This is a genomic window from Hymenobacter polaris (assembly GCF_012927305.1).
Taxonomy (GTDB): domain Bacteria; phylum Bacteroidota; class Bacteroidia; order Cytophagales; family Hymenobacteraceae; genus Hymenobacter; species Hymenobacter polaris.
Genome location: NZ_JABBGH010000002.1, coordinates 230,687 through 346,029, shown reverse-complemented (window position 1 = coordinate 346,029; position 115,343 = coordinate 230,687). Strand labels below are relative to the sequence as shown.

92 protein-coding genes (2 of these 92 running past the window's edge) are annotated in these 115,343 nt (G+C 62.8%); 42 read left to right on the top strand and 50 right to left on the bottom strand.

From position 1 onward, the window contains the following. From HHL22_RS11860 to HHL22_RS11830, 7 genes are all read right to left on the bottom strand, one after another. A protein-coding gene (locus HHL22_RS11860) for a hypothetical protein (protein WP_169531519.1) crosses the window boundary here: on the bottom strand, positions 1–110 show its 5' end (the start). Its footprint begins 667 nt before the window's first position; only the first 110 of its 777 coding nucleotides appear in the window; its start codon is at positions 108–110; its stop codon lies off the left edge, out of view. A 289-nt stretch (positions 111–399) separates the two neighbouring features. Then, entirely contained in the window at positions 400–1,098 is a 699-nt protein-coding gene (locus HHL22_RS11855) for a hypothetical protein (RefSeq protein ID WP_195809278.1), read from the bottom strand. A gap of 37 nt (positions 1,099–1,135) precedes the next feature. Continuing rightward, positions 1,136–2,152, bottom strand: coding sequence for a hypothetical protein (locus tag HHL22_RS11850; RefSeq protein WP_169531517.1), 1,017 nt, complete (start codon positions 2,150–2,152; stop codon positions 1,136–1,138). Between the two features lie 15 nt (positions 2,153–2,167). Continuing rightward, entirely contained in the window at positions 2,168–2,764 is a 597-nt protein-coding gene (locus tag HHL22_RS11845) for a hypothetical protein (protein WP_169531515.1), read from the bottom strand. Next, the gene (locus HHL22_RS11840) at positions 2,761–3,378 is read right to left on the bottom strand and encodes a hypothetical protein (RefSeq protein WP_169531513.1); all 618 of its coding nucleotides are present in this window, start codon (positions 3,376–3,378) and stop codon (positions 2,761–2,763) included. The genes HHL22_RS11845 and HHL22_RS11840 overlap by 4 nt, the downstream gene beginning before the upstream one ends. Then, a complete protein-coding gene (locus HHL22_RS11835; protein ID WP_169531512.1) occupies positions 3,375–3,659 on the bottom strand; it encodes a MerR family transcriptional regulator in 285 nt (94 codons plus the stop codon). The genes HHL22_RS11840 and HHL22_RS11835 overlap by 4 nt, the downstream gene beginning before the upstream one ends. A gap of 2 nt (positions 3,660–3,661) precedes the next feature. Next, on the bottom strand, positions 3,662–3,928 hold the full coding sequence (locus tag HHL22_RS11830) for a hypothetical protein (protein WP_169531510.1): 267 nt from the start codon (positions 3,926–3,928) through the stop codon (positions 3,662–3,664). Positions 3,929–4,028: 100 nt separating this feature from the next. Between HHL22_RS11830 and HHL22_RS11825 the strand changes: the two genes are divergently transcribed. The 4 genes from HHL22_RS11825 to HHL22_RS11810 all read left to right on the top strand — a co-directional run bounded on the left by HHL22_RS11825 (position 4,029) and on the right by HHL22_RS11810 (position 25,371). Then, positions 4,029–4,949, top strand: a complete 921-nt coding sequence (locus HHL22_RS11825) for a S24 family peptidase (RefSeq protein WP_169531509.1) — start codon at positions 4,029–4,031, stop codon at positions 4,947–4,949. Positions 4,950–5,658: 709 nt separating this feature from the next. Next, entirely contained in the window at positions 5,659–6,729 is a 1,071-nt protein-coding gene (locus HHL22_RS11820; RefSeq protein WP_169531507.1) for a S66 family peptidase, read from the top strand. A 1,236-nt stretch (positions 6,730–7,965) separates the two neighbouring features. Beyond that, positions 7,966–16,959, top strand: a complete 8,994-nt coding sequence (locus HHL22_RS11815) for a PA14 domain-containing protein (protein ID WP_169531505.1) — start codon at positions 7,966–7,968, stop codon at positions 16,957–16,959. A gap of 324 nt (positions 16,960–17,283) precedes the next feature. Beyond that, complete coding sequence (locus HHL22_RS11810; protein WP_169531503.1) at positions 17,284–25,371, top strand: beta strand repeat-containing protein; 8,088 nt, start codon at positions 17,284–17,286, stop codon at positions 25,369–25,371. Positions 25,372–25,795: 424 nt separating this feature from the next. On the opposite strand, the gene HHL22_RS11805 is transcribed toward HHL22_RS11810, so the two are convergent. Continuing rightward, positions 25,796–27,370, bottom strand: coding sequence for an IPT/TIG domain-containing protein (locus HHL22_RS11805; protein ID WP_169531502.1), 1,575 nt, complete (start codon positions 27,368–27,370; stop codon positions 25,796–25,798). A gap of 154 nt (positions 27,371–27,524) precedes the next feature. On the opposite strand from HHL22_RS11805, the gene moaC reads away from it, so the two are divergent. Further along, positions 27,525–28,016: a cyclic pyranopterin monophosphate synthase MoaC gene (gene moaC, locus HHL22_RS11800; RefSeq protein ID WP_169531500.1), complete on the top strand. Its 492-nt coding sequence runs from the start codon at positions 27,525–27,527 to the stop codon at positions 28,014–28,016. A 169-nt stretch (positions 28,017–28,185) separates the two neighbouring features. Here the strand turns inward: moaC and HHL22_RS11795 are convergent, their stop codons facing one another. The 5 genes from HHL22_RS11795 to moeB form a co-directional block, all read right to left on the bottom strand. Then, positions 28,186–28,602, bottom strand: a complete 417-nt coding sequence (locus HHL22_RS11795) for a molybdenum cofactor biosynthesis protein MoaE (RefSeq protein ID WP_169531498.1) — start codon at positions 28,600–28,602, stop codon at positions 28,186–28,188. A 34-nt stretch (positions 28,603–28,636) separates the two neighbouring features. Continuing rightward, entirely contained in the window at positions 28,637–28,876 is a 240-nt protein-coding gene (locus HHL22_RS11790; protein ID WP_169531497.1) for a MoaD/ThiS family protein, read from the bottom strand. A 72-nt stretch (positions 28,877–28,948) separates the two neighbouring features. Further along, a complete protein-coding gene (gene moaA / locus HHL22_RS11785) occupies positions 28,949–29,971 on the bottom strand; it encodes a GTP 3',8-cyclase MoaA (RefSeq protein ID WP_169531495.1) in 1,023 nt (340 codons plus the stop codon). A 128-nt stretch (positions 29,972–30,099) separates the two neighbouring features. Continuing rightward, on the bottom strand, positions 30,100–31,452 hold the full coding sequence (locus HHL22_RS11780; protein WP_169531493.1) for a lactonase family protein: 1,353 nt from the start codon (positions 31,450–31,452) through the stop codon (positions 30,100–30,102). Positions 31,453–31,467: 15 nt separating this feature from the next. Next, a complete protein-coding gene (moeB, locus tag HHL22_RS11775) occupies positions 31,468–32,559 on the bottom strand; it encodes a molybdopterin-synthase adenylyltransferase MoeB (protein WP_169531491.1) in 1,092 nt (363 codons plus the stop codon). An 84-nt stretch (positions 32,560–32,643) separates the two neighbouring features. Between moeB and HHL22_RS11770 the strand changes: the two genes are divergently transcribed. Both HHL22_RS11770 and HHL22_RS11765 read left to right on the top strand, forming a co-directional pair. After that, positions 32,644–33,051, top strand: a complete 408-nt coding sequence (locus HHL22_RS11770; RefSeq protein WP_169531490.1) for a cupin domain-containing protein — start codon at positions 32,644–32,646, stop codon at positions 33,049–33,051. Positions 33,052–33,097: 46 nt separating this feature from the next. Next, entirely contained in the window at positions 33,098–33,535 is a 438-nt protein-coding gene (locus tag HHL22_RS11765) for a putative quinol monooxygenase (RefSeq protein WP_169531488.1), read from the top strand. Between the two features lie 23 nt (positions 33,536–33,558). On the opposite strand, the gene HHL22_RS11760 is transcribed toward HHL22_RS11765, so the two are convergent. From HHL22_RS11760 to HHL22_RS11750, 3 genes are all read right to left on the bottom strand, one after another. After that, positions 33,559–34,275 (bottom strand): hypothetical protein, encoded by a 717-nt coding sequence (locus HHL22_RS11760; RefSeq protein ID WP_169531486.1) that lies wholly within the window; start codon positions 34,273–34,275, stop codon positions 33,559–33,561. Positions 34,276–34,442: 167 nt separating this feature from the next. Continuing rightward, positions 34,443–37,151 (bottom strand): TonB-dependent receptor, encoded by a 2,709-nt coding sequence (locus HHL22_RS11755; RefSeq protein WP_169531484.1) that lies wholly within the window; start codon positions 37,149–37,151, stop codon positions 34,443–34,445. A 126-nt stretch (positions 37,152–37,277) separates the two neighbouring features. Next, positions 37,278–37,814, bottom strand: coding sequence for a molybdopterin-binding protein (locus HHL22_RS11750; RefSeq protein ID WP_169531482.1), 537 nt, complete (start codon positions 37,812–37,814; stop codon positions 37,278–37,280). Positions 37,815–37,962: 148 nt separating this feature from the next. Between HHL22_RS11750 and HHL22_RS11745 the strand changes: the two genes are divergently transcribed. Further along, positions 37,963–38,283, top strand: a complete 321-nt coding sequence (locus tag HHL22_RS11745; RefSeq protein ID WP_169531480.1) for a UBP-type zinc finger domain-containing protein — start codon at positions 37,963–37,965, stop codon at positions 38,281–38,283. Between the two features lie 68 nt (positions 38,284–38,351). Here HHL22_RS11745 and HHL22_RS11740 read toward each other — a convergent pair whose 3' ends face one another. Continuing rightward, complete coding sequence (locus HHL22_RS11740; protein ID WP_169531478.1) at positions 38,352–38,711, bottom strand: winged helix-turn-helix domain-containing protein; 360 nt, start codon at positions 38,709–38,711, stop codon at positions 38,352–38,354. Positions 38,712–38,831: 120 nt separating this feature from the next. On the opposite strand from HHL22_RS11740, the gene HHL22_RS11735 reads away from it, so the two are divergent. Beyond that, positions 38,832–39,746, top strand: a complete 915-nt coding sequence (locus tag HHL22_RS11735; RefSeq protein WP_169531476.1) for an NAD(P)/FAD-dependent oxidoreductase — start codon at positions 38,832–38,834, stop codon at positions 39,744–39,746. An 85-nt stretch (positions 39,747–39,831) separates the two neighbouring features. Here HHL22_RS11735 and HHL22_RS11730 read toward each other — a convergent pair whose 3' ends face one another. Further along, positions 39,832–41,409: a CotH kinase family protein gene (locus HHL22_RS11730; RefSeq protein ID WP_169531474.1), complete on the bottom strand. Its 1,578-nt coding sequence runs from the start codon at positions 41,407–41,409 to the stop codon at positions 39,832–39,834. A gap of 349 nt (positions 41,410–41,758) precedes the next feature. Between HHL22_RS11730 and HHL22_RS11725 the strand changes: the two genes are divergently transcribed. Then, a complete protein-coding gene (locus tag HHL22_RS11725) occupies positions 41,759–42,898 on the top strand; it encodes a metallophosphoesterase (protein ID WP_169531472.1) in 1,140 nt (379 codons plus the stop codon). A 29-nt stretch (positions 42,899–42,927) separates the two neighbouring features. Here the strand turns inward: HHL22_RS11725 and HHL22_RS11720 are convergent, their stop codons facing one another. Further along, positions 42,928–43,311, bottom strand: a complete 384-nt coding sequence (locus HHL22_RS11720) for an STAS/SEC14 domain-containing protein (RefSeq protein WP_169531470.1) — start codon at positions 43,309–43,311, stop codon at positions 42,928–42,930. Positions 43,312–43,434: 123 nt separating this feature from the next. On the opposite strand from HHL22_RS11720, the gene HHL22_RS11715 reads away from it, so the two are divergent. Next, positions 43,435–44,724 (top strand): MFS transporter, encoded by a 1,290-nt coding sequence (locus HHL22_RS11715; protein ID WP_169531468.1) that lies wholly within the window; start codon positions 43,435–43,437, stop codon positions 44,722–44,724. Between the two features lie 149 nt (positions 44,725–44,873). Here the strand turns inward: HHL22_RS11715 and HHL22_RS11710 are convergent, their stop codons facing one another. The 4 genes from HHL22_RS11710 to glmM all read right to left on the bottom strand — a co-directional run bounded on the left by HHL22_RS11710 (position 44,874) and on the right by glmM (position 50,091). Next, on the bottom strand, positions 44,874–46,178 hold the full coding sequence (locus tag HHL22_RS11710) for a PepSY-associated TM helix domain-containing protein (protein WP_169531467.1): 1,305 nt from the start codon (positions 46,176–46,178) through the stop codon (positions 44,874–44,876). 102 nt (positions 46,179–46,280) lie between these two features. Next, the gene (locus HHL22_RS11705; protein WP_169531465.1) at positions 46,281–47,321 is read right to left on the bottom strand and encodes a ComEA family DNA-binding protein; all 1,041 of its coding nucleotides are present in this window, start codon (positions 47,319–47,321) and stop codon (positions 46,281–46,283) included. A gap of 85 nt (positions 47,322–47,406) precedes the next feature. Next, on the bottom strand, positions 47,407–48,549 hold the full coding sequence (locus HHL22_RS11700; RefSeq protein WP_169531463.1) for a cysteine desulfurase family protein: 1,143 nt from the start codon (positions 48,547–48,549) through the stop codon (positions 47,407–47,409). A gap of 147 nt (positions 48,550–48,696) precedes the next feature. After that, a complete protein-coding gene (gene glmM, locus HHL22_RS11695; RefSeq protein WP_169531462.1) occupies positions 48,697–50,091 on the bottom strand; it encodes a phosphoglucosamine mutase in 1,395 nt (464 codons plus the stop codon). Positions 50,092–50,275: 184 nt separating this feature from the next. On the opposite strand from glmM, the gene mazG reads away from it, so the two are divergent. The 9 genes from mazG to HHL22_RS11650 all read left to right on the top strand — a co-directional run bounded on the left by mazG (position 50,276) and on the right by HHL22_RS11650 (position 58,701). Further along, entirely contained in the window at positions 50,276–51,103 is an 828-nt protein-coding gene (gene mazG / locus HHL22_RS11690; RefSeq protein ID WP_169531460.1) for a nucleoside triphosphate pyrophosphohydrolase, read from the top strand. A 342-nt stretch (positions 51,104–51,445) separates the two neighbouring features. Continuing rightward, a complete protein-coding gene (locus HHL22_RS11685) occupies positions 51,446–52,330 on the top strand; it encodes a MotA/TolQ/ExbB proton channel family protein (RefSeq protein ID WP_169531458.1) in 885 nt (294 codons plus the stop codon). A 193-nt stretch (positions 52,331–52,523) separates the two neighbouring features. Then, a complete protein-coding gene (locus HHL22_RS11680) occupies positions 52,524–53,156 on the top strand; it encodes an ExbD/TolR family protein (protein WP_169531456.1) in 633 nt (210 codons plus the stop codon). A gap of 81 nt (positions 53,157–53,237) precedes the next feature. Beyond that, entirely contained in the window at positions 53,238–53,744 is a 507-nt protein-coding gene (locus HHL22_RS11675; RefSeq protein WP_317172653.1) for an ExbD/TolR family protein, read from the top strand. Then, positions 53,741–54,571: an energy transducer TonB gene (locus HHL22_RS11670; RefSeq protein WP_241738091.1), complete on the top strand. Its 831-nt coding sequence runs from the start codon at positions 53,741–53,743 to the stop codon at positions 54,569–54,571. Before HHL22_RS11675 ends, HHL22_RS11670 begins: the two co-directional genes overlap by 4 nt. Before the next feature lie 176 nt (positions 54,572–54,747). Continuing rightward, on the top strand, positions 54,748–55,560 hold the full coding sequence (locus tag HHL22_RS11665; RefSeq protein ID WP_169531452.1) for an energy transducer TonB: 813 nt from the start codon (positions 54,748–54,750) through the stop codon (positions 55,558–55,560). A 175-nt stretch (positions 55,561–55,735) separates the two neighbouring features. Then, positions 55,736–56,002, top strand: coding sequence for a hypothetical protein (locus HHL22_RS11660; protein ID WP_169531450.1), 267 nt, complete (start codon positions 55,736–55,738; stop codon positions 56,000–56,002). Next, a complete protein-coding gene (locus tag HHL22_RS11655; RefSeq protein ID WP_169531448.1) occupies positions 55,989–57,002 on the top strand; it encodes a PstS family phosphate ABC transporter substrate-binding protein in 1,014 nt (337 codons plus the stop codon). Before HHL22_RS11660 ends, HHL22_RS11655 begins: the two co-directional genes overlap by 14 nt. Before the next feature lie 76 nt (positions 57,003–57,078). Beyond that, the gene (locus tag HHL22_RS11650; RefSeq protein ID WP_169531446.1) at positions 57,079–58,701 is read left to right on the top strand and encodes a tetratricopeptide repeat protein; all 1,623 of its coding nucleotides are present in this window, start codon (positions 57,079–57,081) and stop codon (positions 58,699–58,701) included. Between the two features lie 53 nt (positions 58,702–58,754). On the opposite strand, the gene HHL22_RS11645 is transcribed toward HHL22_RS11650, so the two are convergent. The 14 genes from HHL22_RS11645 to HHL22_RS11580 all read right to left on the bottom strand — a co-directional run bounded on the left by HHL22_RS11645 (position 58,755) and on the right by HHL22_RS11580 (position 73,196). Further along, complete coding sequence (locus tag HHL22_RS11645) at positions 58,755–59,804, bottom strand: RluA family pseudouridine synthase (RefSeq protein WP_169531445.1); 1,050 nt, start codon at positions 59,802–59,804, stop codon at positions 58,755–58,757. A gap of 87 nt (positions 59,805–59,891) precedes the next feature. Continuing rightward, positions 59,892–60,518 carry an OmpH family outer membrane protein gene (locus HHL22_RS11640; RefSeq protein WP_317172652.1) on the bottom strand — a complete coding sequence of 209 codons (627 nt, stop codon included), beginning with the start codon at positions 60,516–60,518 and terminating at the stop codon, positions 59,892–59,894. Positions 60,519–60,580: 62 nt separating this feature from the next. Continuing rightward, positions 60,581–61,303, bottom strand: coding sequence for an OmpH family outer membrane protein (locus HHL22_RS11635; RefSeq protein ID WP_241738090.1), 723 nt, complete (start codon positions 61,301–61,303; stop codon positions 60,581–60,583). 87 nt (positions 61,304–61,390) lie between these two features. Beyond that, positions 61,391–63,913 (bottom strand): outer membrane protein assembly factor BamA, encoded by a 2,523-nt coding sequence (gene bamA / locus HHL22_RS11630; protein WP_169531443.1) that lies wholly within the window; start codon positions 63,911–63,913, stop codon positions 61,391–61,393. 21 nt (positions 63,914–63,934) lie between these two features. Further along, positions 63,935–64,681: an isoprenyl transferase gene (locus HHL22_RS11625; protein WP_169531441.1), complete on the bottom strand. Its 747-nt coding sequence runs from the start codon at positions 64,679–64,681 to the stop codon at positions 63,935–63,937. Positions 64,682–64,846: 165 nt separating this feature from the next. Continuing rightward, positions 64,847–65,611, bottom strand: a complete 765-nt coding sequence (gene porG / locus HHL22_RS11620) for a type IX secretion system protein PorG (RefSeq protein WP_169531439.1) — start codon at positions 65,609–65,611, stop codon at positions 64,847–64,849. Positions 65,612–65,653: 42 nt separating this feature from the next. Next, positions 65,654–66,544 (bottom strand): DUF6089 family protein, encoded by an 891-nt coding sequence (locus HHL22_RS11615; protein ID WP_169531438.1) that lies wholly within the window; start codon positions 66,542–66,544, stop codon positions 65,654–65,656. Positions 66,545–66,679: 135 nt separating this feature from the next. Next, the gene (locus HHL22_RS11610; protein ID WP_169531436.1) at positions 66,680–67,576 is read right to left on the bottom strand and encodes an NAD kinase; all 897 of its coding nucleotides are present in this window, start codon (positions 67,574–67,576) and stop codon (positions 66,680–66,682) included. Positions 67,577–67,601: 25 nt separating this feature from the next. Beyond that, positions 67,602–69,116: a BamA/TamA family outer membrane protein gene (locus HHL22_RS11605; RefSeq protein ID WP_169531434.1), complete on the bottom strand. Its 1,515-nt coding sequence runs from the start codon at positions 69,114–69,116 to the stop codon at positions 67,602–67,604. A 70-nt stretch (positions 69,117–69,186) separates the two neighbouring features. Further along, complete coding sequence (locus tag HHL22_RS11600; RefSeq protein ID WP_169531432.1) at positions 69,187–69,864, bottom strand: CBS domain-containing protein; 678 nt, start codon at positions 69,862–69,864, stop codon at positions 69,187–69,189. A 192-nt stretch (positions 69,865–70,056) separates the two neighbouring features. Continuing rightward, entirely contained in the window at positions 70,057–70,833 is a 777-nt protein-coding gene (locus HHL22_RS11595) for an alpha/beta fold hydrolase (RefSeq protein ID WP_169531430.1), read from the bottom strand. A gap of 302 nt (positions 70,834–71,135) precedes the next feature. Continuing rightward, positions 71,136–71,657, bottom strand: a complete 522-nt coding sequence (locus HHL22_RS11590; RefSeq protein WP_169531429.1) for a CvpA family protein — start codon at positions 71,655–71,657, stop codon at positions 71,136–71,138. 24 nt (positions 71,658–71,681) lie between these two features. After that, positions 71,682–72,146: a GatB/YqeY domain-containing protein gene (locus HHL22_RS11585; protein WP_169531427.1), complete on the bottom strand. Its 465-nt coding sequence runs from the start codon at positions 72,144–72,146 to the stop codon at positions 71,682–71,684. Between the two features lie 45 nt (positions 72,147–72,191). Next, positions 72,192–73,196, bottom strand: coding sequence for a hypothetical protein (locus HHL22_RS11580; RefSeq protein ID WP_169531425.1), 1,005 nt, complete (start codon positions 73,194–73,196; stop codon positions 72,192–72,194). Positions 73,197–73,343: 147 nt separating this feature from the next. On the opposite strand from HHL22_RS11580, the gene HHL22_RS11575 reads away from it, so the two are divergent. Further along, positions 73,344–74,060 carry a pyridoxine 5'-phosphate synthase gene (locus HHL22_RS11575; RefSeq protein WP_169532410.1) on the top strand — a complete coding sequence of 239 codons (717 nt, stop codon included), beginning with the start codon at positions 73,344–73,346 and terminating at the stop codon, positions 74,058–74,060. Positions 74,061–74,066: 6 nt separating this feature from the next. On the opposite strand, the gene HHL22_RS11570 is transcribed toward HHL22_RS11575, so the two are convergent. Further along, the gene (locus HHL22_RS11570) at positions 74,067–74,909 is read right to left on the bottom strand and encodes a class I SAM-dependent methyltransferase (protein WP_169531424.1); all 843 of its coding nucleotides are present in this window, start codon (positions 74,907–74,909) and stop codon (positions 74,067–74,069) included. A 108-nt stretch (positions 74,910–75,017) separates the two neighbouring features. Between HHL22_RS11570 and HHL22_RS11565 the strand changes: the two genes are divergently transcribed. Beyond that, on the top strand, positions 75,018–76,058 hold the full coding sequence (locus HHL22_RS11565; RefSeq protein ID WP_241738089.1) for a hypothetical protein: 1,041 nt from the start codon (positions 75,018–75,020) through the stop codon (positions 76,056–76,058). Positions 76,059–76,144: 86 nt separating this feature from the next. On the opposite strand, the gene HHL22_RS11560 is transcribed toward HHL22_RS11565, so the two are convergent. The 4 genes from HHL22_RS11560 to HHL22_RS11545 form a co-directional block, all read right to left on the bottom strand. Continuing rightward, a complete protein-coding gene (locus HHL22_RS11560; protein WP_169531422.1) occupies positions 76,145–77,716 on the bottom strand; it encodes a DHA2 family efflux MFS transporter permease subunit in 1,572 nt (523 codons plus the stop codon). Positions 77,717–77,850: 134 nt separating this feature from the next. After that, positions 77,851–78,981, bottom strand: a complete 1,131-nt coding sequence (locus HHL22_RS11555) for an HlyD family secretion protein (protein WP_169531421.1) — start codon at positions 78,979–78,981, stop codon at positions 77,851–77,853. Positions 78,982–79,108: 127 nt separating this feature from the next. Continuing rightward, complete coding sequence (locus tag HHL22_RS11550; protein WP_169531419.1) at positions 79,109–79,507, bottom strand: universal stress protein; 399 nt, start codon at positions 79,505–79,507, stop codon at positions 79,109–79,111. A 127-nt stretch (positions 79,508–79,634) separates the two neighbouring features. Beyond that, positions 79,635–81,017 carry a TolC family protein gene (locus tag HHL22_RS11545; protein ID WP_169531417.1) on the bottom strand — a complete coding sequence of 461 codons (1,383 nt, stop codon included), beginning with the start codon at positions 81,015–81,017 and terminating at the stop codon, positions 79,635–79,637. Between the two features lie 226 nt (positions 81,018–81,243). On the opposite strand from HHL22_RS11545, the gene HHL22_RS11540 reads away from it, so the two are divergent. The 5 genes from HHL22_RS11540 (at position 81,244) to HHL22_RS11520 (ending at position 89,450) form a co-directional block, all read left to right on the top strand. Then, positions 81,244–83,415, top strand: coding sequence for a sigma-54-dependent Fis family transcriptional regulator (locus HHL22_RS11540; RefSeq protein ID WP_169531415.1), 2,172 nt, complete (start codon positions 81,244–81,246; stop codon positions 83,413–83,415). An 86-nt stretch (positions 83,416–83,501) separates the two neighbouring features. Next, complete coding sequence (locus HHL22_RS11535) at positions 83,502–84,986, top strand: sulfatase family protein (protein WP_169531414.1); 1,485 nt, start codon at positions 83,502–83,504, stop codon at positions 84,984–84,986. Positions 84,987–85,063: 77 nt separating this feature from the next. Then, positions 85,064–86,458 (top strand): DNA repair protein RadA, encoded by a 1,395-nt coding sequence (gene radA, locus HHL22_RS11530; protein ID WP_169531412.1) that lies wholly within the window; start codon positions 85,064–85,066, stop codon positions 86,456–86,458. A gap of 240 nt (positions 86,459–86,698) precedes the next feature. Continuing rightward, positions 86,699–88,264, top strand: a complete 1,566-nt coding sequence (locus HHL22_RS11525) for a TlpA family protein disulfide reductase (protein WP_169531409.1) — start codon at positions 86,699–86,701, stop codon at positions 88,262–88,264. A gap of 163 nt (positions 88,265–88,427) precedes the next feature. Next, positions 88,428–89,450, top strand: a complete 1,023-nt coding sequence (locus tag HHL22_RS11520; protein ID WP_169531407.1) for an SPASM domain-containing protein — start codon at positions 88,428–88,430, stop codon at positions 89,448–89,450. A 192-nt stretch (positions 89,451–89,642) separates the two neighbouring features. Here the strand turns inward: HHL22_RS11520 and HHL22_RS11515 are convergent, their stop codons facing one another. The 6 genes from HHL22_RS11515 to rsmI all read right to left on the bottom strand — a co-directional run bounded on the left by HHL22_RS11515 (position 89,643) and on the right by rsmI (position 94,798). Next, entirely contained in the window at positions 89,643–89,984 is a 342-nt protein-coding gene (locus tag HHL22_RS11515; protein ID WP_169531405.1) for a hypothetical protein, read from the bottom strand. A gap of 114 nt (positions 89,985–90,098) precedes the next feature. After that, positions 90,099–90,290, bottom strand: coding sequence for a FeoB-associated Cys-rich membrane protein (locus HHL22_RS11510; protein WP_169531403.1), 192 nt, complete (start codon positions 90,288–90,290; stop codon positions 90,099–90,101). A gap of 56 nt (positions 90,291–90,346) precedes the next feature. Then, positions 90,347–91,393 (bottom strand): TlpA disulfide reductase family protein, encoded by a 1,047-nt coding sequence (locus tag HHL22_RS11505; protein WP_169531402.1) that lies wholly within the window; start codon positions 91,391–91,393, stop codon positions 90,347–90,349. Between the two features lie 26 nt (positions 91,394–91,419). Then, positions 91,420–92,238, bottom strand: a complete 819-nt coding sequence (locus HHL22_RS11500) for an inositol monophosphatase family protein (RefSeq protein ID WP_169531400.1) — start codon at positions 92,236–92,238, stop codon at positions 91,420–91,422. A gap of 123 nt (positions 92,239–92,361) precedes the next feature. Further along, positions 92,362–94,032, bottom strand: a complete 1,671-nt coding sequence (gene lnt, locus HHL22_RS11495; RefSeq protein ID WP_241738088.1) for an apolipoprotein N-acyltransferase — start codon at positions 94,030–94,032, stop codon at positions 92,362–92,364. Next, positions 94,016–94,798: a 16S rRNA (cytidine(1402)-2'-O)-methyltransferase gene (rsmI, locus tag HHL22_RS11490; RefSeq protein WP_169531398.1), complete on the bottom strand. Its 783-nt coding sequence runs from the start codon at positions 94,796–94,798 to the stop codon at positions 94,016–94,018. Before rsmI ends, lnt begins: the two co-directional genes overlap by 17 nt. A 207-nt stretch (positions 94,799–95,005) precedes the next feature. Between rsmI and HHL22_RS11485 the strand changes: the two genes are divergently transcribed. The 4 genes from HHL22_RS11485 to HHL22_RS11470 all read left to right on the top strand — a co-directional run bounded on the left by HHL22_RS11485 (position 95,006) and on the right by HHL22_RS11470 (position 96,823). Next, positions 95,006–95,518 carry a hypothetical protein gene (locus HHL22_RS11485; protein WP_169531396.1) on the top strand — a complete coding sequence of 171 codons (513 nt, stop codon included), beginning with the start codon at positions 95,006–95,008 and terminating at the stop codon, positions 95,516–95,518. A gap of 81 nt (positions 95,519–95,599) precedes the next feature. Further along, positions 95,600–95,770 carry a hypothetical protein gene (locus HHL22_RS11480; RefSeq protein ID WP_169531395.1) on the top strand — a complete coding sequence of 57 codons (171 nt, stop codon included), beginning with the start codon at positions 95,600–95,602 and terminating at the stop codon, positions 95,768–95,770. 12 nt (positions 95,771–95,782) lie between these two features. Continuing rightward, positions 95,783–95,992: a hypothetical protein gene (locus HHL22_RS11475; RefSeq protein WP_169531394.1), complete on the top strand. Its 210-nt coding sequence runs from the start codon at positions 95,783–95,785 to the stop codon at positions 95,990–95,992. Between the two features lie 123 nt (positions 95,993–96,115). Further along, the gene (locus tag HHL22_RS11470; RefSeq protein WP_169531392.1) at positions 96,116–96,823 is read left to right on the top strand and encodes a metallophosphoesterase; all 708 of its coding nucleotides are present in this window, start codon (positions 96,116–96,118) and stop codon (positions 96,821–96,823) included. Between the two features lie 35 nt (positions 96,824–96,858). Here HHL22_RS11470 and HHL22_RS11465 read toward each other — a convergent pair whose 3' ends face one another. After that, complete coding sequence (locus tag HHL22_RS11465) at positions 96,859–97,308, bottom strand: DUF6252 family protein (protein WP_169531391.1); 450 nt, start codon at positions 97,306–97,308, stop codon at positions 96,859–96,861. 179 nt (positions 97,309–97,487) lie between these two features. Here HHL22_RS11465 and HHL22_RS11460 point away from each other — a divergent pair, with 179 nt between their 5' ends. Then, a complete protein-coding gene (locus HHL22_RS11460) occupies positions 97,488–98,801 on the top strand; it encodes a serine hydroxymethyltransferase (RefSeq protein ID WP_169531389.1) in 1,314 nt (437 codons plus the stop codon). A 157-nt stretch (positions 98,802–98,958) separates the two neighbouring features. Continuing rightward, a complete protein-coding gene (tatC, locus tag HHL22_RS11455; protein ID WP_317172650.1) occupies positions 98,959–99,993 on the top strand; it encodes a twin-arginine translocase subunit TatC in 1,035 nt (344 codons plus the stop codon). Positions 99,994–100,255: 262 nt separating this feature from the next. Here tatC and HHL22_RS11450 read toward each other — a convergent pair whose 3' ends face one another. After that, on the bottom strand, positions 100,256–101,680 hold the full coding sequence (locus tag HHL22_RS11450) for a hypothetical protein (protein ID WP_169531387.1): 1,425 nt from the start codon (positions 101,678–101,680) through the stop codon (positions 100,256–100,258). A gap of 168 nt (positions 101,681–101,848) precedes the next feature. On the opposite strand from HHL22_RS11450, the gene rbfA reads away from it, so the two are divergent. The 9 genes from rbfA to HHL22_RS11405 all read left to right on the top strand — a co-directional run. After that, positions 101,849–102,268, top strand: a complete 420-nt coding sequence (gene rbfA / locus HHL22_RS11445) for a 30S ribosome-binding factor RbfA (protein ID WP_169531385.1) — start codon at positions 101,849–101,851, stop codon at positions 102,266–102,268. Positions 102,269–102,315: 47 nt separating this feature from the next. Continuing rightward, positions 102,316–103,170: a class I SAM-dependent methyltransferase gene (locus HHL22_RS11440; RefSeq protein WP_241738087.1), complete on the top strand. Its 855-nt coding sequence runs from the start codon at positions 102,316–102,318 to the stop codon at positions 103,168–103,170. Between the two features lie 211 nt (positions 103,171–103,381). Continuing rightward, the gene (locus HHL22_RS11435) at positions 103,382–104,614 is read left to right on the top strand and encodes an ABC transporter permease (RefSeq protein WP_169531383.1); all 1,233 of its coding nucleotides are present in this window, start codon (positions 103,382–103,384) and stop codon (positions 104,612–104,614) included. A gap of 122 nt (positions 104,615–104,736) precedes the next feature. Beyond that, on the top strand, positions 104,737–107,742 hold the full coding sequence (locus HHL22_RS11430; RefSeq protein ID WP_169531381.1) for a DEAD/DEAH box helicase: 3,006 nt from the start codon (positions 104,737–104,739) through the stop codon (positions 107,740–107,742). Between the two features lie 49 nt (positions 107,743–107,791). Continuing rightward, positions 107,792–108,220: a hypothetical protein gene (locus HHL22_RS11425; protein ID WP_169531380.1), complete on the top strand. Its 429-nt coding sequence runs from the start codon at positions 107,792–107,794 to the stop codon at positions 108,218–108,220. 136 nt (positions 108,221–108,356) lie between these two features. After that, positions 108,357–109,652 (top strand): hypothetical protein, encoded by a 1,296-nt coding sequence (locus tag HHL22_RS11420; protein ID WP_169531378.1) that lies wholly within the window; start codon positions 108,357–108,359, stop codon positions 109,650–109,652. Positions 109,653–109,658: 6 nt separating this feature from the next. Continuing rightward, positions 109,659–110,069: a hypothetical protein gene (locus HHL22_RS11415; protein WP_169531376.1), complete on the top strand. Its 411-nt coding sequence runs from the start codon at positions 109,659–109,661 to the stop codon at positions 110,067–110,069. Between the two features lie 212 nt (positions 110,070–110,281). Then, positions 110,282–111,766, top strand: coding sequence for a hypothetical protein (locus HHL22_RS11410; protein WP_169531374.1), 1,485 nt, complete (start codon positions 110,282–110,284; stop codon positions 111,764–111,766). A gap of 189 nt (positions 111,767–111,955) precedes the next feature. Further along, positions 111,956–115,343: the 5' portion of a hypothetical protein gene (locus HHL22_RS11405; protein WP_169531372.1), read on the top strand. It continues 80 nt past the right edge of the window; only the first 3,388 of its 3,468 coding nucleotides appear in the window; it begins with the start codon at positions 111,956–111,958; its stop codon lies beyond the right edge, outside the window.

Genomic DNA, 115,343 nt, shown 5'->3' with positions numbered 1-115,343 from the left:
GGAGAACCCGATTTTGTGTTAGGACATCCTGACAGTGAAAACGCAGTCAGCAGTATAATGGCGGTGCCCAATAGTTGTGAGGCCGCATTGTTATTTAGTCTTTTTGGCATTGGCGATAGATGGGGTGCTGTTACTTAGTTGCGTCGGACCGCATTTAGTCATAGAGCCCACCCTTCACCAGGGCTGAGCTAGGTTAACATGAGTCTGGAAACCTGTCCAAAGCGTTCAAATTTCAGCATTCTAGTCTGCCTACACATCCGTGCTAGCACTGAACTTTCACTATGCTCCAAACGGCTCTGATAAGCCCCTAATAAACCGGTTGCTAGCCAAACAGGAACGCTCTCGGACAACGTCTAGAGCGCGCTTGAATGTCAAGATAAGTAGAAGCATAAACACTCTTTATGGCTCGAGTTTGCTATGATACTTATCTAGCAGACGGCGGTCTTCGGCGCGGTTGCGAGCGTCGAGGCGGCGCTGGGCATCCTCGCGGGGCAGCCAGTTGAGGCGGGGCTTACGCTGATTGGCTTGCTGCACCTGGCGGCGCTGCTCGGCGGCTTGCTGCTCGGTGAGGAGGCCACGCTTCGCTTTCTGGTTGGTGATGGTGAGCTTGCGGCGCAGGCTCTCGTGGTTGGGGTGCTGGGGGTCGAGGCGCTGGCCGATGCTATGGACAGCTGCGGCGGCGGCGGCTAAGTGGGCCACGGCGTTCTGGTCGCGGCTGGTGCTGCGGGCTTTCTGGTCGAGGTGCTGGGTGTGCAGCCAGTCGGCTTTCTTCTCGAAATAGGTGGCGACGAGGCCGAATATCTTGCCGGTGTCGAGCGACTGGTAGAAGTTGTGGCCACTAAGGCGAGCCTCTTTGAGGGCTAGTACGATGTCCTTGATGCTGTCGTAGGGGTAGGTGGTGGCCAGCACCTCGGCGGCTTCGATTAGCTCGGCGGGGGTGGGCTTATCGGGCACGCGCACGGCGTCGCAGAAGCACTTGAGTACGATTACCAGCAGCTTGACTACCACGGCCTCCCCTAGGCGGCGGTTGAGCTGGAAGAGCTTGGGGGCCGCGGCGGCCTGGGGGCGGGTGAGGCCGGTGCTCAGGTCGGCCACCATCTCGCGCAGCTCGTCGCTGTCGGCGCGGGCTAGGTCTCTAATCCCAGCGGCTTGAACGGTAGCCAGTAACTGGTATTCCGCCTGATAGGGGCGGCTGGGAGCCAGGGCCTGGCTCGGTGGGGGGGCGGTGGGTGCCGGGAGCGAGTTTGAGGCGGTTGTCGTGGGCATCGTTGAGCATGAAGCGGCGGGCGGTGGCGGCCCAATCGCGGCGGACGGGGGGCAGACCAGTTTTCTTGTCACGCCAGTTGTCGATGAGCTGGTGGTAGTGGGGCAGGTCGGCTAGGGCGTAGTCGGTGCCGGCGAAGGCGGCGGTGAAGGCCGCGAGGGCGAACAGGGGCGACTCGCGGAAGGGCAGTTCCTGCAGCGGGGCCGGCCGCCGGGGGCGCGGCTCGCGGGGGCTGGGTGGGCGCTTCCCTACCCCCTTCATTTTTGGCGCAACTTTTTTCTTGGGGGCTGCGCCTGCCCCGGAGGGGTCTCCCGTCAGGTCGTCGAGCACCTGCGCTTCTGACTGCCCTTCGCCCGTGAAAACCTGCCCCGCATTTTTTTTCGGGCTGGCGGCGGGGTCGCTGTTTACATCACTGTTTACACTATCCGCTGTTTTATCTACTAAGGAGTGTTGCCCCACTCCTGGGGGAACCTCCGGCGTGGGTTGCCCCACCGTTGGGGGGACTGGCTGCCCCGCTGCTGGGGCAACCGGGGCGGGTTGGGTTGCCTCACTATTGGGGGTACCGGCGGGGGCGGGTTGCCCCACTGCTGGGGTAACGGGGCCGTCGAGGCTGGCCATCAGGACGCGGCTACCGCCGACGCTGCGGCTGGGCTGGTAGGTGAGCAGGCCGAAGGTTTCGAGGGCGCGTAGCGTAGCGGTGAGCGTGTCCTTGTTGCCGATGTGGGCGGCGGCCATCAGCTCGTCGCGATGCAGGGGCAGCTCGTCGGGGAAGCGGGCGGCATTCCAGGCAAAGAATAGCGCCCAATACAGGCTGACGTGGTGAGGGCGGGCATCGGGGCGGGCGCGCAGGCGTTCGTGGGCGGCCACGCTGTGCTTGACGTAGTTCACGGGGGCGGGGCATTGCTAGGCGGCGGTGAGTTGCGGGGCAGCGGCGGGAGCCTCGGCCGTGAACAGGGGGAGCTGGCGGCCGGTGGCGCTGGCCTTGCCGCGCAGGGCGGCCTCGACCTCGTGCAGCACTCCCTGCATGGCGGCTTCAAGCTGGCCGGGGTAGGCGTAGGTAGCGTGCTCGTCCTCGAAGGCGGTGTAGGGGCTGGTCAGGTTCAGCACCTGGCCGCCGGCCAGCTCGCGTTGGCCCACCAGCGTCACGCCGGCCTGGCCCCGGCCTAGGGAGAAGCCGGTAACGGAGTAGGCGGCGAAGTGGGCGGGCAGGGCGAGCGCGTCGCCGTCGGCGGTGGGAGCCACGTCGTCGGGCCAGTAGTCGGGGGTTTCGGTCAGCTGCTCGGTGAACAGGCAGAGGTGGGGCACGAGGTGGGCCAGGGCGCGCAGCAGGTCGGGGTGCACCGGCTCGGTGCCCTGCATGGTGAAAGTGCGCGGGGCGGCCTGCGCGTCGTGCTGCTCGCTAAATTCGGCGTAGAGCAGGCCGTTCTTGAGTTTAGCCTTGGTGACGGTGAGCAGGGACGTGTCGGCTTCCGGGCCGACGTGAGCGAGTTGCTGATTCATGGGCGGTGGTGGGTGAGGAAGACGGCGGCCGAGAAGCCGCGGGGCGTGAGGCTGCGGATATTGGCGCGGTTCTTCGAGCCGGGCACCTTGTCCACCATTGACCCCTGGGCGGGGAAGACGGGGCGCTTCTCCGGCATCTGGAAACCATGGCCGGTCCAGAGGCAGGTGCGCTTGGTGTAGGCCTCGGCGTGGGGGTCGGGCAGGTAGCCGGCGTACTCGCAGGGGTCGAACTGCTGGTCCGGCTCGCGCCAGTAGTGGCGCAGCTGGCCGCGGGGATTCTCGATGAAGTAGGGCGCACCGAGCTTTTCGCAGAGGTCGGCCGCCGCGCCCACCAGGTCGAGGGCGGCGGCCAGCGCCCGCAGGCCCTTGACGCGGAACAGGTGCGCCCCGGCGTTGCTCAGGTCGGTGCAGGGCGGAAAGGCGGCTATGAAGGCCACGGGGCCGGGCGGCGGGACGAAGCGGCGCACGTCGCCGCCGACCAGGCACACGTTGCCGGCCCAGGTTTCGCCGGGCGGGTGCTGCACGTCCACGCAGTAGCAGGTGTAGCCGGCGGCGGCCCACGGCTCCACGAAGCGGCCGGAGTGGTCGAAGAGGGAAAGCACGACCTGGCTCATGCAGCTTGGCGGTGATAGCGGCGGGGGTAGCGGTCGAGGGCGGACGGGCGGAAGCCCCAGTCCTTCTCGTTGAGGCGCACGCCCTGAAGCTTGCCGGCGCGGCGGGCACGCAGTAGGGCACTTACCGAGAGGCCGATGCGGGCGGCGGCTTCTGCCGTGGGCATCGGCTCGTCGGCGACGGGGGGCGGGGTGGCGCGGGCCTGCTCGGCGGCTTCGAGCTTTTCGAGGCGGGCTGTGAACTGCCGCCACTCCGTTTCGGGAATGAGGACGACGTGCTGCATGGCTACGCGGCGAGGGCTTGGCGGCGGGCGGTGCTGGAATCCTTCTTGCTGCGCTCGGCCTCGATGGCATCGAGCAGGGCGGCCTCAATGGTGGCGTTGTTGGTGCCGTTGCGGTTGATGGTGGTGTACACTGCCGACTTGCTGAACGTGTGGCCACGCTGTTCGAGCAGCTTCAGCGCGTCGTTGATGACGTTGGTGCGCCGGCCGAGTCCCCGGATAAGCTGGTGCAGCGTAGGGGTAGGCGCTTCTTTATTATTCGCTTGTTGCATCTTATTACGCGCTGTTATACCTTTGTGTACAACAGTAGCGCAAGCAACGCAATTTTTTACATTTTTTAGCAAAATGTACGCTAAAAATTAGCGCCCTAATATGCAAGCCACTGAACAACAATCTGAAAAAACCGTGCTGCCGGGTTCGTCGCGAGACACGGGCGGGCGTATCAAGCAATTGCTTGACCATTATACTCTGAGTACCTACCAGGCCAACGAGAAGCTGGGTTACGGGCGTAGCTCCAAGCTCTACAAGCTGCTCAACAATGAGGTGCGGCCGGGTTACGACACGCTGGTGGAAATTCTGGCAGCATTCCCGGAGGTATCGTCTACCTGGCTGCTGACGGGGGCCGGGCCGATGCTGACCGCTGGGACGGACGAGCAAGCTGGCCAGCTGAAGCTGGTGCCGTTTGGCCGCGAAGAGGCGCGGCCGGTGCTGCTGGGGCGGCTGGGGGCGGGCAGCCAGGAGCAGCTGCTGACGGTAGGCCTGGACGGGGAGTTGAACACAATGCTGGTGCCCGTGAACGCGCAGGCCGGCTACGGCCTGCAGCACAACGAGCCGGTGTACGCGCAGCAGATGCGGCAGTACCGGCTGCCGGGCTTCGAGCGCGGCACCTACCGGGCCTTCGAGGTGAACGGCGACAGTATGGAGCCGACGCTGCACGGCCGCGACATCGTGGTGGCCTCGCTGGTGAGCGAGCTACGGCTGCTGGAACCGGGCGAGGTGTACGTGGTGGTCACGGCCGAGAACGTGCTGCTCAAGCGCATCAACCACCGGCTGCGGGCCACCGACGACGAGGTAACGCTGTACTCGGACAACCCGCACCGCAAGCCCTTCGGGCTGGAAACCCGCGACATCATTCAGCTCTGGCAGGTGCAGGGCTTTCTGTCATCGCGCATCCCCAGTGCCCCCGACGTGACGGTGGAGCGGCTCTGGGGCGTAATTGAGGCCCTAGGACTGGATAAAAGCGAAATCAGGCGGCATCTGGAAGGAAACGCTGCCTCTGACGCTACCCCTTGATACGAAGCGGCCGGCTGCTTGCGAGCAACTGGCTGATTACATAGAGTTTACCGAGCGTACCGCTTGGGAAGTTGGGCCACCGTAGTTGGCTCATACTTACCCTCCCGGCATACCCGGAAAACTGCCCGCTCGCGCTGCGAAGGCCGTTTTCCGGGTTTTTTGCGTCTGGGGAAATCGGCTCTCCTGGGTGCGTATTACCCGAATGGCAGGAGGCCCGCACGCCAGCATCGTCCCCTCTTCTGGGATAATTCAACTCACCTGCAGCGCCGTAAACAGCATCTGCTCGTGTTTTACCCGTCCAGCGCGGTTAGCCAGCAGAAATGGCTTTCCCAGATTGGCCGCTCGCCAAGCATCAACTGCCTCAGGGCAATCAACTTGACCCTAACAATTGGGGGCGACACGCGCAGGCTATCGTGCCCGATACCGGGGGCACTGCCCTACTGTGGCTTGAGTTTAGCCCGTGACCAGCGAGCGAGTTCAAGCAGCAGCGCAATAGCTACCAGATTAACACTAAGCGCTAGCAGCTTGCTGGTTTATTTATAGTGGCCGCTTGGGCGGGCAATACCGTGCTATAGGTGGCGCAGGCCGGTGGCAGTCGTAAAAATCAGCACGAATAGTACGCGCGTCCCGACGCGGCTGCGGCTGTCTGCCCTCCCCTGGGGCTATGGGAGGGCGGGCGCACCGCAGTCTCAGTATCTTCTGAATTACCTTGCCTTACAACGAGTTCGAACGGTGCCAAATGCATCCTTTTCTTGTCCTTCCGAAGCTTTCGCGCGGCGACCAGGTGGCCGTTATTTCTCCCTCGGCCGGCTTGCCGGGCTTGTTTCCGTGGGTACAGGAGTTGGGCCTGCGGCGCTTGCGCGAAGTCTTTGCGCTAGAGCCGGTCGAATATCCGACTACGCGCCGGCTGAACGCACCCTTGGAAGCCCGCGCACGGGATGTGCTGGCCGCGTTTGCCAACCCGGCCCACAAAGCGGTTTTTGCCTCCATTGGAGGAACGGACCAACTCCGATTGCTGAAGTATCTGGACCCGGCCGTCTTTCTAGCCCATCCAAAGCCTTTTTTTGGTTTCAGCGACAGTACCCACCTGCACCTGTTTCTCTGGAATTTAGGTATTCCCTCCTATTACGGCGGCGCGGTGATGACCCAACTGGCCATGCCGGGGCACATGCACGACTTTACCGTGCAGTCCCTGACCAATGCCCTCTTTCACGCGGGAGAGGTAGAAATAGCGGCGGCCGCGGGCTACACGGATGAAGCCAGCGACTGGGCCAATTCTGCCACCTGGCAAGCGGAGCGCCGGCTGGATGCCAACGAAGGGTGGCACTGGGATGGCACGGCCGATGGGGCGGGCCGGCTGTGGGGTGGCTGCGTAGAATCCTTGCTAGCCCAGGTAGCGGCCGAAAAATACCTGCCCAGCACGGCGGCCCTGGCAGGCAGCGTGCTGTATCTGGAAACATCCGAAAGCATGCCGCCGCCCTGGGTAGTCGCCTACTTGCTGATAGGCCTGGGCGAACGCGGCTGGCTGAATCACTTTCAAGCCATTCTAGTCGGGCGGCCGAAAGCGTGGGACTTTGCGCAGCCGCTTACCAAGGCGCAGAAAGCGGTCTATTGCCAGCAGCAGCGGGAAACCGTGGTGAAAACGGTTCGCGCTTACAATGCGCACATCCCCATCGTGCAAAACATAGACTTCGGCCATACCGACCCGCAGCTAATGCTCCCAAGCGGCCAGGTGGCCCGCGTGCTGGGAAGTGAGCACCGCATTTTCCTTACTTATTAATAGCCTCTTGCAGCAATTGCTGAGCAGAGTCCTGCTGATGGCACGCGGCTTAGTGCAACAAGTACGGCGTGGTGTAGCGCGGGGCCTATCCTAGGGGCTGCCAGGTTTTCTCGATGCAGTAAACCCGGTCCGATACTAGCAGAAGAACCCACTCACACGGGGCGTACCCGATTGCGGCAGCCGGCAAGCGCTGGCAAATGGCCGTGGCCGCGTCGGGCATGAGCAAGGGGAGGTCGTGGCGCCTAGCTGCCGACCAGTGAAGCACCGTGCCGGCTACTGCACTTAACCTAGCCAACTACTGGCAGCTTACCAGGCAAGCCGGTAGCTTACTCGGCTATATAGCCATTGGCGAAAGATTGATTTCATAAATAAATTTTTTTTATGATTATTCTAATAAAATATAACAATTATTAAAAGCATATTAATGAATTTTTGTTACTAGATAAAAAAACTTATTATATATTTTACTGTATTTCAGATTATTAATAATAATATAATCTTCAGATTAAAATCCATCTGGTCATTTTTACGCGTAATAGAAATAATACTTAATCGTGAAAACATCTAGTACCTTTCGTTCTACAAACCTTTAAATAATCACCTTAATTGACACGATAATAATCTTTTTACAAGAATATTTTACTGCTATTCACCATGGTCCAGCGGGAGCTATTAGCTGGCTTATGGTCAATATTTTGCGCTACCAGCGCGCAGCTTATTCATTCCACTGCCCTCCAGCTATGTTTTTACCTACTACCGCAGCGCATACGGCCCTAGGGCTAGCCAGCGCCGCGAGAAGCCAGCTGCTGGCTTGAATGGTACTAATCGCCTTTTTAATATCCATTTATACTTTTTCCTAACATTCCCTTACCCTTTATGAGACTACAACGATTACTCTTATTGCTAGTCGCCTGGACTGCGCTAGGCAGGGCCATAGCTTGGGCAGCTTCTGCCGAACCAAAGGCTCGGCGCGTGCCACTAGAGGTTCGTCCGCAGGCTAAAGCACTGCGCACGGTACGGCATCCTCAAGGAGCCCGCGCGGTGCGCATGGCTACGGCCGTTGCGCCCTGCGCAAACCCAGGTAAAGATGGTAGCCCTACCTCACTAACAGGCGTGGTAAACACCTACTTTGCCGGTACGGCTAATGCAGGCGCTGGCACTTCTAGCATCACCGTTGGCGCTTCGGGCGGAGCCAACACAGCAGTGGCTGTTGGCGATTTACTTCTGGTGATTCAGATGCAGGGAGTTGATTTCAATTCCAACAATACCAATGCCTACGGAGCTGGTAGCACTACGGGCAACGGCTACAGCGCCAGCGGCAATTTTTATGCGGGCAACTACGAGTATGTGGTGGCTAATAGTGCCTTAGCCACCAATACGGCTGGCACCATTAGCATTACTTCTACGCTAGTAAACAGCTATTATGCGGCAGCGGCCACCACAGCCGCCGGCCGTCGCTCCTTTCAGGTAGTCCGCATTCCGCAGTACAACAACGTAACGCTGGGCGGGCAAGTAAATGCGCTGGCCTGGGATGGCGACAAAGGAGGCATCCTGGCAATGGATGTGGCTGGCACGCTGACTCTAAATGGTCAGGTGCTGAACGCAGCGGGCCTAGGCTTCCGCGGGGGTGGAGGCAAGCTTTACACGGGGGGAACCGGCTTAAGCAATACAGACTATCGGACTTCCAACGCCCAAGCAGCTAACGGGGCTAAAGGTGAAGGTATAGCGGGTACTCCGCGCTATACCCTAGCAATGCAAACGCTTACTACCGCTACTACCGCTACCGACAATTCGACCAAAGTATCGGCTTTCGGCAATCCAGCAGTCACGAATGGCTACCCCAACGGTGATAATGGCCGCGGAGCACCAGGCAACGCCGGCGGGGGCGGCACCGACGATGTTCCCAACGCGGGTAACGGGAGCAACAGTAATGGCCTCAACGTGGGGGGCGCCGGTGGCGGCAATGGCGGCACTGGTGGCCTAGGCGGTTGGCCCCGCACTAATGGCACTTCCATTAATACTAACAATCAAGCTGTTAGTGGCGCTACCTTTGCGCAGGCTACTACGTCTCGCCTAGTAATGGGCGGCGGCGGCGGCGCAGGCAGCAACAACAACGGCGATGGGGGCGGAGCCCAAAACGGCACGGGTGCCTACAGCAGCGGCGCGGCTGGCGGTGGCCTTATTTTGGTGCGTACGGGCAGCGTAAGTGGCACGGGCACGGCCAACGCATCGGGGGCAGCGGGTATCTTGCTGGACGCTAGTGGCACGGGCAGCAACGACGGCGCGGGCGGCGGCGGGGCGGGCGGCACGGTCCTCTTCACGGCAAACACGGCGGCTGGCTTAGCTAACCTGACCGTTTTGGCTACCGGCGGGGTCGGCGGCAGCAACAAAGACGCGAACGACGTAGCCCACGGCCCTGGCGGCGGCGGCGGCGGCGGCATCATTTTTACCAACGGGAGCATTAATGCCGCCTCGTCGGTGGCCGGGGGCGCACCAGGCACCACCACCACCAATGACAAATACACTGGCACTGCCTACGGGGCTACGCAAGGCAGCGCGGGGGTGATGACCACAAACAGCAGCACGAGCATTGACAACAGCATTGCGGGGGCCGACTGCTTAATCGCCGATGTGGTGACGACGCTTTCAACTACCCAGACGTCGGCAGTGGCGGGAAGTAGTGTCACCTACACGGCCACCGTGCAAAACAACGGCCCTGGTAATTCTTCGGGCGTGGCCCCGCAGGTGCAGCTACCCGCTGGTCTCACGGCGGCGGCTTTTACGTCGCTGCCCACCGGTGCCAGCTACAACAACAACACGGGGGTGCTGACCCTACCTACCACGACTTCGCTAGCTTATGGCGCGGCTAACCGCCTGACCTACAACTTCACGTTTACGGCGCCTAACTACACGACGACCATCACCGGTACAGCCTCTTCTACGGCTACGACAACCGACCCTACGGCCGCCAATAATAATGGCTCGGCGAGCAACGCCAGCGTGCAAACGGTGATAACCCTGCCGAACAATAGTTGCGCTGGTATTGCCTACCCCGGCGCGGGTGGTAGCGGCCTGTCTGCCGACTATTATAACAATTACTTTGCGGGGGACCTGACATTCTTCAACACCAGAACACCAGGTTTGACGCGCACGGATGGAAACATAAATTTTCCTAACAATAACAGCTGGGGCAGCATCTCCCCCCCCGTTACGCAAGGCACCAGCGACAACCCCGATTACTTCAGCGCGCGCTACCGGGGCAGCATCAACATCGCAGCTGCTGGCAGCTACACCTTTTACTTGACTTCGGATGATGATTCTTACCTGTGGCTTGATACGGGAACGGGTAACGCTACCGCAAGCAATGCGACCATAAATAACGGTGGCGCACACGGTGCCACTACCAAGCAAACGACCATCACGCTGACTGCCGGCTTGCACGATATTCTACTATATTACGGCGATCAGCAGGGCGATAACAGCCTGATTCTTCAATATTCGGGTGGACCTAATAACCTAGCTCAGCAAGTAGTACCTAACTCGATACTCTGCCCGACTAGCACCGTCGATTTGGCTACCATCATCAACGGGCCAACTGCGGCGGCAGTAGGCCAAACAGTTGTATACCAGGCCACAACTACCAACAACGGGGTTGCCAGCGCAACTAGCGTTGTCACTACCATTACGCTGGCCAACAAGCCAGCCGCCAGCACCGTGACCGTGACCGGGGGCAGCTATGATGCTACCACGGGCATTGTGACGTTCACCAATGGTGCCTTGGCCGCCGGCGCGTCAGTGGTCAATACGGTGAGCTTCGTGGCGCAGGCTTCGCCCACCACAGCTACTGGCCAGGCTGCCAGCACTACCAACTCGGCCGATGCCAATACCAACAACAACAATGGTTCGGCGACGAATGCCAACGTAACCACTACTGTTTCGCCCACCGGCGCGGCCGGCACGCCCGCGCCCTGCGCCACGGCGGGCAAAGACGGCTCGCCCACGGTGTCAGTTAACCCGAATGCCTACTACCCCAGCACAGCTAGCCAGACGCTAGCCGTCGGGGCTACCAGCATTGCGGTAGGTACCGCTACGGGAACTGCCACAAACATCACGGCCGGCGACTTGCTACTAGTTATCCAGATGCAAGGCGCCGATATTGACGCTACCAACACTGACAGCTACGGCGACGGCATGGCCGGCGGCGGCGCTAGCGGCAACCTAACGACCAATTTCACGGCTGGCACCTACGAATACGTGGTGGCTACTAACACCGTAACCGCGGCTAGTGGGGGCACCATTAATCTAGCTTCGGGCCTTAAAAACGGCTATACCAATGCGGCAGCTACTGCTACTACGGGCCAGCGCACCTTCCAAGTCATTCGGGTGCCTCAGTACACCAACCTGACCCTAGGGGCCAACCTGACGGCTACTACTTGGAACGGCAGTTCGGGCGGCATTATCGTGCTCGACGTAGCCGGCCAGCTTAATATGGCCGGCTTCACCATCGATGCCTCGGGCGCGGGCTTCCGCGGTGGCGCGGGGCGCAAGCTTACGGGGATTGGCGGCACTGCTGCGGGGTTTGCTACCTCGGATTATCGTACCTCAGCCGCTTCAAACGTCAATGGCACTAAAGGTGAAGGAACTGCAGGCACACCGCGTTACGTCAATAATAACGGTGTTCTTTTAGATACGCGCTCAAGCACAAACGGCTTACCCACTACCCTAAACGACGGCTATCCTAACGGCGATAACGGCCGCGGTGCACCGGGCACCGCGGGCGGAGGCGGCACTGATGGCGAGCCCATTCGAAATCAATACAACAGCGGCGGCGGCGGCGGGGCCAATGGCGGCGCTGGTGGCCGGGGTGGCGACTCCTTTAGAAATGCGTTAGCTGTCGGCGGCGAGCCTGGCACTGCTTTTCCAGCGGCTAGCACTAGCCGTTTAGTATTGGGTGGTGGTGGCGGCTCAGGCACTACCAACGATGGCACCGGCAACGCCGCCGCCGATGGCTTCGCCAGCAGCGGTGCAGCGGGTGGCGGCATCATTATCGTGCGCACGGGTACCATTACCGGCACCGGCACCATCACGGCCAACGGTGCCAGCGCCCTCAATGGCACTACGACGACGACCTCGGTACAACAAGATGGCGGCGGCGGCGGCGGAGCCGGGGGCTCCATTCTTATCACGGCTGCTACTCCCAGCGGCTTGAGCAACTTGACTCTTAATGCATTGGGAGGCATGGGTGGCCGAACCAACCCAAATAATGCGGGCAATGCCAGCGGCCACGGCCCTGGTGGCGGCGGCGGCGGCGGGGTGATTTTGACTAACGGTGCCGTTGCCGGCTCACCGACGACGGCTGGTACCAACGGCCTTACTTATGCTAATGGCAGCACGACCGGTGTAGCCTTTGGCGCAGCTGCCGGCCTAAACGGCTTGAGCAACACCAGCGTGAGCCCCAGCATCGCCAACAGCGCAGCGGGTGCCAACTGCGTAGCCGACGTGGCCACGGTTATTACGGCCCCCACCAACCCGGTGGCAGCTGGCCAAACGGCGACTCTCAACGTGGCCTTTACCAACAACGGCCCCCTAGCCGCGGCCAACGTGACGCGGCAAGTGCAGCTACCGGCTGGCCTGGCCAGCGTGGTCATTAAAGACGCTGCTGGCAACGTTATCACCGGGGCGGCCTACAACGCTACGACTGGCCTGGTAACTTATCCCGCAGTGGCTTCGCTGGCTAGCGGCGACAACTCCGCCAGCTCGGTTATCACCTTCACGGCTCCGGCCAGCGGTCCGGTAGCGGCTAAATCGACTATTGGCACGGACACACCCGAAGCCATTACGGCCAACAATACCAGCACCTTCTCGCTAAATGTATCGCCGGTGGCCGACGTAACGACGACCCTCGCCGGACCCATAGCCCTAAATGCGGGCCAGCCCTCGGGCACCTTCACGGCTACCTACACCAACTACGGCCCTTCGGTGGCCAGCACCGTTACGCAGCAGGTGACCATTCCGGCCGGCGCCACCAACGTGCTGGTGAACGGCGTGGCCTACACCCCGACCAACAACGTGATTGACTTTGGCACGGCGGCTACCCTGGCCAGCGGCGCCACCAATACGTTCACCTACAGCTTCACTGCCCCCACCACTACGGGCTCGGTGACGCAAACCAGCAACGTGACCACGACCACTAGCGAAGGCAGCGGCACGGGTACCTACGCCAATGCGGCAAACTTCACTTCGACCATCGGAACCATTACGGACGTATCGACCACCATCACGGCGGCCAACGCCTCGGTAGCCACCGGCCAGACGGGCTCGTTCAGCGTAACGTTCAGCAACGCGGGTCCTAGCCCGGCAACCAGCCCCACTCTGCAGGTGCAGCTGCCGGCCGGCCTGAGCGGCGTGACGATAACGGGCACCAGCGCCGGCACCACGGGCAGCTACAACGCGACCACGGGCCTTGTTACCTACACCTACGGCACGGCGGGCACCGCCCTGCCAAGCGGCACCAATATCGCCTCCACCATCAACTTTACGGTGCCCGCCACGGGCTCGGTAACGGCGGCGGCCACCATTGCCACGGCCACTAGCGAGCTGGGCCGCACCAGCAACAATGCCGACAAGGCCACCATCACGGCCACGCCCGGCGCCGACGTAGCCATCGTCATCAGCGGCCCGGCCTCGACGGTAGCCGGCACCATGACCACCTACAGCGTGGTAACGACCAACAACGGCCCCTCGCCGGCTACCACCGTGGCCCAAACGGTGCAGCTGCCCACGGGCCTCACCAACGTGTTCGTCTCGAACGGCGGCACCTACAACTCGACCTCGGGGGTAGTGACCTTCCCGAGCCTGGGCACCCTGGCAAACGGAGGCGTGGTGAACAGCACCATCAGCTTCGTAGCACCCAGCAGCAACATCACGGCCACGGCCAATGTGAGCGCGGCTACCACCGACGCTGTGACGACGAACAACAGTTCGACGGCTACGACCACCGTGGCGACCCCGGCCACTAACAACCCCACCGCCAACGTGTACACGACCATCACGACCCCGAGCGGCAACGTGGCGCCGGGTAGTGCCGTGGCCTTCACGGTGGTGGCCGGCAACGCCGGCCCGAACGCCGCCGCGGCGGTAGTAGAGCGCGTGTCGCTGCCTACGGGCCTGACGGGCGTGACGATTACCGATGCGAGCGGCAATGCCGTGAGCGGAGCCAGCTACAGCAGCACGACGGGCGTAGTCACCTTCCCATCAATTACCTCGCTGGCCAGCGGCAGCGCTAATACCTACGTGGTGACGGTAACCGCCCCGGCTTCGGGCCTGGTGGCAGCTACCGCCAGCATTGCGGCCACAACCAACGACCCGGTGGTGGCTGACAATATGGCCACCATCGACGTAACGGTGAACGCACCCGGCGACGTAGCCACCACCCTGACTGGCCCCACCGAAGTGGGCGCGGGCCAGGCTGTGACCTACACCGTAACGACGACCAACAACGGGCTGGTTCCGGCTGCCAACGTGGTGCAAACCGTCACGATTCCGGCGCGTCTAGCTAGCGTTACGCTCTCGGGCGGCGGCACCTACGACGCCAGCACGGGCCTGGTAACCTTCCCCGCCATCACCAGTCAGGCGGCCGGCAACTCGGTGGTCAACACCATCCAGTACGCGGCCCCGGCCGCAGCCACGCTGGTCAACGTTGCCTCGGTAGCGTCGGCCTCGCCCGACAACGTGCGCACCAACAACCGCTCGGCGGTCACAACTATCGTTGACCCCATCTCGGATGTGACCGTAGCCATCAGCGGTCCCAGCACCATCGTGCAGGGCAACCAGATAGACTATGCTATTGTGACCACTAACAACGGGCCTTCAAACGCTACCAACGTGGTTACCCGAGTACAGCTGCCGCCCGGCCTAGGGGCGATTACGCTTTCTAATCCAACTCAGTCTAACTATGACAACGCAACGGGTATCGTAACCTTTCCCACTATCGCCAGCCAATTGCCAGGCTCGGCGGGCACCGTTACGAACATTATCCGCTTCATAGCCCCCAGCAACCTGAGCCAGATTAATGCTACGGCTACCGTGAGCGAAGCTGCCACGGCTGAGGAGTCGAACTACACGAACAACACGGCCAGCATTATCACTGCGGAAACCGCGCCGACGACTATTCGGACCGACCTGTCAACGAATATTACCGCCTCGCCCAACCCACCCACGGCCGGCCAGTCGGTTAAGTTTACAGTGACAACGACCAACGCCAACTCAAGCACGGGCACGGCTACCGGGGTGGTGCAGCGCGTGGCCCTAGAAGCCGGCCTCACGATTAATTCCATTACCAATGGCGGCACCTACGACCCGGTAACGGGCGTGGTCACCTTCCCGGCTATTTCGCTGACGGCGGGCACTACGCAAACCAACACCATCGACGTAGTGGCGTCGGGCACTACCCCGCTGCAAGTGCGCGCGCTGGTAACCGGCGACCAGTCGGACCCCGACTTAACCAACAACACGCGGTTCCTGAACCTGACGGTGACGCCTACGGCCGACGTGGCCACGGCCGTGAGCGGCCCCACCACAGTAGCCGTCGGCGACGCGGTAACCTACTCGGTACTGACGATTAACAACGGCCCCTCGCCGGCTGCCTCGGTAGCCCAGACGGTGACGATTCCGACCGGCCTGGCCAGCGGGAGCGTGACCATTACGGGCGGCGGCACCTACGACGCCAGTACGGGAGTAGTGACCTTCCCCGTCATCACGAGCGAAGCTCCCGGCTCGGGAGGCCAGGTGATGAACACGATTAGCTTCACCGCCCCGAGCACGACCTACGCCGTAGTGGGCAACGTATCGACCACTACCGCCGAGCCCGCTACCCCTGGCACGGCCAACAACACCTCGACGGTGAACGTGGTCCCCGGCAACCTGGCCCCCGTGGCCAACGCGGTGGTGAACGCCCTGCAAACGCCTGAAGGCAATACCGCCGGGCCGCTGCTGATTTCGCCGCTGAGCGCCACCGATGCTAATGGCGCCAGCGACATCAAATCGTACACGCTCACCTCAATTCCGGATGCTACTAAGCAAGGGGTGCTGTCGCTCAATGGCACCGCACTAGCTGTTGGCTCAATTATTCAGGCGGCCGACGCGGCTAACCTCCGGTTTGACCCGGTAGATAACTTCGTAGGCAACGCTTTCTTCGGCTACACGGCCACCGACAACGCGGGTGCGGTATCGGCTGCTCCGGCGCTGTACACCATCCCGGTGGGCGTGGACCTGAGCAGTACTTATGCCACGTATAACGCCAGCAAGGGCGGGGCTACCCCCTACGCCACGGGCGACGTGCTGGCCCAGCTGACGGACCTGAATATGGCGCGCTACAGCAGCAACGGGCTGCTCTTTGATGCCACCACGGGTGCGCAGCTGACCGGCACCAGCAATGGCCTGGCTACCACTGGCACCAATGCCGTGCTGACCGCGGGAACGCTGCCCGCCGGCGTGAGCCTGGATGCCGCCACCGGTCGCATCTACGTCAGCGACCGTGCCAAGCTGGTGAATAATCCAACGGCCCGCTCCTACTCCTTGACGGTGCAGACCACCGACCTGAACGGCGGCACCAACACGGTACCGGTCACCATCACCCTAGGGGCCTACCCGCTGCCGGTGGAGCTGGTGCAGTTCGAGGCCCAGGCCGTGCTGAACCGCGACGCCCAGCTCAGCTGGACCACCGCCTCGGAGCTCAACAACGCTCGCTTCGTGGTGGAGCGCAGCCTCGACGGAGTAAGCTTCACCCCAGTGGGCCAGCTGGCCGGCCAGGGCTCCACGGCCAGGGCCACCAGCTACGCCTTCACCGACGCCGGCATCGGGCCCAAAGTGGCCAGCGGCCAGCCCGTCTACTACCGCCTGCAGCAGGTCGACCAGGACGGCACGGTGCACTACTCGCCCGTGCGCTCGGTCAGCTTTACGAAGTCGGCGGCCCTGGCCCTGACGCTCTACCCCAACCCGGCCAGCGCGGCCACGGGCCTGGACTTGAGCGCCCTGCCGTCCACCGGCACCTACCAGGTGCTGCTGCTCGACGCCACCGGCCGCCAGGTGCGCCAGCTGACCCTAGGCGGCGGGCTGGTGCAGCACTTGGAGCTGAGTGACCTGGCCACCGGCACCTACCAGGTGCTGGTTAGCGGCCAGCGGCCCGACGGCTCGGTGCTGCGCCAGGTGCTGCGCCTCATCAAGGAGTAAACAAGCAAGCCCCTAGGGCCCTCCTGGCTAGTAAAAGCCCCCCGCTTCTCTGAAGCGGGGGGCTTTTTGGTGTACAGCGCCCACGCTCGGCAGCGACGAAGCCGAAGAATGATAAAATACAATTATTAATAAACAAATTAACATGAATTATAATATGACTTTTCTAATATCGCATTTTAACTTAATAACAATTTCACTTTTCTTTGAGAAACACCATTAAAAAACAAAAAAGCAGGTTGAAATTTGCACATAGCTTAGTAATCATTATTTATTGAGCTGCGCCTACCCTTATAGTTCTCCTTTATTTGACGCCTATTTTTTTCCATGAAAACATTTTTAATTGTACTATTATCCGTGCTATGGGGCAGTGATGCCCTAGGCCAAACATTATATACATTCAATGGGGGCGGCACTACTGGCGCTTGGACTGATGCTTCTACCTGGACCACCGACCCCACGGGCTCTACCAGCATCAACGCGCGGGTGCCGGATGCGACGTATAATAACGTAGTCATTACCAATAGCTTCACGGTGAGCGTTACCAGCGCCATCACTACGGCGGGGCTTAACATCACCATTCAGCGGGGCGGGACGCTCGACCTAACGTCGGCCAGCGCCACCTTTGCGCCGCTCCGCAGCCTAGGGGGGCAGGGCACGCTGCGCATCGGGGCGCCCTACTTCCCCCGTATTCCGGTCAACGGCAACAACTTCGACGACGCGGGCACCGGCACGGTCGAGTTCTACAACTGGTCGGCCACTACCGCCACGCTGCCCATCCCCAAAACGGGGCAGTACAACAACCTACGCCTGCTCAATACCAGCGCCACCGCCTACACCGCCCAGCTCGACAGCACCCTGACGCTGGCCGGCAGCCTCACGCTGACGCGCACCAACACCACGGCTACCGCCCCGCTGATATCCATGAACCTGGGCAAAACGGCCAGCGCCAACCGCACGCTCAACATCCTGGGCAACGTGACGGTGGGCGTGGGTACGGCCCTAGGGGTATCGGCCGTAACGGGCGCGCACGTGCTGAACGTGAGCGGTAGCCTGGTAAACAACGGCACCGTGCGGCTGCACAACACCACCACCAACGCCAAAGGCCAGCAGACCGACGACCAGATAGCCCTACTCAATTTTACGGGCGCTACCGATGCCAACTTTGCCTGCAATGGCCTGACCGACCTTGATATTCTGCAAGTCGATAAGGGTATTGATAGCCAGGTGCTGCTGAACGTGACGGCTACGGTAGCTACCAGCACCACCGCGCCTTCGGGCAATCGGGGAGATGGCAACCTGCGCCTGAGCCACACGGGCGACGGGCGCCTATTGGCGCTCATAAATGGCGTTACCAAGCTGGGCGGCAACATCAACTTGTCTAGAATTCACCGTGGCTCGTTTGCGGGCGCCGGCGCCGGCACTGGCTACTACGAGCTAGGCTCATCGGCTACCAGCCCGACGCTGTGGATAGCGGGTGCCCAGGTCAATAATAATACTGCCCTGGCCTTTGTGGTCTACGGCACCTACCGGATATCGTCCGGCACGTTCATCAGCGTTACCTCCGACGCCATGGTGGTACGCGAGGACGGCCAGATGCTGATTGAAGGTGGCACGACCACGGTCGATAAGTTTCGGCCATCCAGCACTTCTGCCAACCACCGGGGGTCGTTTATCATGACCGGCGGCGTGTTCGAAGCCACGGGCACCTACGCCGGTAGTGGGGCCACTACCAACTTCGCCCGCTTTGCCATTCCCTACCTCACGCAGTCGTTTCGCATGTCGGGCGGCACGCTGCGGGTAGCCAATCCGGCCAACTGCCCCGGCCTGCTCCACATCGGTATCAACTCCAGCAACGCCATTGTATCGGGCGGTAGCATTGAAGTGCAGTTGCCCAACACCAACACCAATGGCAACATCCTGACTACGGCGCCCCTGTGGAACTTAACGATTCTGAAACCCGCGCTCACCAACAGTACCACCAGCAAGGCCATGCTGGCCGACATTACTTCGGAGTACACCAGCGGGGCTACTAACACGGCCCAGCCCCTGACGGTGCTCAACAATTTCTTAGTAGACGGCACCAACCCCACCACGTTCGACGCAAATGCGCAGAACGTTACCATCCAAGGCTCACTCATCATCAACTCGGGCAGCACCTACCTGCCCAGCGGCAACACCACTACTTTCAGCGGCCGGCAAGACCAGCTGCTAACCAACGACGGCGCCATCGGCGCGTCCGACAATACCTTCAACAACTGGGTGATTGACAAGCCGGCGGGCACGCTGACCCTAGGGGGCGCGGCTACGTATTACACCGTGCCGGCCGCCGGCACGCTGAGCCTGCTCAACGGCGTACTGAATGACGGGGGCGCTACCATTAACGTGCTGGGCAACATGGTGAACTCAGCCTCGCACACCAGCGGCGGCGGCGGGGGCAGCATCACCCTGGCCGGCAGCGGCGGGCAGGTCATCAGCGGCAACAACAATGGCGTATTTGGCAACCTAAAGCTATTTAGCACCGCCGCCGATGGCACGGTAGCCGTGACCATGACCGCCAATATGAGCGTGGCCAGCGTGCTCACCATGGGCAGCAACAACCTGCTGGCCATCGGCGCCAACCGCCTAGCCCTTACCAACGTGCTGAGCGGCGCCTTGGCCCTAGGCCCCGGCAATACCTACTCGAAGAACTGCTTTATCCAAACCGCTGGCAACCAGAGCGACCTGGGGCTGCAGCGCACCTTCGGCAAGGGCGACTCCTTTTTGTACCCAGTGGGCACGGGGGCCGGCACTACAGCCCGCTACGCGCCCGCTACGATTGAGCTGCGCCTGGCTTCATCGGCCGCCCTCACCAGGTTTGGGCAAGTGAGCGTGAGCCCCGTTAGCTCGCGCAACCCCTTCGTGGCCAGCACCACCAACTCGCTGGCCTACTACTGGAAGGTGCGCAGCGTTGGCTTCGGCACCATTCCGGCCAGCTCGGTGTACGAAACCTTTACCATGACCAACGCCGACGCGGCCCTGCCCACGAACGCCTCGCTCACCAGCTACGTGCCGGGCCGCTACCTACCCACGGCCTGGACTAAATACAGCGGCACCATCAACCGGGGCGCCGCGGTATCCGACATCGTAATTAGCGCCATCGATGATTTTCCGGGCGAGTTTACGGCCGGCCAAGCGAGCACTTTCGGTCCCATAACCGCCTTTTACAGCCGGGTAGCCAGCGGCAACTGGGAAGACAAGAATACCTGGAGCACCGCCGGCTTCAACGGGGCGGCGGCTTCCGGCATTCCCGCTTCCAATAACCCGGTGTTCATTGGCTCGGCCAGCGGCCAGCTCTACCACACCGTGACCGTGACGCAAGCCAACGCCAAATCGGGCTCGCTGGTTATTGACCGGGGCTCGGTGATGGACGTGGGCACGACCACGGGCCACAACTTCGGCGCCCTGCCCGATGCGAAAGTGGGTGGCTCGGGCCGCCTACGCGTAAGCTCATCCGCGGCTACCGTTACCTTTCCGGGGGGCGACTTCGGCTCGTTTCTGCAGCAAAACGGCGGCACGGTGGAGTACTACACTACCGGCACCCAAGACTTTACGGTGCCCACCGCTTCGGGCACGCTCACCCTCAACCAGTACCGCAACCTGTGGCTGAACGCGGGCACGAGCCGCACCATCACGCTGCCCAGCCAGGACCTGCGCGTGTATGCGCAACTGAAAACCGGCGTGGCCAACACCCTAGGGGGCACTACCACCACTTACCCCGGCCTGGTGCTGCTGAGCAACGGGGCCGCCGGCAACCTGCGCGCCGATTCGCTGCTGGCCGTGCAGGCCGGCACCCTGCGCTTTGCCAACGCCACGGCCCGCACCCTGACCCTCGATACCGACCTGCGGGTGGATGCCGGGGCTACCTTCGACGTGGCGACCAGCGGCACGGCCGTGGCCAACGCCCTGACCGTAGGGGGCTCCTTGACCAACAATGGCACCCTGGACTTGAAAACGGGCACCACCACCCTCTACACAGCCAGCCTGACTTTTGGCGGCACCCAGGATGCCAATTTCACCGGCACCACTACCAACGCCCTCACCGACCTGAGCACTCTGACCCTGAACAAGGGCCTAGGGCAAACTGCCACCCTCAACCTGGACGTAGCTGGCACCCTGACCACGCCCACCAGCAACTGGCTAGGCCTAGTGAACGGTACGCTGCGCTACGCCAAAACGACGGGTACGCTCACCATCCACAACGCTGCTTCGCCCTACGCCATCCCCGACGCCGCGGCCCTGACCGTGGATGCGCCCGGTGCCAACGTGACCGTGGCCACTGGCGGCGGCGCCACCACCAGCACCAATACCCCGGCTAACAACACCAGCTCGCCCTCGGACCTGAAGCTGGCGGGCCAGCTGCAAGTGCTGCAAGGCACCCTGAGCGTGGGCGCCGTCGGCAACCTGGGCAACGACCTGGAGTATGCCAGCGCCGGGGCGCCCACCATTCGGGTGGGCACGGGCGGCACCCTCTACGTGAACGGGCAGGTGCGCCGCACCACGGCCAACACCAGCGGCTCGCTGCGCTACGACCAAAGCGGCGGCACTGTGAGCATCGACGGGGCGCGGGCCGAGGTGTACCAAAACAACGAGCGCGGCTTGTTTGAGGTGCAGGGCCCCAAGAGCATCTTCCGCATGAGCGGGGGCACCCTAGCCCTGCGCGGTACCAACACGCGGCCTACCATCATCGCTGACCTGTACCTGCGCCCCGACTCGACGGTGGTGACGGCGGGCACGGTGCTACTGGGCAAAAACGCCACCGGCAACCTCACGGTCAGCGTGGAGTCGCTGGTGCCCCTCTACGACTTAAAGGTTGAAACCGGCCCTAGCAGCAGCGGCACCAATACGGGCCTGCTCACCGGCGTGAACCCGCTGCGCCTGAAGGGCTCGCTAACCATTGCCAGCAACTTCTCGTTCTTCAACGCCAACAGCCTAGGGCTGAGCATCGACCAAAATCTGGTAAACAACAACGCCTCGACCAATACGGGCCTGGTGGGCACCGGCGGCGGCGGCTTCCAGCCCGGCACGGCCACCCAAACCACTACCTTCACCGGCCTGGGCCCGGTGGTGCAGGAGCTGATGGGCCCGGCGGGCAACCTCACCGTCTTTGGCGGCTTGGTAGTGAACAACGCCCAAACCGGCGGCACCCTGCAGCTAGACCGCAACGCTCGCGTGGTGGGCACCCTCACCATTGCCAAGGGCACGCTGGCCGACAACGGCCAGACGCTAACCGCCCTGGGCGACGTGGTGAACACGGCCACCCACAGCAGCACCGGCAGCGGCAGCCTCACGCTGGCCGGCACCACCAACCAGAACCTCGACGGCAACCACCGCGGCCGCTTCGGCAACGTAGTGCTGAACAACGCGGCGGGCGCCACCACCCTGGCCAACCAGGAAATCACGGGCGTGCTGACGATGACCAGCGGCGTGCTCACCATCGGCTCTAACCTGCTGTGGCTGAGCAACCCGGCCGCCGGCGCCATCACGGGCTTCTCGGCCGCGCGCTTCATTCGCACCAACGGCATTGTGGCCGACCTGGGGCTGCGCAAGAGCTACCCGGCGGGCACGCTCAACTTCACCTTCCCGGTGGGGGCCGCTGCCAAGTACACGCCCGTCGTGCTGAACGTGACGGGCGGCAGCTCCGCCGCCGGCCTGGTAACCGTGCAGCCCATCGACCTGGCTCACCCCTCGACCACCGGCTCCGGCACCAATAAAATCTCTTTCTACTGGAAGGTAAGCAGCACGCTCAACTCCCCCACGGTGAACCAGCAGTTCACCTACGGCGACAATGACGTGAAGGGCGACGAAACCACCTACAAGGTGGGCCGCTTCTACAAAGGCGCCTGGACGCCCCTAGGCGGCATTACAGCCAGCACGAACGATGCCGCCGCCAATACCTTGAGCAACAACGGCTACACGGGCACTTCCGGCAGCATCGACGGTGACTACACGGGCGGCGAAACGACGGAGTTTGGCCTGGTACCCACCTTCTACAGCCGCAACTCGACGGCCGGCCAGGCGGGCGGCGCCAATTGGGATAACGCGGCCGCGTGGACGTCGAACTCGGATGGCTCGGACCCGCTGCCAACTTTCAACAGCACGCCTACGCTGGCTAATCCCGTGGTTATCCGCAGCGGACACCTTATCAACGCGAATGGCTCGAGCCGGGGCGCGGCCACGCTGCAACTGCTGGGCACCCTGGACCTGAGCACCGGCGTGGCAAACAACTTCAACACCGTGACGGGCACCGGCACCGTACGCATTGGCTCGGCGCTGTTTCCGGCCGGCAACTACTCGGCCTTCATGCTGGCCGATGGCGGCACCGTGGACTACAGCGGCGCCGTGCAGTTGCCCGCCCGCGACACGTACAACAACCTGACGTTTTCGGGTGGCAACGCCAAGCAGCTCAGCAACTTGGACCTGACCATCAACGGCGCGCTGACCGTGGCCGCCAACACGACGGTTAACAACCTCACCAACCAGAGCATTACCCTGACCTCGGCCACGAGCGGGGCCACCCTAGGGGGTACCTTTAACCTGGGCGACGGCCCACTGACTACCGGGGCCTTCCTCAACAATACGGGCACCCTCAACCTGGGGGCCGGCCTGCTTAACGTGGGCACGAGCTTCGCCAACGCCGGCACCGTGAACCTGGGCACCGGCAACGTGGTGGTGGGCACCGCTTTCGGCAACAGCGGCACCTACAATGCCAACAAAGGCACCGGCAACCTGAGCGTGAGCACTACCTTCGACAACAGCGGCACCTACAATGCCGGCGCCGGCCAGCTGCTCGTCAACGGTGACCTGACCAACGCGGCCAGTGGCACGCTTACCGCGGCCGGCGGCGACATCACCACCCAGGGCAACTTCACGAACTCGGGCGTTTACGCCGCCACCGATAACCTGCCCAATACGCTGCGCGTAGCGGGCAACTTCAGCAACCTGAGCAACGCCACCTCGCAGGGTAAAGTTAACCAGCCCACGGCGCTGGCAGCTTCCACCAGCTCGTTTACGGCGAAGGCTACCAACATGGTGCTGCGTGGCAACTTCCTCAACACGGGCAGCTTCGTGCCCGGCACCAGCGTGGTGCAGCTGCTGCTCGACAACAACTACTCGCTGACGGGCCCCACCACGTTCTTCGACTTGCAGAAGGGCGGCGCGGGCAACCTCTCCCTGGGCAACGGCACCAACGTGACGGTAGCCGACTTGCTAACGATGCGCAACGGCCTGATTTACACGGGTACCAGCAACATCGTCAACCTGAGCAACGCAAACGTGCAGCCCATTGTGGGCGCCAGCTCCACCACCTACGTGGCCGGGCGCCTGGCCATGGCCCTGCCCAACACCGCCAACAGCATCCGCACGTTCCCGGTGGGCCTGGGCGGGCGCTACCGCCCGATTACCATCGTGCCGCAGGGCACCAATTCGAGCAGCCCGGTGGTGCTTACCGAAATCTTTAACAGCGCCCCCCAAGGCCCGCTCGACGGCACAATGTCCAACATGTCGTCCAACCGCTACTACCGCGTGCAGCTGCAGTCGGGCAGCATCGACAATCCCACGGTGCAGCTCAGCTTCAACACCGACGCGGTAGACGAGCAAGTGTACGTGCCGGGCAACCTGCGCGTGGCGAAGTCGAGCGGCACCAGCGGCCCCTGGACCACCACCGGCGGCAGCGGGGTGTTCTCGCCCGAGGCGCCGCGCGGCTACGTGGTGTCGGCCCCTACTAGCGACGCCTCCTCCGTCATTACCAGCAACTCGTTCTTCGCCCTGGCCTCGACCAACAAGGTCGATAACCCCCTCACGCCGGCGCCGCTGCCCGTCGAGCTGGTGCAGTTCACGGCTACCCGCCAGGCTTCGGCCGTGCGCGTAGCCTGGACTACGGCCTCCGAAAAGAACAGCGCCTACTTCGTGGTGCAGCGCTCGCCGGATGGGCACACTTTTGCCGAGCTCACCCGCGTGGTGGCCCTGGGCAGCAGCGCCAACCGCCACGACTACGCCACCCTCGACGCCGCCCCGCTGCCGGGCCTGAGCTACTACCGCCTGCAGCAGGTAGACCGCGACGGCACCTTCACGTACTCGGCCGCGGTGGCCGTGCACTTCGAGAGCCAGGCCGTAGCCGCCTCGCTAGTGGCCTACCCCAACCCGGTAGCGGCCACTAGCCAGCGCTTCCAGCTGCAGGCCCTAGGCCTGCCCACGCCCGGCGGCACGGTGCAGCTCTTCGACAACGTGGGGCGCCTGGTGCTGCGCCAAGCCGCCGCCCCCGGCACGGCCGAGGTCACGCTGGAGCCCCGCCAGCCGCTGGCCCCCGGCCTCTACTTCGCCACCTGGCAAGCGCTGGACGGCCAGCAGCTCACCACCAAGGTGCTGGTAGAGTAGCCCTGGCCTCCCCTAAAAAGCCCCGGTCGCCCACAGGTGCGGCCGGGGCTTTTTTGTTGCTAGCCACCAGTAAATCAGCCACCGGCCTTTGCCAGCTGGCCGCGAGCGCCGCAGGGCCTAGGGTGCTTGCTGTAAGTAATTTACAGCGCATCCACATTCCGGGTAGGGGCTGGGCTCGCCCCTGCCCGGCGGCCGCGCCAGTTCAACGATTGTCGTTCGATGGCGGGCGGGGGCAAGCCCCGCCCTACCCAGACCTTGACACTTTTAAGTAGTCGCCTTGCGCGCGTGACCAAGCAAGTACCTCTTTCCCTAACCACTGCCTGCTCACTACGGCTGCCCCGAGGCCCCTTACCACGCAAAAGGCCCCGCCCAACTAAGTGGACGGGGCCTTTGCTTTGGGGCTGCCGAGGGGCCTAGGGCCCGGCTATTTCTTCTCGATGCGGCGCACGGCGGTTTCTGAGCCCTGGCGCACCTCTAGCAGGTAGATGCCAGCGGCCAGGCTGGCCGGCAGGCGCAGGCGCTGCGAGGCGGGCAGGGCCTGCGGGGCCAGCACTTGCCGGCCCGTCAGGTCGCGCAGGGCCACGGTGGCGGCGCCCGGCTGCGGCAAGCTTACTTGCACGTAGTCGGTGGCGGGGTTGGGGTAGAGGGCCAGGCCGGGCAGTGCCTGGCTGGCGGCCGCGGCTAGCGCCAGGCTAAACGAGGTAGTGCTGGTAGCGGTGCCGCCGGGCGTGACGACGGTGAGCGGGCCACTCGCGGCTACGCTGGCGGGCACCACCAGCGTAATGGAAGTAGCCGACACTACCGTGTAGCCGCTAATGGCTTGGCCGCCAATGCTCACGGCCGTGGCCCCCGTAAAATTGGTGCCCGTGATGGTGACGGTGGTGCCCACCGCGCCCGTAGCGGGCGTGAAGCTGGTGATGGTGGGCGCCAGCACTACCGGCGCCATGGCTGCTCCCCGAAAGGCTTTGTTGGTGCCGGGGGTGGCCACGGCGGTTGGCAGGGCTACCACGCTGGGCGCCACGTTGTAGCCCGTCGCATCGGTGAGCACAAACAAGCCCCCGGCGCTGGTGGCAGCCAGCGTCACGGTGGTGCCCACCGTGCGGCCGCCCAGGCCCCGCACGGCTGTGCTGGCCGAGCCGGCAATGGTGCCGCTCAGCACCCAGCTGCCGTTCACCAAGCTCCATTTCTGGATGCCGCCGCCCGCCGTGGTGCGGTCGTCGGCCACGTATACTACGTCCACGCCTGGCACATCGGCGCTCAGGTCGGCAAAGTAGAAGCTGTTGGGGCTGCTGTCCGTGGCGCCCGCAAAGCCGGGCAGCACTGCCACCGTGCTGGCAGCCGTGGGCAGCCCCGTACCCACCTGGCTTAGGCCCAGGTAGGGGCTGGTGGTGGTGGCCAGGTAGAGGTTATTATTAGCCCCGATGCCAATGGCGCGCACGCTGGCGGGGGCGGGGGCCAGCGGCGTGCTGGTGTCGGTGCCAAACGCCTGGTAGCGCACGCCCGAGGCGCTACCCACGCTGTAGAAGCTGCTGCCATCGGCCGTCACCGCCGCCCGAATGCTGGCCCCGTCGAAGGCATCGGCACCGGGACTGGTGCTGGTATCAATGCTGCCATCGGCGCCAATCAGGGCAATAACCCGCGCCACGTCGGTAGCTGCCGAGTTGAATACGGTCGTGCCCGGCGCGGTGCCGTAGCCGGTCAGCACCAGGTAGCGGCCGTCGGCCGAGCGGGTCAGAATTAGCTCACTGGTCAGCGTGCCGTTGGCGGTGAGCGGAAAGTTATTGCCGGTGATGGACGTAGGCAGCGCCACCGACTGCACCAGCCGGCCGGCGGGGGTGTACTCATCCAGAAACACCGCCGTAGCCGCCGTGGTGAGGGCCGCCGAGCCATCGCCCACGCGCGCTACCACAATATTATTGGGCTGGAAAGGGGCCGCTGAAGCCAGTACGGGCGCTGCCAGAGTTGCCAGCAGCAAGCCAGCGGAGTATAAATATTTCATGGACTAACTTTAAATAAGGAAGAAAATAAGGTAATGAAGTAGGATTAATACCTTCTCCAAGCCAAATGTACTAGCGCCCCGCAAAAACCCCTAGGCCCCGCCAGCAATTGCGGCCGCCGGCCGACCTTTGGCTTTTCGTTTGTCTTCCTTTTTTATGGCTGCAACTACCCCTAGGCTCACCCACCTCAACGATGCCGGCCAGCCCGCGATGGTCAACGTGGGCGACAAGCAAGTAACCGCCCGGCTGGCCCGCGCCCGCGCCCGCGTGCGCCTCGGCGCCGAACTGGTGGCGCTGGTGCAGGCCGGCGACCTGCCCACCCGCAAGGGCCCCGTGTTTCAAACCGCCATTCTGGCCGGCGTGATGGCCGCCAAGCGCACCGCCGACCTTATTCCCCTCTGCCACCCCCTAGGGCTCGACGACTGCCAAGTGCGCATCGACGTGCTGGACGACGAGCGCATTGAAATCGAGTGCACCACTCGCGTCACGGGCAAAACCGGCGTGGAAATGGAGGCCCTCACCGGCGCTTCAGTGGCCGCCCTCACGGTGTACGATATGTGCAAGGCCCTCTCGCACGGCATTGTGATTGAAGAAACCCGCCTGCTGGAGAAAACGGGCGGCAAGTCGGACTATCTATTTACGGAGTAAGCAGGTGAAGGAGAAAATTGGTGAATGAGTGAAGGAGCAAAAAGACGGTCATGCTGAGCTTGCCGAAGCATCTCTACCGCACGATACGGCGTGGTAGAGATGCTTCGGCAAGCTCAGCATGACCGTCTTTTCGCTTTACTCAGTTACTTACCTACTCATTTACCGCCCCTTAGGGATGCGCGGATACCCAGACGGTGCCGTCTTCGTACTCCTCCTTTTTCCAGATGGGCACTACTTCCTTCAGCGTGTCGATGATGAACTGGCAGGCGGCGAAGGAGTCGGCCCGGTGGGGCGTGGACACGGCCACCACCACGGCCACGTCGCCGATTTCGAGGGTGCCGTGGCGGTGCACTACGGCCACCTGGCGCAGTACGGGCCACTTTTCCTGGGCCATTTCGGCCACGCGGCGCAGCTGGTGCACGGCCATGGGCGGGTAAGCTTCGTAGTGCAGGCGCACCACGCGGCGGCCCTCGCTGCGGTTGCGCACCGTGCCTACGAAGGCGTTCACCGCCCCGGCTTCGTCGGATTCGGCGGCTTGCAGCACGGCGGCTACGTCAATGGGCTGGTCGGTCAGGTCGATGAGCATACTAGTCGTCGGGTGGTCTATTGGTGCGGGGCGCCTAGCCCCCGCTCACCGGCGGAATGAGCGCAATCTCGTCGCGCTCGTGCAGGGCCACTTCCGCGCCCGCGTACTCGTTGTTGACGGCCACGGCCAGGCTGCGCAGGCGGCCCAGCTCGGGGTAGCGGGTGCGCAGCGTAGCCAGCAGCTCGCCCACCGACTGCCCTTCGCCCGCCGGCAACGCCAGCGACGACTGGCCCACTATCTCGCGGGCAATTCCAAAAAGCGCAACGTTAATCATGAGGAGTTGTAAGTTAAAAGTTAGGAGCTACGAGTTATCATGCTGATTATGAGCTACCTCATCACTCCCTACTTAACCGCCGATGGTGGCCATGCTCTCGAAGTTGAGCTGGTGGGTGGGGCGCTGGCGCTCGGCCTCGAAGCCGTTGGCGGCGCGGTGGTAAAACGCCTGGGCCAGCGCCTGAGCAATGGTTTCGTCGCTTTCGCCCTGGCGCAGCAGGGCGCGCAGGTCGAGGCCGCCCTGGTCGTAGAGGCAGGTTTTGATGCTGCCCTCGGCCGTGAGGCGCAGGCGGTTGCAGGTGCCGCAAAAGGTGCGCGAGTAGGCCGCGATGATACCAATGCGCCCCACGTGGCCCGCCACGCTGTACTCGGTGGCAGTGGCACCGGCCGGCGCAGGCGCGGGCAGCAGCGGTCCCAAGTGGGCCTCCAGGTGCTGCCGAATGCGGCGATGGTTCCAGGGCAGCGACTCGGCGGTGGCCACGTGGCTGCCCCCGTTGAAAGGCATCTCCTCGATAAAGCGCACCTCGATGGGCAGTTCGCGGGTCAACTCGGCCAGCGGCACCAGGTCCTGGATGTTGCGGCCGTCCATGACCACGGCGTTGATTTTGAGCTGAATACCGGTCTTGAGTACCGCCTCCAGGGTTTGCAGCACGGCCGGCAGCTCGTCGCGCCGGGTGATGTCAAAGAAGCGCTGCCGGTCGAGAGTATCCAGGCTCAGGTTGATGGCGCGCACCCCTAGGGCGGCCAGCGTGGGCACGTGCGGCGCCGTCAGTACCCCATTGGTGGTCATGTTAATGTCGCGCAGGCCGGGCAGCTCAGCCAGGCGGCTGATGAAGGGCACCAAGTCGCGCCGCACAAAGGGCTCGCCGCCGGTCAGGCGCACCTTACGCACCCCCAGGCGCGTCATGATGCTGGTGAGGCGTAGCATCTCCTCGTAGCTTAGCACCTCGTGGCGTGGCAGGTACTTGATGCCTTCTTCGGGCATGCAGTAAAAGCAGCGCAGGTTGCAGCGGTCGGTCACGGCCAGGCGCAGGTATTCCAGCGGGCGGCCGTGGGCGTCGTAGAGGGTGGTAGGGGTAGAAAGCAGGCTGCTCATGCAAAAACGAAGGTAGGCGGGCGCGCCAGAACCTATTCTACCCCCAACACCGCCCGCGTGTTTTCATTCCCTCGGATATTTTTCGCGCTGTATTTGGGCGGCTATAGCGCTCGGGTTGCTTTCCATTCTCAGCGAACCACCGAGAGGGTATGCACCCCGCGCTGCAAAGGCAGGGCATAGGCAGTTTTTACGAGGCGCAGCGGCTCGGGCCCGGTGGGTGCCCCCACCACCCGCCAAAAATCGAGGCTGCCAGAAGCCAGCAGGTCGTCGAGGTGCCCAAAGTTGGCTACCGCCAGGCGCCGGCTGCTGGCGTCGAACACGGCCGATTCGGGCAGCATGCCGTCGAAGGCGAAATCGCCGGCGCTGGTGAGGGCGCCGCTCGCGGGGTCGATGGCCAGCAGCGTGAGCGAGGCGTAGCGCCCGCGCTGGGCACTGCCCACCGGCTGAAAGGTTTGCTCCAGGTTGGTGGTCACCAGCAGGCGGCCGTCGGGGCTCACGGCCAGCCCCTCGGGAATGTAGCCGGTGGGGGCGCGCGACACTAGCTCGTGCGTGGGCTCGGCGGCGGTGCCAGGGTGCGCGTCGAGACGCACGCTCAGCACCCAGCCGTGCTGGCGCTCGTTGGGCGCCGGCGAGGCCGGGCCCCCATTGGCAAACACGAAGCGCCCGTCGGGACTGAAGCAGGTGAGCAGGTTGCCCGATTCGATGGCTACGGCATTGCCCCAGCGCGCTAGCTGCCAGCCCGCGCCCACCGCCTGCACGCTGGCCAGCAGCAGCTGGTTTTTGGTTTTGTTGGTGAGTGCCAGCAAGGGGCGGCTGGGATGAAAAACGGCCGTTACCAGCTCGTCGCCCGCCGTCCAGTCCGGGATGGGCACGGCGGCCCCGCCCGACAGACGCCCCCGCCCGAAGCGATACAGCCAGAGCGGCGCGGCCGTGCCGTCGCCGGCGGGGTGCACGGCTAGCGCCACCAGGGTGCCGTCGGCGCTCACCGATACGCCTACCGCCCGGCGCGGCCCCAGCACCTGCTGCACCACGCGCGGGTGCCGCAGGTCGGCCAGGTCCACCACCGAGATGAGGCGGCCGTTGGGCAGGCCGGTCAGCGTACCCCCGGCACTCGAACTGGTGCGGGGACCGCGGGTTTCGATGGTGATGGCGTAGCGGCCATCGGGCGTGGTGGCTACGGCGGCCGGGGGGCCCGTTACCGAGTTGCTGATGGGCAGCGTCTGCATGCTAACTGGCGCCACCCGGCGCCCGTCGAAGCGCACCACGCTCAGCACGTCGGTGCCCGCTGGCGGGCCCAGCTTATCATCCACGTAGGCCGAGGGCACCATGTCGGCATCAGACAGGGCCACGATGGCTTTGGCCTGAAAAGCATCGGGCACCGCCGCCGCCGCGCGGGCCGGCGCCTGGGCCCGCCCCACAGTAGCGAGCCCTAGGGTAGCAACAACCAGCAAGCCGCTGGCGAGGAAACACGTGCTGCGCATAGCTTATAGCATTATTTACCACTCATCCAGGCCGCCGCGCAGGGCTTGCACGTTGGTATGCCCTAGGGCCTGCAACAGCGCCAAGGCCTGGCGGCTGCGCACCCCGCTTTGGCAGTACAGCACCACCGGGCCTTGGCGCGGCACCTCGGCGGCGCGGGCGGCCAGCTCGGGCAGCGGCAGCGGCAGGGCGCCCGGCAGGTGGCGGCGCGCATACTCCAGGGGCCCGCGCACGTCCAGCAGCACCGGTGGGGTGTGGGCCACCAGCAGGCTGCGCAGTTCGGCCACCGATAGCTCGCTGGCAGCGGGCACCGAGGCGCAGCTGGCGTCCAGGTAGTCGGCCGGGTTGGCGGTATCGAGGTTGATGGCAGCGCGCGCAGGGTCGCGCTGAAAGCGCAGGGTACGCGTTTGAAAGCTCAGGGTATCGAGCAGCCAGAGGCGGCCGCTCAGCACGTCGCCCAGGCCCAGCAGCACCTTCAGGGTTTCGGTGGCCTGCACGGTGCCCACCAGGCCGGGCAGCACGTTGAGCACGCCGGTGGCGTTGCAGTCGGGCGCTTCGGCCGCGCTGGGCACCTCCGGAAACAGGCAGCGGTAGCTAGGCCCGCCCTGGTAGTTAAACACCGATACCTGACCCTCAAACTTATAGATGGCCCCCGACACCAACGGCCGGCCTAGGCTCACGCAGGCGTCGTTGAGCAGGTAGCGGGTGGGGAAGTTGTCGGAGCCGTCCACCACCACGTCGTAGGCCGCCACCAGCTCGCGCACGTTGGCGGAACTCACGCGCACGGGGTGCAAAGTGTAGTGCACCAGGTTATTGAGGCGGCGCAGGGCGCGGGCGGCGGCTTCTACCTTGGGGTGGCCCACGTCGTCGGGGCCGTAGAGGATTTGGCGGGGCAGGTTGGTTAGCTCCACCTGGTCGGCGTCGGCCAGGCCCAGGGTGCCCACGCCGGCCGCGGCCAGGTACTGCAAGATGGGGCAGCCCAGGCCCCCCGCGCCCACCACCAGCACACGGGCCGCTTGCAGGCGGGCCTGGCCGGCCTCGCCAATTTCGGGGAGCTGCAAGTGGCGGCGGTAGCGCTGGCGCTCGGCCGCGGTAAAGGCGTGGGACATGGCGGCTTTTTAGGTAATAAAGCAGTTTGCCGGAGGAAAGTTGCGGCCTACAACCCCGCCGGCCGGCCGGGCGTACCTCCGCGCATGACTCCCTTCCCCTCCCAACCCGCCGAAGCCAAGCGCAGCCCGGCCGAAAATTTCAGCGGCACCGCCTGGGTAACCATGCTGGTTCCCGCTGGCACGCCCACCGACTGCACGGTGGGCGACGTATGGTTTGAGCCCGGCTGCCGCAACAGCTGGCACTCGCATCCCCGCGGCCAAGTGCTGGTGGCTACGGCCGGCGCGGGCTACTACCAGGAGAAAGGCCAACCCGCCCGCCTGCTGCGCGCCGGCGAAGCCGTGAGCATTGCGCCCGGCGTGGTGCACTGGCACGGGGCTACGGCTACTAGCACCTTCGCCCACCTAGCCATTCAGCCCCGCGCTAGCGAGAACGATACTAATTGGCTACAGCCGGTGACGGACGAGGAGTACCGGGCCGCGCATCAAGGGTAGCGTACGCAGCTATTTTTTCGGTTACTACACTTATTTTCAGTTGCTTATGAAAGGCTTACGCAACATGCTGCTTAGCGGACACCTAGGCTGTGGACGTTGGCTATTGCCTGTGCTCGGGACGGGGCTGCTGGTGCTGGCCATGCAGCAAAGCGCGGTGGCTCAGGTTCCGGCCAGCACCCAGGTGGTGCGGCTGGCCAAGCTCGAAATTTATCCCAACCAAGTTGAAGGCTACAAAGCCGCCCTGCGCGAGGGCGTCGAAACCGCCATGCGCGTCGAGCCGGGTGTGCTGACGCTCTACGCGGTGCAGGAAAAAGCCAACCCCACCCGCTTCACCCTGCTGGAGATATACGCCAGCCCGGCGGCCTATCAGGGGCATATCCAGACGCCGCATTTCCTCAAGTACAAAACCGGCACCAAGGACATGGTGAAGTCGCTGGAGCTTATTGACACTGTACCGCTGGTGCCCGGCATGAGAATAAAGTAACCAAGTAGAGGCACTTGCGCCGCCTAGGGGCGCCTAGGGCTACCCCCGAAGCTATAGCGCACACTGGCCGACACTGAACCGCACAGATTGCCGCCGTACGGGTTGGGGCGGGTGACGGAAAGCTGCCCCAGGCCATTGAGAAGCAGCTCGATATGCGAGCCGGCCGCGTAGCGCAGGCTAAGCCCGGCGTCGAGGTAGTTTTCCAGGGTCTGCGTATTCGAACCAAACGAGTAGAACACCACCTGGGCGTCGTTGCGAGCGGCAAAATTGTCGCGGGTGGATATTTGGGCCACCGTTACGCCGGCCAGCAAATCCAGGTGCAGGCGGGTGGCTTGCTCGGGCGACAAGCCAAGGCGCAGCAAAATCGGCACGCCCACGATTTGCCGCGTCACCTCGGTGCGCACGTGCGCGTGGATGTTGGTATTGGTCGTCTGGTCGTAAAAAGTCGGCTCCGACACGTACTCGTTTACTTCGGCGTGCCGGGCGTAGCTGGTGCTCATTTCCAGCGCCACGCGGGGCGTCAGGCGCACCCCAAGGGTGAGTTCGGGTGAAGGGCCGCTCTTAAAAAACTCGTTGAAGGAGCGGTAGATTCCTGCCGACGCCCCTAGGCCCACAAACACCCTAGGGTGCAGCTTGCTGGTTGCTGGCTGGCCGGGTGCTGGTGGCGGGGCTTGCGCTACGCTAAGCCGCGGGCAGCCTAGAGCCAGTAGGCTAGGCACGAGTAGTAGCAGTGGGCGCATAGCTGATTACCGGAAAAATACTGGAGCAAGTAAGCCCCAATTTTCTCAAAATCAACTACTCACTCTACTCCAGGGTGGCTGGTAAGCACCGGTAGTTCGGTCTAGTACACGCACTGGTACCGTCCCACCGGTGCTTTAGCCCAGCAGCCCGGCCGCAGGGTGGTTCTCTACAGCCCGAATTGCACCGTCAGGTAATACAGGCCGCCTACGCTAGGGCCGCCTAAGTAGGTCACGTAGTAATTGTTAATCAAGTTAGTAGCGCCCAGCTTAAACTTGAGCGTGCTGGCCGGCACGGCGTAGCTCACTTGCGCGTCGAGGCTGCTGTAGGCGGGCACGCTGCCCACCACTAAAAAGGTTTGCGAGTAGTAGCTGACCTGGTGGCGGAAGTTGACGCCGAAGCCGAAGTTACGGTAGGCGTTTTCGTTGCCCACGCTCAGGTTGTATATCCACTGCGGGGTGTTGAAGCCGTCTTCGAGGCCGTCGCCATTTTCGGTGCGGTCGAGGCGGGTGTAGGTGGCGTTGGCCCCCAGCAGGTAGCCCGGCCCTAGGGCGTAGCGCAGCCCTAGGGAGCCCCCGTAGTTGTACACCTGGCTGCGCGAGTTGGTCCAGAGGCGGTAGCGGGCCTGGGTGGCGCGGGCATTGAGGGCGGTGGCCACGGCGTTGAGGTTGTCGCCGCTCACGGGCACGATGGCGCTGGGCAGCGGGTCCTGGATGGTGGTGCCGCCCGTGGTAGCCGCAATGGGCACGTAGGCCTCCACCTGGGCAATAAAGTCGCGGTACGAGTTATAGTAGAAATCCACGTCTACCAGCAGGCGGCCGGTTGGGCCAAACGCCGCCTTGTAGCCCACCTCCAGCGAGCGGATGTACTCGGGGTTGAGGTAGGTATAGGGGTTCTTTTGCAGCGTATTCTGGTTGGCCAGAATAGCGGCGGCGCGTTTCTGGGCATCCGTTTGGCCGCTGGTATTCGCGTTAATGCTGGCTGTCACGGCTAGGTTGAAAGCGTCGATGCTGGCGCGGGTGTAGCTGTTCTCAAACACACCGCTGCTCATCACCCGCAGCCCGCCAATGCGCTTCACCTGCCCGCTATTCACGTTGGAGAAGCCCTCGAACAAGCTCGGGAAGCGGTAGCCGCTCTGGTAGCTGAGGCGGAAGTTCTGGCGCTGAGTGGGCGACACTACCGCCGTGAAGCGTGGGTTGAGGCGCAAGGTGAAGTAGTCGTTTTTATCGCCGCGCAGCGTGGCCGTCAGCCGCAGCTTCTCGTCGAAAAACCGCCCACCCACTTGTACAAAGCCGCCGGTTTTGGAGTACACCAAGTTGTCGGCCAGGGCATCGCGGCCGGGGTTGGGGTTCACGAAGTAGTTACCATCGGGCACCACGATGTAACTGCGGTGGTCGGCGCCCACTAGCAAGTCGAGGTTAGCCGGGAGGCCGCTGCCGCCGCGCCGCAGGGCCTCAGCCACGTTCACCTGGGCCTCGGCGTGGGCCAGGTCGGCGCGCACGCGCAAGGCCGCGCCCACGTCCCAATTGTTGATGTCCTGTAGCTGCGCCTCACGCTGGTAAAAGGCATCAGTACCGGGCTGCAGGCGGCCGGCGTCGGCAGCGGTGCGGGCGGTAGCCATAGCTTGGGCTACACTCTGCCCGCTGGCAGTCGCTGCATTCCAAGCATTCCTAAAATCCGTATTCCAAGTAGCGTCGGGCTTGTAGCTGCGGTCGATGTTCTCGCCCATCGAGCGCAGGTTGTAGCTGCGGCCGGTGTTTTCCTGCGTGAAGTAGGCCCGGGCCTGCACCACCGGCGTGGTGAAGGTGAGCGCGTGCTGCTGCAAACGGTAGCCTTGCAGCCGGAAGCGGTTCGAGCGCTGGTACACGTTGTCGAAGCCCGCTACGCGGTAGGTGTAGGCCAGCTCGGCGCCGGGCCGGAAGCGGTAATGCAGCGCCAGGTCGGCCTTGAGCGTTTGCAGGTTATAGTCCACCAGGTCGCGCTCGTCGTAGCCGGTGCGCGCCACCTGGTACTGCTTGCCCCCGAGGGTCAGCGTCGAGCGGTCCGACGACTCGTTGCCGTAACTGTTGGTAGGGTCGCGGGCCGGGTTGTCGGCGCCAAACAGGCCGGTGCTGGCGTTGCCGCTGGCGTTAAGGTCGGTCTGGTCGTTGGCAATCCAGTCGTAGCCGCGCAGGTAGGTGCCGTTTACTTTGAAGGCCAGCTTATCAGGTATCAGCACCTTGGCGTAGCGCACGCTGGTTTCGGAGTAGATGGTGGGCAGCGAGGTGCCCGACCCGAGGGAACGCAGGCTGGGGTCGTTGAGGTGGTTGACGCCCGTTTGCTGCCGGATGCTGAAGCCCTCGGAATTAAACGGGTTTTTCGTAATAAAATTGGCCAGGCCGTTGATGGCGTTCAGGCCGTAGAGCGCGGCGGCCGTGCCGGGCACCAGTTCCACGGTTTGAATATCCAAATCGCTCGGCCCCAGCACGTTGCCAATGGGCCCGCCAATGTGCGGTGCCTGGTTGTCCACGCCATCCACGAGCTGGGCAAAGCGCACGTTGGTGGTGTTGGTAAAGCCCCGCGCGTTTATCACCTTAAAGCCCAGGCTGGGCGTAATCACCTGCACCCCCTTGAGGCCTTCAATGGCGTCGAAGAACGACGGCGCGGGCGACAGCCGGATGGCCCTGGGGTTGAGCTTTTCCACCGTCACCGGCGACTGCAGAAAGCTTTCCTCCACCCGCGAGGCCGTCACTACCACCTCGTTCAGGTCCGAGCGCAGCGTGTCGGGGCGGGCGGGTTGGCGGGCGGGGCGCGGGGTTTGGGCATGGGCGGCGTGGCCTAGGGCCAGCACTGCCGCGCAGGTAGCCGGGCCGCGCAAGTTGCGTAGCGTTTTTCTCATTTGCTGATTGGTTATTTGATGGTTGTATCATTGCGAGCGCAGCGCAGCAATCGCGCCAGTACGACACCCGAACGCCAACGCCCTGGTGCGACTACTGCGCTGCGCTCGCCGCGACAAGCACTTGATTTACCTGACGTTCACCACCTCGAAGCCTGTGACCTGGCGCACCCAGCGGGCGGGCTTCTTTTCGAGGGGCACCACTACTTGGTAGGGGCCATCGTGGGCGGGCAGGGGCTGGCCGTCGCGGCGGTCGGCCAGCAGAATGGTTTGGGGCGCGAAGTCGGGGTCGATTTCGGGCAGCGCGTACACGGCGCGGTAGCCGTCGGCGGCGGTAGCCAGCACGGCCTCGGCCAGCACCGGGCCGTGAATGCCCTTGCCGGCCGGCGCGCCCCCTAGGTGCAGCACATCGGCCAGCGCCCAGCCTTGGTAGAGATGTTTATTCCCGTCTTTATCGGTGGTAGCTTGCTCGCGGCGGGGCAGCTTGGCCAAGTCGGCGGCCGTGAGGGTACGGGGCGTGGCCAGCAGCCCACCCAGGCGAATGGTGGCGGGCGCGGCGGGGGGCGCCCCGCTAGGCTTAGCAGCCTGCCCATGAGCTAGTTGCAAGCTAGCGCCGACTAGGGCGGTGGCTAGCAGTAAGGGCCGGCCAGCGAAAAAAAGTAGCATTTTAAGAATAGTCGATTTCGTTATGTTTGCGCAAACATAACGGTGAAACCAACCAATTGGTTGGTTATTTAACTTACAATTACTGTTGGCCTCGGTTGTGGCCAGCTGTAGCTTAGGCTTCGCTTTTCACCTCTACCCCCTGCCAGCTATGCGCGCCGACTGGATTGACACCACCCACCCCGTGCACCTGCACGAGCAGCCCATCCGCGGCTGCACCCACGCCACGGCCGCCCACGTGCACGATGTGCGGCCCGGCACCCAGGGCTGCGCCGAGTGCCTGGCCACTGGCAGCTGGTGGGTGCACCTGCGCGTGTGCATGGAATGCGGCCACGTGGGCTGCTGCGACAGCTCGCCCAACCAACACGCTACGAAGCACTTCCACGCCACGCAACACCCTATAGTGCGCTCCCTGGAGCCGGGCGAAACCTGGGGCTGGTGCTACGCAGACGAAGTACAGCTGGGTAATTAGCCTGGCGCCCCCCAGGCGCCGCTAGGCCAGGGCACAAAGCCGGCCAGGCAGCGCCTAGAGGTGCGCTACTACTGGTAAAGCCGCGCCGTTTCGGCGGCCAGAAACTGAGCGAAGCGCTCTTGCAGGGCCCGAAACTCGGCCACGGCCTGCTGGCCGGCCGGCGTGAGGGTGGCCCCACCGCCGTGGGCGCCGCCGGCCTGGGTGCCCACCAGGGGCTCGCGCGCCTGGGCATTCATGGAACTCACCAAGTCCCAGGCTTTTTTGTACGACATGCCCATTTGTTTGGCGGCCTGCGAGATGGAGCCCGTGGCCTGAATATGCTCCAGCAGCTCGAGCCGGCCGATGCCGAGGAAACGGTCGGCCGGTCCTTCAATCCAGAGGCGGCCATTGGCGCGGAAGGGTTGGTTTTCGGCAAATAGCTCGTGCATGGCGCAAAATACGCGCCGGGCGGCCAGCCGCCGCCGCGTGCCTAGGCACAACCTGCCCGGCCGTTCGGGAGTACGTACAGGCTTGGCCGGCTGGGTAGGACTCCGGCGGCCTAGCTTGCCATGGACTATGACGTATTGATAGTGGGGGCGGGCAGCGCCGGCCTGAGCGCGGCTCTGACCCTAGGGCGCTGCCGCCGCCGGGTGCTGGTGGCCGACGGCGGAGCGCCGCGCAACGCGCCTTCGGCGGCCGTGCACGGCTACTTCACGCGCGACGGCACGCGCCCCGCCGAGCTGCTGCGCCTGGGCCGCGAGCAGCTAGCCCCCTACCCTACCGTGGCCGTGCACGAGCTGAAAATCACGCAGCTAACCCCCCTGCCGGGCGGCTTCCGAGCGGCGGGTACCACCGGGCAGGGCCACGCCTGGGCAGGCACCGCGCGGCGCGTGCTGCTGGCTACGGGCGTCGAGGATAAGCTGCCGCCGCTGCCGGGCTTCCGCGAGTATTGGGGCATGGGGGTGCTGCACTGCCCCTACTGCCACGGCTACGAGGTGCGCGAGCTGCCGCTGGCCATTTACGGCCGGGGCCACACGGTAGTGGGCCTGGCGCTGCTGCTGCGCAACTGGAGCGCGCAGGTAGCCATCGTCACCGACGGGGCGGGCCACCTCACGCCCCACGCTCGCCGGCGGCTGGCGCGCCACGGCATTGCCGTGTACGAGCAGCCAGTAACCCGCCTGGTAGGCGGCCCCGATGGCCTGCTGCGCTGCGTCGAGTTTGCCGATGGCACGTTTTACGAGTGCAAGGCGCTGTTTTTGCACGCGCCGCAAGCGCAGCGCAGCGAGCTGGCCGCCGCCCTAGGGGCCCGCCACAACGCCAAAGGTGCCGTGTGGGTGGATAAGAACATGCAAACCACCGTGCGCGGCCTGCACGCCGCCGGCGACACTACCCCCGGCCAGCAGCAGGCCCTGATAGCCGCTGGCCAGGGAAACCAAGCCGGCATTTGCATGAACGAGGCGCTCACGCGGGAAGAGTCGCAGTAGCCCCTAGAGCCCCCGCCCCGCGCAAAGGCCAGCAGCGCGCACCTAACGCTAGCTAGCGAAAGTTTTTCGACTGCAAACCCGGCGCTTAATCCAGCACCAGCTTCTCGACGCGCACGGTGGCCTGGCTTTCTACTACCACCGCGTACAAGCCCCTGGCCAGATGCCCCACGGGCAGGCGAGTGGTACCGCTCAGCGAGGCTTGCAGCACCGGGTGGCCGCTGAGGTCGCGGATGGTAAGCCGGCCGGTGCTGGCGCCGGTGGGCAGCTCCACGGTGAGGTAGTCGCGGGCGGGGTTGGGGTAGAGCGCTGGGTGAGTAGGCACGGCGGCCGCCGCGGCGGCTAGCGCAGTGGCCGGCGCGGCAGCAACGAAGCCAAATTCGGTATCCAAGTACGCTAAGCGGGCGTGCAGCCATGTCTGGATGGCAGGCAGGCGCGTTTCATCGTAGGTGAAGGCAGGCCAGACCAAGTGCTCGCGCTGGTACACCTTATTGCGCAGCAGGTAGTCGCGCTGCGCTCGAAATTTGCCCAGAATGTGGTCTTCCGTGATGATAGTGGTGCGCAGGCTGGCCCAACGCTTCACCAGGGCCGCCCGGAAGCCAGTGGGCGAATTATCCTGGATGAGTCGCTGGTAAAAGCCGTTGGTTAACAAGTCGTTCGTTACGTTGTCGGGCAGGCCCTGCCAGTCGGTGCCAAACACACCATCCAGGTCCCAGGGCACGTAGAAGTACGGCTCCTTAGCGTTGTAGCGGGCCACGTAAAGGTTCTTGCTGGTGTTGTCGGTGGCGCGCAGCAAATTCAAAAAGATGAAGTAATCGACGGCGTTGTCGAGCTGAAACCGCTTCGCGTACTGGCTCTGAAAATCGGCGGCCGAGCTGGTGGTCACAAAGCGCACAAAATCGCGCAGGCTGGTCCAGTCCGTTAGCTCGTCGGGGTGCTTGTACTCGAAGCCGCTCCAGGTTTGGCTTTTGTTATCGAAGGGCGGCGCCCCTAGGTACGCCGACGCGCTGTCGCGCGTCGTGCCCTTGTACAGCTCGCCCTTAATGCCCGCGTTGTACTTCTTGAGCTTCAGTAGCTTGCGGTCCACTTTTTCGCTAAGCGCATAAATACCCTTGTATTCGTCGTTCAGAAACACTTCCACGAAGGCCATATCCACGCCGTTTTTAGCATCGGTTTCCTTGGCCTGGTAGTAGAGTTGGTTCAGCTCGTGCCACAGCTCGTGCGACACCTTGTTATTAACCCGCAGCGGCTCGTTGTAGAGGGCCAGCAGGTTCCAGGTATCGTCGGTGCGCATGCCTAGCAGTTGCACGTCGCGGCTGGTGGCGCCGGTAGTATCGGCCCACATATTAAGCTCGTACGATTTTTTGGGATACGTCTGCGACCAGGCCCCCCGAATTTCGATGCCCAGGTTGGCTTTGGTAATGGTGCCCGTGGGCTCGGTGAGCGCAAACGTGGCGTACACGCTCGGCGCATCCACGATGGTGCGGCGCGTGTGCAGCTGCACGATGGGCAGCTGGGTCACCAACACGGAGTACGCCACGCCGTCGCGCTGGGCTTGGTAGTCGGCCCCGGCAACCAGGCCGGCGGCCGGCTGCGCCAGGGTGTAGCGGCCGTTTAACTGCAGGGCCGTAATGGGTTGCGCGCCCGCCGCGATGGGCTGGCTCAAAAGCACCAAGTGGTTTTTAGCGTCAACGTGGAAGTAACCCGCATTAACGGCTACCGTATTTTCGGGGCTCGGGCTTTGGGCCGCCACGGGGGAAGCGCCTACCAGCAGATGAAAAACGGATGTAAAGAAAGTACAATTTCTAAACGTAGCAAGCCTGTTCATAAAAGGAAGTTGGATAAGGTAGTTTAAGTACCCTTCTTCCAGAAATAGCCGGGCTGCTGGCGAGTCAACATCCGTTGATTATCGTAGCTTTAAGGACAAAATATGGAAAAGGACCCACGAAATAGACACGTAAAATTCAGTCTAGCAACTATTTCTAATTTTCCCTGCATGATTAGTTACATTTACTATGCTTAGCTTAAAAAATTATAATTTCCGTGCAATCGGCGCCTGGCTGCTGCTGGGGGTTTGCCTGGCGCTGGGCCCTAGGGGCAGCCAGGCCCAGCGCTTCGCCGCCATTGGCGACTACGGCTACGCAGGCACCCCCGAGCGCGACGTGGCCAACTTGGTGAAAAGCTGGAACCCGGACTTTATTATTACTCTCGGCGACAACAACTACGACGTGGGCGACTCGACCACCATCGACCGTAACATTGGGCAGTATTACCACGACTACATCTACCGCTACCGGGGCAGCTACGGCCCCAGTGCCAGCACCAACCGCTTTTTTCCCTCGCTGGGCAACCACGACTACTACACCCGCAACGGCGAGCCCTACCGGGTATACTTCACGCTGCCTGGCAACGGGCGCTACTACGAGTTTGTGCGGGGCGACGTGCACTTCTTCGCCCTCGATAGCGACCCGGCCGAGCCCGACGGCATCACGGCCAACTCGGTGCAGGGGCGCTGGCTGCAAGCGGCGCTGGCGGCTTCTACGGCCCGCTGGAAGGTGGTGTACATGCACCACGCGCCTTACTCGTCGGGGCAGCACGGTAGCACCCTAGATTTGCAGTGGCCCTACCGCCAGTGGGGGGCCTCGCTGGTGCTGGCCGGCCACGACCACGACTACGAGCGCCTTATGCACGACAGCTTGGCGTACGTGGTAAACGGCCTGGGGGGGCGCAGCCTCTATGCCGTCAATGCGCGGGCCGTGGCTGGCAGCCAGGCGCGCTTCAACGGCGACTACGGTGCCCTGCTGCTCAACGCCACCCCCGACAGCCTGACGCTGCAGTTTTACACCCGCCGCCAGGTGCTAGTAGACTCGTACGTGCTGCGACGCCCCCTGAGCGTGGTGCCCCAGCTGTACCCGGTGGCGCCCAATCCGTTTCAGGAAACTACCTCCGTGGAGTACTCGCTGCCCAGCGCGGCCACCATCCGGCTGCGGGTGCTAAACGTGCTGGGCCAGGAAATAACCACCCTGCAGCAAGGCCCCATGTCCGCCGGCTGGCACCGCCTCAACTGGTCGCGCGCCGAGCTGCCGGCCGGCATCTACTACGTGCAGTTGCAGGGGCCAGGCTTCTCGCAGGTGGCGCGGGCCGTGGCGCTGTAGCGTAGAGGGCCTAGGGCTGCCTAGTCGGCCTAGGCCTGCAGCCACTGGTAGGCGGCGGCTTCGTTGGTGAAGGTGGCGATGGCGCAATCGGTGTTGTGGGGCGACACGATGGCCATAACCGGCTCGTGGGCCCGCAGCGGCGACACTAGGAAAGCCAGGCGCGCGGCCGCCGCGTAGCGCCCCCGCAGCGAGGGCGCAAACACTTCCCCAAACCAAGCGTTGATGGCCGGCTCGGTGAGGTCGGCACGGCGCCGGATGTCGAGCAGCCAGCGATGGCAGGGCGCCCGGTCGGCCAAGTCGCGCAGGGCCTCGTAGCCGGTTTGCAGCTCGGCGGCGGTCACGTCGTGCTGCCAGCGGGCAATGATGGCCGGCAGGTCGGGGCGGTGCAGCAAATCGAGGCCGTTAGGGAGCATGGTAGCGGCAGGTTAGCGAGCCGGAAGGGCAATTTAATCTGCCGGCGGCCTAACTCCCGCGCTAATTTTGGGTTTTTCCTGCAAGGCCGGCCCCCAGTTGGGGCGCCGGCTCGTCTTTTTCCTATGAATCCGAGTCCTCCGGCCCCTCACGACCCCTACGCCGCCCTGCGCCTGCCCGACTTTCGGCGCTACATCACGGCGCGGGTGCTGTTCAACGTCGCTACCCAAATTCAGGGCGTAGTGGTAAGCTGGCAGATTTTTAAGCTCACCAACGACCCGCTGGCCCTAGGCCTCGTGGGGCTAGCTGAGGCCATTCCGAGCATCACGGTATCGCTCTACGCCGGGCACGTGGCCGATTCGGTGCGCCGCAAGCGCATCATCGTGCCAGCGGTGCTGGTGCTGTTTTTGTGCGCCGTCACCCTGTTCTGGCTGTCGCACCAAATGGCGCTGCTCAACCAGGGCCGCGTGCACCTGAGCGTGTTCAACGCCACCATCGTGTGGCCGCTTTACCTGGCCATCTTCGTTAGCGGCGTGGCGCGGGGTTTTCTAGGGCCGGCGCTGTTCTCGTTTATGCCCCAGCTGCTGCCCGAGCGCGAACTGCTGGCCAACGCCGTTACCTGGAGTTCTACTAGCTGGCAGGCGTCGGCGGTAGTGGGGCCGGCGGTGGGCGGCTTGCTGCTGCACCAGGGCATTTCGTTCGCCTACGGCGTTGACGTGACCCTGGAGGGGCTGGCGCTGCTACTATTCAGCAGCATCGCCAGTCGGGCGCTGCCGCCCATCGAGGGCGAGCGCCTGAAGCTGGGCGAAAGCATTTTGAGCGGCATCAAGTTCATCTTTGCCAACCAGATAGTACTGGCGGCGCTCTCGCTGGATATGTTTGCGGTACTCTTCGGCGGGGCGGTGGCGCTGCTGCCTTTCTTCGCCGAAAACATCCTCAAGGCCGGTCCCGATGCCTTTGGCTACCTGCGGGCGGCGCCGGCCGTGGGCTCGGTCATTATGGCGGTGTGGCTCACGTTTTCGCCCCTCAAAAGCGGCGCTGGCCGCAAGCTGCTGTGGGCCGTAGCGGGCTTTGGGCTGGCTACCATCGCCTTCGCGCTCTCCCGCAACCTGTACCTCTCGCTGTTCCTGCTGTTCCTAACGGGCGTATTCGATTCGGTATCGGTCATCGTGCGCTCGACGCTGGTGCATACTTACACCCCCGAATACATGAAGGGCCGTGTATCAGCCGTGAACAACATTTTCATTGGCAGCAGCAACGAAATCGGCGGCTTCGAGAGCGGGGCGGCGGCCAAGCTCATGGGTACCGTGCCCAGCGTAGTGTTCGGCGGCATCATGACGGTGCTGATAGTGGCCTTCACCGCCTGGCGCGCCGACCAGCTCCGCCGGCTGGACATGGGCGCGGGGAAGAAGTAGTTAGTGATTAGTGGTTAATGCTTAGTGGTTAACAAGGCGGTCATGCTGAGCTTGCCGAAGCATCTCTACCGAACTCGTATGGCGCGGTAGAGATGCTTCGGCAAGCTCAGCATGACCGCCTTGTTAACCACTAAGCATTAACCACTACCCTAGGCCGCCACCAGCCGCTTGCCCCGCTGGCGCTGCTTGCGGGTGCGGTTCCACCACAGCACCGTGCCGGTGATGGGGAACGTGAGGCTGCACAGGGTAACTACCAGCGCTAGGAGCTTGGTCCAGAGGCCACCGATGGCGCCGGTGTGCAAGGGCTTGGCCAGGCGGCGCAGCTGCGCGCCGGCCGACTGCCGGGCGTAGAGGTGCTGGCCCAGCGCGGCGCCGGTAGTGCGGTCTACAAACAGCGTGTCGAGGCCATTATGACGCAGGGCTAAGGTGCTGGGCGCTGCCACGGGCACGGCCGCCGCCGAGTCCCTAGGGATGCCCACGCGCCAAAACTCGGCGCACGCAAACGCGCGCTGGCCCGCTTGCAACGCCGCATCGTAGGCTACAGCGCGGGAGCTGCCCGGCGCGGCCGACTTAGGGGCCGCCAACGGCGCGGTTGGCTGGCTGCCGGTGAGCGTAAATAGGCTTTTGGTAGCCCACTGGTACGACATGATGACGCCTGTAAGGGCGATGCCAAACAGGAAAAGCGAGCAGTAAAACCCGAGCGCGAGGTGCAAGTCGTGGTTGATGCGCTTGGCGCTGGCGCTCCATTTTACGCGCAGGTGGCCGGCTAGCATGTGGGGCGTTTTGGGCCACCACAGCACAATGCCGGTGGCTGTGATGACCAAGATAAACAGCGCCGAAAGTCCCGTGAGCGCCTTGCCTACCTCCCCGGCCAGCAGGCGGCGGTGCAGGTCCTCGGCCCACTTGAAAAGCGGCAGCTGCTGCTGGCTTTGGGTGGCCGTGACCTGGCCCGTGTAGGGGTTCAGGAAAGCGGTGCTGCCGCGTTCGGGGCGGCCTTTGCCCGGCCCCCGCCCGCCAGGGCCACCACCCATGCGGCCTTCGCCCCGCTCGGGGCTTTCTTTACCCACCTGGCCTTCGCCGCGCCTAGGGCCATCGCCACCCTGACGACCTTCCCCCCTAGGGCGGCCTTCGCCACCCATGCGGCCGCCGGGCGGGCCTTCGGGGCGGGCGTTGGGGTCCTTGAAGGTTACCTCGACGGTGCGGGCCGGGTCGGCATACACCTTGTAGCCCAGTATCTTATACTTTGGGTTGGCTTGCTGGAAGCGCTGGCTCAGGTCGGCCAGCGAGAGGCGCGGCTGCCCGGCGGGCACGGCCACGGTGTAGCGCGCGGGGTAAAGCGCGCGGGTTATCTCTTCCTCAAAAACCAGCACGGTGCCCGACAGGCACTGCACGAAGAAAACCAACCCAGCGGCAAAGGCCAGGTAGAGGTGAAGGCGGCGAAAAAGTATTTTCATGCGGCGGAGCTAAGGAAATCCGGACGCAATTTAGAATCAATTTAAATAAAAACCAGCATTTAACTCGCCGTATGCCCGCCAACTATCTACCAAATGCCCCGACTAGTCGCAGCGCACGTAGGGCCGCAACTGCTCGAAATCGGCCGGCTTGAGCAGCTTGATTTGCTGCAGGTCGTCGGGCGTTTTGTAGGGGCCGTGCTGGTTACGGAAGGCCACGATGAGGCGCGCCAGGTTTTTGCGCACGTAGGGATGCAGGTACAGCTCATCGAAGCTGCCCGAGTTGATGTGCACCGGCCTAGGGGCAAAACCGGGCGCCACGAACGTGTACTTGCGCAGGCTATCCACTAGGTCGGGCGCGTCGCGCAGCACGAATACTTCGCGCAGCTGGTCTTCACTCACAAAGCCACCCAGCTCCTCGCGCCGCTTCACTATCCACTTGGCGCGGCCCTGGCCAATGCCCTTAATCTGGCGCAGCTGGGTGGTATCGGCCAGGTTCAGGTCGAAGGCCGCCAGGTGAGCGGGCTTGCGCGGGAAGCGGCTGGCCGGCGCCGTAGCGGCGTAGGCCGGAAGAGTGCCGCCCGCGGTGGGGCGTTCGCCCCGGCCCGGCAGCGCTTCGGGCAGCTGCATAAAAGGCGCCAGACGCTGGTACACCGAGTCGGGCAGGCCGTAGATGCGCTGCAGCTGGCTTTTGGCGCGAAAGCCGCCCGCCTTTTGCCCGTAATTGACGATGCGCCCGGCTACGAAGTGCGGCACGCCCCGCGCCTCCCAGTCGAGGGCCGACAGCGCGTTGGGATTAAAAGGTGCCAGCTGCACCTGCGGCACCGCCGGAAAGCGGCTGGCCGCGCCAGCCCGGCGCTGGTAGCGGCCGGCGTAGGTAGGCGCGGCGGCGCGGGCCGAGTCGAGGCGGGCCCCTAGGGCGCTGGCCCAGGCATCGAGTTGGCGCTGGTCGGCGGCGGGCAGGTAGGCGGGCGCAGTGGGTTGCAGCAGCAGCGGCAGCCCTAGGCCCAGCAGCGCCGCCACGGCCAGCAGCACGACCAAGCCACTCGTTTCGGCCCGCGAAAAGCCGAAGCGCCGGCGCAGCCAGCGCCAAGCTGGGCGGCGGGTTGGTGGCGGTGGGGTAGGCAGCGGGGCACGAGTGGGCATAACCAAGCTAAGCCCTTGACATATGGCAGTGCCTTAGCCCACAAGTATAGCCCCGCTTTTGCGAACCTTTTCGCTGGCCCAGCCCCTAGGCGGCTACTGGCTGGTAAAGCTTTACCAGCTGGGCGGCGGCGTAGTCTACCTCAGCTGTGGTGTTGAGCTTACTCATAGAGAGGCGCACGGTGGGGCGGTTGGGGGCGGCCCCCAGGGCTTCCAGCACGTGCGAGCCCAATTGCGCGCCGCTCGTGCAGGCCGAGCCACCCGACGCCGCTACCTTATTAATATCGAGGCTAAAGAGCAGCATCTCGCTGATGCTGGAGGGCGGCAGGCTCACGCTGAGCACGGTGTAGAGGCTGGCGTCGGCGTCGGCCGAGCGGCCGTTGAACTGCACGCCCGGCAGCCCCGCCGTCAGCTGCTCGATGAAGCGGCTTTTGAGGCCCTGCACGTGGCGGCGGTGGGCGGCCATGTCGGCGCAGGCAATTTCCAGCGCCTTGGCCAGACCCACAATGCCGTACACGTTCTCCGTCCCGGACCGAATATTCCGCTCCTGCGAGCCGCCGTGAATGAGCGGGCCTACCTCTACACCGCCGCGCCGGTACAGAAAGCCCACGCCCTTGGGCCCGTGGAACTTATGCGCCGAGCCCACCAAAAACTGCGCGGGCAGCTGCTGCACGTCGTGGGCGTAGTGGCCCATGGTCTGCACGGTATCGGTGTGAAAAATGGCGTCGTAGCGCGTGCATATTTCGCCAATAGCCTGGATGTCGTTGAGGTTACCCAGCTCGTTGTTGCCGTGCATGAGGCTCACGAAGCTGCGCGGATGGGTGGCCAGCAGCTCCTCCAGGTGCGCTAGGTCGAGGTTGCCCTGGGCATCGTGGCGCAGGTAGCTGAGCTGGGTTTCGCCGGTTTTGGCCAGGGCCTGCAGCGGGTGCAGCACGGCGTGGTGCTCGAGGGGCGAGGTGATGGCGTGGCGCAGCCCTAGGGTGCGCACGCTGCCAAAGATGGCGTAGTTGTCGGCCTCGGTGCCGCCCGAAGTAAAGGTGATTTCGCTGGGCGCCGCGTTCAGCAACCCCGCCACCGACTTGCGCGCCTGCTCGATGGCCGAGCGCACCTGCCGGCCCGGCCCGTGCAGCGAGCTGGGGTTGCCAAAATGCTGGCCCAGGTAGGGCAGCATGGCGTCCAGCACCTGGGGGTCGAGGGGCGTAGTGGCGGCGTTATCGAAATAGGCGTGCATAGCTGGTAATGAGCAGTGAATGATTAACAATGAGCTTTAAAAAGCACGTCATGCTGAGCTTGCCGAAGCATCTCTCCTGAACGGCACCCTAGGGGCGTGGTAGAGATGCTTCGGCAAGCTCAGCATGACGTGCTTTTTAAAGCAATTCTACTTCTGCGAGATAATTTCCTTGATGTCCCCGATAATCTTCTGGGCCAGGTGCTCGGCGGTGGCATTTGAGTCCGACTCGGCGTAGATGCGGATAATGGGCTCGGTATTGGAGCGGCGCAGGTGCACCCACTCCTTATCAAACTCAATTTTCACGCCGTCAATGGTATTAACGGGCTGCTTGGCGTAGCGCTGCTCCACCTGGGTCAGCACCTGGTCGGTGTTAATATCGGGCGTCAGCTCAATCTTGTTTTTTGAGATGAAGTAGTTGGGGTATGTGTTGCGCAGGCGGCTCACGGTCAGGCCCGATTTGGCCAGGCACGTCAGAAACAGGGCAATGCCCACCAGCGCGTCGCGCCCGTAGTGCAGTTCGGGGTAGATGATGCCGCCGTTGCCCTCCCCACCAATGGCGGCGCCGGTTTCCTTCATCATCGTCACCACGTTTACCTCGCCCACGGCGGCGGCCGTGTAGGTGCCGCCGTGGCGCTCGGTCACGTCGCGCAGGGCGCGGGTGCTGCTGAGGTTGCTCACCGAGTTGCCGCCCCCTAGGGCCCCCAGCACGTAGTCGGCCACGGCCACCAGGGTGTACTCTTCGCCAAACATCTCCCCGTTTTCGCTCACCAGCGCCAGGCGGTCCACGTCGGGGTCTACCACAATACCGAGGTCGAAGCCACCCTTTTCAAGCACCTTAGCAATGTCGCGCAGGTTTTCGGGCAGCGGCTCGGGGTTGTGGGCAAAGTCGCCGGTGGGCTCGCAATGCAGCTTTTCTACCGTTTCGACCCCTAGGGCCGCCAGCAGCTGCGGCACGGCCAAGCCCCCGCTGCTGTTCACGGCATCTACCACCACCCGGAAGTTCTTGGCCCGAATGGCTTCCACATCTACCAAGGGCAGCGCCAGAATAGCCTCGATGTGGCGCGTTAGGAACTCGTCGTCCTGCCGGTAGCTGCCCAGCTTGCCCACCGGCGCATAGCTCACCTCGTCGCCCTCAGCCAGGGCCAGCACCTGCTCGCCGTCGGCAGCCGACAGAAACTCGCCGGCCGCGTTCAGCAGTTTGAGCGCGTTCCACTGCTTGGGATTGTGCGAGGCCGTGAGGATGATGCCCCCCACCGCCTGGTGGGCCGGCACGGCCATCTCCACGGTGGGCGTGGTGCTCAGGCCCAGGTCGAGCACGTCGAGGCCCAGCCCTTGCAGGGTGGCGGCCACCAGGCGGCTCACCATCTCGCCCGAAAGGCGGGCATCGCGGCCAATCACAACAAGCTTGCTATCGGTAGCTTGGCGCATGGCCCAGGTGCCATAGGCGGCCGCGTACTTCACCACGTCGAGCGGCGTCAGGCCTTGGCCGGCCGGCCCGCCAATGGTGCCGCGGATGCCGGAAATTGATTTAATAAGGGTCACTGTTTCTCTTTTTACTTTGCAAAAATACGTAGGCGCGGGCCTACCGCGGGCCCCGGTGGCTATCCTCGCCCGGCGCAGCAACGCCAGTGCTAGCCTTTAATGGCCTCTGGTGGCCTAGGGCGGGGTGCTGCAGCTGCGCATTATCTTTTCAAGAAAAAGCCCCCTGGCTTATTACCCTTTCTATATGGATAACCCCTTGCTTGCTTCTTCCCGCCGCCCCGCCCAGCTCGAAGCCTTCGGGCGCTTGCTCGACGTGCTCGACCGCCTGCGCCAGGAATGCCCCTGGGACAGGAAGCAGACCCTGGAGAGCCTGCGCCACCTCACCATCGAGGAAACCTACGAACTGAGCGACGCTATTCTGCGCCACGACCTGCCCGACCTGAAAAAGGAGTTGGGCGACGTGCTGCTGCATCTCGTCTTCTACGCCCGCATCGCGGCCGAGCAGGGCGCCTTCGACATTGCCGATGCCCTTAATGCGCAGTGCGAGAAGCTAATATACCGCCACCCGCACATTTATGGCGACGTGCGCGCCGACGATGAAGCGGCCGTGAAGCGCAACTGGGAGCAGCTTAAGCTGAAGGAAAAGGGTAATTCGGGCGGTGTGCTGGGTGGCGTGCCCACCTCGTTGCCGGCCCTAGTAAAAGCCATGCGCATTCAGGAAAAGGCGCGCGGCGCGGGCTTCGATTGGGAAGACCCCGCCCAAGTGTGGCGAAAAGTGCAGGAAGAGCTAGCCGAGTTTGGGACCGAATATGACCACGGCCAGCCGCCGGCCGACGCGGCTCAGGCCACTCGCGCCGCCCAGGAATTTGGCGACCTCTTGTTTTCCCTGGTCAACTTCGCCCGCTTCGCCGGCATCAACCCGGAAGAGGCCCTGGAGCGTACTAATCGAAAATTTATCGCGCGTTTTCAGCACCTCGAAGCAGCTGTGGCCCACGACGGCCAATCGATGGGCAATTTGCCGCTTGCCCAATTAGATGTATATTGGAATGCTGCTAAAGCTGCGGGCCTGTAGGTGTTGGTCCGCCGTTGGATAATCGATTGACTGGCAATAGCTATTTTGGCAGTCGGCAACGCGGACAAGTAGGTTAGCGCTCACTCACCAAGCTTTATTCCATCCCTCGCCTCGCTGCCTATGGTCGCCACCCCTAAGCGGCGCCTAGCTCTTGCCATCCCAGTATCTCGACCAAAAAAAAAATGCGTTTAGCCAGGATTTTCATGGCTTAGGCGTAGATTCGGCCCCGAAAGCAGTAGGAGCTTATCGGCTGGTAAGCTAGTCAGCTCACGTTTCCCCCTCTATATTGCCTCACGTTTTTCAATTTCACCAACTCCCCACCTCCTACCCTTCCAGAGCCTCATGGAACAGAAAAATGCAGTAAACTCGGGCGCCCGCCCTACCGCGCCGGCCGCTCCCAAAGCCGCTCCTGCCGCCAAAAGCAGTGGTGGTGCATCGCTGTTTGCGGTATTGGTTATCATCATCTCCTTTATCGTTAGCGTCCTCATCTTCAAGTTCATCTTGGGTGACCCAAGCCACTTCCAAGGTGGCAACCCCGAAAACAACCCCAAGGCTGGTGACTACCTTGGCATTGTACACAGCGGCGGCCCCATTGTACCGATTCTGATGACTATGCTGCTGTGCGTGGTAACCTTCTCAATTGAGCGGGCACTTACTTTGGCTCGTGCCAAGGGTAGCAGCAGCATCGAATCGTTCGTGCGTGGTGTACGCCAGAAGCTGAACGCCAACGACGTGAGCGGTGCCATTGCGCTCTGCGATCAGCAGAAAGGCTCGGTAGCCAACGTGGTGCGCGCCGGCCTGAAGAAGTACCAGGAAATGGGCCGCGAGCACACCATGAACACCGACCAGCGCGTGCTGGCCATCCAGAAAGAAATCGAGGAAAGCACTGCTCTGGAGCTGCCCATGCTCGAAAAGAACCTGGTTATCATCTCGACTATTGCTTCGGTAGCCACCCTAACTGGTCTGCTCGGTACGGTATTCGGCATGATTAAGGCCTTCTCGGCGCTTGCCCAGGCTGGTAACCCCGACGCCACTGCCCTCGCTACGGGTATCTCGGAAGCCCTTATCAACACGGCCCTCGGTATCGGTACCTCGGCCCTGGCCATCATCGGCTACAACTACTTCACCAGCAAGATTGACGAGCTGACTTACAGCATCGACGAGGCTGGCTTCAGCATCATCCAGACCTTCGCCGCTCAGCACGGCAACGCCGGCCAAGAGTCGTAGGCCCCGGCTGGCACAAAAAAAGGGGCGGCGGCGTTGCACAACCGCTTCCGCCCCACTTTTTTTCGGCAGCACATGTGCAATTAGAGTTTCGGTGGCATCAGGGTACTACCAGCCAGCTTTTGGCCGACTTCACCCCCATCCCCACTCCTACCATGCCCCGTGCCCCGGCCAGTCACTTTAACCTTTTCCGGCAATGCCTAAAGTAAAACCCCACCGCACCTCGCCATCGCTGGACATGACCCCGATGGTAGACCTGGCGTTTTTGCTGGTGACGTTCTTCATGCTCACCACGCAGTTTCGCCCCGAGGATGCCGTCGTAGTAGACCCGCCGTCGTCGACGTCGGACCTACGGGCACCCGAAAGCGACATCCTGACGCTAACGATTGATAGCAAGAAGCGCGTATTCTTCGGCTACGACAAGGCTCCCGTAATGGCGGCCGCGCTGCAAGCAGTCGGCGCTAAGTATGGTGTCAGCTTCACGCCCACCCAGATACGCCAGTTCTCGTTGCTGCCCAACTTCGGGGTGCCTATCCAGCAGCTTGGCAGCTACCTGAATAAGGACAACGAGCAACGCAAAGCCCTGAACCCCGGCCTGCCCGGTATTCCCTACGACTCGCTTAACAACCAGATGGTAACTTGGGTGCTCGAAGCCCGCAAGGCCAACGCCTCGCTCTTCAAGAAGCCCACTTACCTAGCCATCAAGGGCGACGGCGATGCTGACGTAGGAACAGTGCAGAAAGTGATTAAGGAATTGCAAGAGAACGATATCAACCGCTTCAACCTCGTGACGAGCCTCGAAATGAAGCCGTCCTACGTAGGCAAGTAGCCTTAGCCCCTTACTACCATGGCTGAAATACAACAGAAAGGCGGCGACTCCGGTAAAGGCGGGAAACAAAGGGCGAAAAAAATGTCGACCAAAATCGACATGACCCCGATGGTAGACCTGGCCTTCCTGCTGCTGACCTTCTTCATGCTCACGACCACCTTCGCCAAGCCCAACGTGATGCAACTCACGATGCCGGTGAAGGACAAGAACCTGACTGACGAGGAGCAAACCAAGATTAAAGCCTCGCAAGCGGTCACGATTATCCTAGGGCCGGAAAACAAAGTATTCTATTACTTTGGCCTGAACGAGCCGAACGATAAGTCGGTGCCGCAGCCGGAAGTGAAAACTACCGACTTCTCGGCCAACGGCATTCGCCAGATATTACTGGCCCGCCAGAAGCAGGAGCCCGAGCCTATCATCCTCATCATGCCGCTTTCGGGCAAGGCAGTGCCGGAGGATAAGCAATCGAAGTACAAGAATATGGTAGATATTCTGGACGAGATGAACATCACTAACCAGAAGAAATACGCCTTGGTGGACATTCCAGCTAAAGACGTGGACCTTCTTAAAAAGCTTAATCTCATATGATGACCAACACGCAGCTGGCCGCCGCTAGCCTGAATGACATCGTATTTGAGGGGCGCAACAAAGCCTACGGAGCTTACGAGCTACGCCGCGTGTACGGCCGCAACGTAACCCGGGCACTTATCATTGGGGCAGTGCTGCTGCTTCTGCTAGCACTCATTCCGGTATTTGCTAAATACCTGGAAGACCGCAAGCCGAAGGAAGTGCTGAACCTGAAGGAGAACGTGCTGATGGATGCGCCGCCCCTTGACCAGGCCCAGCCGCCACCCCCGCCGCCGCCGCCCCCACCCCAGGCCCCCCCGCCTCCCCCGCCGAAACTGACTACGGTAAAGTTTACGCCACCCGTAGTAAAGAAGGATGAGGAAGTAAAGAAGGTGGAAGTGCCCGACCAGGACGAGCTGAAGGACAAGACCGTGGCTACGGTGACCGTAAAAGGCAACACCGACGCGCCTGACCTGAGCGCCCTGAGCGGGGAAGGCAACAAGCCGGTAGAAGAAGTAGTTGAAAACAAGGTATATACCTACGTTGAGCAAATGCCTTCGCTGCCGGGTGGTGGTGGCCAGCCGGCCATCGTAGCTGCCATCCAGAAAGCCGTGCGCTACCCCGCTGCCGACTTGCGTAACCAAGTAGAAGGCCGGGTGTTCGCCAAGTTTACGGTGAATGAAAACGGCCAGGTGACGGACGTGGAAATTGTAAAAGGCTTGTCTTCTACCATCGATGCCGAAACCATCCGCGCTATTAAAACGCTGCCCACGTTTATTCCGGGTAAGCAGAATGGCCGGGCCGTGCGAGTATCGTTTACGGTACCGGTAACCTACAAAATTCAGTAGAGCCGCCCTAGGGTTGCTTTCGCAAAAAACCCCAGCTACTTGCGTAGCTGGGGTTTTTTAATGCCTTTTTATTGAAAAATACCCTAGGTGGTCTGTGCAATAAAGGAGCGTTTGGCATCTGGTAAGTAGCTGGCAGCCACCAGCGCCATTGCTCACTTTCTCACCACGCTACCCTTATGCATTTACTCACTGCCAGCCTCGACGACATTGTATTTGAAGGGCGCAACCAGGCTTACGGGGCCTACCAACTGCGCCAGCAATACCGCAGCAACTTAGCTTCGGCCGGGGGTATTACCCTAGGGGTGTGCATGCTACTCATGGGAAGTTGGCTGGCTTGGCCAGCTACGCGGCCCAAACCATTAGTTGAAAACCATGTGATAGTAGAAACCATGGTGCTGCCACCCACCGTGGTAGAGCCGCCAAAGCAGGCGGCGCTGGCCCCTGCCCACGCGCCTCTGCCACCCCGCACTCACCCTGCCCCTGCCCAGCCTACCGTTGTAGCCAAAGATAACTTGGTGCCACCCCCGCCCAAGCCAGCCCTCACGCAAGAGATAGACCTGGACGGGCTCACGGGCCCGACCACAACGGGCCCCACCGACCCACTAGCTACCGGCCCCGCTACCAGCACTACAATAGGGGGACCCGGTACGGAAGCCGGCCCGCCGGCCACCTCAGAAACCTTCACGTTCGTGGAGAAGATGCCGGAGTTTGCGGGTGGGCAGGCTGCGCTGCTGCGCTACCTGCGCGACCACCTGCGCTACCCCAGCCAGGCACTACGCGAGCAAGCCGAGGGCCGCGTGTTTATGAGCTTTGTGGTGCGGGCCGACGGCACCATCGCCGACGTGACCGTGCTCAAGGGTCTAGGGTTTGGGCTGGACGAAGAGGCCCTGCGCGTGGTGCGCCAGATGCCCGCCTGGATGCCCGGCTACCAAGCCCAGCACGCGGTGGCCGTGCGCTTCACGCTGCCCATCACGTTCAATATTCAGTGAAGAAGCTCCTTTGAAGCCCTGAAGCCGGGGTAGCCCCTAGGCAGCTGGCCGCCCTAAATTAGGAGAACTGGTCATTTGTGCTCTTTTTTGCGGAGCGAATACCAACCCGCACTAGCTCCCGAACCTATGGGGGACTGGCGCGGGTTATGGTATTTCACCCATATTTGTTATTCTTATGCCTATTCCCACCACCGAAGAGCGTTTAGGCTCCCCGCAGCGCATCGTGCGTTTCTTTGCGCTTATAATGGCCCTGGTGTACATAGCGCTGGGCGTTTGGCTCTGGTACACGGCGGGGCGGGCCACACCGGCCGGGGCACTACTGCCGCTGGGTACGGGCGGCCGCATCTTTTTGGGTACCGTATTTGCGCTATATGGCTTGTATCGCCTGGTGACCACAATCCGTACCCAGTTCCGCAAACCTGCTCCCGATGAACTCGACTAACCTCACCCGCCGCTCCCTATGGGCCACGCTGCTGCTAACAGCCGCGCTGCTGCCCGCGTGCAATTTTGCTGACCGTTCAAAGGGCAGCAGCGAGGACTTTTCGGATACGCCTACCAGCGGCAACGTCAGTGTGAGCGTGGACGAAACCTTCGCCCCTATCCTAGAGTCGCAGGTAGATACGTTTCAGAAGCTTTATCCCGATGCGCACATCCACGCGGCCTACCAGCCCGAAGACAGCGTATTTCTGGCTTTTCTGAATGATAAGTCGAAGGCCATCATCGTGTCGCGCAAGCTCAACGCCGACGAAAACAAGGCGCTAGCCAAGCAGGAGTACGCCGCCAAAGTCACCAAAATTGGCATTGATGGGCTGGCTATTATTCTTCACCCCGGCAACCCCGATTCCTTGCTGACCGTGGAGCAGCTGCGCGGCATCTTTAGTGGCCAAACCACGCAGTGGAGCCAGCTGAGTGGCCAGAAAAAGCTGGGCGAGATTAACGTGGTATTCGATGCCAACCGCAGCAGCACCAGCCGCTACATGCGCGATTCGCTGCTGCAGGGTAAGGCGCTGGCCCCTAGGGCCTTCGCGGCGCAGTCGAACCCCAAGCTGCTCGACTACGTGGCTACCCACCCCAACGCCATCGGGGTGGCGGGCCTGAACTGGGTTTCGGATTTCGACGACCCGCAGGTGCGCGAGTACCGCCGGCGCATCCGGGTGGCCAGCATCACGGCGCGGCCCAACCCCAAGCGCGGCGACTACATTCAGCCTTACCAGGCTTCGCTCCCTAACTTGTCACCTGAGCTGCTGGCGGCAAACCCCGAACTGCAACAGTACCCGCTGCGGCGCTACCTCTACGCCATCAGCCGTGAAGCGCGGGCCGGGCTTGGCTCAGGATTTGTATCGTTTGTGGCGGGGCAAAAAGGCCAGCTTATTATCGCCAAATCGGGCCTGATGCCATCCAACGTGCAGGCCCGCATCGTGAACACCCGCAAGCAGTATTGAACTAGCCCGCGCCGAATAGCGTAGTATTATTCCCCATTCTTCACCGATTCTTTTTCTTTCTTTTTCTTCTGACCCTATGTCTTTCAAGCCCTGGAAACCGCTCTTGCTGACTGCCCTGGTAGTTGGGGCCGGCACAACGGCCGCCACCGCCCAAAAAGTAGCTGCTGCGCAAAAAGCCATTGAATTGGAGCGCTACAACGAGGCACGGGCCGATTTGGCCGGTGATAATTCGCCCGAAGCTAGCTTCGAGATGGGCCGCATCTACCAGATGCGCGATAAGCCCGACTCGGCCGCCACCGCTTTCAACAAAGCCGCTGGTACCACGCCTTTCGGGATGGTAGCCGCTGGCCGAGCGCTGCTAGCTAAAAACGACGTGGCTGGCGCCGATGCCAAGTTCGCGGATGCCGCTAAGGCCACTAAGATGAAGGATGTGCGCATTCTGACGCTCATCACGCAGGCCTACGCCGAGTCGGACAACAAGTCGGTAGTAGATAAGGCAATACCTTATGTAAAGGCGGCCGAAACTGCTAGCAAAGGCAAGGACAACCCGGCCCTGATGATTGCCCGCGGCGACTTGTACCAGCTGAGCGAAAGCGGCGGCGGCGAAGCCATGAGCAGCTACGACCGCGCCATTGCGGCCGATGCCAATAACGCGGAGGCTTACTACCGCCGCGGTGCCCTGAACGTGCGCAGCCGCAATGGTAGTGAGGCGCTCACTAACCTGAACAAAGCCATTGAGCTGAATCCTAACTACGCGCCGGCTTACAAGGAGCTGGCGGAGATGTACTTCGCGGCTGGACAGTATGACAAGGCTACCAGCACGTTCCAGACGTTCATGGATAAGGCGGAGAAATCGCCCAATACCGACGCGGAATACGCGGCCTTCTTGTACCTGAGCAAGAAGTATCCCGAAGCGCTGACGCAGATTGACAAGGTGCTGGCTGCTGACCCTAGCAACCTGACGATGAACCGCCTGAAGGCCTACACGCTGTACGAGACTGGTGACTACGCCGGGGCCGCTACCGCGATGGACAGCTACATGAAAATGGCGCCGGCCGAGAAGATTATCCCCGAGGACTACTCGTACCAGAGCAAGATTCTGCTGAAAAACAAGCGTCCAGCTGATGCCATTGCGGTGCTGCAAAAATCCATTGCCGTCACCACTGACCCAGCTAAGAAGCGCGACCTGATGAACGACTTGGCGGTAGCCCAAAGCGCCACTGGCGACTACAAAGGCGCTGTGAGCACGCAGAAGCAGATTACGTCAATGCCTGGCAGCGACCTGACCGACCAGTTCCGCTACGCCGTAGCCCTGACCAAAAACCAGGACTACCAGCGCGCCGATAGCGTGTATAATATCATTAATACCGCTAAGCCCGACTACGTACCGGCTTACCAGTATCGCGCGCAGGCTAATGCCGGCCTCGACCCCGAAACCACGAAGGGCACGGCCAAGCCGTACTACGAGAAGTACATTCAGATGGCCTCGGCTACACCGGACAAATACAAGAGCGGCCTGGTGGAGAGCTACGACTACCTGGCGCTCTATAACCTAAACGCTAAGAACAAAGCCGAAGCATCGAGCTACGTGGAAAAGGCCCTGGCCCTCGACCCCACCGATGAGCGTGCCATTACGATTAAAAAGAACCTGGCGCCGCCGGCTCCCCGCCGCGCTGCCCCGGCTACCAAGCGCAAGTAAGCCCTAGCGCCTTGCCTACTGAAAAAGCCCCGCGCTGCTGCGCGGGGCTTTTTTTATGCGTGATTATCGGCCCAGCTTTCCCACTTGGCCAGGGCAGCGGCAAAGTCGGGCGGCAACTCAGTTTCAAAGTAGGTACGCTCGCCGGTAGTGGGGTGCACGAACCCTAGGGAGCGCGCATGCAGGGCCTGCCGCGGTAGTAAGGCAAACACATTCTCCACGAAAGCGCGGTAGCTACCCGTAGCTTGGCCCGCCCGGATGCGGTCGCCGCCGTAGGTAGCGTCGCTAAACAGCGGGTGCCCCAGGTACTGCATGTGCGCCCGAATCTGGTGGGTACGGCCGGTTTCGAGGCGGCACTCCAGCAGCGTGACGGGGCCGTAGCGGCGCAGCACCCGGTAGTGCGTCACGGCGGGCTTGCCGTACTCGCCGCCGGGGTACACAGCCTGGATTTTACGGTCGCGCAAGCTGCGCCCGATGTGGCCGCGCACGGTGCCCGCATCGTCCTTCAAATCGCCCCAGACCAGGGCCAGGTAACTGCGCTCAATGGTGTGGTGAAAAAATTGCTGCGAGAGGTGCGTCATGGCCCGCTCGGTTTTGCCAATCACCAGCAGCCCCGAAGTATCCTTGTCAATGCGGTGCACTAGGCCGGGCCGAATTTCGCCGTTGCGGCCGGTGGGCAGGTTAGCCAGGTGAAAGGCCAGGCCGTTGACCAGCGTGCCCTGCCAGTTGCCGTAGGCGGGGTGCACCACCAGCCCGGCCGGCTTGTTCACGAGTAACAGTTCATCGTCCTCGTAGCGAATATCGAGGGGCATTTCCTCGGGCTCCACCTTGCCAGTGCGCGGCGGCTCGGGCAGGGTAATGGTAATCACGTCGGCGGGCCGCACGCGGTAGCTGGGCTTGGTGGGCCGGCCGTTCACTTGCACCGCTTCTACCTCAATGGCCGCCTGAATTTTAGTGCGCGAGGCGTTGGCCAGCCGGTTCAGCAAAAACTTATCGAGGCGTAGCAGCTCCTGGCCCCGGTCGACCACAATGCGGTGGTGCTCATATAGCTCATCGCCTTCGCTGGCTTCGTCGGGTTCCAACTCGGGGTCGGGCGGGGTAGTCATGGCCTAGGGTAGTCGGAACGGTAAAAGGGTAAAACGCAAAAAAGCCGGAGCAGGTCGCTCCGGCTTTCGGGGGTGGTAAGCAGCAGCTTACTTCTTTCTGGGGGCAGTGCGGGTAGGAGCCGGCGGCACGCCCGAGCCCGTGTTGGTGGCGGGCTTCACCGTTGGGGCCGGAGCCTCTTTGGTGGGCGTGATGCCCATTTTCTTCAGCACCAAGTCCGACACGTCGCCGTCCTTAGGGCCGTGTAGCAGCACCGGGCTGCTGCCCGCATCCGAGTTCAGAATGTAGGCGTAGCCATTCTCGTCGGCCACGGCGTCAATGTTCTTCTGAATCTTGTCAAGTACCGGGCGCAGGGCCGTCTGCTGGCGCTGCTGCATCGACTGCTGCGCCGTCTGGCTGAACTCCTGCAAGCCTTGCTGCAACGTTTGCAACTCTTTTTCCTTGTCTGCTTTAATTACCGGCGTAGTGGTATTAGGAAGACTTTGGTAAGCCTGAAGCTTAGTTTGGAAATCGGTTTGCTTAGCTTTCAGCTGGGCTTCCAACTGTGAGCCGTAAGTTTTCAGGTCCGACTCAATCTGCTTGCTCTCGGGCATCTGGCTCAGCACGTACTCCACGCTGGTAAAGCCGATTTTCTGCTGGGCCTGGGCGGCACGCGGGGCCAGCAGCGAGGCAGCGGTCATGAGCGCAGCGGCGAAGGTCAGGGTTAGTTTTTTCACGCTTTTAGGTAAAGAAAAAAGTCTGGGGTTCAAGTCTAATTCGAGGGCAAAGGTAACGAATACTAGGGTTTTCCGTCGCTAGTAGTCTTAGCAGCTTTCGTGCCACGCCGCGTAGCAGCCGGCGCCGTATCGGGCGTGCCCGAGTCCGTCTCAAAGGCAGGGTCGGCGCTGGCATCGGCCTTCTTGCCAGTGGCGGCGGTGGCCGGGGTTTTAGGCGGCGCGACGGTTTTTACCGGGCCCTTCTTGCCAGGCTGGTTTTGGGTAGGCTTGGCCAGGCCCAACTCCTCCATTACGTACTCGGTGTAATCGTGCGTCGGGCTGGCATACAGCAGCGTCAAGTCGCCGTTGCGGTCAAAAACCATGTCCAGCTTCTTCGCCTTGGCTACTTTCTCAATGGCATCAAAAATTTTGTCCTGCGCGGGCTTGTTCAGTTCAATCCGCTTTTTAAAGAGTTGGCCTTCGTAGCCAAATTGCTTGGCTTCGTAGTCCTTTAACTCTTTTTCCTTCAATAAAATCTCATCCTGGCGCTTCTTTTTCATCGCTTCCGTCAGCACCACTTCCTCGGCCTGGTAGGTGCGGTACATCTTGTCGATGTCGAGCTTCTGCGCCCCAATTTCCTTCTGCCAGGTGTCGGTCAGCTTGGCTAGCTCGGCCTGCGCCTGGCCATACTCGGGCATCTTCCCCAAGATATAGTCGGTATCGACGTAGCCAAAGCGCTGGCACCAAGCCGGCGCGGCAGCCAGCAGCAGCAGCCCGGCTAGCAAGAAACGCGCAACGTGCATCATAGAATAAAGTGGCTACAAAGCGGCCCGGCTGCTTAACGCCGCCGGGCCGAAATTTAGTTTGCCTTCACCCAGTTTCTGCCCCTAGGCCTAGCGAATCTGCTGGCCGATGATGAAGTGGAAGTGGTTGAAATCCTGCACCGAAGTAGTAGGCGAATTCGGCACTACCGTGTCGAAGGCGCGGCCATAGTCGAAGCCTAGCAAGCCGAAGGCCGACATAAAGATGCGCGCCCCGAAGCCTGCCGAGCGGTACAGTTTGAAGGGGTCGTACTGACTGAAGCTGCCCACGGCATTGCCGGCCTCGGCAAAGCCCAGCACGTATACCGTGGCCGCTGGGTTGAGGCTAACGGGGTAGCGAATTTCGGCCACGTACTTGTTGTAAGCAATGCCGCCACTAGCGCCGCTCTGCGCCGTCGGAATGGCAAAGGCCGCGTTGGGGTCGTCGTAGCCGCGCAGGCCAATGTAGTCGGTACCCACCAGGAACGAGCCGCCCCCGCCGTAGCCCAAGCCCGCGCCACCCATCTTGAAGCGCTCGAACGGCCCCGGCGTGCGGTTGGCGTTGTAGTTGCCAATGAAGCCAAAGTGAGCCCGCGTGTTCAGCACCAGCTTGCCCACGATGGGCGTAAACCAGGAGGCATCAAACATCCACTTGTGGAATTCCACCCACTCGTAAGAGTTGGGGTGGGCGCCCGGAAACACCGAGTAGGGCGGCGTCAAGCTCAGGCTTAGGCTGACGCTGGAGCCCCGCCGCGTGTAGGTGGGATTGTCGATGCTGTTGCGGGCTAGAGTGGTGTTAAAAGTGAAGTTATTGGCATTACCAGTGCTAAAATCAGAGAAAATAGCGTAGTTCTGCAACTGATACTGGCTGAACGACAGCGAGTTGCTGAGCGTAAAGTAGTCATCGGGCACGCGCAGCTGGCGGCCCAGCGATATATTAATGCTATTTACCTTGATGAATTGTCCCGTGATGGGGTCGAAATTGTACCCTAGGCGCGAGATGCTGCGGTTGAGGCTCACCGACAGCGACTGGGGCTTGCGGCCGCCCAGCCAGGGCTCCGTGAAGCTCAGCGAGTAGGCCTGATACTGGAAGCCGTTGGCTTGCACGTTGAGGGCTAGGCGCTGGCCATCGCCCGAGGGCACCGGCGTCCAGTTGTGGAAGTCGCGGGCCTTGCGCAGCGAGAAGTTGTTGAACACCAGGCCCACCGTGCCGATAAAGCCAGCGTAGCCGCCCCAGCCACCCGAAAGTGTAATCTGGTCCGAGGGCTTTTCAACCACCGTGTAGTTGATGTCCACCGTGCCATCGGCCTGGTTAGGCACCGGGTTCATTCCAATCTTTTCGGGGTCGAAGTACCCTAGGGTTGATAGCTCGCGCTGCGTGCGAATGAGCAACTCACGGTTGAACTTGTCGCCGGGCAGCGTGCGAATGGCCCGCCGGATTACGTGGTCCGACGTCTTGGTATTGCCCGCGATGTTGATGTCCTTTACCCGCGCCTGCACGCCCTCAGTGATGCGCATCTCGATGTCGATGGAATCACCCTCGACTTTGGTTTCGACCGGCTCAATCTGGAAGAACAGGTAGCCGTCGTTCATGTAGAGCGAGGTAATATCCTGGCCGGTGGGGTTGTAAGTCAGGCGCTTATCAAGCGTTTCCTTGCTGTAGGGGCTACCCGCCTTAATGCCCAGCACCGAACCCAGCGTCTTGCTGTCGTAGAGGTAATTGCCGTTCCAGGTGATGTTGCGGAAGTAGTACTTAGGTCCTTCGTCCACCTTTACCTTCACAATCAGGCCCTTCTCGTCGCGCTCGATGGAATCCGACACGATGGCCGCATCACGGTAGCCTTCGTTGTTGTAAAAATCAATCAGCTTGGCCTTATCGGCCTCAAACTCCGTGCGCTGAAACTTACCGGGCGTTAGAATCTTAAACGCAGTGCGCGCTTTGGTTTTCTTGAACTGCCGCGCTAGCTTCGAATCCTTAAAGGCCTTATTACCTTCAAAATCAATTTCGTGAATGCGCACTTTCTTGCCCTTATCCACATCAATCTTCAACGCTACGCTGTTCGAAAGAGTGGAGTCGGGCACTTGCCGCATTACCACCTTGGCATCCAGGTAGCCCTTGTTGTTGTAGAACTTACGCACCTGAGTCCGCGTGCTCGACACCAGCGCGTCGGTAACTACCTTACCCCGGATGAGCTTAATTTTCTTCTCTAAGTCATCGGCCTGGCCTTTGCTGATGCCTTCGAACGAGAACTTGGAAAGCCTAGGCCGCTCGCGCACGTTGAACTCCAGGAAAATCTTGTTGCCTTCTACCCGCGACTCGCTCACCGAGATGTCGGCCAGGATGCCTTGGGCGTAAATCTTGCGAATTGCCTTCGCCAAATCATCACCCGGAATGGTAATGGGGTCACCCAGCTTCAACCCCGACAAACCAATCAGCGTATTAGGGTCCAGGTAGCGGGCGCCCGTCACGGTAATGCCCCCCAGCTCGTACCGATGAGGTTCATCGCCCAGGCCGGCGGTAGCCGGGGCTTCCTGCGCCAGCGCGGGCTGAGCAGCCCCTAGCCCCCCTATTAATAGTAACAGGCCAAACAGGCCTTTACGTAGGCAATTACGCATTATTTCTAAGTAGGCAAAAAATCAAGATACGGACAGCTGCTCGCTGGTTTTGCCGAAGCGGCGCTCTCGGCTTTGGTAGGCACGCAGGGCCTCGCGAAAGTGGCTGCGCCGAAAGTCAGGCCACAACACGGGCATTATATAGAGCTCAGTATAAGCCAACTGCCACAGCAGAAAGTTACTAATGCGCTGCTCGCCACTGGTGCGAATAAGCAATTCGGGGTCGGGCATGCCGGCCGTAGCCAGGTAGTTAGTAATCGTAGTCTCGGTTATGGCCTCGGGCTGCAGCCGGCCAGCCGCCACCTCGCTGGCCAGGCGCTGCGCGGCTTGCGTCAGGTCCCAGCGGCCACTGTAGCTCAGGGCTAGCACCAGCGTCATGCGGCTGCCGGCTTTGGTCAATTCTATGGCCTCGGCCAGTTCGCGCTGGCAGCTAGCGGGCAGGCTTTTCAAATCGCCAATCGCTTGCAGCCGCACGCTATTTTTGAGCAACGTGCTGGTTTCCTTGCGGATGGTATGCACCAGCAGCTGCATCAGAGCCATCACTTCGGCTGCTGGGCGGTTCCAATTTTCCGTTGAGAAGGCGTATAGCGTTACAAATTTTACTCCTAGCTCCGCGGCTTCCTCCACCGTGTCGCGCACCGAGGTGATGGCGCTTTGGTGGCCGAACACGCGCAGCCCGCCCCGCTGCTTGGCCCAGCGCCCGTTACCATCCATGATAACGGCGACGTGCGCGGGAATATTGGAGAGGTCGATTTCAGCCCGTTCGGCCATTGTTGCGGTTTGCGTATAAGAGGCCGCAAGTTACGCATAGGGTTGCAGACCCGCCCCGCTTTCTTCTGCGCGGCCCGCTTGCCGGGCCTAGGGCCTGCCATTGCCCGTATTCAGCTAATACCTTCACAGCCAATAGCTTACCAAACCACTACCGTTCGGGCTGGCTTACTTTAGCAGTCGCTTATTGTGCTTGTAGACCGGGGGGCAGAAGATGTGGTAGAAGGTATACGACACGCTTAGGCCGGTGTAATAATACCAGTCCTGGTCGTGCGGGTTTACCAGCAAGGGGTCTTGGTCGCCCAGGTGGTCGAACTGGTCGGTAAAAGTTTTGCGCGCGCCCATCTCGGCGCCTAAGTTGATATGCTCGCTGATGGCCACCTTCACGCCGCCGCCGGCCGGCACCGCGATGCCCGCTTTAGCTCCCTGCCGGTTGAAGTCATTTTGCAAGCCGGTGTTCTCGGTGCGCGTAGTAGTATTGGCGTAGTAGCCCGCCAGCCCGATAAACAGGTAGGGCGTGGCGTGCACCCGGCGGCGCTCCTTACGCTGGTGGTAGTCCAGAAAATTGTACTCCACTACCCCCGATAGCTCTAGTATACTGCCAGTTAGGGTTACTTGCCGGTAGCCTGGCAGGGGCGCCACGCCCCCGTTCACTCCCGTCACGTTGCCATCGGTGGCGCGCAGGGCGCCCGCCGTGAAGGCTCCGCGCAGCGTAATGGGGCTCGAAATATCGCGGCGGTAAAAGAGCGTGGCCGCGGGCCGGCTGTTTTGCCACTGCAACTGCGGCGACACCTCCCCCTTATAGTTGGTTGCGCCCACCCCTAGGCCCAGTTCGCTGGTGGTTTGGGCCACCGCTGGGGCGGGCCTAAAAAGCACGCTCCCCGCTAGCACAGAGCCAGCGAGGAGCGCGTAAGAAAAACGAAATACAGCCATTCGGCAGAGAAATTAACCCAGCTCCGCCGCTGGCAGTAGCCCTTAGCGGAATTTGGGGTTCTTGATGCGGGGATTGAGAATGTAGTTCAGCGAGAAGCCTACTACCGTATACCAGTCAGTTTTACCCTGGCCGCGCTTCACGCCGGCTGCGTCGAAGGTACCGTTGCGGTGGTCTTTGGTAATGCCATAGCCAAAGTACTGCTGGTCGGTCATCGAAGTCTGCGACTGGCCGGGGGTCACGCCTAGGGCCGTTGGGCCAACGTACGTGTTATTCACGTCGTCGAGGTAGCCGGTGAACGTTTTGCGGAAACCAATCTCCAGGGAAGCATCCAGGTTACGGTTGATGCGGTAACGCACGCCACCGCCAAATGGTATAGCCAAACTCACGCGGCTATAGTCTATGCCCTCTGTTTTGAGGGGCTGCAGGTCCGTCCAATTTTGACCGCCATCGCGAGTACCCTGGGGGTTGAAGTAGAAGCCGGCGACCCCACCGAAGAGGTAGGGCACAAAGTCAGGGCGCTTGAGATAGTTATTGCGGTTCTCAATCAGGTCCACAATCATCACGGCCGAAGCCTCGTAGATGTTGGTCCGGAAGTTCACGTTCCGGTTATTGCGGAAGTAAGCATCACCCGTCGTGCTTTGGTTGTCATCATTGGCGGCGATGCGACCCACGGCTAAGCCAAACCGACCCGAAATGCGCGGGAAATAGCGGTGCGTAATGCTAATACCGAGGTTAGGGCGGGTATCACCAAATTTAAACGATGCGAAATTAGTTTGGGGGTTTACGTCACCAAAGTAGTTCATCGCGTTCAGGTTCACCCCAATCGACGTGTACTGCTTGCGCTTAGTAAACTGCTGGGCATCGGCCTGTTGCGTCGTGCCTAGTAGCGCGAGCCCCGCTAGCAAGGTTGAATAAGTGAAAAACTTTGTCATAAAAGGTGTTCTTAGTAAATAAGTAGCTAACCTGGAAAGCCGCGAGGCTATTAGACACGACTTGCAATTAGCGCAAAAGTACGTAACAATTGGAACTAAAAAAATTTAGCTCAACCACGCAGCGTTATAAAAGTTTTACTTCAACGGCAACGAGGCCATGGGGTTACGCCGGTCAAGCCCCCAGTTGAGCTTGCTACGCAAGGTACTCAGGAAATTTATATGGTTCAGCTTAACTAAGCGGGCACTGAAGTTTTCGCGGCGGACGGCCATCTGCACAGTGGCCTCCACGGGCATCGAGCGCGAGTCGAGCGCGAGCAAATAACTGTTGCTGCGGCCCTCGATTTCGAAGGAAATAATGCTTTGGTCGGAAACGATAAGGGGCCGCACGTTCAAATTGTGGGGGCATACGGGGGCGATAATAAAATTGTTGGTTTGCGGCAGCATCACCGGGCCGCCGCAGCTGAGCGAGTAGCCCGTAGAGCCCGTGGGGGTAGATACTACGAGGCCATCGGCCCAGTATGAGTTCAGGTATTCGCCGTCGATGTAGGTGTGCACGGCAATCATGGAGGAGCTGTCGCGCTTGAGAATACTGAACTCGTTGAGCGCAAAATTCAGCTCGCCGAAGATGTCGGGGTCGGTGTCGAGGCGCAGCAGGCTGCGGTCGTCGTAGGTGAAGTGGCCGCGGTAGAGCGCCTCCACCGCCTGCGCGATGTAGGACGGTGCGATGGGGGCTAGGAACCCCAGCCGACCGGTGTTAATGCCCAGAATCGGAATTTGCAGGGCGCCCACGTACGTCACGGTGTCGAGCAGGGTGCCATCGCCGCCGATGCTGAGCACGAACTGCACGCCGCGCAACGAGTCGCCGCGCCGAAAGGTGTCGAGGGGGGGCAGGCGCACGCGCGTGGCCATGAAATCGCGGTATGCTTCGGCCACCAGAATCTCGGTGTCGCGGGCTACCAACTCGTCGAGCAGCGTTTGGATGTAGGGCGTGGCCACGTCGTCGAAGGGCTTGCCCAGAATGGCGATTTTCATAACAAAAGCGTAATGTGCCGAGGCATCAGATAGGAAAGCTGGTGCGCAAGAAAAACCCTAGGGCCGGATAAACGGTGAGGGTGCGGATAAGCTCAAGGCAGAAAACCCGGTCGTAGTACGTGACGAAATGTACCCCTAGGCCTACCGAAGCCAGCAGCTGGCCCGGCAGCAGGTTGGCGGGGGGCAGCGGGCGCGGCACGGGCGTGCCGGTAGTGAGGCCGGCATCGGCGAAGGCATTGAGGTAGATGGCTAGCGGCAAGGTGTTAATCTTGGCGTTGTTGATGAACGGCACGCGCACGGGCGGCGGCGCGAAGGCCCGCCAGCTGAGGCCTTGCTGCACCACCCCGAAGGAGCGGCCTTCTACTACGTAATAATCGTAGCCGCGCACCAAGCCATCGGCCCCCAGCAGGCGGGCGTCGTTTTCGCCCAGTGCCGAGGCAAAGAGCTTGGTGCCCGCGTTGACGCCCCCGGCGTAGTAAAACTGGTGCCCTAGGCTAACGTAGCGAGCATAGCGCACGCGCAGGCTGAGGTAGCCCGGCGAGCGCGGCTGTCCCAAAAACTGCCGGAACCCTACCCCACCTTGCAAAAACTGCCCCGTGAGCGGGTAGGCGAAGGTATTGCGCTGGTTGTTGGTGGTGAAGAACGTGGCCTCCAAGTACTGGCGCTGCTGAAAGCCGAGTAGGTAATCGTAGTTGAGGTTATAGATAAGGTCGCTGATTTGCTCGCGGCGGTAGGCAAAGTCGAACGACGACGACAGCTGCACGGTGTGGCGCAGGCGCAGGCCCGCCGAGGCGTAGAAGCGCTGAATGGGGAAGGCGTCCTCCTCGGCGGCGGGTAGGCTAACGCGCCTATCATTGAGCACATTATAATCGAGGTTGCGGCTTTGGTAGTACGACACGGCCAGCCCTAGGCCCACGCGGCGGCGGCGGCCCAGGCCGGGTGCCTCGTAGAGCAGCTCAAACTTGCGGTTGAAGCCGAACTGTACGTTGGCCGTTAGCTGCTCGGCTCGGCCGCGGAAGTTGGTATCTACCAGGTGCAGGCCATAGTCGAGGCGGTGCCAGCGGTCGGGGCGGGTGCGCCACACGTTGAAATCGTCGGCCAGCGAGAAGATGGGCGTGGGCAGCACGTACCAGCGCTCCTGCACGCTGAAGAGCACCGTGAGCTGGCCGGTGCCGCCGCAGCTGGCTTGCACCAGCACCGCGTGAAACAATTGCAGATTGTAGATGCGGCGGCGGTTGGCTTCGAGGCGGGCGGCCAAGTTATCCACGTCGAGCGAGTCGCCCTCCCGGAAATTTAGCTCGGCGCGCAGGGCGCGCTCCACGGTGCGGTGATTGCCGGCAAACAGGATGGCGCCCACCCGCACCCTAGGCCCGGCCGTGGCACAGGGGCTGATGCGCACCAGCGTATCGGTGGGGGCTACCACCGGGGCCAGGGACCTAGGGTGGTCCTCCAGCTGGCGCAGGCTGTCGGGCGGAGCGGCGGGCCGGGCCGTGGGCTGCTGCGCCCGCGCCGCAGCAGCCAGCAGCAGACCGCCCAGCACCCTCAGCCAGCGGCGTGCCCAAGCGCTGGGCCTCAAGCGGTTTACGCGTAGTTTCACCCTCCCTAGTCCCCTACACGCTCAGGTAGCGCAGTAAGGCGTCGAAGCGGTCCTGCTCGTCGTTGGTGGGCACGGCGGGGCCGCTGAACTGGGCAGTGACGAGGTAGCCGAAGCGTTCCAGGGTAGCCGTGATGCGGCTGAGGCTGTCCACGTTCAGGCGCAGCGTAAGGCGAATGCGGTAGGGGTCGTGCTCGTCGTTGACCACGTGGGCCGACAGAATCTTGGCGTTATTTTCCTCTACGTAGCGGCTGATTTGCGAGAGCGAGTAGTCGCGCTCCTCCATGCTCAGCACCAGAATGCCGCCCTGCCCGGCCTGGCCCGGCACCGCCCCGAAGGCGGCCAGCGCATCGCTCACCGTCACCACGCCCGCGTAGTCCTGCTGCTCGTCGAGCACCGGCACCAGCTGAATCTTGTTTTCCACGGCCACTTCCATCACCCGGTAAAAGTGCTGGTCGTGCTGCACGTGCGCGTTGGCATAGCCTAGGGGCAGCTCGGCCAGTTGCGTGTCCGAGTCTTCGTATTCGGCCAGGTCGCGCTCGGTGATGAGGCCGCGGTAGCGCCGGCCGGCTAGCACCGGCAGCTGCCCCACGTGAAACTCTTCGAGCCAGCGGGCGGCCTTGCCCGCCGTATCGGTGCCCTTGAGGGGCGGAATCATCTGATTGAGTAAATCTTCGGCGAGTAGAGCGGGCATAATAATACGTAGTAATAAGTAGGGAAGCAGCAAGGTAAGCGCTAGGCCGGCCTGGGCAAGTGAAGCTAGCCAGCGGGGCTATTTTTTAGCTGAAGCTCAGCTTTTAACGTGTTGCCCCTTGATAGGAGCCGTCGGCCGGCCCAATGGTTGCCAACAACCAACGGCCACCCCGACTAGTTTAGCGCCCTCCCCCTAGGCCGGCTGCGGGGCGCCGGCCGCCGGGCGCTGCAAAAACGCCTGAAGGTAGCGGTTGAAACCCGCCGGGCGCTCCATCATGGGGGCGTGGCCGCAATGGTCGAGAAAGCGCAGCTCGGCCTGGGGCAGCAGCCGCTCAAAGTCGTGGGCCACCGGGGGCGGGGTAATGGTATCGTTGAGGCCCCACACTAGCAGCGTGGGCACGGCAATGCGGTGCAGCTCGCGGGCCAGGTTGTGGCGCTGGGCCGAGCGCGCAATGCTAATCATGCGCAGGCACTTGGCGTTGGAGTTGGTGACGGCAAATACCTCATCCACCAGCTCGCGGGTAGCCAGGCGAGAGTCGTAGAAGGTGTAGCCCACGCGCTCCTGCACAAAGCTGTAGTCGCCGCGCTTCGGAAACGAGCCGCCCATGCCGTCCTCAAAGAGGCCGCTGCTGCCCGTGAGCACCAGCTGGCTTACCTGCTCGGGGTATTGCAGGGTGTATACCAGCGCAATGTGCCCGCCCAGCGAGTTGCCTAGCAGGGTCAGGGGCGTGGGCAGCTGCAGCTTTTCCACAAAGGTTGTTACGTAAGCCACCAGGCCCGGAATGGACGCCTGCCCTAGGGGCATGGTGGGCACGGGCAGCACCGGAATTACGACGCGGTGCGTGGGGCTGAACTGCCGAATAACGTCTTCCCAATTGCTGAGGGCCCCAAACAAGCCGTGCAGCAGCAGCAGCACGGGCCCCTGGCCTTCATCTACATAGTCGTAGCCGTGGAGGTGCTGGCGCGTCATAGGCAAAGGCAAATAGGAATGGGCAGCAACCCGCGGCGACTGGCGGCATCCAGCCGGGCCGGACGCTGCCCCAACTGCCGAGGGCGCGCAATGTTACAACAGCTAGCCCAATTGGCTGGCCCCCGCCGGGCCTGGGTAGCGAGCCATGCTTCAAGGTGAAAATATCCGCCAAGGGCCAGCTAGAGGGTAGCGCAGGGGTCCTGCTGTGCGGCCGGCCCCGACCAGCGCAGTCAGCGCGGCAGCAGTTGGCGCCGCTGGCCGGGCCTAGGGCTGGCGGCGCTATTCAGGCTTAGGCCACGCGTTTACATCACGGCCTTGAGGCGGGCGAGTAGGTGCTGGGCAAAGGGCAGCACGTAGCCGGTGAGGTGCAGGGCCAGCGGGGTGGCGCGCTGCACCCAGGGCAGCACCACCGAGCCCGCTCGCACGCTGGCCGGCAGCAGCGGCAGACCCGCCAGCGCCGTGCCGTGCAGCAGCAAGCTCAGCCCCAGCAGCCACTTGAGGCCGCCAGCGGCGGCGCCCAGCAGGTTGTCGAGCACCCCGAGGGGCGTGAGGTGCACGGCCTGCTTGAGCAAGCCACCCAGCAAATGCACGCCCCACATAATGGCCACCAGCACCAGCAAAAACGCCACCAGCGGCAGCAGCCCGTGCAGCTCGCCCAGGTAGCCGCGCACCACCGGAATGGCGGTGCTCAGCAGCAGCAGCCCGCCCACCGCGCCCAGCACGAAGGCCAGCAGCGACACCACCTCCAGCACCAGCCCCCGCTGGTAGCCTTTCACCACGCCCACCCCTAGGGGCAGCAGCAAGAGGATATCGAGCGCAGTCATGATTTTTTCTACTTCACAATCAAGCTAGAAGTCCGTGTTGTTCAGCAGCATATTCACCACGTCGGAGATGCGGCGGCCGTCGGCCTGGCCGCTTAGCTCGCGGGCGGCTACGCCCATTACCTTGCCCAGGTCGGAAGGGCCTTTGGCGCCGGTGCGCTGAATAATATCGACCAGTTTGGCCACCAGGTCGCTCTCGGTAAGCTGCTGGGGCAGGTACTCTTCGATGATGGCCAGCTCGGCTAGCTCGGTTTGCGCCAAGTCGGGGCGGGCCTGCTGCTGGTAGGTGGCGGCCGACTCGCGGCGCTGCTTGGCGGCTTTGTTGAGCAGCTTCAGCTCCTGGTCGGCGCTGAGGCCGCTGGCGCTGGCGCCTTCGGCCGTTTCGGCCAGCAAAATCTGCGACTTGATGGAGCGCAAAGCGGTGAGGCGCACTTTGTCTTTAGCTAGCATTGCCTGCTTGATGGCGCCGTCGATGGTTTCTTTGAGTGGCATTCTGGAGTGGGAAAGAGCGGGTTAGCGCGTGAAATTAAGTGCGGGTTAAAGCCCAGCAGTGGTAATAAAGTGCTGCGGCTGGTCAAGGTATACGGCAATACGCTGCGCCGTGCGGCGGATGCCGTAGAAACCAACTACCGTAACCGGCTCGGCAAAGGTCAGCAGCAGATTGGGGCCGGCAAATAGCGGCTTGCTCAGGCCCAGCACGCCCGTGCCGGTGGCGGGGGCTTCGCGCAGCACCTCGGCGGCCACCAGGGCGGCGCGGGGCACGGCCAGCTCCCACACGAACCCCACGCGGAGGCGCAGCTCCTCGGCGCCGAGCAGCACGGGCCGCAGGCGCACGGCCTGGGCATGGCCCAGCAGAAACACCAAGCCATACGCTTCCCCAAACAGCAGCCAGGGCGTTAGGCCAGGGCACCAGCGCTGGGCCAGCAGGTGCACGCAAGTCGCTTCGACTACCAAAACGGCCGCGGCTGTAGCCACGAGCGCCACGAAGCCCGACTCGCGGTAGCTGCTGAAGGCGGTGGCAGTAGCCGGGGCTTCGGGGGCAGCCCACCAGCCTAGGCCCGCGTAGCGCAGCAACGTGATTTCGGTGAGCAGCAACTGGCCCACGGCTCCCAGCGAGCCAATGGCGGCCTGGGCGCTGGGCCAAAAGTGCGGGTTGCGGGCGTAAGCCGCCTGGTAGGCCCGGACGAGGCGCCGCCCGCGGGCCGCCGCCAGGCCTAGGGTAGCCGCTTCGAGCAGCGCGGGAAACAGGCGCAACGGCTGCTGCTGGGTTACTGGCAGCAACCAGGTAGCCAGCGCCACGCATACGCCCAGCACCCCCACCAAGCTGCTCAGGGGCAAGCGGTAGGGCCGCACTACCAGCAAGTAAAACAGTGCGGGCAGGCACACCAGCACATCAGCCGCCACGCCCACCGGCAGCAGGGGGCGCTGGCTAAAATCGGCCCGGTGCGTGATAATGTACTCGGCACCCAGCACCAGGGCGGCCAGCAGCCCAAACAACAGCAGCGGCCCCGAGCGCACGGGCAGGCGAAGCGAACTAGTCATGGGCTGGCTGGTTAAAGAGGCAGGACGGGCGCGGCACCCAGCCGCCCGGCAAAGGTACCTTGCGCCGCCGGCCCACCCCTAGGGCGCCGGGGTCCGCCCCACCCCGCCTACCAAATCTGTGCAATCCGTTTAAAATCCGTGTCACCCGTGATTAAGCTGAGCGTCAACATCAACAAAATTGCCACCTTGCGCAATGCCCGCGGCCTGCACGCGCGGCCCGACTTGCTGCAAGCCGCCCGCGACATCGAGCGCTTTGGGGCCGAGGGCATAACGGTGCACCCTAGGCCCGACGAGCGTCACATTCGCTACGACGACGTGCGCAATTTGAAGAGCATCGTCACGACCGAGCTGAATGTGGAGGGTAACCCCACGCCCGACTTTGTGGCGTTGTGCCGCGAGGTGCGCCCCGAGCAGGTAACGCTGGTGCCCGACGCGCCCGACGCCATTACGTCTAATGCCGGCTGGGACGTGGTGGGCCACCAGGGCTTCTTGCGCGACACGGTGGCGGAGCTGAAGAGCTACGGCTGCCGCGTTAGCATTTTCCTCGACCCCAACCCGACCCTGGTAGAGGCCGCCGCCCGCACCGGCACCGACCGCGTAGAGCTGTACACCGAGGCCTACGCCCGCTACTACCCCACCGACCGCGCCGCCGCCGTGCAGCCCTACCGCGACACCGCTAAAGCGGCCGTAGCCGCCGGCCTGGGCCTAAACGCCGGCCACGACCTAGACCTGGAAAACCTGGCCTACCTAGCCCAACAGGTACCGGGCTTGCAGGAAGTAAGCATCGGCCACGCCCTGGTAGCCGATGCGCTGTACCTAGGCCTCGAAAATACCGTGCAGCTCTACAAGCGGCAGCTGCGGTAGCTTGGACTACAAAGTCCAGGCTACTTCTACCGTAAACTCGGTGGGGTCGGCTAGGGGGTCGGCTTCTTGCAAGGGTAGGCCGCCGGGCGCGTAGAGCGCGCACAGCGTATTGCTTACCTGCGCCAGCTGGCCGGGCAGGCCGGGCGGCAAGCCCGCCAGCAGGCCCGCTAGCACTTCCCAGCGGGGCTGGCCGGGCTGCTGGCTGGCATCGTGCCACACCACCACCGTTTCGGGCCCTACCAGGTGCTCAAACACGCGGGCAGTGTCGCGGCGCACGGCTTCGTAGCGGTGGTCGCCGTCGATAAACACTACACCGAAGGGGCCGGCGGCGCAGTGCAGGGCAGCCAAGTCATAGGTGGCCGAGTTGCCGTGCAGGTGCACCACGTTGGCATGGGCCCGCGAGAAGAAGCCGTGCAGGTTGATGTAGCGCTCGGGCAGGCCTAGGGCGCGCATTTCGGCGGCGCTCAGGTTGAGGGTGTGCACGGTGGCGGCTTCGGCGGCCACGTTGGCCGCGCTTTCGCCGCGCCAGGTGCCAATTTCAAAGTAGCGGCAGCCGGGGCGCTGCCGGGCCAGGGCGCGCAGCAGCAGCAAGTCGGTGGGCAGCGAGCCGCCATTGCCGAAAGCGAAGGGCGCTACCGTGCGCGCCGCCGCGGGTGCCGCGGCGGGCACAAAATGAGCTAGCGGCACCCTAGGCAGCCCGCCGGGCCCCAGGCCCGGCCAGCGGCCAGCGTGGGCGAGGGCGCGGGCTTGCCAGGCCCCCGCGTCGGCCGCCAGCACGGCATTGAGCAGGGCGGGGGTGCGGGCCAGCGCGCGTAGGGCGCGCAGGGCAATATGGAAGCGGGAGGGCAAAGCTGGGGCGGCGGGAGGGTGGAAGGCGGTAGCGGCGCCAAACTTACGGAGTGGCTGGCGGGAGTTCTTGCCCACCCCCACCCTTAACTTGCACTGTCAACTTTCATATTGTCACCTAAACAAGTGCATTTTACTATTTCTTCGGCCGGGCGCGCAGCGCTGGGCCTGGCCCTGCTAGCGGGAGCTACCCTCGCTGGCTGCAACCGCTCGGAGCAGGGCGAAGCTACTACCGGCCAAGCCGACACCGCCGCCAAGGCAGCCCCGGTTGACTCTGCCAAAATCAAGCGCCTGGCCATGCGGCGCGACTCGCTGCGGGCCGACAGCATGGCCCGCAAAACGGGGCAGCTGCCGGGGGCCCTGCTGCCGGGGCACCGCATCGTGGCTTTTTACGGCAACATCCGGTCAAAGGGCATGGGCATCCTGGGTCGCGAACCCAAGGACCAGATGATGCGCAAGTTTGACAAGGTGGTGGCCGAGTGGCAGGCCGCCGACCCCAACCTGCCGGTGCTGCCGGCGCTGCACAGCGTCACCATCACGGCGCAGGGCGCGGCAGGGGCCGATGGCAAGTACCGCCTCATGAACTCGAAAAGCACTATTGAGGAAACCCGCGCCTGGGCCAAGGAAAAGAATGCCATCCTGTTCATGGATGTGCAGGTGGGCCTGAGCGACTTGCCGCACGAGCTGCCTAAGCTGGAAGAATACCTGAAGGACCCAACCATTCACCTGGGCATCGACCCCGAGTTTGCGATGCAAACCAAGGGCGTGCGCCCCGGCAAGAAAATTGGCACCTACGACGCCAAGGATGTGAACTACGCCATCAACTTTCTAGCCCGCATCGTGAGCGAAAACCACCTGCCGCCCAAGCTTTTGATGGTGCACCGCTTCACGCAGGGCATGCTCACCAACTACAAGAATATCAAGCTCGACCCGCGCGTGCAGGTAATCATGGACATGGACGGCTGGGGCAACCCCACGCTCAAAAAGGACTCGTACAAAGCCTATATTGAGAAGCAGCCGGTGCAGTACACGGGCTTCAAGCTGTTTTACGAGTACGACCCCAAGCAGAAGCCGCACCACCTGATGACGCCCGCCGAGGTGCTGGACACAACCAACCTCAACCCGCGCCCCCTATACGTGCAGTACCAGTAGGCGCCGCCGTGGTCTAGGCCCCAGCCACGCAAACAAGGGCTCCCAGCACTGCGCCGGGAGCCCTTTTTTGCGTGTTGCACAGGCGCTTAGTGGGCCGCGTTCAGGTCGACGGCGGCGCCGGGCTTGTTGCGCTTCACCAGGAAGATGAGCGGCACGCAAGCCAGGAAAAACCAACCCAGGGCGTAGAAAATCTGGGTGTAGGTGATGAGTGACACCTGCTTCATGAGGGTGCCGTCGAGGGCGGCGTAGGCGGCTTGCCGCGCCTGGTCCATCGAGAGCCCTTTGTTGATAAAGCTTTGGGTGAAGGCCTGCACCCGCTGGGCGGTTTCGCTATTGTAGAGCGAGATGTTGGGCAGCAAGGCCACGCGGTTGTTTTGGATGCTGCGCTCGAGGTAAGTGCCCACGATGGCCACCCCAAATGAGCCGCCGAGCTGGCGAATCATGCCGGTGAGGCCCGCCGCCTGGCCTGCGTCGCGCCCTTGCAGGCCCGCCAGGCTCATGGTGGTAATGGGCATGAAAATCAGCCCTAGGCCCACCCCGCGGGTGATAAGCGGCCAGAAGAAGTCGCTCTCGCCGGCGGTGGGCGAAATCTTGCTGCCCATCCAGAAGGTGAAGCCGAAGAAGATGGCGAAGCCCACCGGCAGCATGGCTTTTTGCGGCACGCCGGCCATCAGCATGCGGCCCACTACGGGCATCATGAAGCCCGAGGCCAGGGCGCCCGGCAGCAGCAGGTAGCCAGTTTGCTCGGCCGAGAACCCTAGGATGCGCTGCGTGAAGATGGGAAACACGAACACCGAGGCGAACAAGCCGAAGCCCAGCACAAACGAGAGGAACGCGCCTACGGCCAGGTTGCGGCTTTTAGTGAGCACCCGCAAATCCACAATGGGCGCCTTGGCCGTCAGTTCGCGCCACAAGAAGCCGATGACGCCAATGGCGGCCAGGGCCGTGAAGAACCGGATAACGCCGTCGTCGAACCAGTCGTTGGTTTCGCCCTGCTCCAGCACGTACTGCATCGAGCCTACCCCGAGGATGAGGAAGCCAATACCGGCCCAGTCAATGTCGCGCAGCGGCCTTGGAATGGCGTTTTTGATGCGCTCGGGGTCGCGGATGAACAGGATGGTGAAGATGCTGGCCAGGATGCCCACCGGCACGTTCACGTAGAAAATCCAGGGCCAGTCGTAGTTCTCCACGATGTAGCCCCCTAGAGTAGGGCCGATGGTGGGGCCGATGATGACGCCCATACCAAACAGCGCCTGCCCTAAGGGCAGCTGCTTGGGCGGAAAGGTATCAACCAGAATGGCCTGCGAGGTAGCCATCAAGGCCCCGCCCCCAATACCTTGAATGAAGCGGAATGCCACCAACTCCCACAGGTTGGTGCTTTGGCCGCAGGCCATGGAGGCCAGCGTAAACAGCACCACCGATACCAGGTAGTAGTTTTTGCGGCCGAACTGCTCGGCCAAAAAGCCGGTCATCGGAATCACAATCACGTTGGCAATGGCGTAGGAGGCGATAACCCAGCTTACTTCCTGCTGCGTGGCCGAGAGGTTGCCCATCATCTGGGTCAGGGCCACGTTCACAATGCTGGTGTCGATAAGCTCCAGCAAGCAGCAGAAGACCACCGTCACGACGATAATCCACTTTCTAAATCCAGTTTCCATATTATTTTATCAAATAGGAGGCTATAAAGAGGCGGTCATGCTGAGCGAAGCCGAAGCATCTCTACCGCGCCGCCTGGATTGTTCGGTAGAGATGCTTCGGCTTCGCTCAGCATGACCGCCTTTTCGTACTTAACTTACTGCTTCACCGTCACAATCGCGTTCACGCTCATGCCAGTGCGCAGCGGGTGCTCGGGGTCTTCCTTGTTGAGCACAATCTTGACGGGTATGCGCTGGGTTACTTTCACGAAGTTGCCGGTCGAGTTGTCGGGGGGCAGCAGGGCAAAGCGGGCGCCGGTAGCGGCCGACAGCGACTCGATGTGGCCTTCGAACTCCTCGTTGGGGTAGGCGTCAATTTCCAGCTTCACGGGCTGGCCCACCTTCATGTTTTCGAGCTGGGTTTCCTTGAAGTTGGCCACCACCCAAGTGCGAGCGCTGCTCACCAGGCCCACCAGCTGCTGGCCGGGGCTCACTACCTGGCCGGGCTGCACGTTTTTGCGGCTCACGATGCCGTTGGCCGGGGCCACAATGGTGGTATAGCTCAGTTGCAGCTTGGCGTTGTCGAGGTCATTCTGGCGCTGCTTCGCCACGGCTTGGGCCACCGCTACCTGCTGCTGGGCCTGGGCTACCTGCTGCTGTGCGGCCGTTACCTGGTTGCGAGCTACGCTCACCTGGTCCTGGGCGGTACTTTGCTGGGCACTGGTCGATTTCAGGTTAGCCGCCACGGCGTCGTACTCGCTCTGCGGAATGATGTCCTGGTTGCGCAGCTTAGTGCTGCGGGCCAAGTCTTGCTGCAAGCGGGCGCGGTTGGCGGCACTCACCCCGATGGTCGTTTGGGCGGTCCGCACATTGGCCTGGGCAGTCCCCACAGCCGCTTGGGCGGAGCCCACCCCGGCGCGGGCGGCGGCCACCTGGGCCTGGGCGGCGAGCAGGGCCGCCTGGGCAGCATTTACGCGCTGCAGGTAGTCGGCTTGGTCGATGGTTACGAGCGTATCGCCTTTCTTGACGCGCTGGTTGTCATCCACGTACACTTTTAGCACCGGGCCGCTCACGCGGGGCAGCACCGGGTACACGTCGCCCTCTACCTGGGCATCGTCGGTGCTTTCGTGGGTTTCGGCAAACTGGTAGCGGCGGAAGCCAAAGAAGCCCCCCACCAGCAGCACTACCAGCAAAATAATAAGGGGCAGCGGCCCGCGCTTCTTCGCGGGTTCGAGCGGCTCGGCCACGGCGGCGGCAGGAGCGTCTTGGAGGTCGGTTTGGGTAGCCATGTTCTGTGTAAGCTGTGCAGCTGATAGCGGGTAGCTAGTAGCTTTTTTGGAAATGGATTAAAAAATCTTTGGTAACTAAAGTTCTTTGGCGGCAAAAGCTACTCCTAGGGGCTTAGCAGCCAGGCAGCTACTCTCGGACGAGCAGCGTGGGGCAAGGAGCCGTGCGCACCACCACTTCGGCGGTGTTGCCCATCAGAAAGCGGCTGAGGCCCGTTTGGCCGTGCGCCCCAATCACGATGAGGTCGGCGTGCTGGCGGCGCGCTTCGGCCACGATAACCGGGGCCGCTTCGCCGCGCACCAGCTGCGTGCTGACGCGGCTGGCCCCGGCCGCTTCGGCGGCGGCGCGGTGCACCCCTAGGGCCTGCTCTACCTGCAAGCCCGTGCAGCCCGGCACCGGCTGCGGCTCCTGCACGTACAGCAGGCGCAGCTCGGCCCCGGTGCCCACAGCCAGCGCGGCCGCATACGCCACCAGCGCGGCCGAAGCAGCCGAGAAGTCGAGCGGGCACAAAATGGTGGAGAGGGTCATGTTTTTAATGTGGGAGATGTAAGAATGTGAGAATGTGAAAATTGAGAATCGTCGCTGACAGCAGCCGAACGGTCAGGCAGCAGCATTTTTACATTTTCACATTTCCCTGCATTTTCACATTTTCAACTTATTGCCAAATCTGCTCGCCGGTGGCGCGGCGTAGCTGGTACTGCCCTAGGGTGTAGTTGTACATGGCCTGGGCGCGGGCCAGGCGGGCTTGCGCCAGCTGGGTTTCGGCATCGAGCACGTCCAGGTTTTGGCCCACGCCGTAGCGGTAGCGGCCGCGGGCGCGCTCCAGGGCGTCGGTGGCCTGGGCTACCTGCTGCTGGGCGTTGTCGTAGCGGGCCTGGCTAAACTGCATGTTGTTGACCGCTTGGCGCACATCAGCCCGAATTTGCTCTTGCGTATCCTGGGTGCGGGCCTGGGCGGCGCGGTAGTTGGCGGCAGCTTCCACGCGCTGCTTGCGGTTTTTGCCCCCATCGTAGATGGGCAGGCTTAGTTGGGCCACGCCCACCGTGTTGAAGCGTATCCGCTGCAGGGCCTCGGCGGGCGGCACGCCCGGAATGAGGTAGCCGTTTTTGCCGCCCGCCTGCACGCCCACGCCCAGCACGGGCAGGTTGCTTTTGGCGGTAAGCTTGCTTTGCAGGTCGGCGCTCACTTCGGCGTCTTTGGCCAGCTTGGCCTCGGGCCGGTTGGTGGCGGCTTTGGCAAGTTCGCTTTCCAGGTTCACGGCCTGCGGCTCGTAGCTGAGGCGGCCCCGCACCGGCACGTCGGCCTGCTGGGGCTTATGCAGCAGGCGGGCCAGCTGCACCTGCTGGTTCTGCAACTGGTTTTGCAGCTCCAGCTTCTGGTTTTGGGCCTGCGTGATGCGCACGTCGGTGGTCGTCACGTCAAACTTGGTGCTCACGCCGGCGTCCACGCGCTTTTGCATTTCGTTGCGGTGGGCCACCAGCGAGGCAATCTGCTGGTCTTGCACCCGAATGCTTTCGCGGGCAAACAGAATATTGTAGTACGCCTGCGCGGCGCTGAAGGCTAGGTCGCGGCGGGCCACTACGATGTTGTCCTGAGCAGTTTGCACCTGCGAGCGCGACAAATTGGTGGACGCCGCCCGCTTGCCAAAGTCGTACAGCTCGTACTGCGCCGTTAGGTGCGCGTCGAAGTTGTTGTTGGGCGCGAAAGCCAGCGACTCGGTGCCCGGCGCTATCTGAAACTGCGATACCGGGTCGATGCGCGTGTAAGTGGCCGAACCCGTTATCTGGGGGAGAAACCCAGCTTGCGTTTGCGAGAGGCGGCTGTTGGCCGCGTTGGCCAGCTCGGTGAGGTTGGTAACGCCGGGGTTGGCGTCGAGCACTGCCTGCACGGTGCCTCCTAGGGTCAGCGAGTCGCTTACCAGCCCGATGGCCTGGTTGGCGGCCGGAACGCTCGGCTGGTTTTGGGCCAGCGCCGGACGAGCTAGCAGGGCCGCGCCGCAGAACAAACCCAGGCTAGCCAGTTGATTTCGTGATAACATAAGCCGAATGGCGTAGTAGTGTGCCAGCAGCTTACCGAATGTTGTGCCAATGAATTTATTAGTGTTTCTTAATGCCTTATAAAATTAGCTATCAGTATTTTAACTTAAAGTAAGGCACTCCGCGTAGTACACTGCAAAAAGCAAGAATTTCCTTAAATAAAAGGAATTTACTTAAAACATCTAACCGGCTACCGCGTCTTACTTCCTAGGCCATACTCTTTGCTCAATGCCTGCTACCAACCAAGACGAGACGCTGCTGCTGCACCTCAACGAGGCCATCACGACCATTCGGGAGAAGGACCAGCTTTTTCAAATTATCGCCCGCAAGCTGCGCCTGATTTTTTCCTTTGAGATGATGGGCATCAACGTCTTCGACAAGGAATTACTGCACAAGCGTTTGTTTTTCAAGGACTACACTACCGTACCTTCGCCCGAGCCGCCGCCACCCGGCGCCGACCAGTTTACGCCCATCGCCGGCTCGCCGGTTGAGCAGCTGCTGGCTGACCCGCGCATTCAGCACATCGCGCTCAGCGAATACGTGCGGCACTACGCCGATTTTGAGCCGTTTCAGCGGCTGCTGCGCCAAGGCATTCAATATATGACGATGGTGCCACTCTGGCTGAATGGCCGCCTCACAGGCTACCTTATTCTGGCCACCACTCGCCTACCCAGCTATACCCACGACGACGAGGCTCTGCTTGAGAAAATTGCGTCGCTGGTGGCCGTGGCCGTTAATAACTCGCTTGAATTTGAAGAAGTTGCGCGCCGCGAGCAGCAGCGTACGCTGCAGCTTAACGTCACCAACGCCCTGCTCAGCATCAAGCAGCGCGAGCCGCTGTTTCGGGCCGTGGCCGAAGAGCTACGTCAGGTGGTAGCGTTCGACTACTTCGGCATCCGGGTGCGGCGGGCCGAGGCGCGGGGCACCTACGAGGGCTTTGCCGAGTTTGCTCGCCCCGACCACGACCCTAGGGCCCCGCTACTGGCCCTCGACCCCAACCGCTTTGCCGGCCGCGAGGGCGAAATGGCGAGCTACTACAACCAAGTGGCCGACCTGCTAAACCACCCCGGCCTGTACGCCGGCGACGACTACCGGGCGCTGGCCGTGCGCTACCCCGCCATGCGCTACGCCTACGACGAGCACCACGTGCGGGCCATGCTGGTGGTGCCCATCTGGCAAAGGGCCGACGGGGCGGCGGTGCTCACGCTGGCCTCGTCGCAGCCCACGGGCTTTGGGCCGGCCGACCTGGCTACGGTGCAAGCCTTGGTGCCGCAGGTGGCCCTAGCCCTCGAAAACCTGTTTGCCTTCGAGCAGATTGAGGAGCTAAAAGCCCAGGTGGAGCAGGAGCGCACCTACCTGATTGACGAGATTAATACCGACCGGCCCACCGATGGGCTCATTGGCAGCAGCCCGGCCTTGCGGCAAGTGCGCGAGCGCATTGGGCAGGTGGCCGACACCGACGCCACGGTGCTGATAACCGGCGAAACCGGCACCGGCAAGGAGGTGGTGGCCCGGGCCGTGCACCAGGCCTCGCCCCGCCGCGGCCGGGCCCTTGTCAAGCTCAACTGCGCCGCCCTGCCCGCTCAGCTAATTGAGAGCGAGCTGTTTGGCCACGAGAAGGGCGCCTTTACGGGGGCCGTGGAGCGGCGCATCGGCAAGTTTGAGCTGGCCGACGGCGGCACTATTTTCTTGGACGAGGTGGGCGAGCTGCCCCTCGACCTGCAAGCTAAGCTGCTGCGCGTGCTACAAGAAAAAGAATTTGAGCGCCTAGGGGGCAACCGCGTGCTCAAGACCGATGCGCGGGTGCTGGCCGCCACCAACCGCGTGCTGGAGGACGAGGTGCGCGCCGGCCGCTTCCGGGCCGACCTCTACTACCGGCTCAACGTGTTTCCGATTGTGCTGGCGCCCCTGCGCGAGCGGACCGAAGACATTGCGCCCCTGGTGCAGCACTACCTGGGCACCCTCAGCAAGCGCCTGGCCCGCCCGGTGCGCGCCATTCGGCCCGCCGATTTGGTGCGGCTGCAAGCTTACTCGTGGCCCGGCAACATCCGCGAGCTGGAGCACGTGCTGGAGCAGGCCATCATCGTGAGCCGGGGGCCTTGGCTGGAGTTTGGGGGGTTTGCGGCAGCGGCGGCGCCACTGGCGCTGCCGCCGGCCCCAGTTGAAGCTGCTGGGCCAGCCCCGGCCCTAGGCCCCGCCGCGCCCGAAACGCCAGATAACGCGGCTCCCCTCAAAACCCTGCGCGAGCAGGAGCGCGACCATATTTTGCTGGCGCTGCGCCGCACCGGGGGCCGCGTGAGCGGGGCCAGCGGCGCGGCCGTGCTGCTCGACATCAACCCCAAAACCCTGGAGGCCCGCATGAAAAAGCTGGGCATCCGGCGCACGGTGGTGGCCGACTAGGGCCCAGCTGGGGGGCTTATATTGGCGGCCGAAGTTACCAGAGGCCATTTAGCGGGCAGTGGCGGGCAGCTGGCAGTTCTATTCCTATGCGCTATTTCGTTTCTTATGCGTGGCCGCGCTGGCTGAGCGTAGGCGTGGCCAGCTTGCTGCTAGCCGGCCTAGGGCTGGCCGCGCGGCCAGCGCCGCCGCGGCTGGCCCGCCCCAACATCATCCTTATCAACATGGATGATATGGGCTACGGCGATACCGAGCCCTACGGCATGACGGGCGTGCCAACGCCCAATTTCAACCGCCTGGCCCGCGAGGGCACCCGCTTCACGCACTTCAATGCGGGGCAGCCCGTGTGCACGGCCTCGCGAGCGGCCCTGCTAACGGGCTGCTACCCCAACCGCGTGGGCATGGAGGGCGTGCTGCTGCCCTGGGACACCCGCGCCCTCAACCCTCAGGAAGCCACCCTGGCCGCGCAGCTGCGGCGGGCCGGCTACCACACGGCTATGCTGGGCAAGTGGCACCTGGGCAACCGGGCGCCCTACCTGCCCATTCACTACGGCTTCGACAGCTTTTATGGTTTGCCGTGGTCGAACGACATCTGGCCCATCGACCGCGACGGCTTTTCGCGGGTTACCGACCCGAAGGATATGCGCAGCCGCTTCCCCGTACTTACCCTGCTGGAAGGCGACACCCCCGTAGACACCATTCGCAACCTCAACGACCAAGCTACCCTCACTACCCGCTACACCGAGCGGGCCGTGCGCTACATCCGGGCGCACCGGGCCGGGCAGCCCTTTTTCCTGTACCTGGCCCACGCCATGCCGCACGTGCCGCTGGCCGCGTCGGCCCGGTTTAAGGGTAAAAGCCCCCTAGGCACCTTTGGCGACGTGCTGATGGAGCTAGACTGGTCGCTGGGTGAAATTCTGAACGCGCTCGACGCCAGTAAACTGGCTGGCAACACCCTGCTCGTGGTGACGAGCGACAACGGACCTTGGCTGACATATGGCGACCATGCTGGCTCGAGTGGCGGCTTGCGCGAGGGTAAGCAGGTTTCGTTTGAGGGTGGCGTGCGGGTGCCCTGCCTCATTCGCTGGCCCGGCCACGCGGCGGCGGGCGGCATCAGCAGCGAGCTGCTTACCAACATGGACTTGCTGCCCACTCTGCTGGCAGCAGCCGGCGCCCCGCTGCCCGAACGAAAAATCGACGGGGTCAGCTTCCTGCCTTATTTAGAAGGAAAAACGGCGCGGGGCCCGCGCGAGGTATTTTATTACTACTACGACGGTAACGCCCTGCAAGCCGTGCGCTACCAGCGCTGGAAGCTGGTGCTGCCCCACCTAGGGGGAACCTACGCCCAAACGCCGCCCGGCCGGGGCGGCACCCCCGGCCAGAAACCCACCGTGAGCGTGCCCCAGGCCCTCTACGACCTGGCCCACGACCCCGCCGAAGCCTACGACGTGCAAACCCTGTACCCCGACGTGGTGCGGCAGCTGCAGCATTTGGCCGAGCAGGCCCGCGCCGACCTGGGCGACGACCTCACCCACCAGTCGGGGGCGGGCCGGCGCCCGCCCGCTACCTACTAGGCCCGGCGCACGGCCGCTACCCCTAGGCAACTTTTCTGCCTATTTTAGCCTTATTCTTGCGAATAATTTTAGCAAAAATGGCGAAGGCAAGAACGGTTTTTTTCTGCCAGAACTGCGGGGCGCAGTCGGCAAAGTGGATTGGGCGCTGCCCCTCGTGCGGCGAGTGGAACACCTACGTGGAAGAAGTGGTGCAGAAGGAAACCGCGGCCACCACCACCGGCCAGTGGAAGCCCGCCAGCACCGTGCCCGGCGGCAACCTACAAAAAGCCGCTAAGTCGCGCCCGCTGGCCGACATCCGGCACGAAGAAGAGCCGCGCATCCTGACGCCCGACGGCGAGCTGAACCGGGTACTGGGTGGCGGCCTGGTACCAGGCTCGCTGGTGCTCATCGGCGGCGAGCCGGGCATTGGCAAAAGCACCCTGATGCTGCAGATAGCCCTAGCCCTCAAAAACCTGCGCGTGCTCTACGTGAGCGGCGAGGAAAGCGAAGCGCAGATAAAGATGCGCGCCGAGCGCCTGGCCGACGGCCAGCACCCCGGCTGCTACATCCTCACCGAAACCAACACCCAGAACATCTTCCGGCAGATTGACCAGGTAGAGCCCAACGTGGTGGTCATCGACTCCATCCAAACCATGCACTCGACCCTGGTGGAAAGCGGCGCGGGCTCGGTGAGCCAGGTGCGCGAGTGCACCGCCGAACTGCTCAAGTACGCCAAGGAAACCAGCGTGCCGGTGCTGCTCATCGGCCACATCACCAAGGACGGCAGCATCGCGGGGCCCAAAATTCTGGAGCACATGGTGGACACGGTGCTGCAGTTTGAGGGCGACCGGCACCTGAGCTACCGTATTCTGCGCACCATCAAAAACCGCTTCGGCAGCACCTCCGAGCTGGGCATCTACGAGATGCAGGGCACGGGCTTGCGCCAGGTGAGCAACCCCTCCGAAATTCTGCTTTCGCAGCGCGCCGAAAGCCTCAGCGGCATGGCTATTGGGGCCACTTTGGAGGGCAACCGTCCGCTACTGGTGGAGGTACAGGCCCTGGTGACGCCCGCCACCTACGGCACGCCCCAGCGCAGCAGCACCGGCTTCGACGCCAAGCGCCTGCAAATGCTGCTGGCGGTGCTGGAGAAGCGCGCCGGCCTGCGCCTGGGCCAGCACGACGTGTTTCTGAACATCGCGGGGGGCCTGCGCCTCGACGACCCGGCCCTCGACGCGGCCGTATGCGCGGCCGTAGTGAGCAGCCTCAACGATGTGCCCATTCCGGGCGATGTGTGCTTGGCCGCCGAGGTGGGCCTGAGCGGCGAAATGCGCGCTGTGCCGCGCCTCGACCAGCGCCTGGCCGAAGCCGAAAAGCTGGGCTTCCGCGAGATGTACGTGTCGCAGTTCAACGGAAAAGATTTGGCCAAGCGCCCTGGGATGCGTGTGCAAGCCCTAGGCCGATTAGAAGAGGTTTTGCAGAATATTTTTGGATAAAAACAATATAAAATAGGGTACTGCAAATTTAAATGTAGCTGGACTATGCGAATAGGTAAAAAGTGCTTCTGCGAGGTAATTTCAAGCTAATTAATAATAATTAGGGTAGTTGGGAGCGAATGCCAAACGTGCTTTATCTTCGGACCAGCAATTGGCTTTTATTACGAAATCTAGTTAGCGTAGCTGGTGCTTTCTTAGCCGGCCTGCGCGCATGATTTAGCTCCTATTCTATTCCTATTTATGAAGCTACTGTTTACTTGCTTGCTAACGGGGGTACTGTGTGGCGGCCTGGCGCTGGGCAGCCAGGCCCAGACTGCCCCCGCAGCCGGCACTGCTATTGTTACGGGTCACGTTACGGGTTCGGGCAGCGACTCGGTGGCGGTGTCGATTCGCGATAGTCCCTTTGATGCGCAGGAGCGCATCACGTATGCCCGCGTGAATGAGAAGGGTGATTTTCGGCTGAGCATACCCGTAAGCGGCTCAACCAAAGCGGACCTGGTGTATGGCGACGCCGTGGCCGACCTGTACCTCGACCCCGGCACTGACCTCGACGTGCGCTTCAAGAGCGAGGACCTGGCGGGCACTGTCCGATTCAAGCCCAACGGTGTGCCTACCGGTTTCGCTACCAAGCTCCACAACGGCGGCAATCTGACCGACGAGCAGCGCCACCGCCAGCAGATGGCCAACGCCAACACCTACCTGGCCGAATTCGACGCGCAGTTCGTGTCGAACGACGGCTTCCAAGTGCTGCCCGATAATATTCAGCTTTACGAGACGCCCTTTACCTCCTTCCTCGATTACCGCATCAAGCACGAGCGCAACTTTCTGGAGGACCGCGCCGCCAAGCAGTCATTTACTATCGATTTTTACAACTACGCCAAGGCCGAAATCACCTACTCGAACGCCAACGACCGGCTAACCTTCCCCGACCTGCGCGAGCAGGTAGTGAGCACCGAAGGCCGCCTGACGATGACGCCCGACTACTACAGCTTTTTGCGCGAGCCGGGCTTGCTCAACGACCCCACCGCCGCCCAAAACGAGCAGTTTCAGGAGTTTTTGCTGAACTACGTGCACTACCTGGCCGCCCAGCAGAAACACCTGCGCACCGACCCTGACTTTTACCCGGTGTGCTACGCGCTGGCGAGCAAGCGCCTCAACGGCTCCAGCAAGCTCGTTACCCTAGGGCGCATCTTGCAGGAGTCGTTCCGGTTTGGGCACGTGCGCCAGTCGGAAGCCATGCTGGCCGACTTCCGCCTGCTCGACAGTAAGCACCGCTTCGTGGGCACGCTGGAAAGCGACTTTGACCAGCACAAGGCGCTGGCCATCGGCGCCCAAGCGCCCGATTTCAAGCTTATCTCGGCCCAAGGCGACACCATCAAGCTGAGCAGCTTCCAGGGCAAGCTGGTTTATTTGAACTTCTGGAAATCGACCAACGGCCTGTGCTTGCGCGATTTGGCCTATGCCCAGGACCTGAACAAGCGCTTTGAGGGTAAGAACATCGTGTTTGTGAACGTGGCGCTGGATGAACTAGAGATACCCTGGCGCCAGCTGGTGCTGGTGAAGCGGCTGCCGGGCGTGCAGGTGCGGGCCCTAGGGGGCTTCCGCTCGGCCGTGGCCCAGGCCTACAACCTGCACGACGTACCCACCTACATGCTGCTCGGCGAGGACGGCACCATCCTCAACCCCAAGCCCAAGCGCCTGAGCAGCCGCGCCGCCGTCGACGAAATCAACTCCTCCTTTGGCAAAGCCGCCCTCTTTACGTCAGCCCTAGCCCAAATGCCGGGCACTGGCGGCGGGGCCAAGTAAGCGCGCTCTCTACCATAAAACGTCATGCTGAGCTTGCCGAAGCATCTCTACCGAACTATACAGCGCGGTAAAGACGCTTCGGCTGCGCTCAGCATGACGTTTTATGGTAGAGAGCGCGCTTACTTGGCCCAAACCTTTCGGGGCCGCTCGGCTTTCTTTGCGTATGCGCTCTACCCTTCGCGACGGCCTCTCTTTTTTGCGCAAAGCTACCCCTAGGCGGGTGCTCAATGCCGGGCAGGTGGTGGCCAGCTACGCCCTGAGCCGCCTCACGGGCCGGGCCCGCGCCTGGGGCCTGCCGGTGGCGCTGGCCTTCGAGCCCACTACCAGTTGCAACCTGCGCTGCCCCGAATGCCCGAGCGGCCTGCGCTCCTTCACGCGGCCCACTGGCATGCTGCCACCAGCGCTGTTCAAGCAAACCATCGACGAGTTGGCCAGTCGGCTCTGGTACCTGATTTTCTATTTTCAGGGCGAGCCTTATCTGCACCCGCAGTTTCTGGAGCTGGTGCAGTACGCCAGCCGCAAGGGCATTTATACCGCCACCAGCACCAACGCCCACTTCCTGACCGACGACAACGCCCGCCGCACGGTGGAAAGCGGCTTGGACCGGCTCATCATCTCGCTCGACGGCACTACCCAAGAAGTGTACCAGCAGTACCGGGTGGGTGGCAAGCTGGAGAAGGTGCTGGCTGGCACGCGCAACGTGGTGAAGTGGCGCAACGAACTGGGCCAGAGCACCCCGCGCATTATTTTCCAGTTCTTGGTGGTGCGCCCCAACGAGCACCAGCTGGAAGATGCCAAAGCCCTGGCCCAAGCCCTAGGGGTGGATGACGTGTGGTTTAAGACCGCGCAGATTTACGACTACCAGCAGGGCTCGCCGCTCATTCCCACCATCGACTACTACTCGCGCTACGCCAACAACGGCAACGGCACGTACCGCCTGAAAAATAAGCTGGTGAACGGCTGCTGGAAAATGTGGCACGCCTGCGTCGTCACTTGGGATGGCAAGGTAGTGCCCTGCTGCTTTGACAAAGACGCCGAGTATCGCCTGGGCGACGCCCAGCACGAAACCTTCCGCGCCCTCTGGCACGGCCGCAAGTACCAGGGCTTCCGCCAGGCGCTCCTCAAAGGCCGCGACCAAATTGAGATGTGCCGCAACTGCACCGAGGGCACCCGCGTGTGGGGCTAGACCACTGATTAGCGCGGATTTTAACGGATTTCACGGATTTTGTGGACGGCCCGGGGGCCCTCGTCTGGCCCGTACGGTTATAAGGGATATAGGCTAAATTAGAAAAGGCCACCCAGTTGGGTGGCCTTTTTAGGTGTTGCGAATCGTTCACAAAATCCGTGAAATCCGCTAAAATCCGCGCTAATCAGTGGTCTATTTCTTGCCCTTCATTAAGTTTTTACCCAGCGACTCTACTTGCAGGATGAACTGGTCTACGTCCTGGTCGGCGTAGGCGCCGTAGGCTGAGGAGATGGTGCCCTTGGTGCCATCGGCGGTTTCAATGGCGTAGAGAATGGACGTATCGTCGGGGCTGCTTTCGCCTTCAAAGCGGAAGTAGTCAACGATGGTTGTTTCCTCGGGGCTGTAGGTGGCAGCGCTTTGCTCGTCCATGGTGGCCAAGCGGCCATCCTTCACCACAAAATCCTTGGTGTAGCCTTGGCTATTGAGCTTTTTCTCGACCGTCACGAGGGAGGTCATTTCTTCTTTGTCCTGCATGGCAAAAGGTGGTTTGCGTGGGTGGTGGGGCTAGGGGCCAAAAGCAGGCCGCCCCGGCTATACGAGGCCGGGGCGGGTGCGGGTTATGCAGGCGAAATGAATTTACCGAGTAACTCAGGCGTGGCTTTTGCGCGCCTCTATAGTGCGCTGCAAAGCGTCTACGTCGAGGGCGGCCCCGCAGGCCCCGCCGCAGCCCTTGGCGCAGCCAGCCTGGTTTTTAGCGGTAAACTGCTGCCACACCCGCCGGCCCAGGTAAAAGGCGGCGGCGGCGCACAGGGCAAGAATGATAAGCAGCTGAACGTCCATAATAAAAGCAAAACGACGCAGGTAGGCGGAAAGTTTGCCCTAGGGCCAGCGAGTGGCTACAAGCTACCTAAGGCTGCCAGTTTCTTGGTAATATCGTCTACATCATTAGCCTGCGCTACCAGCTTGCCTTGCGGGTCGAGCAGCATATAGGTTGGAAAGGCATTGATATTATAGCCGGTAATAACCGGGCTATCCGTGCCCTTAAGCTCCGAGAGCTGCAGGCCCGGCACCTGGTGCTGGCGGATAGCCTTTTTCCATAGCAGCGCGCTGCTGGAGCCTTCCAGCGCAATACCGATAATAGTCAGCTTGTCGGCATATTGCCGGTGCAGGGCGTTGACCTTCGGCATAGCCTCTATGCACGGATGGCACCAATGCCCCCAGAAATCGAGCAATACGTACTTGCCGCGGTAGGTAACCAGCGAATGCTGGACGCCCGCCGTGTCGGCCATGCTGAAATTGGCCACCGGCTTACCTACCGTGGGCTGGTTGCGAAGAACGGCGACGCGCTCGGCAGCCTGCTGTCCATACCAGCTTTGGCGCACGGCAGGCGTGAGGCCTTGCAGCAGCTTTTCGTACTCGGCTACCGGATAATCAGGTCGGTCGTGCATTTGCCTGCTGAGTAGGAGGGCGCTGGTGCGCACGGCCGGGTGCGCCTTGATGAACTGGCGAGCATCCTGCGCTTGCTGCGACTGGTAAGCAACGGCTGGTTTAGGCGACTTGCTGTAGTCTTTCCACTCCACGGTGCGGTTGTAAGCGCTCAACGCGTTGTTCTCGGGCGTGCCGGTTATATCGAGCTGGCCGAGCTGCTGCGCCGTGCCTTGAATATGCACCTTGCCCGGCTCAACCCAAAATTGCTGAGAATGATAGCCCCCCGACGCCTCACTAAAGATGATGTTGCCCATGCCGTCGTCGGTCGCGGGAATGGATTGCGCAAAGTGGCCATTCACCACCCGAATTGTATCGGTGGAGACTTTGCCTTGGCGAGTGTAGTGATACTCGGCCGTGCGGGTGCCCATGCCGGCGATATCACCCGTTAGCTGGGTTTGGGCAAGGGCAGGGCTGGCTAGCAGCGCGGCCAGCCCTAGGGATAGCAAAGTTTTCATGAAGCGTGGGTTAAGGACGCCCCAAGCTACCACTGAAACCCTGACTGCCAATGCTGTTGCATCACGGCTTGCATCTGCTGGTGCACGTGGCCGTTGGTGGCCAGGGTTTCGCGGTTGAATACCGGGTCGCCGTCCTCCAGCCACTGCGTTACCTGCCCGCCCGCCTCGCGCACCAGCAGGATGCCGGCGGCCACGTCGTAGGCGTTGATGTTGAACTCGAAGTAGCTGTCGAAGCGCCCGCAGGCCACGTAGGCCAGGTCGGTAGCGGCCGAGCCCCAGCGCCGGATGCCGCGCGAGTGCTGCGCAAACTCGGCCAGGATGGCCATGTAGGCGTCCAGGTGGTTGAATTTGTAGAACGGCAAGCCGGTGGCAATGAGCGTATCCTCGATGCTGGTGGCCTGGCTCACCCGGATGGGCTTGTCGTTGAGGAAGGCCCCTAGGCCCTCGGCGGCGCGGAAGCACTCGTCGCGGCTCACCTCGTACACCACGCCCAGCACCGGGCGGTTGCCGCGGGCCAGCGCCACGCTCACCGCGAAGCAGGGCAGGCCGTGCAGGAAGTTGGTGGTGCCGTCGAGCGGGTCGATTATCCAGCGGTACTCCACGCTGGCGTCAGAGTTGACTACGGTGCCTTCCTCCGTTACGAAGCCAGCCTCGGGAAAAAGCTGCTGCAAGCCTTCCACGAGCATCTTCTCCGACTCCTTATCCACGTAGGAAACTAGGTCGTGCAGGCCTTTAGTCACGATTTTCGATTGGTCGAAGCCGCTCACCTGCTCGCGGATGAAGGCCCCGGCGCGGCGGCAGAGGTCGGCTACGGACTGGGAGAGGTGCAGGAGGTCGGGGGTCATGAGGGTTTTCGTTTTTTAGGTCAGATTAATTAACAGAACGTCATGCTGAGCTTGCCGAAGCATCTCTACCGCGCATCACTGTTCGGTAGAGATGCTTCGGCAAGCTCAGCATGACGTTCTATTTTAGTTTTTTACTCGCGTTTGGCGCCCTAGCACCCCGGCCACCACCACGCCTAGCAGCCCCAGCACGGCTAGAACCTGGGTGCCGCGACCGATAAGCTCGCCGTGGCGCACGTAGAAAGTCTGCTCGGTATTGAGGTGCACGGTGGCGCGGCTGGCGGCGCCCACCCACCAGCCGGTGCGGTGCGAGATGGTGCCGCGCTGGTTGATGAAGCCCGAGATGCCGGTGTTGGCCGAGCGGGCGAGGTCGCGGCGGGTTTCGATGCAGCGCAGGGCGCCGTAGCGCAGGTGCTGCCGGAAGCCGGGCGAGTCGCTCCACCAGCCGTCGTTGGTGATGAGGCCTAGCAAGGTGGCGCCGTTGTGCACGTACTCGGCCACGAAGTCGCCGTAGATGCTCTCGTAGCAGATGAGTGGGGCCAGGCGCAGGGCCGGCGCAGCAGCTGGGGCGGCAAATACGGTGCGCTCGTCCTGCGAGCCGTAGGAGCCTACCACGCCCCCTAGGTCGATGTTGCTAAGCACTTTGCTGAGCACGGGCGGAATCTTCTCCACGCCCGGCACCAGCCGGCTTTTGTGGTAGAGCTGCGGGGCGGCGCTGGCATCGGCGAAGAAAGCGGCGGTGTTAAAGACATCGTAGAACCCCAGGTCGTCGCGGTAGCGGGCAGTAGAGGTGACGCGGACGGCGTCAGAGTAGCGCTCCACACTGGTGATGCCCGTCAGCAAGCTCAAGCCGGGGTGACGGGCTAGCAGCTCTTGCCGGATGCGGGCCACCTGCGGCGTTTGCGCGAAGCTGGCTTCGAAGAACGTTTCGTCGAGGCAGGTTTCGGGCCACAGCACCAGCCGCGTTTGGGGTGTAATGGCCGCTTCGGTGCGCTGGAGCAGCATCGTCAGCTGCTGCTCGTACGGAATAAAGCCGGGCTTATCGGGAAACTTGCCGCCGTAGGGGTCGATGTTGGGCTGCACCACTACCACTTCCAGCGGTGAGCCTCGCTCTTGAAAGCTGCGGTTGATGGCGTGGGACACCGTTATCGGCAACCAGATGGCCGTCATTGGCAGCACCCAGCGCCAGCGCCTAGGGCCATTGAATTGCCAAAAGGGTACGCCCTGGCGCCCCCAGCCGGCCCAGAATATCAGCAGGTTCACCGCCAGCACCCACACCGAGCCCCCCAAAAAGCCGGTGTACTCGTACCACTGCACCCACTCGGGCGCGTTGGCAAAACCGTTGCCTAGCGTCAGCCAGGGCCAGCTCAGGTCCCAGTGCAGGTGCAGCTGCTCGAAGGCAATCCAATACACGGGCAGCGACAGGTAGCCCACCCGAGGGCCAAACCGCTCCTTGGTGCGCCGGAAGGCCATGAGCGGCAGGCACATGAGCGCCGCATTGAGCACTACCGCCGCAATACCGCCCCCTAGGGTGCTGTAGCTCACCCACCAGGTGGTAAAGGCGTTCCACAGGAATAGAAACAGGTAGGTATTGGCAAACACGCGCCCGCGCCGGGCGCCCTGCCGGGTCAGCACCTGCTCGAGGCGCAAATACGGCACCCAGCCTACGAACAGCAACAGCGTGAGCGGCGGCTCGTGCACCGGCCAGGCCGCCCACAGCAGCACCGCGCCCAGCAGCGCCAGCAGCGGCGGCGACTGCCCCAGGCGGGCCAGCGGACTGCTAGGCATCGGGGTCATCGTCGGCATCGCCGTCGTCGGTGTCGGCTGGCTCGTCGGCCTCGTCGGCGCGGGAGACGTATTTGCTGCGCTCAGTTCGCTCATGTTCAGCACCTTTTACAACCAGTACAATTTCGCCCTTAATGGCCGGGCGGGCCCCTAGGGCGGCGGCCAGCTCACCCAGCGGGGCCGTCAGGGTTTCTTCAAACAGCTTGGTCAGCTCGCGGCTGACGCTGGCCGGGCGCTCGGGTCCAAACACCTCCGCCAGCTGCCCCAGCGTCTTCACAATGCGGTGGGGCGACTCGTAGAAAATCAGCGTCCGGGTTTCGCGGGCCAGCTCCAGCAAGCGAGTCTGGCGGCCTTTTTTGACGGGCAAAAACCCCTCGAACGAAAATCGCTCGGCCCCGAAGCCCGACTTGAGCAGCGCCGGCACGAAGGCCGTGGGCCCCGGCAGGCACTCCACGGCCAGGCCGCGCGCCAGGCATTCGCGCACCAGCAAAAAGCCGGGGTCGGAGATGCCGGGCGTGCCGGCGTCGCTCACCAGGGCCATGCGCTCGCCCTTGGCCAGGCGCTCGAGCAGGCGCGGCACCTGCTGGTGCTCGTTGTGCAAGTGGTAGGCCAGCTGGGGCTTCTTGATGTCGAGGTGTTGCAGCAGCCGGCCGCTGGTGCGGGTGTCCTCGCACAAGATGGTATCGACCTCGCCCAGCACCCGAATGGCCCGCAGGGTGATGTCTTCGAGGTTGCCGATGGGCGTGGGCACGAGGGTAAGGGCAGCGGCTTCGGGCATAAGGGCAAAGGTACACCAGGCGGAAACCCCACCCCCCGGCCCCCCTCCCCTTCGGGAGAGGGGGAGCCTGACGACTATCTACGATAAACTTGCGCCGTAGCTCCCCCTCTCCCGAAGGGGAGGGGGCCGGGGGGTGGGGTCAATCGTTGAACAACCAAAAATGCTAAACCCAAGTAAACCCCTCTACTTACTTAGCCTCGACCACCTATGTCTGTTGACCCTAACAACCGTCCCATCCGCGTCATCAACGACGACACGACCGAGCAGGAATTTGCCGCTGGCCTGCGCATTCCCAATGCCGACCCGCCCAAGAACGAGAAAGCCCGCGGCGGCTACGGCAACCGCGACGGCAAGGAAGGCTTCGGCACGGTGAACGGCGAGGGCGAAACGGCCCTGGCCATGAATTCGAACAGCGACACCCACCAACCCGGCGACAACATGGTAACCGCCGACGAGGGCGCCGACCAGCGCCGCGACCAGGACCTGCCCAGCCCCGACGACGAGCGCGACGACGATGGCCGCCGCCCCCAGCGCGGCCCAGTAGACGAGCTAGAGGCTGATGACCTACGCAAAGGCCCCGACGAAATGCTCGACGCCGACTCGCACGTGGGCATGGGCCAGATGGCGCCCAAGCCCCTCAAGCCCATCACGGGCACCGATACCAACGCTGAGCTAACCGACCCCGGCGCTTCGGACTCGGCTATTCAACAAGGCTTTTAACTCAGTACCTAACGTTTAGTAATTGATGGTCAATTTTTTATCAATCACTAAACGTTAAGCACTACTCACTCCTTTTCCATCATGGCAGACAAACACAGTGGCAAGCAGGGCGAATCGCACCAGGGCGGCCCCAACGTAGCGAGCAAGCCCGCGGGCACCGGCGAAGACAATTCGCCCGAGCGCACCGAAGCTGAAGAAAAGCGCCTGCGCGACGAAGCCCAGGACGCCCCCCATACCCACCCCAACCGCTAAGCCCTCCCCATTATGGCTACCCACCACGAGAAAAAAAACCAGCTCGCCGCCGCCGAGAAAAATACTCCCGGCCTGCCCGAAGTGCACAAAGGCGACGCCTTGCCCAACCTGGAGCGCGATGAGGCAACCCAAGAGCGCTTGGAGGATGAGGCCGAGGATGCTGGCGTGCGCCACCCTAACCGTGGCTACAACAAGCCCGACAACGGCAAAGGCAGCTACTAATTCGCTTTGCCTGAGTATCGAAAGCCCCGCCTGGCATACTGCCAGGCGGGGCTTTTATGCGTAGCAAGGCCCTAGGGCAGGTACGGCCCGTATCTCATTCGTTCGCCTTTTTTAATACCACTCATGCCCCGCCGCTTTGCCGCCACCGACCTGCACGGCTGCCTGCGCACCTTCCGCTACCTAGTGGAAGGCGAGCTGCGCCTGCGCCCCGACGACACCCTCTACCTGCTGGGCGACTATGTGAACAAGGGCCCCGACAGCCGCGGCGTGCTCGACTACCTCATGCAGTTGCAAGCCGCGGGCTACCGGGTGCACTGCCTGAAGGGCAACCACGAAAAAGAGCTGCTCGACACCATCGCCGGGCAGCCCAATGCCAACGATATGTGGAAGGCTGCGGCCGAGCGCGAGCTGGTGCTGGGCAGCTTCGGCGTGGCGCAGCCGGCCGACATACCGGCCCACTATGTGGCTTGGATGCAAGCCCTGCCCCTCACGCTGGAGCTGCCCGATTTTGTGCTGGTGCACGCCGGTTTCAACTTCGCCCTGCCGCCCGCCGAGCTGCGCCACGATGAGCACAGTATGCTCTACACCAAGGAGTTCGTGTTCGACGCCTCACGACTGGCGGGCAAGCGCCTGCTGCACGGCCACGTGCCCACGCCTGTAGCCCAGGTGCAAGCCGGCGCCCGCGCCCACGCCGAGGCCCTAGGGCTCGACTGCGGCTGCGTGTACCGCCACAACCCCGAGCTACGCCACCTCGCCGCCCTCAACCTCGACACCTGGCAGCTGCACCTGGCCGAGAACCGCGAGGAGCCCTACCCCATTGCCAAAAAATGAGGCTGCGAGCTTTCGCCAATTCCTGGGCTCGCCTGCTAGAACGTGGTACTAAACTGCCCGTTGGTAATCTGCCTGGTGTGCTGGGGGGTAAATACCTCCGCCGCCGTGAAGGTGAATGTGCCGGTTACGGAATTGCTGGTCAGGGCCGTGATGGTAACCGACCCGCTCGTTGCCTCATACAAGTTGCTGCCCGCGCCGGGGCTTACGTAGTCGGAGTAGCCGGCACTCGCGCTGGTGCTAGCAGCGGTCAGGCTGTACGTACCCACCCGGTTTGGCACAAACAAGTAAACGGCCACCGCCGAGCCAGTCGAGTTAGCGTTGCTGATATCCTGCCAGATATGGATGGTCAGCATACCCGCGTTCATCGCGGGAGTGCCAACCTCCACCGTCACTTTCGCGGCCTGCTGCGCCTGTCCATCCACCTGCCAGCTGTTGGCCGGCGCCGGAGTTGCTTTATCCTTGGAGCAAGCGGTGGCGAGCAACAATAGCCCTAGGGTAAGCCGTGCCCGGCTACGAAATAAAGTAGCAACCATTCGCATTGGATTGATTAAGTATAGGCGGACTTCTTGGCGAAAGTACAGGCCAGGTGACTCGTGTTGCCTTCATCTGGCTATCTGCTAGGGTACTTTTCTGCTACCTTCTTCCGCAGTCGTACTTTTGGGCTATGCAAGCCACTGCCCCCACTACCGCCCCCGCCGCCGTGCGCGATACGGCCGTGTTCGACCTCATTGCCCAGGAGCGCCAGCGCCAAACCCACGGCCTGGAGCTGATTGCCTCCGAAAACTACGTCTCGGACCAGGTAATGGCGGCCCAGGGCTCGGTGCTCACCAATAAGTACGCCGAGGGCCTGCCCGGCAAGCGCTACTACGGTGGCTGCGAGGTGGTTGACCAGGTAGAGCAGCTGGCCATCGACCGCATCAAGGAGCTATTTGGGGTGTCCTGGGCCAACGTGCAGCCCCACTCAGGCGCCCAGGCCAACGCCGCCGTGATGCTGGCCTGCCTGCAGCCCGGCGACAAAATCCTAGGGTTCGACCTCAGCCACGGCGGCCACCTCACCCACGGCTCGCCGGTCAACTTCTCGGGCAAGCTCTACCAGCCCAGCTTCTACGGGGTGGAGAAGGAAACCGGCCTCATCGACTGGGACAAGGTGGTGGACACTGCCCGCCGCGAGCGCCCCAAGCTTATTATCTGCGGGGCCTCGGCCTACTCGCGCGACTGGAACTACGCCGCCCTGCGCCGCGCCGCCGACGAGGTGGGCGCCCTGCTGCTGGCCGACATCTCGCACCCCGCCGGCCTCATTGCCAAGGGCTTGCTCAACAACCCGTTCGAGCACTGCCACATCGTAACCACCACCACCCACAAAACCCTGCGCGGCCCTCGCGGCGGCCTCATCCTGCTGGGCCAGGACTTCGATAATCCCTTCGGCTTGAAGACGCCTAAGGGCGAAACCCGCCCCATGTCGGCCCTGCTCGACTCGGCCGTGTTCCCCGGCACCCAGGGCGGCCCGCTCGAGCACGTCATTGCCGCCAAGGCCGTAGCGTTCGGCGAGGCCCTAGGGGAGGGTTTCACGCGCTACGCCCATCAGGTGCAGCGCAACTCCCAGGCCCTGGCCAAGGAATTTCTGAACCGCGGCTACGACATTATCTCGGGCGGCACCGACAACCACCTGATGCTGATTGACTTGCGCTCGAAGGGGCTGACCGGCAAGCTGGCCGAGAACACCCTGGTGCAGGCCGACATCACCATCAACAAAAACATGGTGCCCTTCGACGATAAGTCGCCCTTCGTGACCAGCGGCATCCGGATTGGCTCGGCCGCCGTAACTACCCGCGGGCTGGTGGAAACCGACATGGCGCGCATCGTGGAGTTGATTGACGAGGCCCTGACCCACCACGCCGACCCCGCCCGCCTGCTGGCCGTGCGCCACCAGGTAAACGAGTGGCTGCCCAGCTACCCGCTGTTTCAAACCGCAGATTAAACTGATTTTAACGGATTGAACGGATTTTTTGGAGTGCCGCTTGTTTAAGCGCCTCTAGAAAGTCTTGTGCAGTTCATTAAACCCGTTTGCTGCCCAGTTGGCCGAACCACAAAACATCCGTTCAATCCGTTAAAATCAGTTTAATCTGCGGTCCCCATTGGCTTCTCCCACGCAAAAATTTCAGCAGAACCGCGCCGCCGCCCAGGGCGAAGAAGGGGCGGAGATGTCCTTTATCGACCACCTGGAGGAGCTGCGCTGGCACATCATCCGGGCGGCTATCGCGGTGGTGGTGTTCACGCTGGTCGCGTTTCTGAACAAGCAGTTCCTGTTCCACACGCTCATTCTAGGGCCGTCGCGGCCCGACTTCTGGACCTACCAGATGTTTTGCAAGGTGGGGCACTTCTTCGGCTCCACTGAACCGTGCGAAAACCAGATTAATTTCATCATTCAGAACCGCGAGATGAGCGGGCAGCTCACGCTGCACATCTCGGCGGCGTTTATCGCGGGCCTCTGCCTCACCTTCCCCTACCTGTTCTGGGAGCTGTGGCGCTTCATTAAGCCCGGCCTGTACCCGCACGAGCGCCAGAATTCGCGGGGAGCGGTGTTTTTCGTGTCGCTGCTGTTTGGGTTTGGGCTGCTCTTTGGCTACTACATCGCCGCGCCGCTCAGCATCCAGTTTCTGGCCAACTATACAGTTGACCCCACCATCCAGAACCAGATGGACTTGCAGAGCTACATCAGCACGCTCACCACGATGACGCTTTCGTGCGCCTTCGTATTTGAACTGCCGATGATAGTGTTCTTCCTAGCCAAGGCGGGCATCGTGACACCCGAGCTGATGCGCCTCTACCGCAAGCACGCCATCGTGGTTATTTTGATTATCGCGGCCGTTATCACCCCGCCCGACATCTCGGCCCAGATTATCGTTACTATTCCCATCTTACTGCTCTACGAGCTAAGCATTTACATTGCCCACGTGGTGAAGCGCGACCGCACCGCCGCCCTCAACGCCGAGCTGGCCAACCGGCAGCAGCAGGGTCCGCCCCCGCCCAGCCCGCCGGTGCCGCCCATGAGCCTGCCGGGCCAGCCGGGCACCCCGCCGCCCTACCAGCCGGCGCCCGCCACCATCGAGCGCGGCAGCTATTCGAGTAGCTCGGGCAATTACCCCGGCAATGGCGGCCTGCCCATGTAAGGCCCCCTAGGGCAAGCCTGGCCGCTAAGGCTATGCCGCACTTTCCGGCAAGGGCCGCCGCTCCGCACTTAGCTCGGGGCGGCGGCCCTGTTCTTTACTTAATTAGAACTTATGCGTCATTGCGAGCGCAACGAAGTGTGGCGCGGCAATCGCACCAAAACGATACCCAAACAGCTTGTTCTGGTGCGATTGCTTCGCATTGCTCGCAATGACAGCCGATTTTGCGTACGCTTCTAACTAGCAGCTTACTCCCTTGCGCTGCTTACTGCCAAGCATAGGCGCCCGGCACGCCCGGCACCGGCTGGTAGCGGCCAAAGGCGGCCGGCAGCAGGTAGCGCAGGCGCGGCAGCAGGTTGGCCTGGTCGAGCAGGTAGGGCACCGGGCGCGGCCCCAGGCTGCGGTTGATGCGCACCAGGGCCGCATACTCGTTAAGGTGGCCAAAATCGGCCTGCGCTAGGGGCCAGTCTACGTAGGGGCGGGCGGCGGAGTGCTGCAAGTAAATGCGGCGGTCGGGGCCCAGCACCAATACTGGGCGGCCCGGCGCCAGGCGGGCGTAGGCGGGGGCGGGCTGGGGCGCGGCGGCCGTTTCGAGGGGCAGGCGCAGCAAAGCCGGCAGGCCCGGCACCAGCCCCCGGTAGCGCACCACCACCACGCTAGCCAACACCGCCAGCCACAGCAGCTCGGGCACCAGCCCCGGCCGGCCGGGCCGCCGCTGCCACAAAAACAGGCTGAAGTAGGCCAGCGGCGCCAGCAGCAGCACCAGCGAGCCCGGCGCCCGCCCCTGCCCCACCGCCAGCACCGCCAGCGCCACCAGCAGCCACACCAGCATCAGCTGCCGGAATTTGGCTTGAAACACCAGCCCCATCGCCGTGCCTAGGGCCTGCAGCGCGGCCAGCAGCAGCAGCACGGCCACACCGCCCAGCAGCGGCCAGGCCACGGCCGGCGGCAGTCCGTCGAGGGTGGCGCCGGGACCGAAGCCGCGGGCCAGGCACAGCTGCCAGAAATTGGGCAGCGCCCCCACGTACAGGAAGGCCGTGCTCACGAGGGCCGCTGGCGACAGCGCCCCGCACAGCAGCAGCAGGCCGCTGCGAAACGAGTTGGCCGCGAACAATACCACCGCGAACAGCCCTAGGGCCACAAACAGCACCAAAGGCAGGTAGCAAAGGCCCGCCAGCCCAATCAGGAACCCGGCCCGAAACAGGCGCCGGTTGTCGTAGCCCTCGCGCGAGGTAGTCACCAACGCGCTCAAAGCCAAGATAATAAACGTTTGGCCCAGCAGCAGCGGCGACAGCGCATCCAGCTCGCTGCTGCTGCTGCCCACCACCAGGTAGGTGAGGGCCGCCAGGTAGCTGCGCTCGGGGTGCACATCGAGGCGGTTGAGCACCGTGTTGAGGCGCAGGGCCTGGAAGAGCAGCAGCCCTAGGGCCAGGGCGCGGTACAAAGCCAGCGGACGCGACCAGGCCAGCTGCAGCACGCCGCCCAGGCTGGCGGCCAGCGGCGCGGTGCTATCGTAGAGGTCGCGGTAGGGCCAGGCGCCGGCTCCCACGCCCTCGCCCAGCAGCAGCAGGCGCAGCTCGGCGGCCGTGGTGGGCAGGCCCGCCCACAGCAGCGGCAGGCGCAGGGCCAGCACCAGCAGCAGCAGCACAAACAGCGGGGCGGGCAGCGAGCTTTTGAAAAAGCGAAGCAAGGGGCAGGTAGTCTTTTAGGGAAGCATTGTGCAAACAAAGAACGTACTGCCGGGCCGGGCGCGGCACGGGCGCCCCCAGCCGGGGGCGGCCACCGGGGCCTAGGGCCCCGCGCGGGGCCGGGCACCACGTTCGGTACTCGCCGTACCTTTGGGGTTTAGAGAAAAGCTATGGAAAGCAAACGACAGCAAAAAATGGCCAGCCTGCTGCAGCAGGAGCTGGCCCAGGTACTGCAGCGCGACTTGCCGCACGTGCTGGCCGGCGGCCTGGTGCCCAGCATCAGCGCCGTGCACGTATCGCCCGACTTGGGCGTGGCCCGCGTGTATTTGAGCTTGCTGCTGGGCCCGGATGCCAGCGCCCGCCTGGCCCAGATTCAGGAGCACACCAAGGAAATTCGGCACGCGCTGGGCAAGCGCATCCGCAACCAGGCGCGGGTGGTGCCCGAGCTGACGTTCTTTCACGACGACAGCGCCGCCTACGCCGCCCACATGGACCAGGTGCTTAACCAGCTGGACATTCCGCCCGCCCCGCCCGAGGACGAAGCCGACGACGCATCCGACGAGCCCGAGCGCCCTAGGCTCTTTAATTGAGTAAATGAACAATTGAGTAATTGAGTAAGCCTTAGTCAATTACTTGCTTGGCAACCTTATTTGCTCACTTACTCAACTACGCACTTACCACCTTGTACTACGACCCCATTAAGCGCAGCCTCGGCAATGTATTCAACCGCTCGCCGTGGCTGCGGCGCTTGTTTTACCACCTGCTCGACCTACTGCTGCTGCGCACCTGGCACGTGCACCGCGAGCTGCGCCAGTGGGCGCGGGGCCGCCTCCGCGAGCCGCTGCAGCTACTGGATGCTGGCGCCGGCTACGGCCAGTACAGCTACTGGCTCAGCAGCCTGAGCAGCGCCTGGCACATATTGGCGGTGGATGTGAAGGAGGAGCAGGTGAAGGACTCCAACGACTTCTTCCGGGCCATCGGGCGGCCGCAGGTGCAGTTCGCGGTGCAGGATTTGGTGCTCTACCAGGAGCCCAACACCTTCGACCTGGCGCTGGCGGTGGACGTGATGGAGCACATTCTGGAAGATGTGGAGGTGTTTCGCAATATCCACGCCTCGCTCAAGGACGGCGGTATGCTGCTCATCTCGACCCCCAGCGACCAGGGTGGCTCCGACGTGCACGACGACTCGGAAACCAGCTTTATTGAGGAGCACGTGCGCGACGGCTACAATATTCACGAGATTCAGCAGAAGCTGCGCACGGCCGGCTTCGAGCGCATCGAGGCCAAGTACAGCTACGGTGAGCCGGGCCAGATTTCGTGGCGCCTCAGCATGAAGTACCCCATTCTGATGCTGGGCAAGTCGCGCTGGTTTTTCGCGCTGCTCCCCTTCTACTACGCCGTTACCTTCCCCTTTTGCCTGCTGCTCAACTGGCTCGATGCCCGCATTACCCACGACTCGGGCACCGGCCTCATCGTGAAGGCGTGGAAATAGGACCACTGATTAGCACGGATTTAAACGGATTGCACGGATTTTGTGGACGTAAAATTCGTAAAGCACAGCCGCCGGGTTGAGGCGCAGCCGGGCCGGTAGCCGCCAAAACCAGTTGTACTCCCCGCGCTGCGCCCTAGGCGATGCCACAAGCAAGGTAAAGTCGTCCACAAAATCCGTGCAATCCGTTTAAATCCGCGTAATCCGTGATTCTGTGAACGTACCTCTTCTCATTGCGCAGCGCTATTTTCTCTCGAAGAAGAAGCGCAACATCATTACCATCATTTCCAACATTTCGATGGTGGGCGTGGCGGTGGGCACGGCGGCGCTCATTATCGTGCTCTCGGTGTTCAACGGGCTGGAAGACCTCGTGCGCTCGCTCTACGGCAAAAGCGACCCCGATTTGGTGATTACGGCCCGCACCGGCAAGTCCTTCCCTGTCAATACCTTGTTGCTGAACAAGGTGCAGAACGCGCCCGGCGTGGCCCTGCTTACGGAGGTAATTGAGGACAACGCCCTGCTGCAATACCACGACCGGCAGATGGTGGTGAAGATGCGCGGCCTGTCGGGCAACTACTTCGGCCAAATTCCAGTGGATTCGAACCTAGTGGCTGGCGACCACCGCCTGCAGCGCGGCGACGAGGAGTTTGCCTTGGTGGGCCAGGGCGTGCAGCAAGAGTTGGGCATCACGCTCGACAACCGCCTAGCCCCCCTGCACCTGCTGTATCCGCACCAGGAGCCGGGCCGCAAAACGCTCAGCTTCAACCCCGACAAGGCCTTCAACGAGGAAAATATTGTGGCCGGCGGCGTCTTTCGCATCGAGCAGCACCTCGACGACAGCTATCTGTTTGTGCCCCTCAGCTTTGCGCAGCGGCTGCTGGGCTACGGCCCGCGCCGCACGGCCTTCTACGTGCACGTAGGCAAGAGCTTTAAGCTGAGCGCGGTGCAGGCCGACCTGCGCGAGCGCCTAGGGCCCAGTTTCACCGTGCTCGACTCCGACGAGCAGCACGTGAGCTTGCTCAAGGCCATCAAGATTGAGAAGCTGTTCGTGTTCATCACCTTCGCCTTTATCCTGCTCATTGCCTCGCTCAACATCTTCTTCTCGCTCTCGATGCTGGTGATTGATAAGAAGAAAGATATTGCCGTGCTGCAAGCTATTGGGGCCACCGAGAAGCTTATTCGGGAGGCCTTCTTGCTGGTGGGCGCCATTGTGGCGCTGGTGGGCGCGGTGGCGGGCCTGGTATTTGGGGTGGCCATCTGCTGGGTGCAGCAAACCTTCCACCTCGTAAAGATGGGCATGGCCACGAGCGTCATCGACTCGTACCCGGTGAAGATGCAGCCGCTGGATATCTTCTTTATCTCGCTGGCCATCATCTCCATTACCCTAGGGGTCAGCATTCGCCCGGCCCTGAATGCGGGCCGCATGCAAATTCGGGAGAACCTGTAGGGTAGCGGGCGGTGCATTGGGGGTAACGAACTTGCCTACTGCTTAGTACGCACTACTCCTTAACCTCAACCGCTTGGGGAAATAGCTAGTATAGCTAACTTGCACGCTTCCCGTGCCTGGTTATGAATGTTTCCACTACGCTACCCTTTCAATTAGTTTACTCGCTGTTTGCGCACGAGTATCTGGGTCATCTGTTTACGGCGCACGTAGTACAGCTTAGTGCGCGCGGGCAGCTCACCTTGCAACACCAGATGGTGTCGAGCAAGAACGCGCCCGAGTTTGCCGCCGGCCTAGAGCCCGACGATTACGAGCTGATTAAGCTTTGCGACGAGCTGCAGCAGGATGCGGTGGTAAAGGAGTTTTGGCCCCGCAAAATCACCACGGCCGAGTTTTTCCTCAAAACCTACAACCCCGACAAGGGCGATAAGCCGCTACAAGAAGCCATTAGCCGCTACGTGCAAAGCCGGCTAGGCAAGCTGCTGGCGGGGCTGCAGGGCAAGCACGTCTTCGTGATGGGGCGCGACGGCGAGCCCACCTGGCGCGAGCTGTCGCTGGCCGAGGCGCCGGCGTCGGTGCTGTTTCACTTCCGGCGCAACGAGGAGGGCACGCACTACTTCCCCACCATCCAGTACCAGAATCAAAAGCTGGATTTTCAGTTTAAAAATGCCGTGCTGGTGTGCCAGCAGCCGGCCTGGCTGCTGCTTGACACGGTGCTCTACCACTTCCGCCACGCCATCGACGGGCGCAAGCTGCTGCCGTTTCTGAACAAGAAGTTTGTGGTAGTGCCGAGGGCCGTGGAAAAGAGCTACTTCCAGAAGTTCGTGGCCCCGCTCATGGAGTCGTTCGACGTGCACGCGCGGGGCTTCGACATTCGCACCGAGCGCTACATTGCGCGGCCCCACCTCACGTTTTCGGACGTGCCGCCGGCGGCCCTCACGGCGGCCGCGGCGGCGGTGCCCGTGCGCCCGCCCGGCCCGCCGCGCCGCGGGCGGGTGCCGCTGCCCAAGCCCCTGGTAGTGCCCGGCGCGGGCACCGACGAGGCCCCGCTGTTTTTCAGCCTCACCTTCCGCTACGGGGCCTACGACCTGCCCCTGACGCCGCCCCGCGCCATGAGCGTGCAGCTGGAGGAAGACGGCGACTCATACATTTTTCGGCGCCTGCTGCGCTCGGCCAAAGAGGAAAACAACCGCGCTGAGGAGTTGCGCCAACGCGGCCTGCCCCTCGACGCCGAGGGCCACACCTCCCTACCTAAGGCCGAGGCCTTTAAGTGGCTGCACGACCACGCGCCGGCCCTAGGCGAGCTGGGCTTCCAGGTGCAGGGCAGCGACACGGCCAGCCAGGACTACTTCATTGGCCCGGTGCGGGTAGAGGTGGGCATTGAGGAGCGCGGCGACTGGTTCGACGTGCGCGGCACGGTGTGGTTTGGCGAGTACGCGGTGCCGTTTATTCGGCTGCGGCCCTACATTTTGCAGCGCCGCCGCGAGTACCGCCTGCCCAACGGCCAGGTCGCCTTCATTCCCGACGAGTGGTTCACGGACTACCTGGAGCTGTTTGCTTTTGCTGAAGAAAACGGCGAAGGCCAGCCCCTGGCCCTGCGCCGCCACCACCTGGCCCTGGTAACGGACCTGGAAAACGAGAACCTGGCCACCGTGACGCTAACGCGCCGGCTGGAAAAGCTGCGCGACTTTGCCGTAGTGGAGGAGCGCCCGCTGCCCGTGGGCCTGCGCGGCACCCTGCGCCCCTACCAGCACGCGGGCTACAACTGGCTGCGCTTTGCCCAAGACTACCAGCTGGGCGCCTGCTTGGCCGACGACATGGGGCTTGGCAAGACCTTGCAGACGCTGGCCATGCTGCTCGAGCGCCAGGAAAGCGGCGCCAGCCAGGGCGCGGCCTCGCTGCTGGTGCTGCCTACCTCGCTGGTTTACAACTGGATGGCGGAGGCGCGCAAGTTCACGCCCAGCCTGCGCCTGCTGGTGTACACTGGTACATACCGCGATAAAAACGCGGCGCAGTTTGCCGACTACGACATCGTGCTGACCAGCTACGGCATCGTGCGGCTGGATACCGAGCTGCTGGCCTCCTACTACTTCGACTACGTGATTCTGGACGAGTCGCAGGCCATCAAAAACCCCGGCTCGACCACGGCGCAGGCCGTGCGCCAGCTGCGGGCGCGGCACCGCCTCATTCTGACGGGCACGCCGGTAGAAAACAGCACGATGGACCTCTGGAGCCAGATGTCGTTCATCAACCCCGGCTTGCTGGGCACGCAGGCGTTCTTCCGCAAGGAGTTCGTGAAACCCATCGAGAAGAACCAGGACGAGGGCCGCACCCGCAAGCTGCACGCCCTCATCAAGCCCTTCGTGCTGCGCCGCCACAAGGCGCAGGTAGCCAGCGAGCTGCCCGCCAAAACCGAGCACCTCAGCTACTGCCCGCTCACCGAGGAGCAAGCCCAGTTTTACGAGGAAACCAAGAGCTTCTACCGCAACAAGATACTAGAGAGCCTGGAGGGCCACGCCCCCACGCCGGCTGGCGGCACCCAGTTGCTGCTGCTGCAAGGCCTCACCCGCCTGCGCCAGATTGCCAACCACCCGCGCCTGGCCGACGATACCTACGAGGGCGAATCGGGCAAGATGCGCGAGATACTGCGGATGCTGCGCAGCGTCATCAGCGAGGGCCACAAGGTACTGGTGTTTAGCCAGTTTGTGCAGCACCTGGCTTTGGTACGCGCCGGCCTTGATGAGCGCCAGCTGCCCTACGCCTACCTCGACGGCCACACCCGCGACCGGCAGGCTGAGGTGGAGCGTTTTCAGCGCGACCCCGACCTCAAAATCTTCCTCATCAGCCTCAAGGCGGGCGGCGTGGGCCTCAACCTCACCGCCGCCGACTACGTGTTCATCCTCGACCCCTGGTGGAACCCCGCCGTGGAAGCCCAGGCTATCGACCGCGCCCACCGCATCGGCCAGCAGCGCCCGGTGTTTGTCTACAAATTCATTAGCCAGAACACAGTCGAGGAGAAAATCCTGGCCCTGCAAAAACGCAAGTTGCAACTGGTGAGCGACCTGATAACCACCGACGAAGCGGTGATAAAGTCGCTGACGCGGGAGGACATCGAGGAACTGCTGGGGTAGCCCTAGGGGCATCTGTTTAACGCCCTGCCGCTCAAAAGGCTTCGTTACTATGTCCCGCGTTTCTACCTATTGCCCGTTAGTTAGCGCATTTTTGCTAAGCCTAGGGGCCAGTTGTGCCCAGCGCTTAGCCAAGGCCAATTACTCGCCGGCCTATGAGCTTACGCGCTTTAAGAGCCACAATCCAGCAAGTGCGCCACTTATTTCAGGAGCCATCGACCAGCGGCAGTCCGATGGTAGCCGTTATTCACCAGCAATAGCTAGAGGCATCCAAAACTTTGCGGTGCTGGCCATTGACGGCGTTCTATTCAACTCGCAACCCGATGGCACTTATAGCTTCAAGCTGACTACTGGGCGCCATCGGCTTCGAGTGGGGCTGCCGGGTCTGATGCGCGTCGATATACCCTTGCGGGTTTACCAAGGCGATTCCGTGCGCCTCGACTTCCACCTGCGGACCGATTCAAGGCCGCTTATCAACTAAGTGGGGGTAGCTTCAACCGCTGAATTTACTTGAGTATAGGCATGGCCATCGGGTCAGCCCGCGCATCCCTTTACGCGAAAAGTTGTTACTTGCGTCCTCAACGGTAGTTGTTACTACCAAGTAGCTGGTTTCACCTATGCGGATACCCCTTGCGCACGCGCTTCTCACCCTAGGGTTCAGCGGACTGTTGGCCGGCTGCGGCGGCGACAGTGCCGACACCACCCAAACTGCCCCGGCCCCGGCAGCCACCAAGCCCGCCGCCAAAGCCGCGCCGCTGCAAGTGAACATGCTGCTGGAGCTATCGGGCGGCATGAAGGGCTTCATGCCCGTGACCACGGCGGCCCAGCAGCCCACGGCGTTTCAGCAACTGGTGAGCCAGCTGGCCTCGCGCACGCACAGCAGCCCGGCGGTGCAGGAGGCGCGCTTCTGGCTGGTGCGCAAGGACGCGCCCACGACGGTGCCCTACGCGCACTTCCGCGACGTAGTGCAGGGCGACACCCGTGAGGCAGCCCTCGGCACCGAGCTACCCACGATGCTCGAAAAAACGCTGGCCCTGCCCGGAGCCACGAGTAAGGTGAGCGTGCTGACGTCGGACTTCATTTATGGCCCCGACAAACCCTCCGACGTGGCGCTGATGAACGTGCGCATCACCGACGCGCTGGCGGCCGCCACTAAAAACCAGCTGGCCGTGGCGGTGCTCGGCGAAACCTCACGCTTTAGCGGCACCTACTTCCCGGCCGTCAAAACGCCGCGCCGCCAGCAAACCTTAAAGGGCGCCACCCTGCCCTACTACCTGTGGGTGCTGGGGCCGCCCGCCGCCGTGGGCCGCTACCTCAACGAGGTAGTGCCGGCCAGCGCCAACAGTGCCGAGCAAGCCTACTTTGGCCTGAATTTCAAGCAGGTGCCCTACGCGGCGGTGCTTACGCAAGTGACGGCCGGCAGTCCCCTGGCGCCCAGCGGCGCGGGCTCCATCAGCTACGCCGGGGCGCAGGCCAGCACCAGCCTGGAAGTATCGGATGTGAAAGAGGGCGTGGACTTTACGGTGGCGCTCGACCTCAGCCAGCTGCCGGCCGCTTGGCGCGAGCCAGCCTTCCTGGCCCAGAACCTGCGCGTGACTTTGCCCGGCGGCGCGGCCCAGCTGCTGCCCGGCTCGGTGCGGGCCCTAGGGGGCACGCCCGGCCTCGACGGCTACACCCACGCCCTGCGCCTGCACCTGAGCGCCCTGCCCAAGGGCGGGGCCACGCTTACGCTAGCGCTACCCGCGCCGGGCGTGCCGGCCTGGGTGAGCCGCTGGAGCACCGAAAACGACAACCAGCCCGGCGCCCAGCCCCGCACCTACCGCCTGCAAGAAATACTGAACGGCGTGCGCGAGGCGTTTCCGGCTCAACTCCCGCCCGTGTTCACCGCCACTTTCACGCTTTCTGCCAGCTAACCCGCGATGCAACAATTCTTTAACAGTCTCTACACTATCAGCATCGGGCTGCTCTACGACCGCAAAACGCCGCTCTACGGCCTCTACAAAGCTGAAATCTTTAATACCGTAGGTTTCAACACGCTGCTGGTAGCGCTGGCCCTGGTGCTGGTGTTCTACTACATCTTCAACTACCGCATTGCGCCCCTCACCCACCTGGGGCTGTACCGGCCCCAGCACTGGCTGCTGGTGCTGGTGGGCGCGGCCGGCCTGGGCGCCCTGCTGGCTTGGCGCGGCAGCCTGGCCCTAGGCGCCACTCCCGACCCCTACCTGCGCTACTTCATCATCGTGAACACGGTGATTGCGCCGCTCTGGTTCGCGCTGCTCTCGCTGGCCCTGAAGTGGGGCTCGACGCACGCCCGCCGCACGCCCTTTTAATTCTAATGTACTGATGTGGGGAATGTAGAAATAGAACGTCATGCTGAGCTTGTCGAAGCATCTCTACCGCGTAAGTAATCCTAACGCCAAGAATTAGTGAAGCGGTAGAGATGCTTCGGCAAGCTCAGCATGACGTTCCATTTCTACATTTTCTACATCCCCCCACATCAGTACATTATCCACATTCTTTCCACATTTCCACCTTCTAACCTGTGGCTCGTCTTTTCATCTTCGCCGTGGGCGGCACTGGCGCCCGGGTGCTGCGCTCGCTCACAATGCTGCTGGCCGCCGGCCTCAAGCTGCCCGACTGCGACCAGGTGGTGCCCGTACTGGTAGACCCCGACACCCAGAACGGTGACGTGACCCGCACCGTGGCCCTGATGCGTCGCTACGCCGCCATTCACGACGCGCTGCATCAGGACGGGCAGCACCCGCGCGGCGAGGGCTTCTTTGGGCAGCAGCTCACCACCCTAGGGCAGCTGCACACCACTGGCACCGAGCAGCTTAGCAACTCCTTTGTGTACGACTTCGGCGGTATCAGCCAGTCGTTTAAGGACTACATCCACTACCAGGAGGCGAGTGTGGAAACGCGCGGCCTGCTCGACCTGCTCTTCACCCCCGATAGCCTCAACGCCAGCCTCGACCTCGGCTTCCGGGGCTCGCCCAACGTGGGCTCGGTGGTGCTCAACTCACTGGTGCAAGCCAAGGAAATGCGCTACCTGGCCCAGAGCCTGAACCCCGACGACCGGGTGTTTTTCATCAGCAGCATCTTCGGAGGCACGGGCGCGGCGGGCTTCCCGCTGCTGGTGAAGAACCTGCGTGACCCGGCCGTGGACTTGCCCCAACCGTCGGTGCGGGCCGCCGTGCCGGCCGGGGCGCTGGTGCTGCTGCCTTATTTCAAGCTGCAGCAGCCCTCGGCCGAGGAAAAGCGCAACGGCCAAGACTTCATCGACTCCAATACCTTCATCACCAAGACTAAAACGGCGCTCAGCTACTACGCCGATAATCTGGAGGGGCTGGAGGCCATTTACTACCTCGGCGACCAGGCCGGGCAGCCGCTGCCCAACCACCCCGGCCGGGCTGAGCAGCGCAACCAGGCCCACTTGCTGGAGCTACTAGGGGCGCTGGCCATCCCGCACTTCCTGGGTCAGCCGGCCAGCCAGCTCGACCGCGCCGCGCCCGCCTACCACGAGTTTGGGTTGAAGGACGACCGACCGACCTTCGACTTTGGGCAGCTGCCGCCCAACTTGCGCCGCGAGGTGGCTCGGCCGCTCATCCAGTTCCACTATTTCGCCCGCTACTACCGCCAGCACTTGCCCAGCGAGAAAAGTGCGCCTATTTACAAGGGTGGGGGCCTAGGGCAGCACCTAGGCGCCACGGCCGGCCCACTAGCCGAGCTAAGCACCTTTGTGGCCGACTATGAAGCCTGGCTGCGCGAGCTAGGTACTAACGAGCGCCGCTTCGGCGCGCTGCACCCCGACGAGGCCGACTTCAACAAGATGGTGGCCGACAAGCCCATCAGCACCGGCTTCTTCAACAAAGGCCTGACCGACGACGTGCTGCGCGGCGAGCTGAACGACGCCGTGGGTAAAACCAACCTCGACGACCCCGACGCCGCCCGCACCCTGCGCTGGCTAGTGGAGGCCTTCAATAAAGCCACCGCGCGGGTAGTGGAAACCAAGCTGCAATACGATTAGTCGCATAGCGGGCCCTGGGGCCTCTTTCCTCATAATCAGCCCTCGGCTTGCTCTTGGAACTCGCCCGTGCTTTTGTACCCGTGAGTACTGACTTTATACTGCGGTGTACCCTTTTTAAAAACTTCGGATTGCGCGTCAAAATCAACTGCTTGATTGGCAGCGCCCTACCTATTAGCTTCTTTACGAACCATGCCCAAAATACTGCGCCTGCACCGCACCGGCTCAAGCACCCACGAGGGCTGGGGCCGCACCGGCAAACTTGGCCGGAACGAGATTGAAGGCTCCGGCGGCATCCAGGACCCCGAGGGCGGGCGGGCCGAGCGCGTGGCGGTGGCCATTCCGTCGCCGTTTGCGCGCCTGCACCTGGTCGAGACGGCCTTGGCTTACGTGAGCGGGCCGGGCGCCAGCGGGGCTACCGACACGGTGCATCACCGCCTGGTGGGCCAGTTCTGGGATTTGTGGGAGCTGACCTTCAACTACTACCAGCGGCGGCAGCCGGGCCAGCGCCTGCTGGTGCGCACCTGGAACCGCCAGGCCGAGCTGGCCGCCCTAGAGGCCAATCCACACACGCGCCCGCTGGCCCAGGCCCTGGCACTGTACCTCAACGACCGGCGCTTTGCAGGCCTGGCCGATTTGCACTTGCTGTACTGGCCGGGCGCCACGCCCCAGCAGCCGCCGCAACTGCTAGGCGGCACTTCGCCGCTCACGCTGTTTTTTCCGGCGCCGGCCGTGGCCCCGCTACCGGTGCAGCGGCCCGAGGGCGGCGGCCACTACTTCGACGGGCGCTACGTGGCCCTAGGGCAGCGCGAGCGGGCGTTTCAGGACTATGTGTACCAACTGTTTGTGGCCGACCGCGAGCTGGCCCGCCTGGCCCCGGCCGTACGCAACGCCCTCGACCCGAGCCTGCTCAATAAGTGGGACCTCGATGGCACGGCCCAGCTCAGCAACTACCCGGTGCTGACCGACCACGTGGGCAACCCCGTCGCGGTGGCCGGCGTGGTGCTGCGCGTGCGGCCCGACGAGGGCGTGGTGCGCAGCTCCGACTTCACTATTGCGCCCACTCGGCAGCCGACGCCTAGCTGGCCCCTGCCTACGCCCCTGCCGCTGGTGCTGCGGCCGGGCTTGCAGGCGCCGGGCAAGCAGTACTACAACAACACGCTGCTCGGCGACAGCGGCGCCAAGGTGCCCGTGGCCGATCCTAGGGCTCTGCCCGAGCGCACCCTGCCCGGCCCCGAGCTGAACTACCCTTACTTGACGGTCAATGACTTGCTGGAGGATACGCTGCTGACCGTACCCTATCAGGTGGATGATGCGCGCTTCGTGACCGGGCAGGTGCGGGTGGCCTCGGGCTACCGGCCCACCTGCTGGCCGCTGCTGCCCATCAAGCCCGCGTATTTTGACTATTTCACCACCCACGACTTGGCCACCCAGCTGACGCTGGAGCTGGAGCCGGCCTGCGTGCGGGTGCGCCTGCGCCTGCCAGTGCAGGGCGGCTTCACGGTTGATTACGAACGCGCCTACTACCCCAATCCGCAGCTCAAGGACCTAGGGCGGCTGCTGACGACCAACGTGGGCTTGTCGGTTTTCCCCTTCCTGAAAGTGGCCGACGCACCCCAGTACAACGACTGGTACAAGGTGATGCTGGTGGACGCCAACAACACCGACCTGAGCCTGGTGAACAAGCCGGTGGAGCTGGAATTTGGCGTGCAGGGCCGCCTGCTGTCGGGCACCGGCACCGAGCAGAGCGCCACCGCCTACCGCCGCACCACCAAAACCGCCAGCGACGAGGGCAGCACCTACTACGAAGTGCGCGGCACCCACTTCGATTACCTGCGGGTAAATAATCCGGCCCCGGCCGCCGGGCAGGCGCTGGTGGTGCCGCGCTGGCCCGAGGTGCGCCAGGGCACCAAGACGTTCCGCTTCGCCATCGACTTTGGCACCACCAACACGCACGTGGCCTACCACGACGCGCCCAGCCAGCCGCCCCAGCCCCTAGGGTTCGAGCCCGACGACACGCCGGTGGCGCTGCTCAAAAAACCGACCGAGGAAATCGACTACTCGCCCTACGAGCGCCTCTACCGCGGCATCGAGGACGACCCCGCCCACGGCGTGCAGCTGCGGCGCTGGCAGCGCTACCAGCAGCGCGAGTTTGTGCCGCCCTACCTGGGCGCGGCCGGCTCGCCCTACCAGTTCCCCATCCGCACGGCCAGCAGCGAGGCGGCCGCGTTCAGCATCGAAACGCCCAAGCTGCTGGCCAACGTGAACGTGGGCTTCGGCATCAACACCGAGGAGGAAACCAGCGACTCGTACCACACCAACCTGAAGTGGGGCGAAACTACCGAGGCGGCCCGCCACCGCGTGCGCGAGTTTTTCCGCGAGATGTTGCTGCTCTTCCGCTGCAAGGCGGCCCTGCACGGCGGCAACCTGGCCGCCACCCAGGTGGTGTGGTTCGCACCTCTGAGCTTCAGCGACTTCAACCGCGAGTTGTACCGCCGCGAGTGGGACGGGCTGTTCCGCGAGGTATTTCACACCGACCGCGCCACTACGTATTTGCCCGAGTCGTCGGCGCCCTATTTCTTCCTCACGCGGCGCGGACTCGTCACGCCTGGCCCCGGCGAGAACGCGGCGTTTGTGGACATTGGCGGCGGCACTTCCGACGTGCTGTTTTACGCCGACCAGCCCGCCGCGCCGGGCGGCCCTAGGCGCCACCAGCCGGCCTACAGCACCTCGTTCCGCTTTGCCGGCAACGACCTGTGGGGCGACGGCGCGGCCGAAGTGCGGGGCGGCAAAGACAACGGCCTGGTGCGCTTTGGCCTCGACAGTCTGGCGCAAAACCCGGTTCCCACCACCAAGGCCGCCGAGCTGGCCCAGAAGTGCCTGCGCGTAGTGCTGGCTAACCCGAGCTTTGGCTCGGAAGAGGTAGCTAGTCTGCTGTTTAACTACGAGAAGGAGTTTCAGTTTGGCGAGCGGCTGCTGCGCGCCCAGCACCTGCGGGTGCTGTTTTACCTGCACTTCGGGGCGCTGGTGTACCACCTAGGGCAGCTCACGGCCCTGCGCGGGTTGGCGGCCCCGCGCTACCTGTGCTTCACGGGCCGCGGCAGCCTGTATTTGCGCCTGCTGTGCCCCGGCAGCCTGCGGCCCCTCGAGCAAGTGGCCAGCCGCATTCTGAGCGAGGTGATGGGCGCGCCCGCCCCGGCCAATTTCAAGATTATCCTGGCCGACGACCCCAAGCAAACCACCGCCAACGGCGGCGTGCTGGCCACCGGCCTCGACGCCGAGAGCACGGCCCAGGTGCCACCCATCGTGCAGCCCATCGGCACCGGCGCCCTCGACGCCACCGAGGCCCGCCCGCTGTTCCCGAGCGACATCACCGAGGAGGTGAAAGCCGCCGTGCTGGCCAACGTGGAGCGCTGCCTCACGCTGCTGCTCACCGACCCCGAACTAGTAGCCGCCCAAAGCAGCCTAGGCATCAAAAACCCGCCCGGCCTGGTGCTGCACGAGCTGCAAGCCGCCCTGGCCGACTCGTTCAACCTGGCCCGCCAGCAATATGCCAACACGCTGCCCGCCGGCGAGCCCG

Coding starts and splice junctions, on each gene's coding strand:
- HHL22_RS11415 (WP_169531376.1), top strand. CDS start 109,659: ATGCAACAATTCTTTAACAGTCTCTACACTATCAGCATCGGGCTGCTC.
- moeB (WP_169531491.1), bottom strand. CDS start 32,559: ATGTCCCACGCCTTTACCGCGGCCGAGCGCCAGCGCTACCGCCGCCAC.
- HHL22_RS11795 (WP_169531498.1), bottom strand. CDS start 28,602: ATGCTCATCGACCTGACCGACCAGCCCATTGACGTAGCCGCCGTGCTG.
- HHL22_RS11660 (WP_169531450.1), top strand. CDS start 55,736: ATGCCTATTCCCACCACCGAAGAGCGTTTAGGCTCCCCGCAGCGCATC.
- HHL22_RS11645 (WP_169531445.1), bottom strand. CDS start 59,804: ATGACTACCCCGCCCGACCCCGAGTTGGAACCCGACGAAGCCAGCGAA.
- HHL22_RS11670 (WP_241738091.1), top strand. CDS start 53,741: ATGATGACCAACACGCAGCTGGCCGCCGCTAGCCTGAATGACATCGTA.
- HHL22_RS11680 (WP_169531456.1), top strand. CDS start 52,524: ATGCCTAAAGTAAAACCCCACCGCACCTCGCCATCGCTGGACATGACC.
- porG (WP_169531439.1), bottom strand. CDS start 65,611: ATGGCTGTATTTCGTTTTTCTTACGCGCTCCTCGCTGGCTCTGTGCTA.
- HHL22_RS11515 (WP_169531405.1), bottom strand. CDS start 89,984: ATGCAGGACAAAGAAGAAATGACCTCCCTCGTGACGGTCGAGAAAAAG.
- HHL22_RS11540 (WP_169531415.1), top strand. CDS start 81,244: ATGCCTGCTACCAACCAAGACGAGACGCTGCTGCTGCACCTCAACGAG.
- HHL22_RS11755 (WP_169531484.1), bottom strand. CDS start 37,151: ATGAGAAAAACGCTACGCAACTTGCGCGGCCCGGCTACCTGCGCGGCA.
- HHL22_RS11855 (WP_195809278.1), bottom strand. CDS start 1,098: ATGGTGGCCGACCTGAGCACCGGCCTCACCCGCCCCCAGGCCGCCGCG.
- HHL22_RS11585 (WP_169531427.1), bottom strand. CDS start 72,146: ATGCCACTCAAAGAAACCATCGACGGCGCCATCAAGCAGGCAATGCTA.
- HHL22_RS11735 (WP_169531476.1), top strand. CDS start 38,832: ATGGACTATGACGTATTGATAGTGGGGGCGGGCAGCGCCGGCCTGAGC.
- HHL22_RS11425 (WP_169531380.1), top strand. CDS start 107,792: ATGTCCCGCGTTTCTACCTATTGCCCGTTAGTTAGCGCATTTTTGCTA.
- HHL22_RS11830 (WP_169531510.1), bottom strand. CDS start 3,928: ATGCAACAAGCGAATAATAAAGAAGCGCCTACCCCTACGCTGCACCAG.
- HHL22_RS11555 (WP_169531421.1), bottom strand. CDS start 78,981: ATGGCTACCCAAACCGACCTCCAAGACGCTCCTGCCGCCGCCGTGGCC.
- HHL22_RS11765 (WP_169531488.1), top strand. CDS start 33,098: ATGAAAGGCTTACGCAACATGCTGCTTAGCGGACACCTAGGCTGTGGA.
- HHL22_RS11600 (WP_169531432.1), bottom strand. CDS start 69,864: ATGCCCGCTCTACTCGCCGAAGATTTACTCAATCAGATGATTCCGCCC.
- HHL22_RS11750 (WP_169531482.1), bottom strand. CDS start 37,814: ATGCTACTTTTTTTCGCTGGCCGGCCCTTACTGCTAGCCACCGCCCTA.
- HHL22_RS11430 (WP_169531381.1), top strand. CDS start 104,737: ATGAATGTTTCCACTACGCTACCCTTTCAATTAGTTTACTCGCTGTTT.
- HHL22_RS11470 (WP_169531392.1), top strand. CDS start 96,116: ATGCCCCGCCGCTTTGCCGCCACCGACCTGCACGGCTGCCTGCGCACC.
- HHL22_RS11510 (WP_169531403.1), bottom strand. CDS start 90,290: ATGGACGTTCAGCTGCTTATCATTCTTGCCCTGTGCGCCGCCGCCGCC.
- HHL22_RS11780 (WP_169531493.1), bottom strand. CDS start 31,452: ATGCGCAGCACGTGTTTCCTCGCCAGCGGCTTGCTGGTTGTTGCTACC.
- moaC (WP_169531500.1), top strand. CDS start 27,525: ATGGCTGCAACTACCCCTAGGCTCACCCACCTCAACGATGCCGGCCAG.
- radA (WP_169531412.1), top strand. CDS start 85,064: ATGGCGAAGGCAAGAACGGTTTTTTTCTGCCAGAACTGCGGGGCGCAG.
- moaA (WP_169531495.1), bottom strand. CDS start 29,971: ATGAGCAGCCTGCTTTCTACCCCTACCACCCTCTACGACGCCCACGGC.
- HHL22_RS11805 (WP_169531502.1), bottom strand. CDS start 27,370: ATGAAATATTTATACTCCGCTGGCTTGCTGCTGGCAACTCTGGCAGCG.
- HHL22_RS11770 (WP_169531490.1), top strand. CDS start 32,644: ATGACTCCCTTCCCCTCCCAACCCGCCGAAGCCAAGCGCAGCCCGGCC.
- HHL22_RS11595 (WP_169531430.1), bottom strand. CDS start 70,833: ATGACGCGCCAGCACCTCCACGGCTACGACTATGTAGATGAAGGCCAG.
- HHL22_RS11655 (WP_169531448.1), top strand. CDS start 55,989: ATGAACTCGACTAACCTCACCCGCCGCTCCCTATGGGCCACGCTGCTG.
- HHL22_RS11635 (WP_241738090.1), bottom strand. CDS start 61,303: ATGATGCACGTTGCGCGTTTCTTGCTAGCCGGGCTGCTGCTGCTGGCT.
- HHL22_RS11665 (WP_169531452.1), top strand. CDS start 54,748: ATGCATTTACTCACTGCCAGCCTCGACGACATTGTATTTGAAGGGCGC.
- HHL22_RS11590 (WP_169531429.1), bottom strand. CDS start 71,657: ATGACTGCGCTCGATATCCTCTTGCTGCTGCCCCTAGGGGTGGGCGTG.
- HHL22_RS11715 (WP_169531468.1), top strand. CDS start 43,435: ATGAATCCGAGTCCTCCGGCCCCTCACGACCCCTACGCCGCCCTGCGC.
- HHL22_RS11845 (WP_169531515.1), bottom strand. CDS start 2,764: ATGAATCAGCAACTCGCTCACGTCGGCCCGGAAGCCGACACGTCCCTG.
- HHL22_RS11840 (WP_169531513.1), bottom strand. CDS start 3,378: ATGAGCCAGGTCGTGCTTTCCCTCTTCGACCACTCCGGCCGCTTCGTG.
- HHL22_RS11420 (WP_169531378.1), top strand. CDS start 108,357: ATGCGGATACCCCTTGCGCACGCGCTTCTCACCCTAGGGTTCAGCGGA.
- HHL22_RS11700 (WP_169531463.1), bottom strand. CDS start 48,549: ATGCACGCCTATTTCGATAACGCCGCCACTACGCCCCTCGACCCCCAG.
- HHL22_RS11685 (WP_169531458.1), top strand. CDS start 51,446: ATGGAACAGAAAAATGCAGTAAACTCGGGCGCCCGCCCTACCGCGCCG.
- HHL22_RS11460 (WP_169531389.1), top strand. CDS start 97,488: ATGCAAGCCACTGCCCCCACTACCGCCCCCGCCGCCGTGCGCGATACG.
- HHL22_RS11520 (WP_169531407.1), top strand. CDS start 88,428: ATGCGCTCTACCCTTCGCGACGGCCTCTCTTTTTTGCGCAAAGCTACC.
- HHL22_RS11480 (WP_169531395.1), top strand. CDS start 95,600: ATGGCAGACAAACACAGTGGCAAGCAGGGCGAATCGCACCAGGGCGGC.
- HHL22_RS11550 (WP_169531419.1), bottom strand. CDS start 79,507: ATGACCCTCTCCACCATTTTGTGCCCGCTCGACTTCTCGGCTGCTTCG.
- HHL22_RS11505 (WP_169531402.1), bottom strand. CDS start 91,393: ATGAAAACTTTGCTATCCCTAGGGCTGGCCGCGCTGCTAGCCAGCCCT.
- HHL22_RS11525 (WP_169531409.1), top strand. CDS start 86,699: ATGAAGCTACTGTTTACTTGCTTGCTAACGGGGGTACTGTGTGGCGGC.
- HHL22_RS11485 (WP_169531396.1), top strand. CDS start 95,006: ATGTCTGTTGACCCTAACAACCGTCCCATCCGCGTCATCAACGACGAC.
- HHL22_RS11615 (WP_169531438.1), bottom strand. CDS start 66,544: ATGACAAAGTTTTTCACTTATTCAACCTTGCTAGCGGGGCTCGCGCTA.
- rbfA (WP_169531385.1), top strand. CDS start 101,849: ATGGAAAGCAAACGACAGCAAAAAATGGCCAGCCTGCTGCAGCAGGAG.
- lnt (WP_241738088.1), bottom strand. CDS start 94,032: ATGACCCCGATGCCTAGCAGTCCGCTGGCCCGCCTGGGGCAGTCGCCG.
- HHL22_RS11580 (WP_169531425.1), bottom strand. CDS start 73,196: ATGACTAGTTCGCTTCGCCTGCCCGTGCGCTCGGGGCCGCTGCTGTTG.
- mazG (WP_169531460.1), top strand. CDS start 50,276: ATGGATAACCCCTTGCTTGCTTCTTCCCGCCGCCCCGCCCAGCTCGAA.
- HHL22_RS11710 (WP_169531467.1), bottom strand. CDS start 46,178: ATGAAAATACTTTTTCGCCGCCTTCACCTCTACCTGGCCTTTGCCGCT.
- HHL22_RS11675 (WP_317172653.1), top strand. CDS start 53,238: ATGTCGACCAAAATCGACATGACCCCGATGGTAGACCTGGCCTTCCTG.
- HHL22_RS11835 (WP_169531512.1), bottom strand. CDS start 3,659: ATGCAGCACGTCGTCCTCATTCCCGAAACGGAGTGGCGGCAGTTCACA.
- HHL22_RS11705 (WP_169531465.1), bottom strand. CDS start 47,321: ATGCCCACTCGTGCCCCGCTGCCTACCCCACCGCCACCAACCCGCCGC.
- HHL22_RS11810 (WP_169531503.1), top strand. CDS start 17,284: ATGAAAACATTTTTAATTGTACTATTATCCGTGCTATGGGGCAGTGAT.
- HHL22_RS11825 (WP_169531509.1), top strand. CDS start 4,029: ATGCAAGCCACTGAACAACAATCTGAAAAAACCGTGCTGCCGGGTTCG.
- HHL22_RS11535 (WP_169531414.1), top strand. CDS start 83,502: ATGCGCTATTTCGTTTCTTATGCGTGGCCGCGCTGGCTGAGCGTAGGC.
- HHL22_RS11745 (WP_169531480.1), top strand. CDS start 37,963: ATGCGCGCCGACTGGATTGACACCACCCACCCCGTGCACCTGCACGAG.
- HHL22_RS11725 (WP_169531472.1), top strand. CDS start 41,759: ATGCTTAGCTTAAAAAATTATAATTTCCGTGCAATCGGCGCCTGGCTG.
- rsmI (WP_169531398.1), bottom strand. CDS start 94,798: ATGCCCGAAGCCGCTGCCCTTACCCTCGTGCCCACGCCCATCGGCAAC.
- HHL22_RS11475 (WP_169531394.1), top strand. CDS start 95,783: ATGGCTACCCACCACGAGAAAAAAAACCAGCTCGCCGCCGCCGAGAAA.
- HHL22_RS11720 (WP_169531470.1), bottom strand. CDS start 43,311: ATGCTCCCTAACGGCCTCGATTTGCTGCACCGCCCCGACCTGCCGGCC.
- HHL22_RS11625 (WP_169531441.1), bottom strand. CDS start 64,681: ATGGCCGAACGGGCTGAAATCGACCTCTCCAATATTCCCGCGCACGTC.
- HHL22_RS11650 (WP_169531446.1), top strand. CDS start 57,079: ATGTCTTTCAAGCCCTGGAAACCGCTCTTGCTGACTGCCCTGGTAGTT.
- HHL22_RS11560 (WP_169531422.1), bottom strand. CDS start 77,716: ATGGAAACTGGATTTAGAAAGTGGATTATCGTCGTGACGGTGGTCTTC.
- HHL22_RS11610 (WP_169531436.1), bottom strand. CDS start 67,576: ATGAAAATCGCCATTCTGGGCAAGCCCTTCGACGACGTGGCCACGCCC.
- HHL22_RS11815 (WP_169531505.1), top strand. CDS start 7,966: ATGCAGGGAGTTGATTTCAATTCCAACAATACCAATGCCTACGGAGCT.
- bamA (WP_169531443.1), bottom strand. CDS start 63,913: ATGCGTAATTGCCTACGTAAAGGCCTGTTTGGCCTGTTACTATTAATA.
- HHL22_RS11500 (WP_169531400.1), bottom strand. CDS start 92,238: ATGACCCCCGACCTCCTGCACCTCTCCCAGTCCGTAGCCGACCTCTGC.
- HHL22_RS11760 (WP_169531486.1), bottom strand. CDS start 34,275: ATGCGCCCACTGCTACTACTCGTGCCTAGCCTACTGGCTCTAGGCTGC.
- HHL22_RS11740 (WP_169531478.1), bottom strand. CDS start 38,711: ATGCACGAGCTATTTGCCGAAAACCAACCCTTCCGCGCCAATGGCCGC.
- HHL22_RS11790 (WP_169531497.1), bottom strand. CDS start 28,876: ATGATTAACGTTGCGCTTTTTGGAATTGCCCGCGAGATAGTGGGCCAG.
- HHL22_RS11545 (WP_169531417.1), bottom strand. CDS start 81,017: ATGTTATCACGAAATCAACTGGCTAGCCTGGGTTTGTTCTGCGGCGCG.